Origin of the sequence: Microbispora sp. H11081, assembly GCF_012999535.1 — a bacterium.
Classification (GTDB): domain Bacteria; phylum Actinomycetota; class Actinomycetes; order Streptosporangiales; family Streptosporangiaceae; genus Microbispora.
The window spans coordinates 57,390-146,340 of sequence record NZ_JABBWV010000003.1 but is presented as its reverse complement, the minus strand read 5'-3'; the positions used below and the strand labels follow the sequence as shown (position 1 = coordinate 146,340).

Below are 88,951 nucleotides of genomic sequence, written 5' to 3'. Positions count from 1 at the left end.
AGTGCCGAGGGTCTCGATGATGTACCCCCCGACCGGATTCGCGCCCGCGCAGCGGGCCATGAACAGGGCGCGGCGTCCCGTAACGGCGAAACCCCCGGCACGGGGAGTGCCGAGGGTCTCGATGATGTACCCCCCGACCGGATTCGCGCCCGCGCAGCGGGCCATGAACAGGGCGCGGCGTCCCGTAACGGCGAAACCCCCGGCACGGGGAGTGCCGAGGGTCTCGATGATGTAGCCCCGACCGGATTCGAACCGGCGCTACCGCCTTGAGAGGGCGGCGTCCTAGGCCACTAGACGACGGAGCCGTGTGCAGTGAAGTAGTCCCGAGCGGATTCGAACCGCCGTTACCGCCTTGAGAGGGCGGCGTCCTAGGCCACTAGACGACGGGACCTTACACTGTGCACTGCGCTGTTTCCAGCAGAATCCCTTGGGGGGATCCAGCTGGGGTACCAGGACTCGAACCTAGACTAACGGAGCCAGAATCCGTCGGGCTGCCAATTACCCCATACCCCATCTGCTTGCGGGGGCCTCGCGGCTCCCGCTTGCGACTCCGAAAGGATAGCCCAGCTTGGGAGCTACTACCAAAACGATTGCGGCGCGCCCTCTGATCTCTTGAGCCGATCCTCCCGACCGAAGGCTTCGGGGCCTTCCTCCCAGGGGGTTTCCTGTGCGGGAGGCGTTCCCCACCTGTGCGAGGCTGGGACAAACGCCAGCACCACGTGAGGAGTCGCCAGAGATGACCTCGGCCGGGAACCCCTTCCTCAGCCCGAGCACCCTTCCCTACGGGCTGCCTCCCTTCCAGGAGATCAGGGAGGAGCACTACGCCCCGGCGTTCGAGCAGGGCATGGCCGAACATCTCGCGGAGGTCGAGGCGATCGCCGCGAACCCCGACGCTCCGACGTTCGAGAACACGATCGAGGCCCTGGAGACGTCCGGCGCCCTGCTAGACCGGGTCTCCACCGTGTTCTTCAACCAGGCGTCCTCCGACACGACGCCAGGCGTACAGGAGATCCAGAAGGACGTCACGCCGAGGCTCGCCAAGCACGCCGACGCGATCCACCTCAACGCGAAGCTGTTCGCCCGCATCCAGGCGGTCGAGGCGGCCGACGACGAGCAGCGGTGGCTGTTGAAGCGTTACCTCACCGACTTCACCCGCGCGGGCGCCACACTGGGCCCGCAGGACCAGGCCAGGCTCAGGGAGATCAACGAGCGGCTGTCGGCCCTGGGGACGGCGTTCCAGCAGAATCTGCTGGCCGACGCCAACGAGCGGGCCGTGGTGGTCGAGGACGTGGCCGAGCTCGACGGGCTGTCGCGGGACGCCGTCCGGGCTCTCGCCGACCAGGCCAAGGAACGCGGGCTGGACGGCAAGTATCTGATCTCGCTGGTCCTGCCCACCGGGCAGCCTGCCCTGGCCGAGCTGACCAACCGGGCCCTGCGCGAGCGGATCCACCGGGCCTCGGTCGGGCGGGGCGCGGCCAACGCGGAGCTGATCAAGGAGTTGGCGCAGCTGCGCCGGGAGCGCGCGCGGCTGCTCGGCTACGAGAACCACGCCGAATACGTCCTGGCCGACCAGACGGCGGGCACCACGCAGGCGGTCACCGAGATGCTCGACCGGCTCGTGCCGCCGGCCGTGGCCAACGCGCGCAAGGAGCAGGCGGACCTGGAGGAGATCGCCGGGCACCCGATCCAGCCGTGGGACTGGGCGTTCTACTCCGAGAAGGTGCGCAAGGCCCGTTACGACATCGACAGCCGGCGCATGCGTCCGTACTTCGAGCTGAACACCGTGCTGGAGAAGGGCGTCTTCAACGCGGCGACGCGACTGTACGGGGTCACCTTCCACGAGCGCCCCGACCTGTACGGCTACCACCCCGAGGCGCGGGTCTTCGAGGTGCGCGACGAGGACGGCTCCCCGCTGGGCCTGTTCCTCGGCGACTTCCACGCCAGGGCGTCCAAGCGGGGCGGGGCCTGGATGAACAGCCTGGTGAAGCAGTCGGGCCTGGAGGGCACCAGGCCGGTCGTGGTCAACAACCTCAACATCGTCAAGGGCGAGCCGACCCTGATGACGTTCGACGAGGTCAACACGATGTTCCACGAGTTCGGGCACGCGCTGCACGGGTTGTTCTCCGACGTACGCTATCCCCGGTTCTCCGGGACCGCCGTGCCGCGCGACTTCGTCGAGTACCCCTCCCAGGTGAACGAGATGTGGGCGGTCCACCCGGAGATCCTGGCCGAGTACGCCAGGCACCACGAGACGGGCGAGCCGATGCCGCAGGACCTCGTCGACCGGATGCTGGAGACGCAGAAGTTCAACCAGGGTTTCGCCACGGTGGAGTACCTCGCCGCCACCCTGCTCGACTGGGCCTGGCACACGGCGTACGACGGCGAGGAGGACGTGGAGGAGTTCGAGAGGCGGGCGCTGCGGGATGCGGGGGTCGACCTCCCCGCCGTCCCTCCGCGCTATCGCAGCACGTATTTCGCGCACATCTGGGCGGGTGGCTACAGCGCCGGCTACTACTCCTACATCTGGAGCGAGGTCCTCGACGCCGACACCGTCGACTGGTTCAACGAGAACGGCGGGCTGCGCCGGGTGAACGGCGACATCTTCCGCCGTGCGCTGCTGTCACGGGGCGGCAGCGTGGACTCGATGACGGCGTTCCGGGATTTCCGGGGCCGGGACCCGGAGATCACCCCCCTCCTCGACCGCCGCGGCCTCCTCTAACCCCCCCTCTCCCCTCCCGTGATCTTGCAGTTTGTCGCACGCAGGCCATCCGACCTGCGCGGCATCCGTTCGTGATCTAACACCTTCCGGCCCTTCCAGACCGCCCACCAGCGAAAACGCCGTTCGTGACCTTGCAATTGCAAGATCACGAACGGCGTTTCCGCAGGCAGGAGCCTTGGCGCACGCACAACTGCATGATCACCAAACAAGTACGCCCTGGTCAGCGGTCATCGTTGCGACAAACTACAAGATCACGACGTGGGAGGGGGGAGGCGGGTGAGGGCGGTGCGGAGACGGTCGAGTGAGCGTTCCCGGCCGAGCACCTCGATCGACTCGAACAGCGGCAGGCCCACGGTCCTGCCGGTGATCGCCACGCGGACGGGGGCCTGTGCCTTGCCGAGCTTGAGCCCGTGGGCGAGGCCGACCTCCTCCAGGGCCGTCTTGAGCGACTCGGGATCCCAGCCGACCGTCTCCAGCCGCTCGGCGTAGCCGGCGAGGATTTCGGATGCCCCCGGCTTCATCGCCTTGTCCCACGACGCCTGGTCGAAGACGGGCTCGTCGAGGAACAGGAAGTCGACGTTGGCGGTGACCTCCGACAGCACGGCGACCCGGGTCTGCACCAGGTCGGCCACCCGGTCGAACACCGAGCGGTCCCAGGACGGGTCGAGCCACGGCTCGCAGCGGACGGCGAACACCTCGCGGGGCAGCGCCCGGATGTACTCGCCGTTGAAGGCCCGCAGCTTCTTCTCGTCGAAGAACGCGGGCGACTGGTTCACGTCCTCCAGCCGGAACAGCGGCATCATCTCCGACCACGGCATGATCTCGCGGTCGTCGCCGGGACCCCAGCCGAGCAGCATGAGGTAGTTGACCATGGCCTCGGCGAGGTAGCCCTCGTCGCGGTAGGACTCCAGGGCCACCTTGTCGCGGCGCTTGGACAGCTTCTGCCGCTTCTCGTTCACGATCACGGGCACGTGCGCCCAGACCGGCGGCTCCGCCCCGAGCGCCCGCCACAGGAGTTGCTGCTTGGGCGTGTTGGACAGGTGCTCCTCGGCGCGGATCACGTAGTCGATCCGCATCTCCATGTCGTCGACGACGTTGGCGAGGATGAACAGCGGCGAGCCGTCCCCGCGGACGATGACGAAGTCCTCCATCGCCGAGTTGGGGAACTCCACCCGCCCGCGCACCTTGTCGTCCACGACCGTCACGCCCTCGTCCGGCGTACGGAACCGTACGGCGCCCTCGGTCAGGCCACGGTCGCGGCAGTGGCCGTCGTAGCCCTGGTGCTCGGAGCCGGTCCTGGCCTTCACGTCGTCGCGCGTGCAGGTGCAGTGGTAGGCCTTGCCGTCGGTGAGCAGCTTGGCGGCGGCCTCGCGGTGCTGCTGCTCGTAGGCCGACTGGAAGTACGGCCCCTCGAAGTGCGGCGAGTCGCCGTTGATGCCGATCCAGGCGAGGGCCGAGATGATGCCCTCGGTCCATTCCGGCCGGTTGCGTGCCGCGTCGGTGTCCTCGATGCGCAGCACGAACGTGCCGCCGGACCGCTCGGCGACCGCCCAGTTGAACAGTGCGGAGCGAGCGCCGCCGACGTGGAACATGCCGGTCGGCGATGGGGCGAAGCGCACCCTAGTCACGTGAGATCACCCGGTTAGTGAGAGTTCCGATTCCTTCGATGGAGACGCCGACCTCGTCGCCCACGGACATCGGGCCGACCCCGGCCGGCGTGCCGGTCAGGATGACGTCGCCGGGGAGCAGGGTCATGACCGCGCTCACGTACGCGACGAGCGCGGGGATGTCGTGCAGCAGGAGTGAGGTGCGGCTGTTCTGCCTGACCTCGCCGTTGAGCGTGGTGGTGATCGCCAGGTCGGCCGGGTCGAGATCGGTCTCGATCCACGGGCCGAGCGGGCAGAACGTGTCGAAGCCCTTGGCCCTGGCCCACTGGCCGTCCTTGGCCTGCAGGTCGCGCGCGGTGACGTCGTTGGCGCAGGTGTAGCCGAAGATGACGTCGCCCGCTCGTTCGGCGGGGACGTCACGGCACAGCCGGCCGATCACCACGGCCAGTTCGCCTTCGTAGTCGACCCGCTCAGACAGCTTGGCCGGGTAGGCGATCGCCTCCGAAGGGCCGATCACGGTCGTGTTGGGCTTGAGGAACACAACCGGTTCCGCCGGCGGCTCACCGCCCATCTCCCTGGCGTGGTCGGCGTAGTTCTTGCCGATAGCGACGATCTTGCTGGGCAGCATGGGGGCGACCAGGCGGACCTCGGCCACCGGGAACCGCTCACCGGTGAACTCCACCCCGTGGAACGGGTGCCCGCCGACCCGGGCGATGACCTGACCGCCCTCTTCCACCACGCCGAAGGCGACCTGGTCGCCCATCGAGAACCTCGCGATACGCACGTCACGAGCCTAGTGGGGTACGCACCCCGGGCGTACTTAAGGTGGTCTTGTATCAGGTGAAGTCGAGCGTACGGGAGTCGATGTGCCTTCGGTCGTGAAGATCAACGTGCTGACTGTGCCCGAGGAGATGCGGCGCGAACTGGAGAAGCGGTTCGCCGGCCGGGCCGGGATGGTCGAGTCGGCCGACGGGTTCGAGTGGTTCGAGCTGTTGCGGCCGGTGGAGGGCAGCGACCGCTACCTCGTCTACACGCGGTGGCGCAGCGAGGAGGACTTCCGGCGCTGGCAGGAGAGCCGGGCGTTCCAGGCGGGGCACGCGCAGGCCGCCGCCGAGGGCGGCGCGCAGGGTCACGGCCACGGCCAGGGTCACGGGCACGGCCAGGGTCACGGGCACGGCCAGGGTCACGGCCACGGGCAGGGCGGCCCGGCCGCGACCGACGCCGAGTTGTGGTCGTTCGAGGTCGTGGAGAGCGCCGGCCCCAAAAGCGCGGGTCCCGAGGAGGCCTGAGACCGGGCGGGGGCCGCGAGACAAGGCGAGCCGCGCCGGGGACGGCGCGGCTGCGCCGTTCAGGCGTCGAGCGGGTGGGCGGCGATCCGGCCGCCGAGACCGCCGGCGACGGAGTCCGCCGCGGCGCAGCCCGGCTTGCGCCGCGCCTGCTCCTCAAAGGCCGCCAGGAACTCCGCGCCGAAGCCGAGCCGGGGGAAGCGGGCGAGCACGGCGGCCCGGGCCTCCGCGGAGAACTCCTCGGGCCGCCGCCCCGAGACGTCCCACGACGTGGCCACCTGCAGCAGGTGCGACTCGGGGTCCTCGGTCGCGGTGACCGGGTCGCGCATGTGGACCACGATGATCTTCTCGGCGCGCGCGCACCTGTCCTGCGACCAGCCGGCCGCCGTGCAGAAGACCCAGGCGAGGTGTCCTCCCGCCTCCTCGAACGGCACCCCGTGGCTGTCGAAGGTCTCGGTCAGCCCGATGTCGTGGAGCAGGGAGGACACGTAGTACAGCTCGTCGTCGAAGCCGATCCCGTGCGCCCCGGCGTAGCCCGCGCCCCACAGGTACGACCTGATCGAGTGGTTGAGCAGCGCGGGCGAGCAGAACCGGGTGGCGACGGCCAGCGCGGCCGCGGCGACGGGGGTCTGAGGGAACGTCTCTGGGATCGGAGCAGGCATGGCCCCAGGCTGGCAGATCGGACCGCCCGGGCGCGAGCGGCCGTACGGCCACCGGGCGCGCGATTCCGGCCAGGGGCGGCTCGCCTGCCCCGCAATAGCATTCCGGCCATGACGTTCCACCGGGTGGCGGTCCTGCTGTTCGACCGGACCCCGATGTTCGAGTCCGCCGTGCCGATCTCGATCTTCGGGGAGGACCGGCCCGGCCTGCCGCCCTTCGACGTACGGGTGATCGGCGGGGACGGCGGCTCGCAGGTGCGGACGAACGCCGGGGTCCGCCTGTCCACGCCGCACGGCCTGGAGGCGGTGGCGGAGTCCGACGTGGTGATCGTGCCGACCTACCGCAGTCCGCCGGACGAGCCGCCGCCCGCTCCCGCCCTGGACGCGCTGCGGGATGCCTACGAGCGCGGCGCGATCGTCGCGGGGCTGTGCCTGGGCACGTTCGTGCTGGCCGCCGCGGGGCTGCTCGGTAACCGGGCCGCGAGCACCCACTGGGCCTACGCCGGGCTGCTCGCCCGCCTCCACCCGGACGTGTCCGTACGCGCGGACGACCTGTACGTGGACGAGGGCAGGATCCTCACCAGCGCGGGCAGCGCGGGCGGCATCGACCTGTGCCTGCATCTGGTGCGCAGGGAGTTCGGCGCGGACGCGGCGACCGCGATCGCCCGGCGGATGGTCGTCGCGCCTCATCGGGCGGGCGGCCAGGCCCAGTTCGTGGCGCATCCCGTGCCGGACCACGCGGCGGACGACCCGCTGAGCGTGGCGCTGGACTGGGCGGCGCGCCACCTCGACCAGCCGCTCGGCGCGGACGCGCTGGCGGCCCGCGCGCTCATGAGCCGCCGCACGTTCGACCGGCGGTTCCGGGAGGTCACCGGCACCTCTCCGGCCCGCTGGCTGCTGCACCAGCGGGTGCTGCACGCGCAGCGACTGCTGGAGACGAGTGACCTGCCGATCGAGCAGGTCGCCCGGCGCAGCGGCTTCGCCTCCGCGGTCGCGCTGCGCCCGCACTTCCGGCGACTGGTCGGCGTCTCCCCCGCCGCCTACCGCCAGTCGTTCGGCTGGAATCGCTCGATGGATGGCTGAGGCCGCGCTCACACCCGTACGGCCGGTCACGCCACCCTCGGGTCCATGAACCGAGCGCTGATCGTGGTCGACGTCCAGAACGAGTACTTCACCGGCAACCTGCCCATCGCCCACCCGCCCCGGGAGGAGAGCCTGGCGGCCGTCCTGCGGGCGATGGACGCGGCCGGACGGCACGGCATCCCGGTCATCGTGGTCCGGCACACCGCCCCCGCGACCTCGCCGCTGTTCGCCGAGGGCTCGCCCGGCTGGGAACTGCGCGAGGAGGTCGCGGCCCGGCCGTACGCGCACCTGGTGGACAAGACCAAGGCGTCGGCCTTCCACGGGACCGGCCTGGCCTCGAGGCTCGAAGGGATCGACACCGTCGCGATCGCGGGATACATGACCCAGAACTGCGACGAGTCGACCGCCAGAGACGCCTTCCACCTCGGCTTCGCGGTCGAGTTCCTGTCCGACGCCACCGGGACCGTGCCGCTGGCGAACGCCGCCGGAGCGCTGTCCGCCCGGCAGGTGCACGAGAACGTGCTGGTCGTCATGCAGTCGAACTTCGCCGCCGTGGCCACCGCCGACGAGTGGATCGACGCCGTGGCGGCCGGGGTCCCGCTCCCCCGGCCGAGCATCTGGGAGAGCACGGCGCCCGCCCGGGCCTGAGGAGAACTCACACGCCATTTGGGAGCAGTTGTGCAGTTGTGACCAGAGCGACTTGACCAGATCGTCAGGAATCGGACAGCATGAGCCGCCCCGATTGGATCTCGGAAGGAACCGGCGTGCTCCGCCGCCTCTCAGCCCTCTCCCTGTCAGTGCTTCTCCCGCTGACCGCGCTCGCCGTGGCCACGCCCGCCCAGGCGCGGGCCCCGCAGCGCACCCCGGAGTGCCAGGGGGACTGGCTGCCCGCCACCCCCAGCTCCGGCGACGTCATGGACGGCAAGCTGTCCTTCCTCGGCCTGCCCGCCGTCTCGGTGGGCAAGAACGTCAACTGGCGCATGGACCCGTACAAGAACCGGTCCTGGCAGATGGTGTTCCACTCGCTGCGGTGGATGGGCCGGCTCGTGGCCGACTACGAGTCGACCGGCGACAAGGGCTATCTCGGCCGGGCCGAGGAGATCGCGAAGGACTGGGTCGCGGACAACCCGTACGGCGGGCGCACCACCAGCCCGTACGCCTGGGCCGAGCACCCGATCGCGCTGCGCGCCCCCGCCCTGGTGTGCCTGAGCAGGTACGTGAAGGCCGGCTGGCTGAAGAACAGCCTGGCCCTGCACGCCAAGCTGCTGTCCGACCCCAAGCACTACGAACTCGGCCACAACCACGGGCTCGACCAGGACATCGGCCTGCTGCGCATCGGCTGCCGCTACGGGAACCCGACGTGGAAGAACCTCGCCGTGCGCCGCATGGTGAAGTCGATGAAGCTCGACATCGACACGCAGGGCGCGCTGCGCGAGCAGGCGCCGCGTTACGCCGTCTACGTGTACGACCGGCTCAAGGTGGCCATCGACACGATCAAGGACTGCGGGATGAAGGTCCCGGCGGACCTGGCCACGCGCTGGGAGCGCCTGCCGCGGCACATCAGCGCCGCCACCCAGCCCAACGGCTACATGGTGCCGATCGGCGACGGGCCCGCCGACGTCCAGCCGGCCGCCTTCGACCACGGCAAGGCGACCGTGCAGGTCTTCGACGCGGGGTACGTCTTCGGCCGCACCGCCTGGGACGACCCCAAGTCGGCCTACTACTCGATCCGCTTCGGGCCCGCGCTGAAGTTCCACGGCCACGAGGACCACATGGGCGTCACCTACTACGCCCAGGGCCGCTCGATCCTCACCGAGGCGGGCTTCCACTCCTACGAGAACACGCCGTACCGGCGGTGGACGATGAGCCCGGAGGCGCACAACGTGCCCGTGATCGTGGGCAGGAAGTTCCGCGGGCACACTCCCACCGCGCTGGTCGGCAGGTCCGTGCGCGCGGACCGGCAGGCGTTCACCTTCACCGACAAGGCGTACGGCGTGCAACGCAAGCGGTCGGTGCTGGTCAACCATCGCGAGGACGTGATGGCGGTGCTCGACAGCGGCGGCGGGAAGCTCCGCAACCTGTGGCACCTCGCCCCCGGGCTGAAGGTCGTGTCCAACTCGGGCGGCCGGATCGTCGTGGCCGACGGCGGGTGGAAGGCGTCGATCGTCCAGCTGGCGATGCCGTCCTGCAGGGCCGTGGGCGGCCAGCGGGTGGTCATCGGGCAGACCTCGCCCTACCAGGGCTGGGTCTCGCCCGGCTACATGCGCAAGGAGCCGGCCCCGGCGATCGTCTCGCCCGTGGCCGGGTCGTTGCTCACGGTGGTGGTGCCGGGAACCGACCGGCCTGAGGTCACCTGCTCAGGACGCACTCTGACCGTTCACACGCCGGCCGGTTCTGTCAGGCTGCGCGCGAGCTCCTCCGGCACGCTGTCCTAGGCGGGAGGGGCTAGCCGTACACGGAGGGTGACGAGGCGCCGTTGGCGAACTGCTTGGCCTGGTCGGGCACGTGGCCGAGCTTGTCCACCTCCTGGGCCAGGCCCTCCAGGACCGCACGCAACTGCACCTGGGTGACCTCGGCGAACGTACGCAGGTAGGCGATGCGGCGCTCCAGCTCCTCGGCCTCGGCGCCGGGCAGCCCGCTGCCCGAGGCGCGGTAGGCGCCGACCGCCCGGTTGGCCGCGTCCTCCGCCTGCCGCTGCGCCTCTATGAGGAGTTCCTCGTACTGCTGGCGGGCCTGGCTCACGATGCGCCGCGCGTAGTCCTCCGCCTCCGCGATCTGGGCGTCCGCCGTCTGCTGGGCCCTGGACAGGATGTTGATCGCGTCGACGCTGAGGGTCTGCGGAGCCATGGACTGCTCCGGGTTGAGGCCGTGCTCCTTGTACCACTGCTTCATGCGGTCGATGTACGCCCGCAGGTCCGCCTTCTCCTTGTCGCTGGCGGCCATGTCCTCCGCGACGCGGTAGAGGAACGCGCGGACCTCGTCCTCGCTGTAGCCGCGGCGCCCGAGCGAGGTGCGCGCGAACTCCTGCTTGCGGACCCGATCCGGCGTGAGGGGCTGCCGCTCGCCCGCCGGGCTTGCCCAGGGCGTCTCTGCCGTCATGACTCCCGACCTCTGTCGCTCGTGAACTCGTCGAAGTGGATCTGGTCGGTCGGCACGCCGGCGTCGATCAGCCGTCCTACGGTGGCCTGGACCATCTCCTCGGATCCGCAGACGAAGACGTGCTGGCCACGCCATCCCTGCAGCGCGACATCCACCGCGTAGCCGCGTGTCCCCCGGTAGAAGGGATCGTGGGAGACGACCGGCACGACGTTCAGCCAGGGATGCTCCGCGGCCATCTTGGCCATCGACTCGTAGTCGTACAGCTCCCTGGAGTTCCTGGCGCCGACGACGAGGTCCACCCTGCGAGTCGGGCCCTCGTACGCGATCTGCTCCACCAGCGCCTTCATCGGCGCGAGGCCGGTGCCACCCGCGATCATGAGCAGGTCGCCCTGGACGTCAGGGGAGAGCGTCAGCCGCTCGCCCACCGCCGCGCCCACGCGCAGCACCTCGCCCCGCCGCGCGCCCATGACCAGCGCGGAGCTGAGCACGCCGCCGTCGACCATGCGTACGTGCAGGTCGATGGTGTTGTCCTGACGCGGCGCGTTGGCGAACGAGTAGAACCGCCAGATGCGCGGGCGCATGGCATAGGAGATCGACGCCGACTGCCCAGGACGGAAGGGGTACTGGTAGTTCAGCCGGGCGCGGATGACGGCGATGCCGATGCTCCGCGTCTCGTGGGCGAGGATCTCCGCCTCCCACCAGGGCGGGGACACCTTGGCCGCGTCGTTGGCGGCCTCGACCATCACCTGGGCGACCAGGTTGTACGCCTGGGCCCAGTCGTGCGCGAGCGCGGGCGTCCACCGCTCGCCGAGGAAGTGCTCCAGCGTGGCGAGCAGCGCCTGGCCGACGGCGGGGTAGTGCGCGGCGGCCACCGCGAACTTGCGGTGGTCGCGGCCGAGTTGCTGGAGGACCGGAACGACGTCCTCGATCTGGTCGACGTTGCTGATCACCTGTCCCAGCGCGGTCACGAGCTTGTCGCGCTGACGCGCCATCGACACCGGAAACATGTCGCGCACGTCGGGGTTCATCAGGAAGAGAACCGAATAGAAGTACAGCGGCACCTGGTCGCCCGAGCGGGAGACGAGGTGCCAGCTGTCCTTGAGAGCCTGCGTATCCACTCAGCCGGCCGTTTCCGTTGGCTCGGCGACGATGGACGACTTCACCTTGGCGAGGACGAGGCCGACGTCGCGCAGGATGTCCTCGTCGACGCCACCGGCCTGCAGCACCGCGAACAGGTGCTCGCCCACCTTGTCGTAGTGCTGCGACGTGATGCCCAGGCCCGCGTGGGCCTCGCCCAGGTCACGGCCCTCGTACGGGTCGGGGCCGCCGAGGACCGAGCACAGCAGCACGACCATGTGCCGCTTCAGCCTGGGCATGTCGACGCCGTCGAAGTAGGGCTTGAGGTCGTCGTCGCCGAGGACGCGTACGTAGAAGCTGTCGACAACTTCGCGCACGACCGGTGCGCCGCCAATGCGGTCGTAATAGGACAAGCTGTTCACAGGCCCTCCCAAATCAGGTGCACCAGCGAGGGGAAATGACCGCCATTCGGAAAATTTCCCCACAATGGCAGTCACGCGGCTGGTCATGGTGACAGACGTGGCTCGGCTCCCACGGGCCCGGCCGTTCCCGATGAAGACCGGAGAACGGGCGCGGACGCCGTGGCCACGGGGTTGCGCGCAGATGCTTCTTGCCGTCACCCTCCGTCGAGCCAGAGCATGGCACTGAGACTGGAACCGCGGCGGCGTACGCCGATCGCGGCGGACTGCCTCAGGAGCTTCGCCTATCTAAGCACCAACTAGACTAAATGTCACTAAAACCGCAGCAACCACCTGCGCACCGTGAGCACCACGCGAGTGTGCGGCGGACCGCCTCCTCGCAGGTCAGGCGTGATGGCCCGCCCGCAGCAATCCGTACGTCACCGCCTGCTCCAGCGCCTGCCAGGATGCCTCGATGACGTTCTCGCCCACCCCGACGGTGGCCCACTCTCCGGTCGCGTCGCTCGACGTGATCAGAACCCGGGTCACCGCGTCCGTGCCGTGGCTGCCCTCCAGGATGCGGACCTTGAAGTCGATCAGCTCGACCCCGGCGAGCTCGGGATACAGCTTCTCCAGCGCCAGCCGCACCGCCCGGTCGAGCGCGTTGACCGGGCCGTTCCCCTCGCCGGTGGCGATCATCCGCTCGCCCTTCGCGTGGAGCTTGACGGTCGCCTCGCTGACCACGTCGCCGCCCGGACGGCGCTCGACGATCACCCGCCACGACTCGACCGTGAAGTGCCGCCGGAGCTCGCCGTCGACCGTGTCGCGCAGCAGCAGCTCGAACGACGCGTCGGCCGCCTCGAACGTGTGCCCCTTGGCCTCCAGGTCCTTGACCCGCTCGACCAGCCGCCTGGACTGCTCCCCGGTGAGCTCGTAGCCCAGCTCGCGGCCCTTCAGCTCGACCGACGCGCGTCCCGCCATGTCGGAGACCAGCATCCGCATGTCGTTGCCGACCTCGGCGGGGTCGATGTGCTGGTAGAGGTTCGGGTCCACCTTGATCGCCGACGCGTGCAGGCCCGCCTTGTGGGCGAAGGCCGACATGCCGACGTACGGCTGGTGCGAGTTCGGCGTGACGTTGGTGACCTCGGTGATCGCGTGGGCGATGCGGGTCATGTCGCGCAGCGACTGCGGCGGAACGAGGTCGAAGCCCCGCTTGAGCTGGAGGTTCGCCACAACCGTGAACAGGTTGGCGTTGCCGGAGCGCTCGCCGTACCCGTTGGCGCAGCCCTGCACGTGGGTGGCGCCGGCCTTCACCGCCGCCAGTGTGTTGGCGACCGCGCACCCGGTGTCGTCGTGGCAGTGGATGCCGATGCGTGCCCCGGTGCCGACCGCCTCGTGCACCACGTCGGCCAGCTCGTCGGGCAGCATGCCCCCGTTGGTGTCGCACAGGGCGACCACCGACGCCCCCGCCTCCGCCGCCGTGCGCAGCACCTCGAGCGCGTACGCGGGGTTGGAGCGGTAGCCGTCGAAGAAGTGCTCGGCGTCGAGGAAGACGCGCTGGCCCTCCGCGGTCAGGTGGGAGACCGTGTCGCGGATCATCGCGAGGTTCTCCTCCAGCGTCGTGCGGAGGGCCAGTTCCACGTGGCGGTCGTGGCTCTTGGCCACGAGCGTCACGATCGGCGCGCCGGATTCGCGCAGTGCGGCCACCAGTGGGTCGTCGGCGGCCTTCACGCCCGCCCGGCGGGTCGCGCCGAACGCTGCGAGTTGCGCGTGCTTCAGGTCGAGCTCGGTCTGAGCCCGCCGGAAGAACTCGGTGTCCTTGGGATTGGCGCCCGGCCAGCCACCCTCGATGAAGCCGACGCCGAGGCCGTCCAGGTGACGCGCGATGGCCAGCTTGTCGGCGACTGTGAGGTTCAGCCCCTCCTGCTGGGCGCCGTCGCGCAGCGTCGTGTCGTACACATGGAAGCGATCGTCGGCCATATCTGTGTCTCCTTCGCGGGTTGTCTTTCGCCGCGCGCTCATCGGCCTCGAGATTCGGCTTGGGGCCCAAACAAAAAGACCCCTCACGGACGTGAGAGGTCTGCGCGCCGGCGATGTCCTTCAGCCGGCGCGCCTGCCGATAATGAGCAGACCGTAGTACATGGTGCTGAGCAGTTTGCCACAGCCGGTCACCCTCTGGCACATCGATCTCATAGTACGAGATGTCCGGGAGTGTTCGCGCAGGTCAGGACGGCCGCCGTACGGGCGGCGCGAGCCTGGCAACGCCGCGGGACCGGCCACGATCACGCGCGGCCCCGCCGCCGACCCGCCCGCGAACGGCCGCCCGGCCGTTCGCGGGGAGATCACCGGATTTATTCGTCGCTCCCGGTAAGGGGGCCGTAATAACCTTCCATACGCATGCGAGACACACGATCAGCGCCCCTTCCGCGAGTACGCTCGCAAAGCGGTTCGTATTCATGAACCTCTTCGCCAAAACTCTTTTTCCATACAGCAGGGGGCGACGAATGACTTGTCGGCGCGGCGGCGGGCCGTTCAACGGCAGACTCGCCGGATTCCTTCTCGTCGGCACCTCGGCCGCGACCGCCTTCATGACCGGCGTCAGCCCGCTCGGCGCCGCCGCCGACAACGGGCACGGCCGCGGCGTCCGCGCGCAGCGCAACGTGGTGACCCCGGCGGGGAAGGATCCGCGCGACCGCCCCGACACCCGGCTGGCCGTGGAGGGGTCCACGCGCAACCGCGGCTACCAGCACACCAGCGCCAACACCGCGGGTGGTTCCTCGAACGTGCAGAACGCGCTGTGCCGGGGCGCCCGGGTCTGCAACATCACCCAGCACGTGACCGTCGCCGGCCCGCGCGAGACCGCGCAGCCGGCCCTCAAGCCGGTTCCGGTGCCCACGGTCACCGTGACCGTGACCGTGACGCCCACGCCCGTCGCGGCTCCCGCGCCGAGGCCCGCCGTGGCACCCACGCCGCCTGTGCCGACGCCCGCCGTGGCCCCGGCCCCGTGCCCCGCCACGTCTCTCGTGCGGGTCGGCGCCAGGGTCAACGCCATGGCCCACGCCAGGGTCTACGTCAGCTCCGGTCTGATCACGGGGCTGGTGTCGCTGTCCGTCCTCGGGAAGGGCACGGCCTGCCCGGTCGCGTACGGCTGAGCCGGGCCCGAGGCACGGCTCCGCACGACCGCACACCCGGTCCGCCGCTGGTGCGCCCGCGGCCTGACGGCGGCGCGCACCGGGCGGAGCGGCGGGACGGTGGGACGCCGTACGGCGCCCGACCGTCAGCAGATCTTGTGGATCCAGTGGTGGGCGTCGGGACGGCCGCCGTACTGGATGCCGACGAGCTCCTCGCGGATCCTCATGGTGACCGGCCCTGGGGTGCCCGCGCCCACGGTCCAGCTCCGGTCGACGCCCTTGACGGAGCCGACGGGGGTGACCACGGCGGCGGTGCCGCAGGCGAAGACCTCGGTGAGCTCGCCGGACTCGCAGCCCGCCTGCCACTCCTCGATGGAGATCTTGCCCTCCTCGACCGTGTATCCCAGCTCGCCGGCCAGGCTGAGGATCGAGTCGCGGGTGATGCCGGGCAGCAGCGTCCCGGTGAGCGCCGGGGTGACAAGACGGTCGCCGAAGACGAAGAACAGGTTCATCCCGCCCATCTCCTCGACCCACCGGTGCTCGAACGCGTCGAGCCAGACCACCTGGTCGCAGCCCTCCTCGACGGCCTGGCGCTGGGCCACGAACGCCGCCGCGTAGTTGCCGCCGCACTTGGCGAACCCGGTGCCGCCGGGCGCGGCGCGGGTGTACTCGGTGGACAGCCAGACCGAGACCGGCTTGAGGCCGCCGGTGAAGTACGACGCGGCGGGCGAGGCGATCACCATGTACTTGTAGCTGTGCGAGGGGTGGTTCACCCCCAGGGCGGGCTGCGTGGCGATCATGAAGGGCCGCAGGTAGAGGCTGTGGCCCTCGGTGGTCGGCACCCAGTCGCGGTCGGTCTGCACGAGGAGTTCGAGCGACTCGACGAACGTCTCCTCGGGGATCTCCGGCATCGCCATCCGCAGCGCCGACTGGTTGAACCGCGCCGCGTTCGCGTACGGCCGGAAGGTGACGATCGACCCGTTCGACTGCCGGTACGCCTTGAGGCCCTCGAACAACTCCTGGGCGTAGTGGAACACCGACGTCGCGGGGTCGAGGACGAGCGGGCCGTACGGCTGGAGCTTCGCGTCGTGCCAGCCCTCCCCCTCGGTCCAGTCGATCGAGATCATGTGGTCGGTGAAGACCTGGCCGAAGCCGGGGCTCGCCAGCACCTGCTCACGCTCGGCCGCGCTGCGGGCCTGCGGATTGAGCTGCACGTCGAACCTGAGGTGGGTGGTCATGGCGAGGTCCTTCTCTCTTCGTCGTCGTAGTAATTGTGCGACGAGACGGCTAAGGGAAAACTAGGGCATTCTGCGGGTATGAAAAAGCGCATGGCGGCCCATACCGGGCCGCCATGCGCGTGAGGTCGTGTGAGCGGCCGGGATCAGCCGGCTACTCGGGCGGCGATGTCGTCGCCGATCTCGCGGGTGGAGCGCGCCGTCCACGCGCTCTGACGCTCGATCAGATCGTCGGCCACGGCCTGCTCGACCCTGGCCGACGCCGCGGCGTGGCCGAGGTGGTCGAGGAGCATCGCGACCGAGAGGATCGTGGCGGTCGGGTCGGCCTTGCCCTGGCCCGCGATGTCCGGCGCGCTGCCGTGGACGGGCTCGAACATGGACGGCGCCGTGCGGGCCGGGTTGACGTTGCCGCTGGCCGCGAGGCCGATGCCGCCGGCGACCGCCGCGCCGATGTCGGTCAGGATGTCGCCGAACAGGTTGTCGGTGACGATCACGTCGAACCGCTGCGGCTGGGTGATGAAGAACATCGAGGCGGCGTCGACGTGACAGTAGTCGGTCTCGACCTCGGGGAACTCCAGGCTGAGCCGGTCGACGGTGCGCGCCCACAGGTCACCGGCGTACGTCAGCACGTTGGTCTTGTGGACCAGCGTCAGCTTGCGGCGCGGCCGGCTCAGGGCCTTCTCGAAGGCGTAGCGCGCGACGCGCTCGACGCCGTACGCCGTGTTGAAGGACTCCTGGGTGGCGATCTCGTGCGGCGTGCCGCGGCGCATCACGCCGCCCGCGCCGGTGTACGGACCCTCGGTGCCCTCACGGACGACGATCATGTCGATGTCCTCGGGCCTGGCCTCCCCGAGCGGCGTCGTCACGCCGGGGAACAGCTTGACCGGGCGGAGGTTCACGTAGTGGTCGAGCTCGAAGCGCAGGCGCAGCAGCAGCTCGCGCTCCAGGATGCCGGGCGGCACGCTCGGGTCGCCGACGGCGCCCAGCAGGATCGCGTCGTAGCCGCGCAGCTCGTCGAGGACCTCGTCGGGAAGCGTCTGCCCTGTCGCGTGGTAGCGCCTGGCGCCGAGATCGTACTCGGTGGTCTCTGACTTGACGCCCGCGGCGTTGAGGACCTTGAGGCCTTCTGCGACGACCTCGGTGCCGATACCGTCACCGGGGATCACTGCGAGGCGGATGTTGCTCGACTCCATGCGTGTACCTTACCGGTTGTCTCGGAGATCGAAACACGATCTCACCATTCGGTCATTTCCCCGGCAACCGCGCGTCAGGCGGGCCGCGCTCGGCCGCGCACTCGAACACGAAGTCGCGCGCCGTGGACGGCCCGGCCGGGATCAGCGCTGCGGAGCGCCCCCGTTGTCACGGCGGTCGAGCGCGATCTGCAGGGCCTCGGCCGCCTCGTTCTCGGCGTCTTCGGAACGGCCCCAGGGGTACATGTCGTACATGGCGATTCTCTCTCTGACGGAGGAATGCTGAACGCGGACCCGCTGGCGCGGATCCGGGAACGTCAGCCGCCGGTGGAACGCGGGTCACGCGTCACGGGCGAGCCGAAAGGCCGTCGGCGCGGCGCTCCGCGACGGGCCGGCCTGCCCTGATCAGGCCCCGTCGCGGCAGATGGAAGTGCGGGGCGCCTCGTCATCACGAGGGTACCCCACAATCTCGTAGGACGACCTAGTATCTCACTTCCTGAGACGCCGTCCACGTACCGGAAAAAACGGACGGCCCGGCGCGCGGGGCGCCGGGCCGTCCGATGAGCGGATGCGAGTGTCAGTCCTCCAGGTCGACCGTACGGCCGCTGTCGGCGCCGATCTCCCCCGCGATCTGCTCGACGACCTCGGACGGGATCGCCGTGTCGACGGTCAGCGCGATCAGCGCCTTGCCGCCCTTCACGTCCCGGGAGACCTGCATGGAGGCGATGTTCACGGCGTGCTCGCCCAGCAGGCGGCCCACGATGCCCACGATGCCGGGGCGGTCGGTGTAGGTGAAGAACGCCAGGTGCTCGGTCGGCTCGATCTCCATCGCGTAGCCGTTGACCTCGACGATCTTCGTGATCTGCCGGGGACCGGACAGGGTGCCGGAGACCGAGACCGTACGGCCGTCGGCGAGCACGCCGCGCACCGTGATGACGTTGCGCCAGTCGGGGCTCTCCGCGCTGGTGACCAGCTCCACCACCACGCCGCGGTCCTTGGCCAGCAGCGGCGCGTTGACGTAGGTCACCGCGTCCTCCACGACGCCGGTGAAGACGCCCTTGAGGGCGGCCAGCTCCAGGACCCGCACGTCCTGCGCCGAGATCTCGCCGCGGATCTCGACGACCAGCCGGGTGGCCACCTCGCCCGCGAGCGCGGTGAAGATGCGGCCCAGCTTCTCGGTGAGCGGCAGGCCGGGCTTCACGTCCTCGGCGACCGCGCCGCCCTGGACGTTCACCGCGTCCGGCACGAACTCGCCGGCGAGCGCCAGCTTGACGCTCCTGGCGACCTGGGTGCCCGCCTTCTCCTGGGCCTCGTGCGTGGAGGCGCCGAGGTGCGGCGTCGCCACGACCTGGTCGAACTCGAACAGCGGGCTGTCGGTGCAGGGCTCCTTGGCGAAGACGTCGATGCCGGCGCCCGCGACCCGGCCCTCCTTGAGCGCGGAGTAGAGCGCGTTCTCGTCGATGATCCCGCCGCGGGCGACGTTGATCAGCCGCACGGTCGGCTTGACCATGTGCAGCTCGCGGTCGCCGATGAGGCCGATGGTCTCCTTCGACTTCGGCAGGTGGACCGTGATGAAGTCGGCCTGCTGGAGCACCTCGTCCAGCGACGCCAGACGCACGCCCATGGCCGCCGCGCGGGCCGGCTGCAGGTAGGGGTCGTACGCGATGAGCTCGACCCCGAACGGCTGCAGGCGCTGCGCGACGAGCTGGCCGATCTTGCCGAGACCGAGGATGCCGACGACCTTCTCGTCGAGCTCGACGCCGGTGTACTTCGAGCGCTTCCACTCGCCGCCCTTGAGCGCGGAGTGCGCCTGGGCCACGTTGCGGGCGCTGGCGAGGATCAGCGCGACCGTGTGCTCGGCGGCGCTGGTGATGTTGGACGTCGGGGCGTTGACGACCATGACGCCGGCCTTGGTCGCGGCCTCGACGTCGACGTTGTCCAGGCCCACGCCCGCGCGGGCGACGACGCGAAGCTTTGAGGCGGCCGCGATGGCCTCGGCGTCGACCTGGGTGGCGCTGCGCACGATCAGGGCGTCCACGTCGGCGAGGGCGGGAAGCAGCTGCGACCGGTCGGCGCCGTCGGTGTGCCGGACCTCGAAATCCGCGCCGAGCACGGCGAGGCCCGCTTCTGAGAGCTCTTCTGCGACAAGTACGACGGGCTTGTTCACTGGGTTGAGTCCTTCGTGAAGTGCGACAGCGCGGACGACCTGAGTCTATCGGGGCCTTGTGAAAGCTCTCACGAGCGCCCGGCATACGAGACGCCCAAGGTCTCGGCGGTGTCGCGGGGACGCGACGACCCGGTCTCGGATCGGGCGCGCCGTTCCCCGCTCAAGCGCGCGGTTCGAGCCAGGCGGCGGGCACCCCGCCCGCTGAGCGGGTCCTGGGGACGAGACCGGGCGTGGAGGGTCGCAGGGGACCACCGAGATTCATGAGACTCGCTCATGTAAGGGCACAATGAGGGGATGTACCCCGTCTTCACATGATCCATACGGACTGTCACCCATCTCGGTATTGATCCCACCTAATCTTCGGGATTAGCCTGATTCGCCATGGTCCAGTCCCTATCGTTCAGGCTATGAGCAACGGGAACCCCTTCCTGGGCGACGTTCTCGCGCGGCATGGCAGCCCCCGGCAGCTCCTGGCGGCCCTCACGGAGTGGGGCATCCTCGTGGCGGTCCGTCCCGACCGCTCCGTGGTGCTCGGCACGACCCAGACCGGCGAGCGTGTTCTGCTCGGCTACACGGCACCGGCGACCTACGCCAGGCACCGTGGCAGCCACTCGCTGTCCGCGTGCGACGCCGACACCATCCTCGACATCCAGCGCGTCACCGGCGTGCGCGAGATCGTGATCGACGCGGCCGGTCCCGCGGCCGCCGCCGTGCCGATCGACGACCTGCGGCGCCATCTGGAGGAGACCCGCACGGGTCCCGCTCCCGCGCTGTCCGCCATGGGCACGGCCGGCCCCACGGCGTACGCCACGGGGGCGATGGCGACCGTGACCCGCGCGCAGGCAGGCAGGCAGGCTCCGCCCCCGCCGCCCGCCCGCGCCCCGGTCCCGGCTCCGGCCCCTGCGGCGCCCGCCGCCGCGTTGCCGTCGCAGTGGGTCCCCGCCCCCCGCCAGCACCTGTCGGGGGCCATGCAGGTGGTGGACCCCGGCTACCGGAGGACGCGCCATCCGATCCTGCCGGCCCTGCGGGTGGCGGTCGCCGAACTGCTGCCCGAGTATCCCTACGTCCACCACGTCTGGATCTCCGAGTCCAAGACGGCGGCGGGGCTGTGGGGGATCATGCTGCACGTCAAGGTGCACACGCTCGGGGCCGACGACATCGTCAAGGACCTGCACCGGCGGGTGCGCGCCCGGCTGCCGCAACTGGCGGCCAGCGAGGCGCCGGTGCTCATGGCCCGCGTCGCCGACGCCCACACGGAACGCCGGCTCATCGAGATCGGCGCCCACGTCGTCTGCCCCGACGTGCGCGACTGACACCGGGCTCCGCTCCGATCTCCGCCGGACCTGGCCGGCGGAGATCGGGGGGAGATCACGCAGCGGCCGAACCGTTGCGAGAGGGATCTTCCGAACGGGCGCTTGCTCGGCTTGAATTGGCGCCATGGTCTCCACGGCGGCGACGCCATCCCCGTCGAAGGTCCCCCACGGAGTTCGCCTCGGCTACGCGGTCGGCTCGTTCTGCACGGCCAACTTCTCCACGATCCCCGGGCTGCTGCTGCTCTTCTACATGACGAACGTGCTCGCGGTGCCGGCCGCGTTCGCGGGCGTCGTGCTCTTCCTGCCCAAGGCCTGGGACCTGGTCGCCAACACCCTGGTCGGCCGGTGGTCGGACCGCACCGTCTCCCGATGGGGGCCGCGCCGGCCCTGGCTGCTCGCGGGCGCCGCGGTGCTGCCGGTGTCGTTCGCCCTGATGTTCGCCGGGCCGCCGCTCACCGGCACGACCGCCGGACTGTACGTGGGGGTCACCTTCCTCGCCGCCGCGACCGGCTACGCCCTGTACGAGGTCCCGTACAAGGCGATGCCGGCGGAGATGACCACGGACTACCACGAGCGGACCTCGCTGCTGCAGTGGCGCATGGTGCTCATCGCGATCGGGATCGCGATGAGCGGGATCCTCGCGCCCACGATCGCCGGCGAGACGGCCGACGGGTATCGCACCATGGGCGTCGTCTTCGGCGCGATCCTGCTCCTCGCGATGCTGGGATCGTTCTTCGGCACCGCCCGCGCCCCCTTCACGGGCCAGCAGCGGTCCGAGGGCACGCTGCGGGAGCAACTCGCCGCGGCCCGCACGAGCAAGCCGTTCATGTGGCTGCTCGGGCTCAGCTCCGCACAGACGCTGGGGGCGGGCGTGATGCTCGCGGGGGCGCCCTACTTCGCGGCCTACGCCCTGGACGACACCTCCGCCACCACCACCCTCTTCGCGGCCCTCGTCGGGCCGATGCTGGTCACGATGCCGCTGTGGGTATGGCTGGCGCGCAGGCTCGACAAGCGCGGCGCGATGATCCTGTCCGGGTCGCTGTTCACCGGCGGCGCGCTGCTGATCCTCGCGACGCCCTCGCTCGGCTCGCTGTACGCGCACCTGTGCGTGATGATCGTGGGCATCGGCTACGCGGGCCTGCAACTGCTGCAGTTCTCCATGCTCGCCGACGTCATCGCGTACGACGGCGTGGTGAGCGGCGAGCGCAGGGGCGGGGTCTTCACCGGCCTGTGGACCGCGGTGGAGAACGCGGTGTCGGCGCTCGGGGCGACCACGTACGGCTGGGTGCTGACCGTGGGGGGCTTCATCTCCTCCGATCCCGAGAACCCGGTGATCCAGCCGGACACCGCCCTTGTCGCGGTGGTGATCGGCGTGACCGTGGTGCCGGGCCTGATCACGTTCGCGGGCGTGCTGATGACCCTCAAGTACAACCTGACCGCCGACCGGCTCGCCGCCGTCGTCGGCGCGCCCGGGACCACGGACGCCGCGGACTCCACGGACTCCACGGGCGGCGTGCGGCCCGACGGGCAGCCGGGAGGCGGCGAAGCGGTCAGGCCGGAGAGCTGAGCCGGGCCGGGGGGCGGCCTCCGGACGACCTTAAGGGGCCCTCAAGGCGGGCCTTCCGCCGATCATGCCGCTGACCTGCGGATTATCCATCAGTCGTGGGCATACCCAGCATAAGGAAAGTTCAAGACAAGGTAGATTCTTTAGGCTTAAGACCGATTTATCCCCATATGTCAGTGTGTGGCGCACCATAATGGCGACTTCCCCAGCGTCTAACCCCCACTGGAGATGATCGTGAACAGAGCGCTCGGTGCGGTCCTGTGCCTCGGAAGCCTCGCGGCCGTCGGCATGGCGGCCACCCCCGCCCAGGCCGAGGCTCAGCACAGGGGCTGCCGGGTCGCCGCCGCCAAGCCCTACGTGGCGTTGGACGGCAAGATCCGGGCGGCGGGCTCGCGGGCCGGATGCGTCGACAACGCCCGTTTCCGGGTCCGGATCGTGAACAGCAGGCCAGGCCCCGACCGTGTCGTCAAGAGCGGCTCTCAGGTGGTCAGGAACGCGCGCGTCGTCGTCGCCCTGACCTGCGTGGACGGCACCTACTACAGCGTCGTCACGGACTACCGCGGCCACCTGTCGCGGTCGCGGCCGGTGCGCCTCGACTGCGACCTCCCCGCTCCCGCCCCCTCCGTCACCTCGTCCCCCGCCCCCACCGCCGTCCCCGCGGCGAGCCCCTCCGCCTCTCCTGCCGCCTCTCCTGCCGCCTCCCCCGCTGTCTCTCCCACCGGCGGTCAGGCCGTGGGCACCGCCGTCGAGAACGAGGTGGTGCGCCTCACCAACATCGAGCGGGCCAGGGCGGGCTGCGGCCCGCTGAAGCACGACGCGCGCCTGCGCGCCGCCGCGTACGCCCACTCGGCCGACATGTCCGCGAAGAACTACTTCGAGCACACCTCGAAGGACGGCCGCTCCTTCGCCGACCGCATCACCGCAGCCGGGTACACCTGGCGGGCGGCGGCGGAGAACATCGCCAAGGGCTACGGCACGGCCCAGGCGGTGGTGCAGGGCTGGATGAACAGCCCCGGGCACCGGCAGAACATCCTCAACTGCGCCTACACCGACATCGGCGTCGGGTACGTCGCCTCCGGCGCGTACTGGACCCAGGACTTCGGCCGGCAGTAGACACACCGGTTCGACCGGGAGCGGAGACGCCACGCCCGGCGGCCCCGCTCCCGGGCCGGGATCGAAGGGGATTACGGCGGTCTTCTGGACACCTCGGACCAGTGCGGCGGATACTTCCAATCATGAGCTCTCCCCCGGTTCGCGCCTCGGACGGGGACCGCGAGCGCGCGCTGAGCGAGCTACGCGACCGGGCCGCCGAAGGACGCCTGTCCATGGAGACCTTCGTCGGCCGGGTGGACCTCGCGCTTCGCGCCCGCAACCGCAACGAGCTGGACGAGCTGGTCGCCGACCTGCCGCACCGGGGGCGCTGGCGTAGGAGGATCACCGACGCCGTGGCCTCCGTGTCGGAGTTGAGCAGCCGGATCGAGTCAGCCTGGCGGCGTCCCCGGCTGCCCCGCCTCGCCCTGCCCGCCGACGGCCGGATCCGCTACCTGGTGGGCCGCGGCTCCTCCTGCGACCTCGTACTCGCCGACCTGACCGTCTCGCGGGTCCACGCCGAGCTGCGGCGGGAGCAGGACTCCTGGCTGCTGGTCGACCTCGGCTCGATGAACGGCACCCGGCTCAACGGCTGGCGCCTGGTCGGCCCCGCACACGTACGGGCCGGCGACGAGATCGCCTTCGGCGACTGCGTGTACCTGGTCTCGCTCCAAGCCTGACCGCGAATGCCGGCGGCGGGGGCCGTGAGACGCGACGCGGCGCCGCTCCCCACCGGGTAGACGGGGCGCGGCGCCGCGGTCAGGCGCTCAGATCGTCGCGGGCGTCAGGCCTGCTCGCCCTTCAGCCAGCTCATCATCGGGCGGAGCTTGGCGCCGGTCTGCTCGATCGGGTGGACGGCCAGCTCCTCGCGGTAGCGCTTGAAGTTGGTCTGCCCCGAGTCGAACTCCTCGACCAGCTCACGGGCGAAGCGGCCGTCCTGGATCTCGTCCAGGATGCGGCGCATCTCCTTCTTGGTCTCCTCGTTGACCACGCGCGGGCCGCGGGTGTAGCCGCCGTACTCCGCGGTGTCGGACACCGACCAGTACATCTTGGAGACGCCGCCCTCGTACATCAGGTCCACGATCAGCTTCATCTCGTGGAGGCACTCGAAGTAGGCGACCTCCGGCTGGTAGCCGGCCTCGATCAGCGTCTCGAACCCGGCCTTGATCAGCTCGGAGACGCCGCCGCACAGCACGGCCTGCTCGCCGAACAGGTCGGTCTCGGTCTCCTCGGTGAAGGTCGTCTTCAGCGCGCCGGCGCGGGTGCCGCCGATGCCCTTGGCGTACGACAGCACGAGCGGCCAGGCGGAGCCCGTCGCGTCACGCTCGACGGCGACCAGGCAGGGCACGCCACGGCCGGCGGCGTACTGGCGGCGGACCAGGTGACCCGGGCCCTTCGGCGCCACCATCGCCACGTCGACGCCCGCCGGGGCCTCGATGAGGCCGTAGCGGATGTTGAGACCGTGACCGAAGAACAGCGCGTCGCCCTCGACGAGGTTCGGCGCGACGTGCTCGGCGTACAGGTGCCGCTGGACGTGGTCCGGCGCGAGGATCATCGTGAGGTCGGCCTCTTCGACGGCCTCGCCCGGCGACAGCACCCGCAGGCCGTCCGCCTCGGCCTTCTCCCGGCTCTTGGAGCCCTCGGGGAGGCCCACCCGGACGTCCACGCCCGAGTCGCGCAGGCTCAGGGCGTGCGCGTGGCCCTGGCTGCCGTACCCCAGCACCGCTACGTGGCGGCCCTGGATGACCGACAGGTCGGCGTCGTCGTCGTAGAAGATCTCAGTCACTTGCTTGCCTTTCACGGGTTGTCCGTCGCGACGTGCCTGCAATGGGAGCTATGCGCTGCGGTCGAGGGCGCGAAGCGAGCGGTCGGTGATGGAACGGGCACCGCGGCCGATGGCCACCATGCCCGACTGCACGAGCTCCTTGATGCCGTACGGCTCAAGGACCCGGACGAACGCCTCCAGCTTGTCGGTCGTCCCGGTGACCTCGATCGTGACCGCGTCCGTGGCCACGTCCACGCAACGCGCCCGGAAGAGGTTCACGAGTTCGAGGACGTGGGACCGGCTCTCCGAGTCGGTCCGCACCTTGATCAACATCAGCTCGCGCTGCACCGACTGGGTGTTGTCGAGCTCGACGATCTTGATGACGTTGACCAGCTTGTTGAGCTGCTTGGTGACCTGCTCCAGCGGGAGGTCCTCCACGTTCACGACGATGGTCATCCGCGAGATGTCGGCGTGCTCCGTGGGCCCGACGGCCAGCGAGTCGATGTTGAACCCGCGCCTGCTGAACAGGGCGGCCACCCTGGCCAGCACGCCCGGCTTGTTCTCCACCAGGACGGACAGCGTGTGCCGGCTCATGCCCTCTCCTCGCTCTGCTGGTCGTCGGCGCTACGGGCGGGGCTCATTCTCCGCCCTCCCAGTTCGGCGCCATGTCACGGGCGTACTTGATCTCGTCGTTGCTGGTGCCCGCGGCCACCATCGGCCAGACCATGGCGTCCTGGTGCACGACGAAGTCCACCACGACCGGCACGTCGTTGATCTCCATGGCCTTGCGGATGGTCTCGTCCACGTCCTCCGGCCGCTCACACCGCAGGCCGACACAACCGTACGCCTCCGCCAGCTTCACGAAGTCGGGGATCCGCTTCACGCGCTGCAGGTTGGTGTTGGAGTAACGCTCGTCGTAGAACAGCGTCTGCCACTGGCGGACCATGCCGAGGTTGCCGTTGTTGATGACGGCGACCTTGATCGGCACTCCCTCGATGGCGCAGGTGGCCAGCTCCTGGTTGGTCATCTGGAAGCAGCCGTCGCCGTCGATCGCCCACACGACCTTGTCCGGGCGGCCCATCTGGGCGCCCATGGCGGCCGGAACCGAGAAGCCCATCGTGCCCGCGCCACCGGAGTTGATGAACGTCCCCGGGTTCTCGTACTTGATGAACTGCGCGGCCCACATCTGGTGCTGGCCCACGCCCGCGGTGTAGATCGCGTCCGGGCCCACCAGCGCGCTGAGCCGCTCGATCACGTACTGCGGGGCGAGCGAGCCGTCGGCGAACTCCTCGTAGCCCAGCGGGTAGGTCTCCTTGTAACCGTTCAGGATCCGCCACCAGTCGGCGTAGTCGCCCTTGCGGCCGTCGGCCTGCTCGGTCCGCACCGCCGTGATGAGGTCGCCGATCACCTCACGGCAGTCACCCACGATCGGCACGTCCGCGTGCCGGTTCTTGGAGATCTCCGCCGGGTCGATGTCGGCGTGGATCACCTTGGCGTGGGGCGCGAAGCTGGACAGCTGCCCGGTGACCCGGTCGTCGAACCGGGTGCCGAGCGCGATCAGCAGGTCCGAGCGCTGCAGGGCGCCGACCGCCGACACGCTCCCGTGCATGCCGGGCATGCCCATGTGCTGCGGGTGGCTGTCGGGGAAGGTGCCCCGCGCCATGAGCGTGGTGACGACGGGGATGCCCGTCAGCTCCGCCAGCTCGATCAGCTCGGCCGACGCCCCCGCCTTGTGGACGCCGCCGCCGACGTAGAACACCGGCCGCTTCGCCTCGGTCATCAGCCGGGCGGCCTCGCGGATCTGCTTGGAATGCGGCCGGGTCACCGGGCGGTAGCCGGGCAGCTGCATGACCGGCGGCCAGGAGAAGGTGGTGGTGGCCTGCAGCGCGTCCTTGGAGATGTCCACGAGGACCGGTCCCGGCCTGCCCGTGGCGGCGATGTGGAACGCCTCGGCGATGATCCGCGGGATGTCCTCGGCCTTGGTGACCAGGAAGTTGTGCTTCGTGATCGGCATCGTGATGCCGGAGATGTCGGCTTCCTGGAAGGCGTCGGTCCCGATCAGCGGCGAGGCCACCTGACCGGTGATCGCGACGATCGGCACCGAGTCCATGTAGGCGTCGGCGATCGGGGTGACCAGGTTGGTCGCTCCCGGGCCGCTGGTGGCCATGCACACCCCGACCCTGCCGGTCGCCTGTGCGTAGCCCTCCGCCGCGTGGCCGGCGCCCTGCTCGTGCCGTACAAGCACGTGCCGGACCTTGGTCGAGTCGTAGAGGGGATCGTAGGCGGGGAGGATGGCGCCGCCCGGGATCCCGAACACCGTGTCGACCCCGACCTGCTCCAGCGCCCGCACGAGGGCCTGGGCACCTGTCATTTTCTCGGTCATCGGCTCGTTCCTTGTGGCTGAGCTTGCTGTTGCTGGGCTGCTTGGCGTGACTCCTGGCATAAAAAATGCCCCATCCGCTATGCGGAGCTGGGGCGCGCGCAGGACCGAGTGCTTCGTCAGGCTGCGCGCCTGCGAAGTACTACGAGGATCCCACCGCTATGCATGGCTACACGATGTCCGATGGACCGCCTCCGCGTCAAATCATCTGGGACGCCCGTCTCGCCATCCAAGACACCCCACCCGCCGTGATCTTGCAGTTTGTCGCACGAGGGTACGGCGAACTGGGCGGACCCCTTCGTGATCTTGCAGTTTGTCGCAGGCGACGGGGACGAGCTGCGGAATCCACCTTCATGATCATGAACGAACGCCCCAGAAGCAGCGACGACCAGCACGAACACCACATCTGATCTTGCAGCCTGCGAGTCGTTTGACCCGAGTTGCCCCACCTGCATGATCACGAACAGGAAACGCCCAGGTCAGAGTGAGTGTACGTCACACAACTGCAAGATCACCAAAGCTGAACGCCCTGGTAGGGGCCGCGCCTGCGACAAACTACAAGATCACGGCGGGGGTGGGGTGGGGGGGTGGGGGTTAGGCGGTGTTCTGGAGGGTGGTGGTGGGCATCAGGGAGTCGACGCCGCGGGCTGCCATGGGGCGGGCCACCAGGTAGCCCTGGCCACGGGTGCAGCCCATCTTGCGCAGCAGGTCGAGTTGCTCGGGACGCTCGATTCCCTCCGCGACGACGATCAGGCCGAGGTCGTTGCCGAGTTGCACGATCGTCTTCGTCAGCAGAGTCAGCGTGTCGTCGCGGCCGAGCCCGGAGACGAACGACGGGTCGATCTTGATCATGTCGACCGGCAACTGCCGCAGGAACGCCAGCGACGCGTACCCGGTGCCGAAGTCGTCGATGGCCAACCGTACGCCGAGGGCCCTCAGCTCCGACAGCCTGCTGATCATGTCGCCTGCGTCCTCGACCAGCATCTCCTCGATGACCTCGAGAGTCAGCTTGCTGGCGGGCAGCCCGCTCTCGCTCAGTGCCTCGGCCACGGTCTCCACGAAACGCGGCGCCATGATCTGCCGCGCGGACAGGTTCAGCGCCAGCCCGATGTCCCAGGACGACGCGCGCCAGGCGGCCACCTCGCGGCACGCCTCGCGCAGGATCCACTCGCTGAGCGGCACGATGATCCCGGTGTCCTCCGCGGCCCCGAGGAACTGCTCGGGCGGCACGAACGTGCCACCGCGCCACCAGCGCACCAGCGCCTCCACGGCGGTCACCTCCGAGGTCGCCAGGTCGACCACGGGCTGGTACTCGATCGCGAACTGGTGCTCCAGCAGCGCCCGCTGCAGGTCGGAGGCGATCTCCAGGCGGCGCAGGACGTCGGCGTGCATGTGGGTGGCGAACACCTCCACCCTGCGCCCGCCGAGTTCCTTGGCCCGCGACATCGCCACGTCGGCGTTGCGCAGCAGGTCTCCGGGGGGCAGATCCTCCTCGGCGAACGCCACGCCGACGCTCGCCGTCAGCGCGACGTCCCGGTCCGCCACCCGGAACGGCTCGTTGGAGACCGCGCGGACCAGCCGCTCGGCCAGGTCGATGGCGGTCTGCGCGTCGGTGCCGCCGGCCGCGCCGCCCTCCAGCAGCACCGCGAACTCGTCCCCGCCCCACCGGGCGAGGGTGTCGTCGGCCCGTACGGCGGAGCGCAGGCGGCGGGCCGCCTGACCGAGCAGGTAGTCGCCGCTGGCGTGGCCCACGGAGTCGTTGACGGAGGTGAAACCGTCGAGGTCCAGGAAGACGACCGCGGTCCCGCCCGCTCCCCGCCGGGTGAGCACTTCGCGGGCGCGTTCCTCGAAGTAGGCCCGGTTGGGCAGCCCGGTGACCCCGTCGTGGAAGGTCAGGTGGGTGACCTGGTTGCGCAGGGCCACCTGGTCGCTGAGGTCGCGGATGGTGACCAGGACGAGGTCGTCCTCGCGTACGTGCCGGGCCGCGACGGACTCGGTGGGCCGCCAGGTGCCGTCGGAGGCGCGGAACCGGCAGGAGATGCGGGTGCCGCCCTCCCGTTCCAGCCCGTCGTCCTCGGCCGTCATGCGGTCGAGCAGGGCCTGTACGGCCGGCACGTCCTCGGGGTGGATGTAGTCGGAGATCGGCCGGCTGACGAGGTCGTCGGGGCAGTAGCCGTACGTCGTCTCGAGGCCGGGGCCCACCTCCTGCACGACCCCGCCGGGGTCGCACACGAGCACGACGTCGCCGGTGTTCTCGGCGAGCCTGCGCAGTTGCTGCTCGCCCACGTCGACGAGGCGGCGCATGCCCGCGGTCTCGACCAGGAGCACGAACAGCCGGCCGAGCAGGACGAGGACGACCGAGGCGGCCACGACCGCCAGGGCGGCGTCGCGGCTGTTGCCGATCACGTACAGGGTGGCGGTCACCGTGGCCGCGGCGACGAGCAGCATCGGGGTCGCGGCCGTCAGCGCGGCGGGCAGCGGCCTGACCGGCCGCACCTCCTGCGCCCACGGGGTGACCGCGAGAACGAGCAGCGCGGCCGGGACGACGAGACCGGCGGCGAGCGGCGGGGTGTCCCCGTCGAGACGGGCGAGTGCCGTCGCCAGTTCCGCGACCGTTATCGCGGCGAGCACCCCGACGCCGGTGAGCCCGACCAGGCGGTTGCTCGACCGCGACGCCGCCACGGCCGGTGTGACCGCGCAGGTCGCGAGCAGGCATACGACGGGCAGCGCCAGCGCGACGAAGAACGCGCCGGTGTCCTCGGCCTTCCTGAACGCCGGGCCGAGCACGGCGACCCAGGCCACGGCGAAGACCGACGCCGCGGCGAGGTAGGCGTCGGCCGCCTGGCGTATGACCCCGCGCGTGAACGCGGGTGGTTTCACCGACAGACCGCAACCGATCGCGAGCAGCACGGATCCGGCGAGCATGAGCAGGTCGGCGAACGTCAGCACGAACGGCGTGCCGTCCGCCACGGGCCGCAGGCCGACGCCGAGCAGCCAGGTCAGGGACCCGGCGGCCATCCAGCGCCAGGCGCCGGGCTGGCGCCTGTGGGCGGGGACGACGCGGGAGGCGGCCGTGATCAGCGAGGTGGCCGCGAGCAGGCCGGCGACGACTCCCGCGATCGCGGTCATGACCGGCGCGGCGCCACCCGCGACCAGGGCCACGGCGACCGCCACCGCGCCGAGCCCGGCGGCGGTGGTGATGGGGACCCGGGGGTCACGCCGGACGTTCACGCGCGTCGCCTCCGCACCTGTCGCCGGTTCGCCACCGGCGGTCGTGTCGTCGGGGGTTTCGGCGGGGGCCGGGGTCGTCTCAGCGTCGCCGGACCCGGTGGGGTGTGCCGTCACTGCCCCTCCCGTTCTCGACTCGGCTTTACTCTCCCTGTCACATTGCCAGTGTGCGCACAGCCGCTGATCGAGAGGGGGACAACGAGCGAGTCGTCACCGATCTGATAACCAGCCGCGTACGCTGAGCTTCAGCGTACGCACCCCAGGTCACGAGGCAGCCACGTTCCGGAATCCTTAACGGAGCGGTCAGTAGTGCCCGGTGATCATGTTAGCGAGCGGGCGGCCCGTCAGATGCCGGATGACCTGTTCCCGCACCAGCTTCCTCGTACGCCGCAGGGACGCCGGCGTGCTGCCGGCGACGTGCGGTGTGATGAAGATCCCAGGGGCCGTCCAGAGCGGGTGGCCGGGCGGCAGCGGTTCCACGGGCGTCACGTCGAGCGCCGCCCGCAGCCTGCCCGACCGCAACTCGGTCAGCAGCGCGTCGGTGTCCACGACCGACCCGCGAGCGGCGTTCACCAGCAGCGCGCCGTCCTTCATCGCGGCGAGGAACCGGGCGTCCACCAGACCGGTGGTCCCGGCCGTGGCGGGCACCAGCAGCACGACCACGTCGGCGGCCGGCAGCAGCGCCGGCAGTTCGTCCTGTCCGTGGACGCCGTCCCGGGCCGTGCGCGCCACCCGCACGATGTCCACCTCGAATCCGGTGAGACGGCGTTCGAGCGCCTCGCCGATCGAGCCGTAGCCGACGATCAGCACGGTGGAGTCGGCGAGGACGCCGGTGTGGTGGTAGGTCCACTCGCCTCTGGCCTGCGCGGCCGCGAAGCCGGGGAACTCCCTCAGCACGGCGAGCATCGCGCCCACGACCCACTCGGCCGTTCCCGCGTCGTGGACGCCTCGGGCGTTGCACAGGACCGCCTTCGGCGGCACGTACGGCAGGTAGGGCTCGACCCCCGCCGTCACGGTCTGCAGCAGCCGGAGACCGGTCATGCGGGGCAGCACCACGGGGATGTCCGGCATCGGGAGCAGTGGGGGCACCCAGATCTCCACCTCCTCCGGCGGGCCCGGCGGCGGCGTCCTTCCGTCGTACACCGCGCAGTCGAGGGCAGGCAGTCCCGCGGGCAGGTCGGAGAGCGCGTCGGCGATGTCCTGTGAGGCGACCCAGATCTTCACGAGGAACAACCTAGGGAACCGGCGCCCCCGCCCGCGAGTATGGAGGCCATGAGGAGGTCATCACGGATGACGGACAGGCACAGCACGGGCGTCACGCTCCTGGCGGCGGCCCTTCTGACGGCGGCCACGGCGTGCGCGCCGGGCGACGCGGGGACTCCCCCGCAGGTTCCCGCCACGAGCCCCGCCACGGCCGGTGACGGCTCGGCCCGGCCGCGCACGCTGGTCACCGGCCTGGAGGTGCCCTGGGCGATCGCCTTCCTGCCCGGCGGCGACGCGCTGGTGACCGAGCGCTCGTCGGCGCGGCTGCTGCGGGTCACGCCGCACGGCGAGGTCGACAAGGTCGCGACCATCGAGGAGGTGTCGCCGAGCGGCGAGGGCGGCCTGCTGGGCGTGGCGGTCTCGCCCCACTACGCCACCGACCGCTTCGTCTTCGTCTACTACACGGCCGAGGACGACAACCGGATCGTCCGCTACCGCTACGACGACGGGCTCTCGGAGCCCACGGTGATCGTCAGCGGGATCCCGAAGGGCGTCATCCACAACGGGGGCCGCCTCGCCTTCGGCCCCGACGGCTACCTGTACGCCTCGACCGGGGAGATCGGCGAGCCGAGCAGGGCCAGGGACAAGGACTCGCTGAGCGGCAAGATCCTGCGGATGACGGCGGACGGCAGGCCGGCCCCCGGCAACCCCTTCGGCACCCTGGTGTGGTCCTACGGGCACCGCAACGTGCAGGGCCTGGCCTGGGACGACCGCGGGCACATGTACGCCACCGAGTTCGGCCAGAACACCTACGACGAGATCAACCTCATCGAGAAGGGCGGCGACTACGGCTGGCCGGAGGTCGAGGGGGTGGGCGGCCGGTCCGGCTTCACCGATCCGCTGCTCACCTGGTCGACCTCCGAGGCGTCGCCGTCCGGCCTCGCGTACGCCCGGGGGGCGCTGTGGGCGGCCGCGCTGCGCGGCAAGCGGCTGTGGCGGGTCCCGGTGGACGCCTCGGGCCGCGCAGGCCGCCCCACCGCGGTGTACGACGGCGAGTTCGGCAGGCTGCGCGCGGTGGCCGCCGCGCCCGACGGCACGCTGTGGGTGTCCACCAGCAACCGGGACGGGCGGAGCACCCCCGAGGACGACGACGACCGGATCCTGGTGGTGCCGCCCTCGTCCTGATCAGCTTGTGCAGACGACCCCGGCCCTGGCCCGGTAGGAGGCGCGGAAGGTCTGCCGGGAGACCACCTCGCCGTCCCGCCGCAGCACCCGCGTCACCGTGGCGGTGAAGCCGGGCCGCCCCCGCTCCGGCACGCAGCCGGGCCCCTGACGGATCACCGGGGGCAGCGACACCCGCTGGGTGACGACCGGCTTCTGCAGGTCCACGTCGTACCGCCGGGTGCTCCACAGCGTCACGGTCAGCGAGTCGCCGGCCGCGGACGCCTTCACGAGCACGCCGTACGGCGAGTCGTTCTTCCAGCGCAGGTCGGGGTGGGGGAAGGACAGCGCGGCCTCGGTGCCGACCGGCAGGTGGGAGGCGTGCGCCTCGGGCGGGGTGTGGTCGGTGACCCGCAGCCCGGCGCGGACCACCGCGTTCAGCATGGTGGTCGCGACCTGGTCCATGCCCGGCGCGTCCGTGCCGGTCTCGCCGGGGATCAGCGTGGGGCCGACGCCGCCGAACCCCGCGGCGGCGGTGCGCGGGCCGACGACCTGGTTGAACGAGAACGTCTCCCCCGGCTCCACCAGGCGGCCGTCCAGGAGCGCCGCGGCGGCGCGGATGTTGCCCGCGCTCCCGGCGCAGCAGGCGAAGGAGGTGGTGAAGCCGCCGACCTTCTCGCGGATCCCCATCCGCCGCGCGGCGTCGTCGGTGAACCTCGGCGGACCGTTCACGATCGGCACGGCCACCGTACGTGTGCCCCGGTCGAGGGCGGTCAGCACGTCGGCGGCGAGGCGGCCGGTGTCCACCCGGTCGCCGGGCTCGCCGGGCACCAGGACCGGCCGGCCGTCCTCGATCGCGAAGGCGGCGTCGCGGGCCACCCGGGCGGTGCCGAGCAGCGCGGGCTCGACACCGGCGATCGCCGCCTCGGCGTCGAACCGCGGCCGCAGGACCGCCCCTTCCGGCGCGAACGTCAGGTGCCGTGCCAGCGTCTGCGGCGGCAGGCTGACCGAGGTGGCGCCGTTGGTCAGGGTCAGCGGCGCGGCAACCGCCCGGTCCGCCCAGCGCAGGACGCGCCGCACCTCGGCACGGGTGATGTGCGGGAGATCCCGCGTCGTGGGCACCACCACCACGACCTCCGGGTCGAGGTAGCCCCTCACGATCTGGTCGGCCGTCGCCTTCCTGTCGACGATCCTGCCGGGTCGCGGATAGACGGGGACCGGGGTGACCCCGTCGAAAGAGACGTCACCCTCGCGCGTCGGTTCCTCCAGCGGCGCGGCGATGGTCCTGGCCACGATCTCGTCGAGTTTGCGCCGGTCCACCGACACGACGGGCCGCACCTCACGGCTGCCGGTCAGCGCGCTCCACACCTCCGGCGGGCTCGGGAAGCCCGACTGCGCGGCGCGTACGGTGGCCTCGGCGTCGAGCGTGAGACCGGCCTGCGCCGGGTCGACGGTCAGGCGCCGGGTGCCCTGCCGCACGATCAACGGCGTCCTGGTCTGGGCGTACAACCGCTCGCGCAGCGTGGCGACGGCCTCGGTCGTGCTCTGCCCGCCGATGTCGACGCCGAGCACCATGGTGCCGGGCAGGATCTTCCCCGCCATGGCGACGGCGGGCACGAGATAGAGCAGCAGGAGCAGCACGGCCAGGCCGATCAGCGCGGCGCGGAGCGTACGGCCCCGGTGATCTGGGTCCTGCAGGTCGTCGAGGTCCTGCGGCGGGAGGGCGGGTTCCTCCCGCACCGGGCGATCCGGCACCCGCCACGGCTCGACCGGCGGAGCCGGCGGAGCCGGCGGCGGGATCTTTTCGCCGCCGGACGGCCTGGCCCCGGCAGGCACGGCGGGTTCCGCGAAGATGTCGGCCGACACGCCCCGGGGAAGGGCGGAGACCCCTCGGGGCAGCGAGGCGACGCGGCGCACCGGATGTTTGCGCGGAGGAGCGGGCCCCGCCCCGGACGGATCGGTGGGCGGGTCGACGGGCGCTCCGGTGTTGCGCACGCCTCGGTCTCCTCCAGGTCAAGGTCAACTCCGATCAGTTAACCCTAGAACACCCTCTCCTCTACTGGATATGTCCCAAACAACACCTTCCGGCTCCCCTCGGACGGCACGCCGACGCGCAGCGGGCACCGGCCGGGCACCACGACGGCCGGCCACGGAAACCGTGGCCGGCCGTTCGCACACACCGCCTCGGGAGGCCCCGGCGGCGCTTGGCTGCTGCCCCTCGACAACTCCTGGACTACCCCTGGACGCCGAGCTTCTCCAGGATCAGCTCACGGGCCCGGCCCGCGTCCGCCTTGCCCCTGCTGGCCTTCATCACGCCACCGACCAGCGCGCCCACGGCCGCGATCTTCCCGCCGCGCACCTTCTCGGCGGCGTCGGCGTTGTCCGCCAGCACCTGATCGATGATCGCCGACAGCTCGCCCTCGTCGCTGACCACCTGGAGACCGCGCTTCTCCACGACCTCGTCCGGGCCGCCCTCGCCGGCGAGCACGCCCTCCAGCACCTGGCGGGCCAGCTTGTCGTTCAGCGCGCCGGAGGCGACCAGTTCGGCCACCCGGGCGACCTGCGCCGGGGTGATCGGCAGCTCGGCGAGCGCCGTGGCCGACTCGTTGGCCCGCCTGGCCAGCTCGCCCATCCACCACTTGCGGGCGTCGGCGGCGGGAGCGCCCGCGGCGACCGTCGCCTCGACCAGGTCGATCGCGTCGGCGTTGTGCATGGCGGCCATGTCGAGGTCGGACACGCCCCACTCCTGCTGGAGCCGCTTGCGCCGCGCCGACGGCAGCTCGGGCAGCGCGGCCTTCAGCGACTCGACCCAGGCCGGGTCGGGCGCGATCGGCAACAGGTCGGGCTCGGGGAAGTAGCGGTAGTCCTGCGCCTCCTCCTTCGACCGCCCCGAGGTCGTCTGCCCGGTGTCCTCGTGGAAGTGGCGGGTCTCCTGCACGATCCGGCCGCCCTCGGCGAGGATGGCCGCCTGGCGCTCGATCTCGCCCCGCACCGCCCGCTCGACGCTGCGCAGCGAGTTGACGTTCTTGGTCTCCGTTCGGGTGCCCCACTCGGCCGAGCCGCGCGGCATCAACGAGACGTTCACGTCGCAGCGCAGCGAGCCCTGCTCCATCCGCACATCCGACACGCCCAGCGAGCGCATCACCTCGCGCAGCTCGGTGACGTACGCGCGGGCGACCTCGGGGGCGAGCCTGTCGGTGCCCGCGATCGGCTTGGTCACGATCTCGACCAGCGGGATGCCGGCCCGGTTGTAGTCCACGATCGAGTAGTCGGCGCCGTGGATCCGCCCGGTCGCGCCGCCCACGTGGGTGGACTTGCCGGTGTCCTCCTCCAGGTGCACCCGCTCGATCTCGACGCGGACGATCTTCCCGTCCACCTCGACGTCCAGGTAGCCGTCCGTGCACAGCGGCTCGTCGTACTGGCTGATCTGGTAGTTCTTCGGCATGTCCGGATAGAAGTAGTTCTTCCGCGCCATCCTGCACCACGTCGCGATGGTGCAGTTCAGTGCGAGGCCGATCCGGATCGTCGACTCGATCGCCTTCTCGTTGGCCGTCGGCAGCGAGCCGGGCAGGGCCAGGCACACCGGGCAGACCTGCGTGTTCGGCGGCGCGCCGAACGTCGTCGGGCAGCCGCAGAACATCTTCGAGTCGGTGCCCAGCTCGACGTGCGTCTCCAGCCCCAGCACCGGCTCGAAGCGCTCCAGCGCCTCGTCGTACGGCATCAGCGTCTCAGTGCTGCTCACAGGTAACCAAGTCCCTTCAATGCGTTCCTCGCGTCGGAGACCCAGTCCGCGTACGCGGGCACCTGGGCGAGAACGTCGAGGTCGATGTTACGAGCGATGTATTCGAAGTAGTCACGAACGGGTTTGCCACGGCGCGGCGCCACCTCGGCGAGGACCCGCTTGGGATCCGCGATCCTCTCGACGTCCCGCGGCCGGGCGGGCAGCCGTCCCTGGTCGCTCCCGCTCAACCGGCGCCACACGCCGGCGTCCGCGAGGAGCCACGCCTCGGTCTCCTGAACCGGCACCAGCGCGATCACCGGTGTGGGCAGTCCCGAGTCGCGCACGGCACGGTCCGCCTTGTCCCGCTCCCTGTGGTCGTTGTGGACGAAGAGCAGGTGGCAGTCGCTCGCCAGTTCGCGCAGCGCGCCGGTCGTCCTGCCGTGGTCGTAGATCGACCGGCAGGCGCCGATCTCGGTGCTCTCCACGTCGACGGCACAGCGAGAGGACTGCGCGGTGAGCTCCCGAAGCTGCCGCGAGATCACCACGCCGAGGAAGACCTCGTCTGTCTCGCCCTCGGCGATCAGTCCGGGCACCAGCGGCCTGCTCATGGGACCTCGCCTACGGCGCTCAGATACTTGCGCACCTGGCGGGGAGAGACGAACGTGCCGGGCTCTCCCTCCGCCCGCACCGGCTTGGCGACCGTGACCCTGGAGATCCTGTCCCTTTCGGGATCGACGCGTACGGCGGTGTCCAGGAAGACCAGCGCGTCCGGCCTGAGGCGGTACAGCTCGGAGACGACCACCGGCGAGTGCGTGGTGAGGATCACCTGCCGCAGTGGCCGGTTGACGCACTCCGGGTCGCTGAGATCGGTGACCCTGCCCTGGATCCTGCGGAGCAGTTCCGCGAGGCGGCTGGGGTGCAACCCGTTCTCGATCTCCTCGATGAGCAGCACCCCGGCGTGGTCAGGATCGTGCAGCGCGGCCAGCAACGCGATGACCCTGAGCGTGCCATCGGACAGCAGAGTGCTGGGTACGGCCCCCTGGCCGTCCACGAGCACGTCGAACGTCCACTCCTGGCGCCGCTCGTCCAAGATGGGTTCGATCCCAGCGATGTCCGGTATCAGCGCCACCAGGTCCACGAGGAAATCCTCGATCACGCCCCGCGCCTCCAGACGACCGAGCACGGTCGCGAGATTGCTCCCGTCCGCCCGGAGCGGCCCGTTGTCCGCAGACGAGGACGAAGCCCGCAGGCGTTCCGGATTGGGCTGGTGCAGGCGCCAGGTGCTCGGTTCCAATTCCTTCAGCCGAAGGTAGCGGCTGGACTTGTCGCCCTCCGGGGCAGTGGCGGCCAACTCCCCCCACAGCTCTGTCAGCGCTTTTTCCCGCAGGTCCGCCATCCATGGCGGCCCTTGGCCCGCGAAGCTCATGTCCGGGTCGAAGCGCAGATCCATCGGAATGGGCACTGGGCCGACACCGGGTTCCGCTCCGCCGCTGTAGGTGACGGGAAGCAGGCCGGCGCCGATCGGAGCGAGAGTGTCGGCCCGGATGTCGAATCGGACGACCGGGCGGCCCTTGCTCACTCGGTGGAACAGCTCATGCCAGCGGCCCCTGCGGGCCGTCAAGAGTGGATCCTCTCCACCCCAGCGCGACCGGCTCAGGTAGTCCAGAGCGTCGAGGAGGTTGGACTTGCCGCTGGAGTTAGGGCCGACGAGGGCGAGGAACGGCGGGATGTCGAGCTGGAAGTCCAGGAAGGACTTGAAGCCGTCGATCTCGATGCGGGTGATCACGCCGCCGTTCCCCTCCTCTCGGCTACTAGAGCGCGGGCGCGCGGGACAGCAGCGGGCCGCCCCACCGGCTCTCGTACGCCTTCTCCACGGCCGCGCCGACCCGGTAGCAGCGGTCGTCGGCCAGGACCGGGGCCATGACCTGCAGCCCGACCGGCAGGCCGTCCTCGTCCGCCAGGCCGCACGGCACCGAGATCGCCGCGTTGCCCGCCAGGTTGGTGGGGATGGTGCACAGGTCGGCGAGGTACATCGCCATCGGGTCGTCGGCCCGCTCCCCGATCGGGAACGCCGTGGTGGGCGTGGTCGGCGAGACCAGCACGTCCACCTGGTGGAAGGCCGTCTCGAAGTCCCGCATGATCAGCGTGCGGACCTTCTGGGCCTGCCCGTAGTAGGCGTCGTAGTAGCCCGACGAGAGGGCGTACGTCCCGAGCATGATGCGCCGCTTGACCTCGGGCCCGAAGCCGGCCGCCCGGGTGAGCGCCATGACCTCCTCGGCGCTGCGGGTGCCGTCGTCGCCGACGCGCAGGCCGTACCGCATGGCGTCGAAGCGGGCCAGGTTGGACGAGCACTCCGACGGCGCGATCAGGTAGTACGCGGGCAGCGCGTAGGAGAAGGTCGGGCAGGAGACCTCGACGACCTTGGCGCCGAGCGACTCCAGCAGGTCGACCGCCTCGTGGAACCGGGCGAGGACGCCGGGCTGGTAGCCCTCCCCGCCGAACTCCTTGACCACGCCGACCCGCATGCCCGCGACGTCGGCCTGGCGGGCCGCCTCCACGACCGGCGGGACCGGCGCGTCGATCGAGGTCGAGTCGAGCGGGTCGTGGCCGGAGAACGCCTCGTGCAGCAGCGCCGCGTCGAGCACGTTGCGGGCGAACGGGCCCGGCGTGTCGAGCGAGGACGCGAACGCGATCAGCCCGTAGCGGGACGAGCCGCCGTACGTCGGCTTCATGCCGACGATGCCGGTCACCGCGGCGGGCTGGCGGATCGAGCCGCCGGTGTCGGTGCCCGTGGACAGCGGCGCCTCGTAGGCGGACACCGCGGCCGACGAGCCGCCCGACGAGCCGCCCGGGATCCTGTCCAGGTCCCAGGGGTTGCGGGTCGGGCCGTACGCCGAGTTCTCCGTGGACGACCCCATGGCGAACTCGTCCAGGTTGGTCTTGCCGAGGATCACCAGGCCGGCCTCGCGCAGGCGGCGGGTCACGGTCGCGTCGTACGGCGGACGCCAGCCTTCGAGGATCTTCGAGCCCGCGGTCGTCGGCATGCCGGTCGTGGTGAACACGTCCTTGTGCGCGACCGGAACCCCGGCGAGCGGGCCGAGCTTCTCGCCCGCGTCGAGGCGCTCGTCGATCGAACGGGCCTGCGTCAGCGCGGACTCTGCGTCCACGTGCAGGAATGCGTTGACCCGGCCGTCGACCTCGGCGATCCGGTCGAGGTGGGCCTGGGCGACCTCGACGGCGGTGACCTCACGGGAGGCGACCAGCGCGCCGAGTTCGGCGGCGGTCTTGCGAATCAAGGTCATTCTTCCTCCCCGAGGATCCGCGGCACGCGGAATCGGTCGTCCTCCACCGCGGGCGCGCCGGACAGCGCCGCCTCGGGTGTGAGGCCGGGCCGCACGTCGTCGGGCCGGAACACGTTGGTCAGCGGAAGCGCGTGCGAGGACGGCGGGATGTCGTCGGCCGCCACCTCCGCGACGCGGGCGACGGCGCCGACGATCTGGTCGAGCTGGGCGGCGAAGTGGTCGAGCTCGTCGTCGGCCAGTGCCAGCCGGGACAGCCGGGCGAGGTGAGCGACCTCATCGCGGGTTATGGCGGACATGAGTCGTCGAACCCGTTTCATGATGGAGATTGGACCTTCCCATCCTAGGGCTCGTCGCCGGGCGAGACCGACCCGACGACGCCGCGTCACATGCTCTTCACGCGACGGCCCGGCCCCAAGGGGGTGTCAGTGCGGCGCGAGCCGGGCGCCGCCGCTCTCGTGACCGCGGAACGCGGTGCTGAGCCGGCCGCGCAGCCACGTGGTCGCCTCACCGGCCGGCATGGGCTTGGCCAGCCACCAGCCCTGGCCGGCGTGGCAGCCCATCTCCCGCAGCAGCGCGGCGATCTCCGGAGACTCGACCCCCTCGGCGACCGACCTCAGCCCGAGGGACCGGACGAGGTCGATAATCGAGCGGACGATGCGCTCGTCGTCGGGGGACTCCCCCAGCCGCCGGACGAACGACGCGTCGATCTTCACTTCGGAGACCGGGAGCCGCTGGAGACGGACGAGGGAGGAGTAGCCGGTGCCGAAGTCGTCCAGAGCGAGCTGGATGCCGAGCCCGGCGAGGGTGCGGATCGTCTCGGCGCTGTAGGCCTGGTCGGTCATGAGGATGCGCTCGGTGACCTCCAGCCGGATCGCCTCGGGCGGCAGCTCCAGCTTCTCCAGCCCGGCCTCCAGCTGCTCGGGCAGGCTCGAGTCGAGCAGGTCGCGGGCCGACACGTTCACCGAGACCGGCACCTCGACGCCCGCGTGCCACCACCGGGCCGCCTGGCGCAGCGCGTGGCCGATGACGTGCTGGGTGAGATCGCGCATCAGGTACGACTGTTCGGCCAGCGGGATGAACTCGGCGGGTGAGATCGGCCCGCGCACCGGATGCCACCAGCGCAGCAGCGCCTCGACGCTCTCGACCCTGCCGTCTTCGAGGCTCACCTTGGGCTGATAGTGGAGCTCCAGCTCGTCCGCGTCGATGGCGCGCCGCAGGTCGCCCAGCAGGCTGAGCCGTTCCGGGGAGTTGCGGTCCTTGGCCGGCAGGTAGAACTCGACGCCGGTGCGGCCCTCCTTGGCGAGGTACATCGCCACGTCGGAGCGCTGCATCAGCAGCTCGAAGTCCGGCGCGTGGTCGGGGTAGAGCGCGATGCCGATCGACGCGTCGAGGTCGAAGGTCATGCCTTCGAGGCGCACCGGCTCGGTCAGCGCGACCCGCAGCCGCGAGGCGACCTCCTTGGCCGCGTGGGCGTCCCTGATCGACGGGAGCAGCACCGCGAACTCGTCCCCGCCGAGACGGGCCACCACATCGCCCGGCCGCACGCTGTGGGTGAGCCGGTGGGCCACGATCTGCAGCAGCCGGTCGCCGACCGGGTGGCCGAGCGTGTCGTTGACCTCCTTGAAGCGGTCGAGGTCGAGCAGTAACAGTCCCACCCGCTCGTGCCGGCGCGCCTCGGCCAGGGCCTCCTCCGTACGGAGGATCAGCATCTTGCGGTTGGGCAGGCCGGTGAGCCCGTCGTGGGTCGCCTGGTGGTCGCGGCGCAGCGAGAGCGTCGCGGTGAAGTAGACGGCGGCCAGCGGCGCGACGAACAGCGGGACCAGGGCCGTGGAGTGCGCCATCACGACGACCACCAGCGGCGCGAGGCCGAGCAGCGCGCCGTAGACGAGAGCCTGCGGGCCGACGGACGCCTTCATCACCCGGGACAGCGGCCGGCGCTCGTGCAGCGCCACGGCCTGGCAGACCAGGATCGCGCGGACCGCGAAGTACGCCGTCGCGGCCACGGCTATCGCGGGGATGTCGCTGCCGTCGGGCGTCCAGGGGGTGTCCGGGGAGGGATGCGCGCCGAACGCGGCGAAGGCCGCCGCCGCCGCCACGCAGGCCAGGGTCACCTGGGCGAGGTTGAACAGCACCCGGTGCCAGGCCCTGCGGTGCACAAGGCCGCTGACCACCACGGCGATCGCCTGGATCAGCGCCGCCGTGGGCAGGCCCTGGTGCATAAGCACGGCGAAGGTGAACATGGTGGAGGCCGGCGTGCCCCCGACGAGCGTCGAAGAGCTGAACGTGACCAGGCGCAGCTCGCCCAGCACCACCAGCACGGCCAGCATCCAGAACAGCGGCGTGCGGGCCGCCCCGCCCAGCTCACCGAAGCCGAGCCGCACCTGGGTGATCGCCAGCGCGGCGACGCCGACGGCGGTGACTGCCATGAGATAGGCCCACAGGGGCGAGCCTGGGCGCGGCCCGGTGTCCCGGGTGTCGACGGGCGTGAACAATTCGCCCAGGTCGACAGCGGGCAGGAGGAGGCGTGGCACCCCGGCGAACGGCATGAGGCCGCGTGAAAGCGTCATCGGTAAGAAACCCCCCAAGAGGTCACTATGGGAGGGTACGACCTCTGGGCCACTTCGCGAAACCGCTTGGGCACGGTGCGTCACCATGATTTCTGGAGATATCACGGCCCGGTCGGGCTTGTGGTGAAAGTTTCAAGTGCTCCACAGGTCCGATCCCCCGTTCGCCTGCGGCTATTAGGTTGATCGACCAAACTAATAGCGGGCGACCCTTCTTGGACAAGCCGTCCGCTCCCTACCATCCGAGAGAACTGTGGGAGCGCTCCCACATTACCGGACGGAGTATTCCATGTCTCGCAGATTGACGACGGCTGTGCTTACAGCGGTCGCGACGGCCGCGGTGGGAGCGTCCGTGCTCGCCTCCTCCGCCGCGCAGGCCGCCGACTCCGCCTTCTACGTGGACCCGACGACCAGCGCGGCCCAGTGGGTGGCGGCCAACCCTAACGACAGCAAGGCCGCCGTGATCAGGGACCGCATCGCCGCCGTCCCGCAGGGCCGGTGGTTCGCCAGCTACAACCCCTCGGCCGTGCGCAGCCAGGTCGACGCGTACGTCGGAGCCGCAGCGGCGGCAGGCAAGATCCCGATCATGGTCGTGTACGAGATGCCGAACCGCGACTGCGGCGGCGCCAGCGCGGGCGGCGCGCCCGACCACTCGGCGTACCGCGCCTGGATCGACCAGGTCGCCGCGGGTCTCGGCGGGCGCCCGGCCTACATCATCCTGGAGCCCGACGCCCTGTCGATCATGCCGAACTGCATGAACCAGCAGCAGCAGGCCGAGGTCCAGGCCTCGATGGCGTACGCCGGCAAGAAGTTCAAGGCCACCTCCTCGAACGTCAAGGTCTTCTTCGACGCGGGCAACGAGGCATGGGTGGGCGCCTCCGACATGGCCAACCGGCTGAGGGGCGCCGATATCGCCAACAGCGCCGACGGCATCGCCCTCAACGTCTCCAACTACCGGTACACCAGCGCCACGGTCTCCTACGCCAAGAACGTCATCGCGGCCACCGGCATGTCCTGGCTGAAGGCCGTGATCGACACCAGCCGGAACGGCAACGGCCCGGTCGGCAGCGAGTGGTGCGACCCGGCCGGCCGCGCCACCGGCACCTGGAGCACCACGAACACCGGTGACTCGGCGATCGCCGCCTACCTGTGGGTGAAGCCTCCGGGCGAGTCCGACGGCTGCATCGCCCCCGCGGGCCAGTTCGTGCCGCAGCGGGCCTACGATCTCGCGATCGCCGCCCCGTACACCCCGTCGCCTTCCCCGTCTCCGACTCGGTCCCCGTCGCCGTCGCCGTCGCCGTCCCCCTCGGCTTCGCCGTCGGCTTCCCCGTCTCCCTCGCCGTCCCCGTCGGCCTCGCCGACCTTCCCCGGCAACCGCGGCTGCACGGCGGCCTACAAGATCGTCAACTCGTGGGGCGGCGGCTTCCAGGGTGAGATCACCGTGACCAACGCCGGATCCTCGGCGATCAACAACTGGACCGTGCAGTGGACGATGCCGAACGGCCAGTCCATCACCCAGGTGTGGAACGCCAACCTGAGCGGCAGCACCAGCGTCACGGCCACGAACCTGAACTGGAACGGCAACCTCGCCCCCGGCTCGAGCACCTCGTTCGGCTTCCTCGGCAACTCCAGCGGATCGCCCTCCACCCCGTCCCCGCTGGTCTGCACCACCTCCTGATCCCCACCGCGTAGCTCGGGCGTGCCGTACGGCTTTCCAGCCGTACGGCACGCCCTTTTGGCGACAAGGCAGGTGTTCGGGCCGGCGAGGGCGGGATCAGCCGGCGGCCGGAACGGGCACCGCCGCGCCGGAGACCCGCACCCTGCCGTCCCCCTCCCGCAGCTCCACCCGCAGCAGACCGGGCCGTCCCATGTCGACGCCCTGGCGCAGGGTCAGCACAGTGGCGGGGCCGGCCTCGCCGAGGTCCCGCAGGTACGCCCCGAAAGCGGCCGCGGCGGCCCCGGTGGCCGGGTCCTCCACGATCCCGCCGACGGGGAACGGGTCGCGCACCTGGAAGGTGTCGGCCGACTCCCGCCACACCAGTTGCAGGGTGACGAGATCCCGCTCGGTCATGTACCGCGCCAGCCCCGAGAAGTCGTAGTCCAGGTCGGCGAGGCGCTTACGGGTGGCCGCGGCCAGCACCAGGTGACGCGCTCCCGCGTAGGCGATGCGCGGGGGCAGCGCGGGATCGAGCTCGTCGATCCGCCACCTCAGCGCGTCGAGCGCCTGCGCCACGTCGGCGTCGGCGACCGGCTCGACGTACGGCTCCACGCTGGTCAGGGTCGCCCACAGCACACCGCCGTCGTCCGCCGCCACCTCGACCGGCACGGTTCCGGCCTTCGTCTCGAAGACCAGGCGCCCGGGGCCGGACCGTTCGGCGAGCGCGACCGCCGATGCCACGGTGGCGTGCCCGCAGAACGGCACCTCCATCTTCGGACTGAAATACCGGACGGCGAAGGTCCGGGCGGGCTCGCCGGGTCGCGGCGGGGCCTCGCTCAGGAAGGCCGTCTCCGAATGACCTACCTCGGCGGCGATGGCGAGCATGGCCGCCTCGTCCAGGCCGCCGGCGTCGAGCACCACCCCGGCCAGGTTGCCTCCGGCGGGATCGGTGGTGAAGGCGGCGTACTCCAGAACTATCGGATCAGCAGATGTCGGCACGTTCAAGCAACGGCCCAGCAGATGTCGCCTGTTCCCGTGCGCGAGCATCGGGGGTCGGAGCGCCTGCGGTCCACGCCCTGCTGATGGCCGGCGTGTTGTCGTTGCTCGGCGAGTTCCCCGAGACCTCCCGCTCGCGTGCGGTCCTGTCGGCGGTGGGGAGCGGGGAGCGTACGTTCTCCGCCATCGCCACCGAGGCGGGTGGCGCCACCCCCCTGGCCTCCGGCACGCTTTCCCCGCTGCTGTCCACCCTGATCGACAAGCGGGTGCTGGCCGTCGACGCCCCGCTGTCGATCAAGCCGGACACGAAGAACAGGCGCTATCGCATCGCCGATCCCTATCTGCGGTTCTGGCTCGCCTTCCTCGACCGCGGCATCCCGCTGGTCGAGCGCGGCCGAGGCGAGCGTGTCCTGGCCTCCGTCGAACGTTCCTGGACCTCATGGCGTGGCCGTGCCGTCGAGCCCGTCGTCCGTGAGGCACTGACGCGACTGCTGCCCGACGACCGGTGGCCCGAGACCGAGGCCGTCGGCGGATGGTGGAACCGCCGGAACAACCCCGAGATCGACCTGGTCGGGGCGGGCCGCGAGCCGGTCGCGCGGCGCGTCCATTTCCTCGGCTCGATCAAGTGGCTGGAGAACGGGTCCTTCGGGCGGCATGAGTACGACAGCCTGGTGCGCGACATGCTCGCCGTCCCCGGCGCCGACCCCGCGACTCCGCTGGTGGCCGTCTCCCGCTCCGGTATCGACGACGGCCTGCCGCTGGCGGCACGGTGGGGCCCGGAAGACCTGCTGGCCGCCTGGCAGGCGTAGCAGGCCCAGGCGGCTACGGGCGCATGGTCACTCCCCCGGCGTGACGGCGACGGCGCGGGCGGCGTCGGGACCCTCACGCAGCAGGGTGTGGAAGCCCTCCTCGTTCAGAATCGCGACACCGGCCTTGACGGCCTTGTCGTACTTTGAGCCGGGGTTGTCCCCCACGACCAGGAAGCTCGTCTTCTTCGAGACCGAGCCGGTGACCTTGCCGCCCCTGGCGGTGATGGCCTCGCTCGCCTCGTCCCGGCTGAAGTCCGCCAGCGTCCCCGTGACGACGAACGTCAGCCCCTCCAGCGGGCGCGGACCCTCGTCGTCGGGTGATTCGTCGGCCATCCGCACGCCGGCGGCCCGCCACCTCTCGATGATCTCCTGGTGCCAGTCGACCGCGAACCACTCCTTGATCGTCGCGGCGACCCGCGGGCCGATGCCCTCCACCGCCGCGAGATCCTCCTCGGACGCCTTGGCGATGGCGTCGACCGAGCGGAACTCGGCGGCGAGCGCGCGGGCCGTGGGCGGCCCGATGTGCCGGATCGTCAGCGCCACGAGCACCCGCCACAGCGGCTGGTCCTTCTTCTTCGCCAGCTGGTCGAGGATCAGCTCGGCGTTCTTGCTCGGCTCTCCGGAGATGTTGGCGAAGAACGAGACCACCTTCGGCTCGCCGGTCTCCGGATCGGTCTTCGGCAGGCCCGTGTCGGGGTCGCGGACCACCGACCTGATCGGCAGCAGCTTGTCGATGGTCAGGTCGAACAGGTCGGCCTCCGTGCGGACCGGCGGCTCCTGCGGCGGCAGCGGCTGGGTCAGCGCGGTCGCCGCGACGTAGCCAAGGCCGTCGATGTCGAACGCGTTGCGCCCGGCCGCGAAGTAGATCCGCTCACGCAGCTGCGCCGGGCAGGACCGAGCGTTCGGGCAGCGCAGGTCGGCGTCGCCCTCGCGCTCGTAGGCCAGTTCCGTGCCGCACTCGGGACAGTGCGTGGGCATCACGAACTCCCGCTCGCCACCCTGCCGCAGGTCCACAACGGGCCCGACGATCTCGGGGATGACGTCGCCTGCCTTGCGCAGCACCACGGTGTCGCCGATCAGCACGCCCTTGCGCGCCACCTCGGAGGCGTTGTGCAGCGTCGCGCGCTCCACGGTCGACCCGGCCACCACCACCGGCTTCATCACGCCGAACGGCGTGACCCGGCCCGTCCTGCCCACTCCGACCTGGATGTCGAGCAGCTTGGTGGTGACCTCCTCCGGCGGGTACTTGAACGCGATGGCCCAGCGCGGAGCCCGGCTGGTCGAGCCGAGCTGCCGCTGCACCGGGATGCGGTCGATCTTCACCACCACACCGTCGATCTCGTACTCCGGGTCGTGGCGGTGGTCGTTGTAGTGGGCGATGAACTCGCGGATCTCGTCGAGGCCCCCGACCACCCGGTAGCGGTCGCTGACCGGCAGCCCGAATTCGCGCAGCCGCTCGTAGACGGCCGACTGGGTGGCGGGCGGCGAGCCGCCGCCCTCCCACTTGCCCACACCGTGCACGATCATCCGCAGCGGGCGCTGCGCGGTGATCCGCGGATCCTTCTGCCGCAGCGATCCCGCGGCCGAGTTGCGCGGGTTCGCGAACGGCGGCTTGCCCGCGTCCATGAGCTGCTCGTTGAGCTTCCTGAAGCCTTCGACCGGCAGGAAGACCTCGCCGCGCACCTCCAGCAGGTCGGGGACGCCGTCGCCGGTGAGCCGGTGCGGCACGTCGCCGAGCGTGCGGATGTTGGGCGTGATGTCGTCGCCGGTGCGCCCGTCGCCCCGGGTCGCGCCGCGCACCAGGCGGCCCTTCTCGTACACCAGCGCGACGGCCAGGCCGTCGATCTTGAGCTCGCACAGGTAGGGGCCGGGGTCGGCCTCGATCAGCCGCTCCGCCCTGGCCTGCCAGCCGGCGAGGTCGTCGTCGTCGAAGGCGTTGTCGAGGCTCTCCATACGCTGGAGATGGGTGACGGGCGCGAACTCGGTGGAGATGGGCGCCCCGACCTTCTGCGTGGGCGAGTCGGGGGTGCGCAGATCGGGATACGCCTCCTCCAGCGCCAGGATCTCCCGCATCCAGACGTCGTACTCGGCGTCGCTCACCGTGGGCGAGTCGAGCACGTAGTAGCGCCAGTTGGCGTCGTCGAGCGACTCCGCGAGCTCGGCGTGCCGCTCCCGCGCCTCGGGCGGCGCGCCCCGCGATCCCCCCGTGGCGCCGGCTTCCCCGGTGGCGCCCGTGACGGCTTCGACCTCGCTCAAAGCCTCCGCGTGCCCGTTCGCCGCGTCCCCGTTCGCCGCGTCCCCGTTCGCCGCGTCCCCGGGCGCGGCGCCGCCGGGCCCGCCGGCCTCGTCAGCCCTGTCGGTCACGTCGCCCGTCTCCCCTCGTCAGACACCCAGGGCAACCGTATCTCCGGCGACCGGCACTCGCGAAGGACGAGGGCGGGAGCCGCACCGAGGACGTGGGCGACTCCCGCCTGACCGTTCGCCGAGGGGTCGCGCCAGACCACGCCACCCCTCGTCTCATCGAGCGATCGAGAATTACGGTAGACCGCTTGCAGTCCACTTTCATTCCCTTTTGTCGGGGTGTACTCGGGCCGGCCCACGTGGATGGGAAGGGGACCGGCCCGAGCGTCATCCTCCCTGGGTCCAGACCCGTTCCCAGCGAGAGCACTTGCCGGTGATCCCGGTCGCGCCGCCCCGGCAGACCATGGCCTTGGCGAGCAGCATGTACCCGGCGTTCACCGTGAACCTCTTCGGGGCGGACCGAGAGCAGTTCCGATAGGTCGCGGTGCGGTACTTCCCGCGGTCGGTCAGCCACTTGATCTTCACCCACGAGCAGGTCCTCGCCCCGCCCGCGTCATAGAGATCGCCGACGATGCGCAGGCCCGAAGAGCCGGACCGGACGTGCCCGTTCGCCCAGCCCTTGGCGTCCGAGGACGCCGTCGGCCCCCACCTCCAGGTCTCCGCCGCGGACGCGCCCGAGGCCTGGGCGGGAGCCGCGACGAGACCGGCGGCCAGAGCCGCGGTGGCGAGAGGGAGCAGAAGGCGCACGGCGCTTCGCATGGGGTCTTCTCCTGAACGTGTGGTCTTCCGGCACGTCAAGAGATACGTGACAAGGCTTGTGAATCACTTGGGGATGAGCTGGGAGGCCGCAGGGACCGGCTCCGCGCGCGTGCGCCGCCGGTTCAGATCGTGAGGTGCGGTCTGATCCTGTCCAGGGCCTCGGCGGGGCCGGGCTCGGCCGCGAGTGCGGCGGCGAGCAGCAGCCGGGCCTTGGGGGCGGCGAGCGACCCCGCGAAGACGGCGCCCGCCTCCTCCAGGGTGGCGCCGCCTCCGGCGCCGTACACCGGTACGGCCGGACCGGTGTGGCAGCGCGAGGTCACGAGCACGGGCACACCCGCCGCGACGCAGACGCGGATCTCGCTGAGCAGCCCCGGGGTCGGGTTGCCCGCCCCCAGGCCCTGCAGGACGAGCCCGCGTGCACCCGCCGCCCGCGAGGCGGCCACGTGGACGCCGTCCGCGCCGAGATAGGCGGGCACGACGTCCACCCGCGCCTCAAGACGCCCGAGCTCCGCCGGAGCGAACCCGGGGAGACGTTCCGGCCGGGCGGCGACGTGAACCCGCTCGCCGTACACCTGGCCGATCGGGCCGTATCCGGGTGAGTCGAAGGCGTCGGGCGCCACGGTGTGCGCCTTGGTCGCGTGCCGGGCCGCGTGGACCCGCCCGGCCATGACGATGACCGCGCCGAGCCCCCGGGCCCTGGTGTCGGCGGCGACACGCAGGGCGTCCGCGAGGTTGCGCGGCCCGTCGCCGTCCGGCTCGCCCGCGTGCCGCTGCGCCCCGGTGAACACCACCGTCCGGCCGGAGCCGAGGAGCAGGTCCACGAAGAACGCGGTCTCCTCCATGGTGTCGGTGCCGTGGGTGACGACGATCCCGTCCACGTCCGGGTCGGCGGCCGCCGCGACGACCCGTTCCGCGATCCGCGTCAGGTCGTCCAGGTCGAGGTTGAAGCTGTGGGCGAGCATCGCCTCGTCCACCTCGACGGTCATGGCCGATCCGGCCGCGCCGAGCAGGTCGCGGCCGGGGACGGCCACGCTGACCGCGCCGCCGCGGGGCACGGAGGCGATCGTGCCTCCCGTGGTGATGACGCGGATCCGTGCGCTCATCGGGCCGGCGCCTCCTCCCGCTGTACGGACGTACGGCCGATCTTCGTCCGGGCGAGCAGGTAGTAGATCCCGCCCGCGACCAGCCCGCCGGCCAGCCACGAGAAGTCGGTGTCGTTCAGCGCCCGGGCGATGGGGCCCCGGGTCGCGGGCACCATGCCGAACTGCCAGCTCCACGCCGCGACCAGGCCCAGCCCGAGGCTTATCATCGCAGGCCCGCCGGTCCGGGCGCCGGACGTGGTGTCGTAGAGGGAGAGGACGTCGATCCGGCCGCGGCGCAGGACGAAGAAATCGACCATGACGATGCTCGCCCACGGGCTGATCCAGACCAGGATCGAGACCATCCAGTTGTCGAAGGCATGCGCGAAGCTGTCCGCCCTGACGAACACCGCGAGCACGGCGGACGCGACGAGACCGGCGATGAGGGTGAGCTTCCATCGGGCGATCCGGATGCCGACGGACAGGGCGGCCAGTGAGCAGGAGTAGAGATTGAGGATGTTGGTGGCGACCGGCCCATGCATGACCAGCAGCAGGACGGGGATCGCCATCACGCCGAAAGTGCTCGTCACCAGCCCGGCGGGGTCCGCACCGCCGCCCGAGGCGGCCAGGTACGCGCCGAGCGCGGCGAGCCACACCGTCGGCACGTACATGCCGAGGGCGGTGGACCAGAACACGGACCGGGCGGAGGCGCCGGCCCGGACGAAGCGGCTGTAGTCGGCGGAGTAGGGCAGCCAGCTGATCCCCCATCCGACGCCGATCGCGGTGAGAAGCTGCGTGACGGCGGTGATCTTCGATCCCGGCGCCGCCGCGGTGGCCGTCCACGCCGGGTCGGCCCGGCTCACCGCGAGAACGGTCATGAGGGCCATGAGCACCACGGTGGCCGGCACCGTGTACTTCTCGAAGGTGCGGATGGCGTAGAAGCCGTACAGCGCCAGGACCAGCTGGACGCCCATGATGACGGCGGCCACCAGGTACTTCAGGGCGGTGCCGCCCTGGAGGCCCAGCCGCGCGAGGATCGCCAGCACGAGGTCGAGCACGACCCAGGTGTTGACGCCGACCCAGCCCATGGTCAGCAGCCCCTGGACGAGGCCCGGCACGATCGCTCCCCTGCGCCCGAAGGCCGCGCGGCCGAGCACCATCTGGTTGACCCCGGTGCGGTGTCCCATCACGTTGAACAGGCCGAACACGGCGCAGCCCAGGAGGTTGCCCACGGCCACGACGACGACGGTCTCGACCAGGCTGAGGCCCAAGGTGATACCGAGGGCGCCGAGCACCCAGTTGATCGGGGCGATGTTGGCGCCCGCCCAGATCCAGAACTGTTGCCACGGTGTGGAGTCGCGGGCCTCAGGGGAGATGGGCTCGATGCCGTGGGAGTCGAAGCGGACCGCGTCCGCCGGGACGGCAGGAGAGGGGCCGGCGGGAGGGGGGTTGTGCATGGCTGCTCCTGATAGTGCTGGTGTCACACGCTGGTGTGGCAGCCCCCACACAAGCAGGTGGGACAGAGGCCGGAAAGTGGACGAAGCTCTAGCGATCAGCCCGGCCACTGTGTAGATTCACACGGTGTTCACGCTGCGGTCCCTGGTCGCGAACGCGTCGCTGAAGCTGAGAGTGCTGGTGCCCGGCCCGGACGGCGCGATGGACGAGCCCGTCGCCTGGATCCACAACACCGAGCTCCCGGACCCCTCGCCGTACCTCCGGGAGCGGGAGCTGGTGCTGACCAACGGCCTGTGGGCGGGGCAGGCGACCGCCGCCGGCTTCGTGGCGAGCGTACGGCTGGCGAAGGCCGCGGGGATCGTCTTCGGGCTGCGCGCGCAGACCCCGGCCACCCCGCCGGAGCTGGTCCGCGCCTGCCGGGACGCGGGCCTGCCGCTGCTGGAGATCGCCCAGACGGTGCCGTTCACCGAGGTCTCCCAGGCGGTCTCCGCCATGTACACGGACCAGCGCCAGCGGGCCCTGATCGGCATGATCCGCAGGGGTGACGCCCTGGCCACCGCGATCTCACGCGGGGCGGGTCCGTCCGGTGTGCTCGACGTGCTCCGGCGGGACCACGAACTGCCTCTCGCGGTGGTCGACCGAATGGGCCGGGTGCTGGCGGCGGCGGGGGCCGAGCTCGACGACGCCCAGATCGGCGTGGTGACCGCCGGGCTGGCGCGCAGGCCGCCGCCGCTGGAGCTGGACCTACGGCTGGACCGGGGCACGGCTCTCGCCGCGCTCTTCCCCGTGGGAGCGGTGGGTGACGTCGACGCGGCGCTCATCTGCCTGCGCCCGCTGTCCGGCCTCGACCCGGCCGAGCGGGCCGCGCTGGAGCAGGCGGCCAGGTTCCTCAGCCTGGAGGTGGCCAAGCAGCAGGCGGTGCAGGCCATCGAGATGCGCTTCGCCGGCGAACTGCTGGAGATGGTGCTGTCCGGCGGGCAGCGCACGGCCGAGGTGAGCGGCAGGTTGCAGGCGTTCGGCGTGGACGCGGCGGGGCCGCTCGCCGTGTGCGCGCTGGCCTTCGCGGAGCCGGAGCCCGCCACTCTGCCCGGCCTGGCCGAGGCGGCCGGCGAGTTCCTCTCCGCCGCGGGAATCCCCGCGCTGGTGGCCGGAGGGACGCAGGACGTCGTGTCCGTACTCTCCTGGCGGCGTCCCGAGCCCGAGCTCCCCCTGCTGGCCGAGCGCCTGCTGGCGGCCGTGGGCAGGCGCTTCACCGGCCGGCGGGTGATCGCCGGGCTCGGTGGCGTGGCCTCGCACGCGGCGGGGCTCCGGCAGCCGCTGTCGCACGCGAGGGAGGCGTGCCGGGTGCTCCGGCGCTCCCCCGGCGGGCCGGCGGTTCGCGCTTTCGCCGAGCTGGGCACACACCGGCTGCTGCTCGGTCTGGTGGACTCCGAGACGCTGCGCGGCTTCTCCCGCCACCTGCTCGCTCCCCTGCGCGAGCACGACGCCCGGCGCGGGAGCGATCTCGAGTCGACGCTGCGCGCCTTCCTCGATCACGACGGGCACTGGGCGGCCACGGCCGCGGCGCTGCACATCCACGTCAACACCCTGCGCAACCGCCTGGCGAAGATCACCGAGTTGACCGGCCGGGACGTGGGACGCACCGAGGACCGGGTCGACCTGTTCCTCGCCCTCGCCGCCGAGACGGGCTGAGCGCCGCCCGCGAACGGCGTCTACGAGGGATAGACCTCGGGGTCGACGGCCGGCGGGCGGGGCCGGCGCGTGGTCAGGTCCGGATCGGCCGCCGCCGTCTCGGCCACCTCGCGGCACCGGGCGAAGCGCACGTCCCCGCACTCCAGCGCGTACTCGACGAACCGGCGCAGCGCCATGGCACGGCCCGGACGGCCGGACAGGAACGGATGCACGCACAGGTTGAACAGGCATCCGTAATGGCGCATCCCGTCGAGCTCGGCGCGCCACATCTCCAGCACCTTCCGCGGAGACTCGATCACCGAGCCGACGTGCGGCGCCGGGAGGAAGGCGTACTGTTCCCAGTCGTCCAGCGACCAGTGCACCGGCAGCTCGACGATGTCACGTGTCCCGGTGGCCAGCCGGTAGGGCCGGTCGTCGCCCATCAGGGAGGAGTCGTAGAGCAGCCCGTGCTCGGCGACGAGCTCGGAGGTGTGCCACGACGCCTCCCACAGCGCGGCCCGGTGCCCGGCGATCTCGATGCCCTGGCCGGCGAACACCTCCAGGCCACGCTCGAAGTCCGCGCGCTCCTCCTCGGCGGTCATCGAGGTGGGCGGGCGGTGGCTGTAGGAGTGGTGCGCCACCTCGTGCCCGCGCTCCACGATCGACGCGGCCAGCCCCGGCCGCTGCTCGGCGACCCAGCCCGGGACGAAGAACGTCGCCGGGACGCCGAGTTCGCCGAGCAGGTCCAGGATGCGCGGCAGGCCCACCTCCGGGCCGTACGCCTGGTGCGACATGGTGCTCGCGTGCCGGGCGTACCCGCGCCCGTGCGCGAGGACGGGCGTCTCGGCGTCCACGTCGAAGGTCAGGGTCACCACGGCCGCGGCGCCGTCACGCCAGTTCGCGCTCATCCCGCGTCTTTCCTCTCCCGGCCGGTCCCACGGCCGTCATGCCACCGTCCTCGGCGTGCCGAGTCTCGCATCCCCCGGGACAAGCGCCGCGATCAGGACAGGGCCCGCGCCGCGCGCAGCCACCGCCGCGCGTTGCCGAGCGTCGCCATCGGCTCCAGCATCGCGCGGTCGAACCGGTCGAGCGCCAGGCCCTGGGCGAGGCGCCGCGGCAGGTCCGGGTTGGCCAGCGCGCCCCTGGCGACCGACAGCATGTCGGCGTGGCCGTCGGCGAGCACCCGGGCCGCCTGCGCGAGGTCGTGCATCCCGCCGTTCGCGATGACCGGAAGGCCGGTCACCTCGCGGGCGAGGGCCGTGATCGTGACGTCACCGTCGAGGCGGGCGGTCTCGATCCAGTCGCGCCCCTCGCTGGCGACGTGCAGGTACGTCGCTCCCGCGTCGGCGAGGGCGGCGAAGATGATTTTCGCGTCCCGGGAACCCCCCGCCCAGCGGTGTGTGAAGTCGTTGACCTTGCCCTGGGACAGCCGGACCCCCACGCAGAAGTCCGGGCCCACCTGGGCCCTGATGCCGGCGACCACCTCGGCGGCGAGGCGTACCCGGCCCGCGACGTCGCCTCCGTACGAGTCGGTGCGGCGGTTGGTGTAGTCGGTGAGGAACTGGTCCAGGAGGTAGCCGTTGGCCCCGTGCACCTCGACGCCGTCGAAACCCGCCTCCCGCGCCCGTACGGCCGAGTCCGCGAAACCGGCGACCGCCGTCTCGATGTCGGCCTTGCTCATCTCCCTGGGGATCGGCCACCTGCCCGACCCCCCGTACTCGGGCATCATCTCCCCGCGCGGCGGCACGGCCGACGGCCCGGCCGTGTCGTCGCGGTAGCGGTTGCCCTGCGACAGCGCGCCGGCGTGCATGAGCTGCAGCACGATCCGGCCGCCCGCCGCGTGCACGCGGCGGGTGATCTCCCGCCAGGCCGCCACGTGGGCGTCCGACACGATGCCAGGCTGGTTGCGATATCCCTGGCTGTGGACGGTGTCCGTGTAGGTGCCCTCGGTGATCACCAGGCCGAAGCCGCCCTCGGCGAACTCGGTGTAGTAGCCGGTCATCTCCGGGGTCGGCGTGCCGTCGGGGGCCGCGGAGACCCGGGTCATCGGCGCGACCGCGAGCCGGTTGGGCAGGTCGAGGCCGGCGAGGCGGAGGGGCAGCAGGGCCGGATGGTCCGGCGTGAACGCACTCATCGGAAAACGCACTCCTTCGGCGTCGGATCAGTCGGATTCGGGGAGGACGTCGATCGCCAGCGAGGTCGGCACGCCGCCGTTGATGTCCACCAGGTCCTGGGGGCAGGCGGAGACCACGAAGACGCAGTCCATGACGGCCTGGAAGGTGATCGCGTCTCCCGGCCCGCTGACCGCGGGGAGCCAGTCGAGCCGCCCCTCCTCGTCGACCGGAATCCGCATGAACACGTTGACCGGTTGCGGGGTGAAGGGAACGGCCAGTCCCATCGAGGCGAGCGCCTCGCGCAGGTTGCCCGCGCACGAGGCGTGGGACGGCCGCGCGCCCAGCGCGGCGTACCGCTCCGGATCGCACGCGGCGATCAGCATGTCGTGCGCGCCCGGGGACGTGTCGGAGACGAGCGTCAGGATGGGGCGGCGGCGATCGGTGACGAACGGGTCCCCCACCGTGGGGAACAACCGGTTCGTCGAGCTGCGGGTGTGCGATGCGCTGAGGTGCTCGGTGACGTCATCGGCGGCGAAGGCGAAGACATCGCCCACCTGGCCGCCTTCGAGATCGACGACGCTGACGCGACGGCCCTTGGGCACGCGCACCGCCCTGGCCTCCCGGGCGGGGACGACGGTTCGCTCTGCGACGGTGATCGAATCCATGCCCCAAGGCAACCACCGGCTCCGCACCGCACACCATGGAGCTATCTCCAGAGAATTCCGCTATCGCTGTGGAGACGTCCATCCATGTCTCTGGCAGCGCCCGTCACTCGCCGGGGTCCTCCCTCAGCACGCGGGCCGCCTCCCTGCACCGGGCCAGCGCCGCCTTGGCGTACGCCGGAGAGGCTCCGGCCAGGCCGCACGCGGGCGTCAGCACGACCTGCCCGGCGAGCCTCGCCGGCGCGAAGCCGAGCCGCCGCCACAGCTCCACCGCGGGCCTGGCCACCGCGCCGACGTCGGCGAGCCGGGAGTCGGTCCCCGGCACGACGCCGAGGAACAGCGCGAGCCCCTTCTCGATCGCCTCCCCGATGGCGTCCTCGTCTCGGCGGCGCAGCAGCGCGGCGTCCACCGACACGCCCCGCGCCCCCGCCGTACGGATCACCTCGTACGGCACGCGCGGCGCGCAGCAGTGGACGACGGGGAAGGCGGGCGCGAGCGCGGACAGCACGGTCTTCAGCCGTTCCGCCGCGATCGGGGGCTCGACGGCGGCCAGCCTGCCGAAACCGGACGCGGTCGGCACCGTGCCCGCCAGCACCCCGGGCAGCCCCGGCTCGTCGATCTGCACGACGAGCTCGGCTCCCGGGATCCTGCGCCTGACCTCCGCCACGTGCTGCGACAGCCCCTCGGCCAGCGACTCGGTCAGGTCGCGTACGGCGCCCGTGTCGGAGAGCACCTTGTCGCCGTGCCGGAGCTCGATCGCCCCCGCGAGGGTCCACGGTCCGCACGCCTGGATCTTGAAAGGCCCCACGTAGCCCTGAGAGACCTCCTCAAGCCCGTCGAGATCACGGGCGAGGTGGTCCCTGGCCCGCTTGAAATCCCGTCCCGGCCGGTCGCTGAGCCGCCAGCCGGACGGCTGCACCTCCACGGGCAGCTCGACAAGCAGCGACGCCGTACGCCCGATCATGTCGGCGCCCACGCCACGGGCGGGCAGCTCGGGCAGGTACGGCATGGAAAGCTCGCCGAAGGCCGTCCGCACCGCCTCCAGATGGTCCTCGCCCGGATAGGACCCCACCCCGGTTGCCGTGGCCTCGCTCCATGGGTACTCGCTCACGGTCACTAGCTTAGGGTTATGAAACTCACCAAACTCGGTCACGCGTGCTGGCGGCTGGAGAAGGACGGGCGGGTGCTCGTCATCGACCCCGGCGCGTTCAGCGGCGAAGGCCTCCTCGACGGCGCGGACGCCGTGCTGATCACCCATGAGCATTTCGACCACGTGGACGCGAACCTGCTCAAGAACGCGAGCCCGGGCCTGGAGATCTACACCTGCCAGGCCGTCGCGAACCAGCTCGGCGAGATCCCGGCGAGGGTGCAGGTCGTCAACCACGGGGACACCTTCGGCACCGCCGGTTTCGACGTGCGGGCGGTCGGCGAGTGGCACGCGCTCAACCTGCCCGACGTCCCGCCGGTGCAGAACGTCGGCTTCTTCGTGGACGACGAGGTGTTCTACCCCGGTGACGCCCTCACCGCGCCCGGGTGCGACGTGCCCACGCTGCTGGTGCCGACCAACGCGCCGTGGCTCAAGGGGGCGGAGATGATCATGTACCTGCGCTACGTCCGGCCCGCGCGGGCGTACTCGACCCACGACGGGCTGGTCAACGACATCGGCGCGACGCTGATCGACAACTGGCTCGGCATGGAGGCCGGGAAGCAGAAGGCCGACTTCCGCCGGATCCCCGTCGGCGAGTCGGTCGAGGTCTGACCTCAGACGGCCGAGGCGATCGTGGCGGAGCCGATGACGACGTCGCCGTCGTAGAGGACGGCGCCCTGGCCCGCCGCGACGCCGGCCGCCGGGCGGTCGAGATGGATGTGCAGCTCACCGCCGGACACCTGGGCGCGGCAGCCGTACACCTCGCCGTGCGCCCGCAACTGCACGGTGCAGGTGATCGGCTCGTGCGGCTCGGGCACCGGCCCGTTCCACACCGGCCGCTCGCCCACGACGGAAGTCACCTCCAGGGAGGAGCGCGGCCCGACCGTGACCGTGTTCGACACGGGCTCGATCGACAGCACGTAGCGCGGCCTGCCGTCGGCGGCGGGCCGGTCGACGCGCAGTCCCTTGCGCTGCCCGACCGTGAAGCCGTACGCCCCCTGGTGGCTGCCGACCACCTGGCCGGTGAGCGCGTCGACGATCGGCCCCTCGGCCTCGCCGAGCCGCTCGGCCAGGAACGCCCGGGTGTCGCCGTCGGCGATGAAGCAGATGTCGTGGCTGTCCGGCTTGTCGGCGACGGTCAGCCCGCGCCGGGCGGCCTCCGCGCGCACTTCGGCCTTGGTCGAGCCGCCCAGCGGGAAGATCGCGTGGGCGAGTTGCTCGCGGGTGAGCACCCCCAGCACGTACGACTGGTCCTTGGCCTCGTCGACGCTGCGCCGCAGCACGCCGTCCTCGAGCCGCGCGTGGTGGCCGGTGGCGACGGCGTCGAAGCCGAGCGCGAGCGCCCGGTCGAGCACCGCCTCGAACTTGATCTTCTCGTTGCACCGCAGGCAGGGGTTCGGCGTGCGGCCCGCGGCGTACTCGCTGACGAAGTCCTCGACCACGTCGCGGTGGAACCGCTCGGCCATGTCCCAGACGTAGAAGGGGATGCCGATGACATCGGCCGCCCGGCGCGCGTCGCGGGCGTCCTCCAGCGTGCAGCACCCGCGGGCGCCGGTGCGGTAGGACCGCGGGTTGGACGACAGCGCCAGATGTACGCCGGTAACGTCGTGCCCCGCCTCGGCGATCCGGGCGGCGGCCACCGCGGAGTCGACCCCGCCGGACATGGCGGCGAGGACGCGGAGCTTTCGTGTGGGACCCATAACACATCGAGGTTACCCCCCGCGGGAGCGCGCCCGCGTTGGCATCCGGGCGGGCCTGCTGGGAGGATGCGGGGTCATGCGACTGTTCGGGCGCGAGAGCGAGTCCACCGACCCCGCCGCGGCCATCGCGGCGTTCTGGACCCGGTGGGAACAGACCCGTCCCCAGATCGACGCGTGCGTCGAGGCAGAGGACCCGGAGGCCCTGGCCGAGCTGATCGGCCCCGCCGTCACCGACCTCCATCCGTCCCTCGTCTGGGAGGTAGCTCCCGGCCGCATGGCCGTGCACGCCCTGGTCGTCAGCGCGTCGAGCGATCCCGAACTGCGGCCGTTCGCCCACCGCTGGGCGCAGGCCGCGCCGCCGCCGGACGCCATGTGGGAGTTCCATCCGTCCCGGCAGGCGAACCCCCGGGCCGCGGAACTGACGGTCGACGTCGGCGGGCGGGAGTTCGGGCTCGACCGGCTGGTGGTGGCGCTGCGCGTGCCGCCCGGCGCGCCGCGCGTGGACGTCACCGCGTTCCACCCGATCTTCCCCGACGTCGACGACGACACCCGGACGGAGGCGACCTTCCTCGCGCTCGACTGGCTGCTGGGCGAGGACGAGGTGGCCCGGTGGCTGGGCGAGATCGTGGCCGCGGAGTTCGAGCCGATCGACGCGCTCCCCGCGATCCACCTGCCCGCCGTGGTCGCCGACGTGGCCGAGGGCTTCGAGGAGGAGCAGTGGGCTCTTCTCGAGGGCAACACCGCGACCGGCGGCCGGCTGACCGCCGCGGCCCGCTATCCCCTCAGGCCCGTGGACTTCCCGCTGTACGACCAGCACATCGCCGTCACGCTGCCGTACCGCGAGGCCGACGCCGAGGGTCAGCCGGCCGGGGCCTCCCTGGACGCGCTGCGCGACTTCGAGGGGCGGCTGACCGCCCGGCTGACCGAGGCCGGCTCCGCCGTGCTGACGGCCCACATGAGCGCCGACCGCACCCGGGTGCTGCACGTGTACGCCGATCCCGCGGCGGCCGTCCCGCCCCTGGTCGAGGAGATCGCCGCCGACTGGAAGGAGGGGCCCGCCCGCGTCGACGTGGCCGAGGACCCCTCCTGGAGCGCGGTGGCCCCCTTCCTGACCTGAATCGGATATTCGGCGCGTTTCACCACATCGGGCACGGGCACGTCGCGATAGACGCATCGCGCGGGCCGGCGCCCGCGCTCCACCCGTTCCCGCGTCCCGCGGGCCCGGATTGGAGTCGGACATGGCTCAGTGCGCACTGGACCGGCTGCCGAACGCGATCGAGGGCGAAGGGCGCCTCGACCGGCCGGGGCATCGGCTCGAACACGGCCTCGCGTTCACCGAGAACCTCCTCGGGATCACCGGGGGCCGCGCCCGCGCCGTCCTGCACGGCGTCTGGCTGGGGCATCCCCTTCACCCGGTCTTCACCGACCTGCCGATCGGCAGTTGGACGACGGCGCTGGTGCTGGACCTCACCGGGCATCGGCGCGCGGCGCGCGCGGCCGTGGGCGTCGGCATCGCAGGGGCGCTGGCCGCGGCGGTGACCGGGCTGCACGACTGGCAGCACACGCATGACGAAGCCCGGCGCGTCGGGCTGGTCCACGGCACGCTCAACACGCTCGCGCTCGGCCTGTACGGCTGGTCGTGGTGGCAGCGGGGCAGGGGACATCACCTGCGCGGGCTGCTGGCCGCCCTGCTCGGCTATCCCGTGATCATGGCGAGCGGCTTCCTGGGCGGCACGCTGGTCTACCGTCATCGGATCGGGGTCGACCGGACGGACGAGAGGTGCGAACCACGCCGCTTCACCCGGGCGATGGCCGAACGGGACCTGCCCGACAGGAGCCCGCGCCGGGCGCGGGCCGGTGACGTGGATGTCGTCCTGGTCCGCGTGGACGGCCGTGTCCACGCCCTGGAGGACGCCTGCCCGCACCTGGGCGGCCCGCTGTCGCAGGGCTGGCTCCGGGACGGCTCCCTCACCTGCCCCTGGCACGGCTCCCGCTTCGCGCTGTCCGGCGGGCGGAGCCTGAACGGCCCCGCCACCGCGCCCGCGCCGTGCTTCCAGACCCGCGTGCGCGACGGGTGGATCGAGGTGCGCAGGGCGCCTGCCCTGACCACCGCGCCTCCCGGGAGCGCACTGGCCCACCAGCAGGAGGTGCAGCCGTGAGGAGGCGGTCTCAGGTGCTCACGGAGGCGCCGCCGGCGCCCGCCGGGCCGGAGCGGAGGACGGCGACGCGCGTGCTCGTGGAGCACCACGAGGTGTTGCGAGGGCTCATACGGCACCTGCGGCGGACGCCGTGCTCCCGGCCCGGACGACGGCGCGCGCTCGCCGGCGAGCTGTACGACGAGCTGTGGATGCACGAACGGATCGAGGAGGAGATCTTCTACCCCGCGATGCGGGACGTCACCCCGGCCCTCGCCGCGGCCTGGTCCGAGCACCGCCAGCTCAGCGATCAGCTCGCGGCGCTGGTGCGGGCCGACCCGCGGACCGAGCGGTTCGACCGGGAGCTCGACATGCTGCACGACGCGCTGGAGTCGCACGCCCACCTGGACGAGGAGCGGCGGATGTTCCCGGAGGTAGAGCGCTTCGCGGACGAGGACCTGCTCGTCGGGCTGGGCGACCGGCTCAGCGCCCGCCTGGGCCGGCTGCGCTCCTCACGGCGCGTCCGTATGGTTCTTCGCCTGCAGCGGACGCTGCTGCGCCACACGGCCCGATAGGGCGTGCGGGGTGGACGGGCGGCCTCACGACAGGCCGGCGCGCCGGGCGCGCACGACGACGTGCCCGATGACGTCCGCGACCCGGTCGACGTCCTCCTCGACGGACGTGTGGCCGAGGGAGAAGCGCAGCGAGCCCCGGGCCCGCACGCCGTCCTGGCCCATGGCCAGCAGCACGTGGGACGGCTGGGCCACCCCGGCGGAGCAGGCCGAGCCGGTGGAGCACTCCACTCCCTTGGCGTCGAGGAGCATGAGCAGGGCGTCCCCCTCGCAGCCGGGGAACGAGAAGTGGGCGTTGCCTGGCAGCCGGTTGACCGGGTCGCCGTTGAGTACCACGTCGGGCACGGCCCGGCGTACGCGCTCGATCAGGTCGTCGCGGAGCGCCGACAGCCGCTCGGCCGTGGCGGGCTGGCGCGCGACGGCCGTCTCGATCGCCGCCGCGAACCCGGCGATGGCCGGAGCGTCGAGAGTGCCTGACCGGATGTCGCGCTCCTGCCCGCCTCCGTGCAGCACGGGAACCGGATCGACGCCGCGGGCCAGCAGCAGCGCTCCCACGCCCACAGGGCCGCCGACCTTGTGGCCGGAGACGGTCATGGCGTCGACGCCCGACTCGGCGAACGAGACGGGAAGCTGCCCGACCGCCTGCACCGCGTCGGTGTGGAAGGGGATGCCGTACTCGTGCGCGATGGCGGCCAGCACGCGCACCGGCTGCACGGTGCCGACCTCGTTGTTGGCCCACATGACGCTCACCAGCGCGACGTCGTCAGGGTCGCGGGCGATGGCCGCGCGCAGCGTCTCCGGATGCACCCTGCCCCGCTCGTCCACCTCCAGCCGCTCGACCCGGGCGCCGTGGTGATCGCCGAGCCAGTGGGCGGGGTCGAGGGCGGCGTGGTGCTCGACCGCGCTGATCAGGATCCTGGGCCGCTTCCTCGCCCAGTAGAGGCCCTTGATGGCGAGGTTGTCGGCCTCGGTGCCCCCGGCAGTGAAGACGACCTCGCTCGGGCGGGCGCCGAGCGCGCAGGCGATCGTCTCTCGCGACTCCTCGACGACCCGGCGGGCGCGGCGGCCCGCCGCGTGCAGGGACGAGGGGTTGCCGACCTCTCCGAGCTGGGCGGTCATCGCCTCGATAGCCTCGGGCAGCATCGGTGTGGTCGAGGCATGGTCCAAGTACGCAGCCCCCACGGCCCCTCCCTCACACGTATTCAGCCAACCAAGCGTATCCGGGTGGAAGGAGGACACCGGTAATATGTCGCAACTGTACCGTCTGGACGGTATAGTTGACTGCATGCGGAGGGACGAATTGCTGGACGCGGCCGAGGGCCTGCTCCAGGACCAGGGCGCCCAGGCCCTGACCCTGGCGGCGGTGGCCGAGCGCGCCGGTGTCAGCAAGGGCGGCCTTCTCTACCACTTCGCGAGCAAGGACGCGCTCGTCAAAGGCATGATCGAGCGCCTGATCGCCGATTTCGACGCTCTGATCGCGGCCCAGTCCGAGAGCACCTACACCCGGGCATACCTCGCGGCGACGTTCGAGGCCGTGCAGACCGGCCGGCTGCGACGATGGGCCGTGGTCACGGGCGCGGCCGGCGATCCCGAACTGCTCGCGCCGCTGCGCGGGGCCATGGTCCGCTGGATGCGCGACGGCCTGGCCGACGAGCCCGACCCCCTGGCCTCCCAGGTCGTACGGCTGGCCTGTGAGGGCGTCTGGGAGGTCGCCACGCACTGCGCGGAGATCGTCGACTACACCGCGATCCGCGCCAGGCTGCTCGCCCTGCTGTAGCCACCGCGAGTCATCCCCCTCGCGAACCGTCCCCTCGCGAGCCGTCCCCTCAAGAACCTCTGAACCCCACTTGGTGGTCGCCCTTCCTTCCGGCAGTGCCGTGAAAGGGCGACCTGCTGGTGTCTGCCCGCTAATCCGGGCCCGGAAACCCACCGCATTCACCTGGAAAGGAAGCTGTGATGACCCGCGCTTTGAGGAATGCCCGCATCGGGGCAGTCCTCACCTTCGTCCTGGCCGGCCTGATGTGTGGGACCTTCACCGTGCGCCTCCCGGCGCTGGCCGACCGGCTCCGCCTGCCGGAGTCGTCGGTCGGGCTCACCCTGCTCGGCTGGGGGGTGGGCGCGCTGCTCGCCATGCAGCTCATGCGCGTCGTCCTGACCAGGATCGGCAGCCGCGGCGTCCTGCGCGCCGCCGCTCCCCTGTGCGCGGCGTCACTGGTCCTCGTCGCGTTCGCGCCGTCCTTCCCCGTGCTGGTCCTGGCCACCGCGCTGTTCGGCATGGCGTTCGGCGCGGTCGACGTCGGCATGAACGCCCAGGGCTCGGCCGTCGAGCGGGCCTACGGCCGGCCGGTCATGAGCGGGATGCACGCGGGATGGTGCGTCGGCGCGATCTCCGCGGGCCTGCTGGGCACGGCGGCCATCGCCCTGGGGCTGTCCCTCACCGCCCACATCCTGGTCGTCGCCCTGGTCTCGGCGCCGGCCGCGCTGCTCCTCAGCCGTATGCTCCTGCCCGACGCCGCGCCGCGCACGGCCGGCGCCGCCTCGTCCGCGCGCTCCGGGAAGCGGCTGCCCGGCGTCGTCTACCTGCTCGGCGCGATCACCTTCGCCGCGTTCATGGTGGAGGGCGTCGTCGCCGACTGGAACGGCCTCTACCTGATCGGCACGCTGCACGCCTCCGAGGCGGTGGCCGCGGTCGGCTACCCGGTGTTCGAGGCGGGCATGCTGCTCGCCCGGCTGGCCGGCGACCGGCTGCGCGGCCGCTACGGCGCCCGCGGGCTGGTCGTGTTCTCCGGCGCCGCGACCGCGCTCGCGTTCCTCGCGGTCATCGCCGCGCCGGTGACCGTGGCGGCCGTGGTGGCGATCTTCTTCGTCGGGCTTTCTGTGGCGACGATCTCGCCGATGGCGCTGTCGCTGGCGGGGACCGCGACGCCCGAGCCCGGCCCGGCGATCGCGCAGGCGAGCGCCATGGGGTACGCGGGCCTGCTGCTCGGTCCCGTGGTCGTCGGCTTCCTGTCCGCCTCGGCGTCGCTGCGGGCCGCCATGGGCGTGGCGGTCGTCCTCGGCGTCGTCATCGCCGTGGCCGGACGGCTGCTGCCCGCCTCCCGTGGGGAGATCGTCCCGCTGCCCGTCCGGTCAGGGGACGAGGAGGCCCGCGTCCGCGCCGCCGCGTGACCGCGGCGGCCCCGTGAAAAGGACGCGGCGCCGCACGTGACGTGCGGCGCCGCGTCCTGTCCTGTCCTACTTGCGCTTCTCGATCTCCTCGGTGAGCTGCGGAACGACCTGGAACAGGTCGCCCACGACACCGAAGTCGGCGATCTCGAACAGGGGCGCCTCGGCGTCCTTGTTGATCACGACGATGGTCTTGGACGTCTGCATGCCGGCCCGGTGCTGGATGGCGCCGGAGATGCCCGCCGCGATGTAAAGCTGCGGCGACACGGTCTTGCCAGTCTGCCCCACCTGGAACTGGTGCGGGTACCAGCCGGCGTCGGTCGCGGCACGCGAGGCGCCCACGGCCGCGCCGAGCGCGTCGGCGAGCTTCTCGATGATCGCGAAGTTCTCGCCGGAACCCACGCCACGGCCGCCGGAGACCACGATCGCGGCCTCGGTGAGCTCGGGACGGGCGCCCTTCTCCTGGACGACCCGCTCGACGATCCTGGCCGCGCGGGCGGCGTCCGACAGCGCGACCTCCACCTTCTCCTCGGCGCCGGCCGCCGGGGCGGCGACGGGGGCGGTGCTGTTCGGGCGGACCGTGATGATCGGCGTGCCCTTGGTCACCCGGCTGCGCACGTTGACGCCGCCGCCGAAGATGGACTGCTCGGCGACGAAGCCCTCGCCGACGCCGACCGCGTCCGAGATCACACCGGAGTCCGTCTTGATCGCGAGGCGGCCGGCGATCTCCTTGCCCTCGCCGGTCGCGGCGAGGAAGACCGCGGCCGGGGAGCGCTCGGCCACCAGGTGCGCCAGCACCTCGGCCTTCGGCGCCGACACGTAGTCGCCGATCTCGTCGGCCGCGGCCACGTAGATCTTCTCGGCGCCGTACTCGGCGAGCTTGGCCTTCGCGGCGTCGGAGTAGCCGGAGCCGGCCCACACGGCGGCCGGCGTGCCCAGCGACCCGGCGAGGGTCAGCAGTTCGAGGGTGACCTTCTTGACGTCACCGTCGACGTGGTCGACGAGAACCAGAATCTCACTCATCACGGGGCCCCTCAGACGAACTTCTTCGACGCGAGGAACTCGGCGGCCTTGGCGCCGCCGTCACCCTCGTCCTTGACCACGGTGCCCGCCGCACGCGGCGGGGCGACGGCGAACTCGACGACCTCGCTCCAGGAGTTCGCCAGGCCGACCTGGTCGGCCGCGATCTCCGCGTCGGCGACGCCGAGCGTCTCGACCGGCTTCTTCTTGGCGGCCATGATGCCCTTGAAGGACGGGTAGCGCGGCTCGTTGATCTTCTCGACCACGGACACGACGGCGGGCAGCGACGCCTCGACCTTGTCGTAGCCGTAGTCGGTGATCCGCTCGACCTTGATCGAGGAGCCGTCGACCTCGACCTTGCTGGCGAGCGTGAGCTGCGGGGTGCCGAGCCGCTCGGCCAGCATCGCGGGGAGCATGCCGGTGCGAGCGTCGGTCGACTCGGAACCCAGGATGACCAGGTCGTAGCCGATCTTCTTCAGAGCCTGGGAGAGGGCGTAGGACGTGCCGAGGGCGTCCGAGCCGTACAGCGCGTCGTCGTGCAGGTGCACCGCCTTGTCGGCGCCCATGGCCAGTGCCTTGCGGATGGTCTCGGTCGTCTTGGCGGGGCCCATGCTGAGGACGGTGACCTCGCCCCCATGGGCTTCCTTGAGCCGCAGCGCCTCCTCGACCGCGTACTCGTCGAGCTCGTTCACGACGCCGTCAGCGGCGTCGCGGTCGAGCGTCTTGTCATCGGACCTCAGCTTGCGCTCGGTCGCCGTGTCGGGGACCTGCTTCACGCAGACGACGATGTTCATGGCCGGTGGCCGACCTCCCCTTTCCGTACGGCTGACGCCGCGGTTCTCCGGTACGTGGCGCGGGGTACGCGCACGTGTTGCAAGACTGCCAGGTGTTCGCGGGCGCACCCGTGCAGGTGGCCCTGGTGTCGAGACGACCCTGGTCTCGCTTGGCGATATGTTACCCGTCGGTAGCTTAGGTGCAAACCTCCAGGCCTTTACGGCCGCGACCTTCGGTTGGATAATCCCCAAGAGCCGGTCACGGCCACACCCCACCCTACCGAACTATGTTCCGGACGCTTCGGGGAGGTCCCTCTCACGGGCATCTCGGGTGATCCGAGAGTGAGATGACGGTGACAGACGGCCGTCGCGGCGGGGTGGTGCCCGGCGCGTGGCGGGCCCGGACCGTCAGCCGCCGGCGAGGACGTAGCCCCCCACCGAGGAGGGGATGACGAACGAGTCGATCCGGCGCAACTGGTGTGTGGCGCGGTTCACCCGATACCAGGTGTGCGTCCTGCGCAGATCACCGCGCACCTGCTTGTCCGACCGGGTCAGGACGTCGAGGTGGCCCGCCCTGTCCCAGCGCGCCTTCAGGGCGTTCTCGCCCGCGCGCAGCCGGATGGGGATGCTGCTCCTCTTCGCCGTGGCCAGGTTGCGGGTGCGGATCATGTTCTTGACGGAGCCGCCGGTCTTCGTCCACGTCGGCGAGGCCACCGTGACGCCGTCGGGGCCGAGGTCGCCCCGCATGTAGACGGATCGCCGCAACTTCACCGACCAGGTGCCGGTCGCGTAGAGCACCGCCGTCCGGTTGTCGCCCGCCATCATGCGCTTGCCGTCCGGGCTGAAGTCCCAGGACTGGTACCCCTTCGGCAGCGTGAAGACCTTGCCGCCGGAGGTGTCCACGACCCGCTCGATCTCCCGGTCGGCGGCGTCGGCGCCGCGCAGGCCGACGAACCGGGCGCCGGGAGAGAGGGTCAGCGCGTTCATCTGGAGGTCGTCAGGCCACGTCACCGCGGGGACCTCACGCGCCCTGCCGGTGGCGGCCGTCCAGATGTTGAGCACGCCGTCCTTCCCCGAGAAGTACGCGGCATGGGCGCCGTCCTGGGAGACCGCGACGACGGCGGCGACGGTGTACTCGCCGGGCGCGACGGTCCTGCGCGCCCCGGGGAGCGCCACGATGCGGCCGTTGCTCAGCCAGAGCTTCAACGGCCCGCACGCCTGCCGTCCGCCATCGGCCCGCGGGCAGGACCCGAGACCCGCGTAACGGATCACCGGGGCCGGCGCGGCCTCGGCCGCGGCCTGGGGGATGGTCACGAACGCCGCGGCGGTCGTGACGGCGGCCAGCGCGACTCGGGACAGCATGTCGACATCCTCACATAAAGCGGACGTCAAGGATCTCAGCCGCCTGCGTGGATGGGAAGGGCGGCAGCGGATTTCAGCTCGCGAACACGAGCATCACGAGCAGGAACAGGACGGTCCCGACGGCCATGAGGAGCGTCGTCGTGCTGAACAGCGCGGACAGCAGCGCCCACACCGCTACGGCCCCCGCGCCGCCCGCGAGGTCCACGAGGAGCCGCCGCCCCGACCTGGCCAGCAACCCGAACCCCGCGTCCACCAGCAGCCCGATGCCGTAGAGCACGAGCAGGAGGAGCGACACCTCGGGCAGGTTGGCACGGGCGGCGGCGGCGAAGAGGCCGACGACCACCGCGGAGCCGATCACCCAGCGGCGGTGCAGCTTCTCCCTCCGCGCCGCGCGCGCGTCGTCCACCTCGCCCCGCCGGGGGCTCCGCGACGGCCCGCGAGCGCTCCGCCGCCCCGCGGCGGGCCGCCGGTCACCGGGCCGCCACTCCTGGGTCTGCGCGTCGGACAGCGCGCGCCGCGCCGGCCCGGCTCCGTCCAGCGCCGGCGCCGCCTCCTTGAGCAGCCCGGTCAGCTCCTCCGCCGCGGGCCGGTCCGCCGGGTCCGCGCTCAGGCACCGCTCCACGAGCGGGGCGAGCCAGGACGGCACCCCCGACAGGTCGGGCTCTCGGTGGACGACCCGGTAGGCGATCGCCGCGGCCGGCCCCGTGCCGTACGGCTGCCGCCCCGACGCGGCGAAGGCCAGCGTCGCCCCCCAGGCGAACACGTCGGCCTCAGGCCCGGCGTCCCCGCCCTCCAGCATCTCGGGAGCCAGATAGCCGGGCGTGCCCGCCACCGCGCCCGACGCGGTGACCGAGGCCGACTCCAGCGCGCAGGCGATGCCGAAGTCGATCACGTACGGCTCGCCGTCGGAGACGATCACGTTGGCCGGTTTGAGGTCGCGGTGGACGACCCCTGCCGCGTGGATGGACTCGAGCGCCTCCGCCAGCCCCAGGGCCAGCCGCAGCAGGCCCGCCCCCTCGACGGGACCGTCGTTGGCCACGACCGTGCTGAGCGGCCTGCCCTGCACGTATCGGGTGACGATGTAGGGCCGCTCCCCCGACAGCGAGACGTCCAGCACCTCGGCTACGTGCCCGCCGCGCACCCGCCGCATCGTCTCCACCTCGCGGGCGAGCCGGGCGATCGCGAAGCCGTCGGAGGCGACGTGAGGATGCAGGACCTTGACGGCGACCGTGCGCCCGTCGGGATCGAGCGCGAGATGGACCTCGCCGAACCCCCCTGCGCCGAGCGCGGAGACGAGACGATAGGGACCCAGCTGTTCCGACGTGCCCACCACGTGCCTCCCGCTTCGCCGTACGGGGACCGCCGCGGGTCAGGTCCAGAAGGTCAGGAACCGAAGGCCGATCCTGTCCATCAGGTCCCCGACCACGCCGCCGATCAAGTTGACGACCGTGTTCTGGCCCTTCTCCTTCAGATCCGCGACGATGTGGTCCACCGCCACGGACGGCGGCCGCCAGGGGACCCAGGAGGCGTCCGCGGACAGTGCCGTCATGACCGCGAACAGCGCGACCGTGCCGACCGCGATCGTCACGATCATTCCCGCTCCGGGGCTCCGGATCACGGCGCTGAGCGTCCGGGAAACGGCCTTGCGCGGCGCCTTCCCCCCGGGCAGGAGGAACAGCCCGGCCACGAAGGCTCCCGCGGCGTACGCGGCGGCGGGGTCGGGCCTGACCCCGCCGAGGTAGTGGAAAGCGCCCCAGGCGCACATCGCGAACATCGCGGCCAGCGGCACCTGGACCACCGTCGCCAGCCCGGCCTTGATCAGCGCCCACGGCGTGCCGAGCACCGCGAGGAGCGGATCGGTCCCGCTCGCGCCCCGCGCGGCCCGGCGTTCCGCGAGGTCGCCGAGCAGGTACTGCCCCACCCGCAGGCACAGCGCCGCCACGACGGCGAACAGGGTCACCATGACCGGCAGCAGGCAGGCCAGCGCCACGAGCGTGGCGAGCAGCAGCGCCCCGAGCACCGGATGCGCCGCCCGGTAGGGTGCCCGCTTCCGCTCGGGTTCGTACGGCGCGGCAGGAGCCGGCGGCGGCGCGACCCGGGGCTCCGGCGCGCCGGCCACCCGCTGGTCCGGGTAGGGCGGCGGCGGGTACACCGCCGGCTGGTACGGCGCCGCCGGATAGGGCGCGGGCTGGTACGGCGGGGGCGGGCCCGCCTGCCCGTACGGCGGGGCCTGCGGATGCGCGGGCGGCGGCGCGGACACCGGGCGGCGCTGCCTGGGCCCCCGGGGCTCCCTGCGTTGCCGTTCCGGCTCCACGTAGTTCACCGGCGGCAACAGGTCGGAGTAGCTGTCGTCGTTCGCCGGCGGCGTGCCGGTCCGGCTCGCGCCGCCACCGGTCACCCGGGCGCCCGTGTCCATCCGCGTCACGTCGTCGAGCACGCGCGTGCCGTCCAGGAGACGGGTCCCGCCGTCACGCGGCGCCTCCACGGCGCTCTCCTGGAGAACGGTGACCGTGGGGTCGAGCGAACGGCTGTGCCGCAGCAGCGCCGCGGCGGTGGGGCGCGACGATGCGTCGGTCGCCAGGGCGAGGCGCAGCCAGCCCCGCAGCCAGGCAGGCGCGAGGTCCACCTGCGCCTTGCCTTCGAGGATGTTGTAGCAGACCGACTCGAACGTGCCGGAGCCGAACGGCGCCTTGCCGGTGGCCGCGAAGAAGACCGTGGCCGCGAGCGCGTGCACGTCGGCGGCCTGGGTGATCTCGGTGTCCCTGATGATCTCCGGGGCGAGGTAGCCGGGCGTGCCGACGAACATCCCCGTCTGGGTCAGCCGCGTCGCGTTGACCAGATGGGCGATGCCGAAGTCGATCACCAGCGGCTCGCCGTCCACCAGCATCACGTTGGCCGGCTTGAGGTCGCGGTGGATGACGTCGGCGGCGTGGATGGCGACGAGCGCCTCGCACAGGCCCACCGCGAGCCGGATCACGCCGTCGTCGCTGAGCGGCCCTTCCTCCTGCACCGTCTGCTCTAAGGTCCGCCCGGGGGCGTACCTCGTCACGATGTACGGCGCGGCGCCGGCCAGGTCGGCGTCGAACACCTCGGCGACGCGCTTGCTGCGCACCCGCCGCATGGTCTCGACCTCGCGGGTCAGCCGGTCACGGGCCTTGAGGTCGGTCGCGACATGCGGGTGCAGGACCTTGACCGCGACCTCGCGCCCCTCCGTGTCGAGGCCGAGATGGACCACCCCCATGCCGCCCTCGCCGAGCTGCCGCAGCAGCCGGTAGGGCCCGATCCGCTCGGGAGCCTCAGTAGCCGACATGCCGTCCCCCGTCACCCATTTCCCGCCTGGTTGCGCAGTTCTTCCAGCCGTTCCTGTACTGACAGAACGTCGACAGGGCCCCAGAAGTGCCCTGCTGTCTGTTTACCCAGGAGAGTGGAGAGCGCTATCGCCGCCGTCAGCACCGCGAGCGCGCCGATCCCCCAGGCGAGAGCCCTGGCCGCTCCCTCGCCCGGCACCAGCGAGGCGAGCGTCCGCCGGATCTGCCTGCTCGGGCCGACCACGCCTGGCCCCGCGCAGATCGTCCACAACGCCGTCGCGATCCCCCAGCTCAGCGCCGCGATCCGGAGCGCGGGCGTGCCGCCGACGAGGACGGTGAGCAGCAGCGTCACCGGCAGCCCGAGGACGAGCGCGTACGGCACGAGCGCGATCGTGACGCCGATCGACTTGAGCAGCTCGGCCGGACGGCCGAGCACGCGCAGCACGTCGGCCGCCGCGGCGCCAGCCGGACGACGGGTGTTGAGGTGCGGCTGGGCCATGTCCGCGGCCCGCAGCAGCACCACGAGCGGCAGCGCCACCAGGCACACCAGCAGCGGCGCCAGGACCGCGAGAGACGTCGTCACCACGAGCAGCAGCGCGCTCGCCACGCCGTACGCCCTCGAACGCCGCAGCAGCCCTCCGGAGGGGAACGGCATGGGCGGCACGGTAGGCGGCGGCACGTGCGCCGTCTGCATGTAGGGCACGGGGTTCTGCTGGTGGATGTGCGGGGTGCGCTCGTAGATCTCCGGCGAGCTGCCGAACAAGGCCCGCTCACGCGCCGCCGCGTCCGCCCGATCGCCGGCCGCCCGGTCACCTGCCGCACGGTCACCTGCTGCTCGATGCGGGGACGCCGCGCCGCCCGGTCCCGCGAGGTCGCCGGTGACAGCCTGGCGCATCTCCTCGGAGGTCACCCGGCGCGTCGGGACGTCGCCCTCCGGGCGCACCATCGGCGTCTGCCACTCGTCCGCGCGCGGCGGCACGGGCCGCCCACCGGCGACCGGGCCGGACACGGGAGCCTGCCCGGTGCCTGGGGCGTTGTGGAACGCGGCCTGGCCGGTGGCGCGAGGCGGGGCCGCCCGGGTCGGGATGTCGCCCTCCGCGGGGCCCCGTGCCGGGTTCCCTGGCGTGCTCGGGGGTGTGGCCGACGGTCCCAGGCCCGCCCTGCGCAGGTCCTCTCCTGTCACCCGTACGGTCGGGAAGGGGTCGCCGCTCTGGCCGGCCTGGGGCGTCTCGCGCAGCAGCGAGACGAACTCCTCGCGGCCGCCCGCGGCGGGCGGGCCCGTCGCCGGCGAACCGGTGGGCGGGCCGCCCGCGGGGCCGAAGGCGGGCACCTGCTGGCCGCTCGTGTCGTCGACGTTCGGCACCGTGGTGATCTCGTCGGGCACCCGGGGCCTGCCGCCGGGAGTCTGGGGCAGGAGCGGCGCGAGCCGCCGTACGAGCTCCGCGGCGGTCGGCCGCCTCGCCGGGTCGCGGTTGAACGCGGCGCGCAGCATCGGCTGGATCGGCGCGGGGGCCGCCTCGACGTTGGCCCGGCCGGAGGTGATGTTGAAGAAGATCATCTCCAGCGTGCCCTTGCCGAACGGCGGCAGGCCGGTGGCGGCGTACAGCACGGTGCCCGCCCAGGCGTGCACGTCCACCTGCGGCCCCGCCTCGTGGCCTTCGATGATCTCCGGGGCGAGGTAGCCGGGCGTGCCGATGAACATGCCGGTCTGGGTGAGCCGGGTGGCGTCGACCGCCTGGGCGATGCCGAAGTCGATCAGCACCGGCTGGCCATCCAGCATCAGCACGTTGCCCGGCTTCAGGTCGCGGTGGATGACCCCGGCGGCGTGCACGGCCGTGAGGGCCTGGGCCACCCCGACGGCCACCTTGAGCAGCGCGCCGAGCGCCAGCGGCCCGTCCTTCTTGACGACCTCGTCGAGCGGCCGTCCCGGCACGTAGCGGGTGACGATGTACGGCCTGCGCCCGGTGACGTCGGCGTCGACGACCTCGGCGATGTTCGGCCCGCGCACCCGCCGCATGGTCTCGACCTCGCGCGACAGGCGCCGGCGCGCGACGTCGTCGCCCGCGACCTCGGAGCGCAGGACCTTGACGGCCACCTGCCTGCCCTGGGGGTCGAGCGCGAGGTGAACCACGCCCATGCCGCCTTCACCGAGCCGCCTCAGCAGGCGGTACGGGCCCAGTCGGTCGTCGTGATTCATTGCCTAAGCACCATACCGACTAAAAGAACACCCATGAGTGAACCATCGCGCCACATCTCCGCTCCGCACAACGGAGCGGGGACGCGTACGGGTTCCCCCGGGATGGTCAGACGGTGAGCGCCAGGACCTCTCCCCGGGTCGCCGCGACCAGCGCCTCGCCGGAAAGCGCCAGCTTGGAGCGGCGGACGCCGCTGCCGATCACGACGAACGGCCGCCGGGTCACGTTCTCGTCGACGAGCACGGGCCAGCCCTCCGGCAGCCCGATCGGGGTGATGCCGCCGTATTCCATCCCGGTCAGCTCGACGGCCTCCGCCTGCGGGGCGAAGGACGCCTTCCGCGCGTCCAGGTGGCGGCGCACGATCCCGTTGATGTCGGCCCGCGCGGCGGCGAGCACCATGACGGCGGCGTACCGCGTCTCGCCGCCCCGCTTCGCGGCGACGACGACGCAGTTGGCCGAGTCCTCCATCGCCACGCCGTACCGCTCGCAGAAGGCCGCGGTGTCGGAGAGCGCGGGATCGATCTCGGCGACCTCCACCGTGAGGTCGAGAGATGCGACGGCCTTGGCGACCGGATCGGCGAGCAGATCCGGCCGGTCGGACGCGGGAACCCATGCGAGCGGCATTCAGCCCTCCTTGACGACGCGCTCGTGCGATCGGGTGACCACCTTACGCAAACGCCGGGGGAACGAGGGGCCCGGTGTCAGCCGTACCGGCCGCTGCCGCAGGCCACCTGACCGCCGATCATGGAGAAGATGCCGAACAACGCCATGATCTCGTGGTAGTCGTCCGTGGTGAACTCGGTGTGCCTGGGCCCGGCCAGCCGCACGCCAGGCACGATCGAGCAGGCCGCGGCGATGGCGGTGGAGTTCCACTCCACGCCCAGCGTGTACGGCGGCTCGACTACGTAGGGCCGGAAACGCGGCAGCCGGCCCAGTGCGCGGGCCGTGGCCTCGCGGATGCGCCGCCAGGCGACGGCAGGGGGCAGCAGTTCGGCGGAGAACTTGTCGATGCCCTTCTTCACGGCCACCGTCTCGACGTCGCCGAGCAGTTCCGCCGCCTCCTCGCACACCGCCTCGTCGCCGGTGACGAGCACGACCGGCACGCCGATCGAGCCCGCGAAGCCCGCGACGAGCCGGGTCTCGCCGCAGATCTCGCCGTTCAGGTAGACGTTGTGGATCTCCTTGCCCATCCACGTGTGGTTGAGCACCCCGTGCGGCACGCCCGCGCGGGCGTGGTAGCCGGCGAAGCAGGCCGCGTCCGTGTCCGGCGTCAGCCCCTGCCCCATGCGGTGGGGCTTGCCCGGCCCTCTGACCAGCGTCGCACGCTCGTCCAGCAGGTCGATCCTCAGGTTCTTGGTGGACCCGTGCGCGTCGTTCACCAGCACGGACGCGGCGCCCGCGTCGAAGGCGCCCTGGACGACCGCGTTGGCGTCCCCGGTCATCAGCTCGCAGCCCCGCTCGTACCCGCGGCCCCCGAGGTGCATCTCCTCGGGATCGGTCAGCCCGGTGACCCCCTCCATGTCCACCGACAGGTAGATCTTCATACCGCCGCCCATGTCTCCACCTGGCGCTGTTGCGCCGAGGTCATCAGCCCGACGTTCGCCCGCATGTACGCGCCGACCCGCTCGCGCCAGGGCTCGGGCGTCTCGTCGATCGCGGGTGGGTAGCAGCGGTCCATCCAGCGGGTCGACTCCACGGTCGCCCCCAGGTGGTCCGCCGCCTTCGCGAAGGGCGTGGCCTCGATGCCCGGGACCCGCGCACAGCCGTACTCGATCGTCTCCTGGCCAGCGTACGGCGGCGGCTGCTGCCAGGGCCGGGCGGGGACCGAGTCTGCGGTGAGCGTCGTCTTGAGCGGGCGTCCCTCGACGGCGGCCAGGATCAGCTCCTTGCGCAGGCATTTGCCGCACTTCTGGCAGGGTCCCGACATGTCGCCCCGCAGGCACCAGCGGACCAGGTGCGCGAGGTCGGAGCCGAGCGCCAGGCGCATGGTCACGGGCTCGCTCACGCCCCCGACCGGGAGCACCAGCGGGACGCCTGCGGCGGCGTACAGCCGCCCCCACCTGCCGTCCGCCGCCCACATGGGGTTGTCGGGCGTGTACCGGTTCACGTAGCGGTCGCTGCCGAGCCAGCGCGACCCGATCTCGTAGCCCAGGGCGACGCCCCCGAGACCCAGGTCGTCGGCGAGGAGCAGGGTCCCCACCGTGACGGCGTGATGCTCGGGGAACCCGGGCCGTGGCCGGCTCAGCACGAACTCGAGGTCCGACTGGACGAGGTGCGTCTCCCGCCCGGCCCTGTGCACGAGCTGGGCCAGCACCTCCGAGCGGTAGTGGGTCCACCGGTTGGGCACGCGGGGGTGACTCACCCGCTGGAAGTGCACGAACGGCGCCTCGGGGAACATCGCGGCGACCGCCATCGAGTCCGCGCCCCCGCTGTAGGAGATCGCCAGCCGGGCCCCAGTCCGCGGATCCGCCCCGACCGGTCCCGCGTCCACGCCCCATCCCGTACGCAGCGCCTCGGCGAGCCCCGGGGAGATCGGCCGGTCGAAGGTCACCCGTCGCCGGGTCCACGGCGCGACGACGGTCCACGCGGCGACGGCGAGCAGGTCGGGATGCGGTGACGCCCCACCGGCCCCGGTGCGGACGTGACAGGAGTTGGTCCGCAGCTCGATCGGCTGGCCGTCGGTGCAGGATCCCGTGGTCTCGTCCTCCGCGTCCAGCAGGAAGACCAGCCGCCATACTTCGTCGTCGCGTGTCCACCGCACCCGCACGACCGGCTACCTCACTCGTCCCGGAGCGTCCACCCGCGCCGACAGGTCGTCGATGGCCTGCCAGATGCGCATCTCACCCTGCAGCAGCGTGTCCACCGCCTCCGCGGTCTCGGTGGCCAGCCGGTGCGCCTCGGCCGCCTTGGGGTCGGGGGCCGGCTTGGGCGCCGCGGCCGGCTTCACGGGCGCCGTGGCGGCCCGCCGCAGCCGGTCGACCTCGTCGCGCAGCGCCACGACCTCCCTGCGGAGCATCTGGACCTCCCACAGGGCGTCCTTGAGGTCCTGTCTGTGGTCGGGCTTGGACACGTACCGTGAGTCGAGCCGGGACAGCAGCGCCCGGCGCAGCCGCGACAGGCCCAGCACTCGCAACCGCATCATGAGCCGCCACGATAGCGGCATTTCCGATCGTTCCTTGACGCAAAGTGCATAGTTGCTCAAAGGTCGCTGGGAATCCGGGGCTCGGTCGCGGAATACAGTCTGCGGTTGTGCTGTACGGCAGATCGGTGGAAACGGCGGCGATCGACGACCTGATCGACCGGGCGCGGCGGGGCTACGGGGGCGCGCTCGTGCTGCGCGGCGAGGCCGGCGCGGGCAAGACGGCGCTGCTCGACCTGGCGGCCTCCCGCGGCGGGCCCATGCGAGTGCTGCGGACCACCGGGGTCGAGGCGGAGGCCGACCTCGCGTTCGCCGGCCTGCACCAGTTGCTGCTGCCGGTCACCGGGCTGCTCGACGCGCTGCCGGAACCGCAGGCCGAGGCCGTACGCGGCGCGCTCGGGCTGGCCCCCGCCGGTTCCGGTGACCGGTTCCTGCTGGCGGCCGGGGTGCTGTCGCTGCTGGCCGAGGCCGCCGCGCCGGACGGGCTGATCTGCGTGGTCGACGACTTCCAATGGATGGACAGGCCGTCGGCCGACGCCCTGCTGTTCGCCGCCAGGCGTCTCGGCACCGAGCCGATCGCGATGCCGCTGGCCGTACGGGGCGGCGCGCCGGTGAGAGGACTGCCCGCGCTGGAGATCGCCGGGCTGGCGGAACCGGCCGCCGAGGAACTGCTCGACGCCGGCTTCGCGCTCGCCGCGCCGGTCAGGCGGGACCTCGTGACGCTGACCGGGGGCAACCCGCTGGCCCTGCGCGAGACCGCCCGGCTGCTCACCCCCGCGCAGCGGGCGGGCAGGGAGCCGCTGCCCGATCCCCTGCCCGGCGGGAGCCGGCTCTTCGGCGACCGGGTGGCCGGGCTGTCTGAGGGGGCGCGGCTGACCGCCCTGCTCGCGGCGGTCGAGAGCGATCTCGGCTTAGTGCTACGGGCCTCCGAGCGGCTGGGCGCGGGCGATGCGGCGCTGCCCGAGCTCGAGTCCGCCGGGCTCGTCACCGTGTCGGGGACGCACGTGCGGTTCCGGCATCCGCTGATCCGGTCGGCGGTGCACGAGACGGCCTCCCCCGCCGCACGACGCGAGGCGCACGCGACGCTCGCCGAGCTGTCCGGCGGCGAGCGGCGGGCATGGCACCTGGCCGGGGCCGCTCTCGGCCGGGACGAGTCCGTCGCCGCCGCGCTCGCGCTGGCCGCCGAACGGGCCCGCGACCGAGGCGGGTACGGCGCCGCCGCCACCGCCCTCACCAGGGCCGCCGAACTCACCCCAGAACCGCTCGTCCGCGCCGGGCGGCTCAAGGACGCCGCCGCGGCCGCGTGGCTCGGCGGCCGTCCCGGCCAGGCGGAGTCCCTGCTCGCCGAGGCGCGTGAGCTCGCCGGGGCGGACACCGCGCTGACCACGGAGATCGCCCGGCTGCGCGGACGGTTCGAACTGAACTCGGGCAACGCCGCCGAGGCCGTACGGATCCTCGCGGCGGGCGACACCCTGGACATGCTGGCCGACGCCTCGGAGGCGGCGTCGTACGTGGGCGACACGGCGGCCATGATCGAGATCGGGCGGCGGGCGGCGGCCTTCCCCGAAGGGTTCCTGCGCGACGTGGTCGCCGGCATCGGCGCGACGCTCGCGGGCGGCGGCGGGCACGACCTGCTCAGGCGGGCGCTCGGCCGTACGGGTGAGCTGCGCGAGGCGGCCGAGTTCCTGTGGGCGACGGCGGCGGCCAGCTACCTCGGCGAGGTGGACCTGTCCTCCGAGCTGGCCGAGCGGGCCGGCCGCGTGGCCAGGGTCTCCGGGATGACCGGGCAGCTCCCCGTGGTGCTGGAGTTCGTCGCCACCGCGGAACGGCTCGCCGGGCGCCTCGCCGAGAGCCGGGCCGTCTCGGAGGAGGGCCTGGAGCTGGCTCGCGAGGCCGGATACGCCAACACCGTGGCCGCGCACCTGGCCAACCTCGCGGCCGTGGCGGCCCTGCGCGGCGAGGAGGAGGCCTGCGCCCGGCATGCCGGGGAGGCGCTGGCCATCGCCGTCCCCCACCGGGTGGGTCTGCGCGCCGCCGTCGCCGCCTACGCCCTGGCCATGCTCGACCTCTGCCTCGGCCGCTTCCCGGCGGCGCACGACCGGTTCACCGCGATCGCCGCCGCCGGCCCCGGCGCCGGTCATCCGGCCGTCGTCTGGCGGAGCACGCCCGACCGGATCGAGGCCGCCGCCGGCGCGGGCGACGTGGACGCCGCCAGGGCGGCGCTGGTGGCGTACGAGCGCTGGTCGGCCCACGCGGGGACGGCCGAGTCGCGCGCGCTGCTCGCCCGCTGCCGCGGCCTGGTCCTGCCGGACGACCAGGCGATCGAGGCGCTCGGCGAGGCGTCACGACTGCACGCCAACCCGTTCGAGGCGGCCAGGACGGGGCTGCTGCTGGGCGAGCGGCTGCGCCGTACCCACCGGCCTGGAGAGGCCAGGGCGCACCTGCGCGCGGCGTTCGAGACGTTCCAGCGCGCGGGAGCCGCGCCCTGGGCGCGGCGCGCGTACGGCGAACTGCGTGCGGCCGGCGAAACCGCCGGAACGGGCGCGGTTCCCGAAGCGATCCCCGGCGTGGTCCCCGGCGTTCCGGGAACGGCGCTGGACACGCTCACCCCCCAGGAGTTGCGCATCGCCACCCTGGTGGCGGGCGGCGCGACCAGCAAGGAGATCGCCGCCCGGCTGTTCCTCAGCCCCCGCACGGTCGAATACCACCTGTACAAGATCTATCCGAAGCTCGGCATCACCTCACGTACGGAGCTGACGCGGCTAGTAGTTCTACGGAAGGCGCCGGCGGCCTCGGACGAGATGCTCTAGCCATGCCAAAAATCTGGAGCGAAGAGTTCGGTGCGGCGGCCGATGCGCCGATCGTGCTGGTGATGGGTTCGATGTCGCAGGGTGTCCTGTGGCCGGACGAGTTCGTGGGCCGGCTAGTGGCCGGCGGCCGGCGGGTGATCCGCTTCGACCACCGCGACACCGGGATGTCCGACGTCGTCGACTTCTCGGAGAATCCGTACACATGGGATGACATCACGGACGACGTGCTGCGGGTGATGGACGCGCACGGCCTGGACAGCGCGCATCTGGTCGGCCACTCCGCGGGCGGGCTGCTCGGGCAGCTGATCGCGGTGCGGCGACCGGAACGCGTACGGACGCTCACCGTCATCGCCTCGTCGCCGCTCGGCGGCGGTGAGGGCGCGGTGCTCATGCGGGCGCTGATGGGCGATCCGCAGCCCGAGGACGGCCTGCCCGCGCCCACGCCCGAGTTCGTCGCGTTCTACCGCGACCTGATCGCCGCGCCGCCGCCGCGCGACCGGCGGGAGCGGATCGAGCGCATGATCGCGGAGGACCGCGTGCTGCACGGCACCGGGCTGCCGTTCGACGAGGACGCCTCGCGCCGGCTGGCCGAACGCCTGTACGACCGGGCGCGGGACCTCGACGCGGCGGCCAACCACCGGCTGGCGGCAGCGGCGAAGCCGGACTTCGAGCCGGTGGGCGTCCTGCACCGGATCGCGGCGCCCACCCTGGTCGTCGAGGGCACCCACGAACCCGTCAAGCCGGGCCACGGCGCCGTCATCGCCGAGCGGATCCCCGGCGCCCGGCTGATGACGATCAAGGGCATGGGCCACACCCTGCCGCCGGAGACGCACGAGGAACTGGCCGAAGCCGTCCTCGCCCACACCGCCTGACCCTCTCATTGCGCGCCTACGGTACGGCCACCTCATGGCGCGCCTCCGGCACAGCGTCTCGTGGCACACCTCCGGCACGACCTCACGGCGCGACCTCACGGCGCGCCTCCGGCAGGACCTCACAGCGCGACCTCACGGCGCGCCTCCGGCACGACCTCATGGCGCGCCTCCGGCACGACCCGCTCAGGCGCGCCTCGCGACCTCGCACTCTGCATGATCACGGACATCGTCTGCCCAGGTCGGCGTGGATGCCCGCCATTTTGCTGCAAGATCACGGAGATGGTCGCCGCAGGTCAGCGGGGACGGCTGCGACAAACTGCAAGATCACGGTGTGGGTGTGTGGGTGTGGGGGGGTGGGGTGGGGTGGGGTTAGCGGCCGGTGAATTTGGGGCGGCGCTTCTCGGCGAAGGCGGTCATGCCCTCCCTGGCGTCCTCGGTGGCGAACAGGCCGGAGAACTGGAGCCGCTCGATCTCCAGGCCGGTGTCGAGGTCCGTTTCGAGGCCGTGGTCGATCGCGAGCTTGGCCGCCCTGACCGCCGTGGCCGGTCCCTCGGCGAAGGTCGCGGCGAGTTCGAGCGCCGCCGTGTAGACCTCGCCGTCGGGCACCACGCGGTCGACCAGGCCGATGGCGAGGGCCTCGGCCGCGTCCACGTGCCGCCCCGTGAAGATCAGGTCCTTGGCCCGGGCGGGCCCGACGAGCCGGGGCAGGCGCTGCGTCCCGCCCGCGCCGGGGATGATCCCGAGCGTGATCTCCGGCTGGCCGAGCTTGGCGCTCTCCCCCGCCACCCGGAAGTCGGCGCACAGCGCCAGTTCGCAGCCGCCGCCCAGGGCGTACCCGGTGATCGCCGCGATCACCGGCTTGCCGATCCGCGCGACGGCGGTGAAGCAGTCCTGCAGGGCGCGCGAGCCCACGGCCATGTCGGCGTAGGACATGACCGCCATCTCCTTGATGTCGGCTCCGGCGGCGAAGACGCGTTCCCCGCCGTAGACGATGACCGCGTACGTCTGCCTGTCGGCGTCCACGAGCCGCGCGGCCTCCGCGATCTCCTCCTGGACCTGCCGGTTCAGCGCGTTCATCTTCGGCCGGTCGAGCCTGATCGTGGCGATGTGCTCGGAGATCTCCACCCTGACGAATTCACCCATGGCCCCACCATAAACGGGTGATCAGCGCCCGAGCGGGAGCGGCCGCCGGGGGCCGGCCGGCGCGGCGGCCGTCACCTCGCGGTAGACCCGCTCGTAGCCCTCGGCCATCACGGGCACGTCGAAGTGCCGGACCACGCGGTCCCGCACGGCGTGCGGGTCCAGGGCCGAGACCGCCTCGATCGCGGCCGGGAGCTCGGCGGGCGTGTCGCGGACGTAGCCGCTCACCCCGTCCGCCACGACCTCGGGCACCGCGCCCCGCCGCAGCGCCACCACCGGCGTGCCGCAGGCCATCGCCTCGATCATGACCATGCCGAACGGCTCGTCCCACGACAGCGGGAGCACCAGGCACCGGGCCCGGGAGAACAGCTCGCTCTTGAGCGGGCCGTCCGCCTCCCCCAGGAACTCGACGTCGGGCCCGAGCAGCGGCTCGACCCGCTCGCGGAAGTACGCCTGCTCGGCCGGCTCCACCCGCCTGCCGACCAGCACGATGCGGCGCCCCGCCGCCCGCGCCGCCTCCACCGCGAGGTGCGCGCCCTTGTCGGGGCTGAGCCGCCCCAGCCACAGCACCCAGTCGTCCTTGCGCTCCCGGAACGGCCACGCCGCGACGTCCACCGCGTTGTGCACCCGCCCCACCCAGTTGAGGCCGGGCGCGAGCGCCCGCTGGGCCGAGGAGACGGCCACCAGCGCCACGTCGGCGCCGAGGCCCCTGTAGTAGTCGCCGAGCTCCCCGCCCACGTCGTTGTGGCAGGTGACGACGGTCGGCGCGAGCCGCCCCGCGGCGGTGAGCGGCCCCGCGAGCGAGTGGTCGTGCACGACGTCCACGACCAGGTCCCGCAGGAGGCGGGCCGCCCTGGCCGCGTGCACCACCTCCGGATACGCCTCGCCGATCCGCGCCGAGGGCGGCTCCTCGTAGGTCCGCAGATCGACGCCGCGGCCGGCCCCGATGACGGTGACCCGGTGCCCGCGCGCCCGCAGGCCGCCGACGAGGCCGGCGAGCACCGCCTCGATGCCGCCGTACGTGCGGGGCGGGACGTCGTACCACGGCGGCGCGACCATCCCGATGCGCAGGGCCTGTGCCATGGTGCTGGTCTACCCCTCTCACCTGCGGAGAAGCGGGCGAGAGGGGTGACCGGGTCAGGCAGTCCCTAGCGCAGGGTGCCGTTGGTCATGCCGACCGGCTCCTCGGGGACGGCGATGAGGCCGAGCTCGGCGACCGACGCCATGAGCGGGTGGGACGGCACCACGCGCACGCTGTAGCCGAAGGCCCCCGTGCGGTCCAGCGGCACGACGCCGATGTAGTGCGCCCTGCCGTCGTCGCCCATCGAGTCGGCCTTGAGCGTGACGTAGCCGGGCGACAGCAGCTCGTCGTGCGCGCCCACCCTGCCGTACGCGGCCTGGACCCGCACGTCGTCGGGCGACAGCTCGCCGAGGGCGATCGTGGCCCGCAGCTCCAGCCGGGCGCCCAGCTCGGGGGTGTCCCCCACGCCGGTCGCCTCGACGTGCTCGACCCGCACGCCCGGCCACGCCTTGGCCACCCGCACCTTCCAGGCCGCGAACAGCCTGGCGTCGCGGTAGGAGTCGGCCGCGAGCGTGCGGGCGGAGACCGCCGCCGGGGTGTACAGGTCGGTGACGTAGTCACGCAGCATGCGCCCGGCGAGCACCTTCGGCCCGAGCGAGCTCAGCGTGTGCTTGACCATCTCCAGCCAGCGCCGCGGCAGGCCGTCGGCGGCCCGGTCGTAGAAGCGGTCGGCGACCTCGCGCTCGATCAGGTCGTACAGCGCCGTGGCCTCCAGCTCGTCGCGGCGGTCGGGGTCGCCGACGCCGTCGGCGCTGGGGATCGCCCAGCCGTTGTTGCCGTCGTACCACTCGTCCCACCATCCGTCGCGGATGGACAGGTTGAGGCCGCCGTTGAGCGCCGCCTTCATGCCGGACGTGCCGCACGCCTCCAGCGGGCGCAGCGGGTTGTTCATCCACACGTCGGAACCCGTCACCATGAGCTGCCCGAGCGCCATGTCGTAGTCGGGCAGGAAGATGATGCGGTGCCGTACGTCCTCGGAGTCGGCGAAGCGGACGATCTGCTGGATGAGCTTCTTGCCGCCCTCGTCGGCGGGGTGCGCCTTGCCTGCGATGACGATCTGCACCGGCTTGTCCGGGTCCAGCAGCAGGCGGCGGAGCCGGTCGGGCTGGCTGAGCATGAGGGTCAGCCGCTTGTAGGAGGGCACCCGCCGTGCGAAGCCGATCGTCAGCACGTCCGGGTCGAGCGCCTCGTCCACCCAGCCCAGCTCGGCCTCGCTGGCCCCCCGCTGCCGCCACGACTTGCGCAGCCGCCGCCGCGCCTCCTCGACCAGGCGGGCGCGGAGCGTGCCCCTGATGCCCCAGATCTCGGCCTCGGTGAGCTTGTGCGCGCCCTCCCAGCCCTGCGCCTTGTCGATCAGCGAGGGCAGTTCCTTGCCGGCGAGCTCCATCATCTCCCGGCCGACCCACGTCGGGGCGTGGACGCCGTTGGTGATCGAGCCGATCGGCACCTCGTCCAGGTCGAAGCCCGGCCACAGCCCCTGGAACATCTCCCGGCTGACCTGGCCGTGCAGCTCGGACACGCCGTTGACCCGCTGGGCCAGCCGCATGCCCATGACCGCCATGTTGAACACCGACGGGTCGCCGTCGGGGCCCTCGGGTTCCGCGCCTAGCTGCAGGATGCGGTCGACCGACACCGTCGGCCAGGCGTTCGAGCCGCCGAACTGCCGGGCGATCATGTCGGCGGGGAACCTGTCGATGCCGGCGGGCACCGGCGTGTGCGTGGTGAACACCGTCCCGGCGCGTACGGCCTCCAGGGCCTCCTCGAACGACAGGCGGGCCTCGGTCAGCTCGCGGATGCGCTCCAGGCCGAGGAAGCCGGCGTGGCCCTCGTTCGTGTGGAACACCTCGGGCTCGGGGTGGCCGGTGATGCGGCAGTAGGCCCGGATGGCCCGCACCCCGCCGACGCCGAGCAGCAGTTCCTGCATCAGCCGGTGGTCGCCGCCACCGCCGTACAGACGGTCGGTCACGTCCCTGGCGACCGCGTCGTTCTCGGCGACGTCGGAGTCGAGCAGGAGCAGCGGCACCCGGCCGACCTGGGCCACCCAGATCTGGGCGTGCAGGACGCGCCCCTCCGGCAGGCCGATCTTGATGCGGGCCGGGGCGCCGTCCTCCTCCTTGAGGAGGGTGAGCGGCAGGCCGCCGGGGTCGAGGGACGGGTAGTGCTCAAGCTGCCAGCCCTCGGCGGACAGCGACTGGGTGAAGTAGCCGTGCCGGTAGAGCAGGCCGACGCCGAGGATGGGCACGCCGAGGTCGCTGGCGGCCTTCAGGTGGTCGCCGGCGAGGATGCCGAGGCCGCCGGAGTACTGCGGCAGGGCGGCGGAGATCCCGTATTCGGGCGAGAAGTAGCCGATCGCCTTCGGCGCGTCCTCCAGCGACTGGTACCACCGGGGGGCGGTCATGTACTCGCGCAGGTCGTCGGCGGCGTCGGCCAGGCGGCGCAGGAAGCGCCGGTCCTGGGCGAGCTCGCGCAGCCTGTCGGCCTCGACGGCGCCGAGCAGCGCGACGGGGTCGTGATCGACACGCGCCCAGACCTCAGGATCCACCTCGGCGAACAGGTCCATGGTCTCGGGGTGCCACGACCAGCGGAGATTTTGGACCAGTTCCCCCAGAGGTGCGAGCTGCGAGGGAAGAACGGTTCGGACAGTGAACCTGCGGATAGCTCTCACGGGGCCAGACCCTAGTTACTCAGCGCCACGACGCGCGACCGAATCAACCTTGTCATACTGCGATTCCAGCTCTCGAACGCTCTCACCCCCATCAAACCGCTTCAAACCTCACCAAACTACCTTTGAGCTGGTGATGTGCCCGCCGGACGATCTCCAGCGGCACGCAATGATCGATCTCCCGCGGACGCCGTCCCAAACACGGCCGGCGGTCTTTCGTTCGGCAGGGGTAAGAGTGGACTATTGGGGCAACCCCTGTATGTACGAGGAAGGGGTCGTGGCCGACGGCCCCGGCCCTTCGTGCTGCCCGCCTGACCCAGCTCGCCTGACCCAGCCCGCCTGACCAGCCCGCCTGACCCGGCTCGCCTGACCCAGCCGTTCCCGCCCCGTGCAAACCCCGGCGGCACCCGGTGTGCCGCCCCCGGATACGAAGTGACGATGATCGGACGCATTCCCATCCAGGACATCCAGCCCGTCGTCGACTGCGGCCAGTGGCCCGCCAGGGCCGCCGCGGGAGAGACCTTCGAGGTCAGCGCGACCGTGTTCCGGGAGGGACACGACGCCGTCGCCGCCGGACTGGTGCTGATCGACCCGAGCGGCACGCCGGGCCGGATGACGCCCATGCGCGAGGTCGCGCCGGGCACCGACCGGTGGAGCGTTGAGGTGACGCTGCCCACCGAGGGTCTGTGGCAGTTCAGGATCGAAGCCTGGAGTGATCCGATCGCCACCTGGATGCACGACGCGGGCATCAAGATCCCCCGCAACCTCGACGCCGACCTCATGTGCGAGGAGGGCGCCCGGCTGTTCGAGCGCGCGGCCAGGGGCGTGCGGGCGGCGGACTGCGCGGCGGCGGAGACGGGCGGCTCCTGCGGGCACCGGGCCGCGCTGCTGGCCCTCGCGGCCCGCCTGCGGGACGAGTCGGTGGACCCGAGGGCGCGCTTCGCGGTGACCCAGTTGCCCGAGACGGCCGCGCTGATCGCCGCGCATCCCCTGCGCGACCTGCTCACCCGCTCCGGCCGCAACCGCCTCAGGGTGGACAGGCGGCGGGCGCTGTTCGGCTCCTGGTACGAGTTCTTCCCCCGCTCCGAGGGGGCCGTGGTGGGGCACGAGGACGTCGCGCCCAAGTCGGGGACGTTCAGGACGGCGGCCAAGCGGCTCCCCGCGATCGCCCAGATGGGCTTCGACGTGGTCTACCTGCCGCCGATCCACCCGATCGGGACGCAGTTCCGCAAGGGCCGCAACAACACCCTGACCCCCGACCAGTACGACCCCGGGTCGCCCTGGGCCATCGGCGCGCAGGAGGGCGGCCACGACGCGATCCACCCCGATCTGGGCACGATCGAGGACTTCGACGAGTTCGTCGCGAAGACCCGCGAACTGGGTATGGAGGTCGCCCTCGACCTCGCGCTCCAGTGCTCTCCCGATCACCCCTGGGTCAAGGAGCACCCGGAGTGGTTCAACATCCGGGCCGACGGCACGATCGCGTACGCCGAGAACCCGCCGAAGAAATACCAGGACATCTACCCCCTGAACTTCGACAAGGACCCCGAGGGGATCTACACGGAGATCAGGCGGGTGGTCCGCCACTGGATGGACCACGGTGTGCGGATCTTCCGGGTGGACAACCCGCACACCAAGCCGGTGCGGTTCTGGGAGCGGCTGCTGTCCGACATCGGCTCGACCGACCCCGACGTGCTGTTCCTCGCCGAGGCGTTCACCAGGCCGCCGATGCTGCGCACCCTGGCCAAGATCGGTTTCCACCAGTCGTACACCTACTTCACCTGGCGCAACACCAAGCCGGAGGTCGAGGAGTACCTGCGGGAACTGTCCCACGAGACCTCGCACTACCTGCGGCCGAACCTGTTCGTCAACACGCCCGACATCCTGCACGAGTACCTCCAGCACGGAGGCGTCCCGGCGTTCAAAATCAGGGCCGTTCTGGCCGCGTTGGCGGCTCCCACGTGGGGTGTGTACTCCGGGTACGAGCTCGCCGAGAACGTCCCGGTGCGTCCCGGCAGCGAGGAGTACCTCGACAGCGAGAAGTACCAGTTCAGACCGCGTGACTGGGCGGAGGCGGAGCGTGAGGGCCGCTCCCTTGCCCCGTTTATTACCCAGCTCAATTTGTTGAGAAGAGCACACCCGGCGCTCCAGGAATTGCGTAACCTACGGTTTCACAACGTCGACCAGCCGGACGTGATCTGCTTCTCCAAGCGGCTGCCCGGCGCCTACGACACGGCCACACGACGGCACGGACTAGGCGATGTCGTGCTGGTCGTCGTCAATCTGGATCCACACAACACACACGAGGCGACGGTCCGGCTCGACATGCCGGCCCTCGGTCTCGACTGGCATGCCGAGTTCGTCGTGGACGACCAACTGTCGGGCGAGTCGTACCGCTGGGGGCAGGCGAACTACGTGCGCCTCGATCCGCACGTCCATCCCGCACACATCCTCACGCTCCGCCACGGGTCAGCGCACCGTCCGTGAGCGCAGCTCCGCACATCCGGGGAGTCAACAGGTGAGCTCGACGACACCTCAGCCCAGCCACACGCAGCCCATCCCGAACACCTTCAACGAGGAGGAGCCGCGGGATCGTCGCTGGTACAAACGGGCTGTCTTCTACGAGGTGCTGATCCGCGGCTTCGCCGACTCGAACGGCGACGGCACCGGCGACATCCGCGGCCTCATCGAGAAGCTGGACTACCTCCAGTGGCTCGGCATCGACTGCCTGTGGCTGCTCCCGCTGTACGAGTCCCCCCTCAAGGACGGCGGGTACGACATCTCGGACTACATGAAGATCCTCCCGGACTTCGGCGACCTGGGAGACTTCATCAAGCTGGTCGACGAGGCGCACAAGCGCGGCATCCGCGTCATCGCCGACCTGGTCATGAACCACACCAGCGACCAGCACCCCTGGTTCCAGGCGTCCCGCCACGACCCCGAGGGCCCGTACGGCGACTTCTACGTGTGGAGCGACACGGACGAGAGCTACAAGGACGCCCGGATCATCTTCATCGACACCGAGGCGTCCAACTGGACCTACGACCCCGTCCGGGGGCAGTACTACTGGCACCGGTTCTTCCACCACCAGCCGGACCTCAACTTCGAGAACCCGGCGGTGCAGGACGCGATGATGGAGGTCATCCGCTTCTGGCTCGACCTCGGCATCGACGGCTTCCGGCTCGACGCGATCCCCTACCTGTTCGAGCAGGAGGACACCAACTGCGAGAACCTGCCGGCGACCCACGCGTACCTGAAGCGGGTGCGGGCCGAGGTGGACCGCATCTACCCCGACCGGGTGCTGCTGGCCGAGGCGAACCAGTGGCCCGCCGACGTGGTGGAGTACTTCGGCGACCCGGTCACCGGCGGCGACGAGTGCCACATGGCCTTCCACTTCCCGCTGATGCCGCGCATCTTCATGGCGGT

General features: G+C 71.6%; 70 protein-coding genes and 3 tRNA genes (1 of these 73 running past the window's edge). 24 read left to right on the top strand and 49 right to left on the bottom strand.

Features of this window, described 5'->3' with window-relative positions; all coding sequences use genetic code 11:
* Window positions 1-232: 232 nt before the first annotated feature.
* The 3 genes from HHX31_RS10185 to HHX31_RS10175 all read right to left on the bottom strand — a co-directional run bounded on the left by HHX31_RS10185 (window position 233) and on the right by HHX31_RS10175 (window position 513).
* A tRNA-Glu gene (locus HHX31_RS10185) sits at window positions 233-305 on the bottom strand.
* Window positions 306-318: 13 nt separating this feature from the next.
* Window positions 319-391: transfer RNA gene (locus HHX31_RS10180), tRNA-Glu, on the bottom strand.
* A gap of 50 nt (window positions 392-441) precedes the next feature.
* Window positions 442-513 (bottom strand) — tRNA-Gln (locus tag HHX31_RS10175).
* Between the two features lie 223 nt (window positions 514-736).
* Here HHX31_RS10175 and HHX31_RS10170 point away from each other — a divergent pair.
* Window positions 737-2,719, top strand: coding sequence for a M3 family metallopeptidase (locus HHX31_RS10170; protein WP_169947543.1), 1,983 nt, complete (start codon window positions 737-739; stop codon window positions 2,717-2,719).
* Between the two features lie 251 nt (window positions 2,720-2,970).
* Here HHX31_RS10170 and gltX read toward each other — a convergent pair whose 3' ends face one another.
* Window positions 2,971-4,347, bottom strand: a complete 1,377-nt coding sequence (gltX, locus tag HHX31_RS10165) for a glutamate--tRNA ligase (RefSeq protein WP_169947541.1) — start codon at window positions 4,345-4,347, stop codon at window positions 2,971-2,973.
* Window positions 4,340-5,110: a fumarylacetoacetate hydrolase family protein gene (locus HHX31_RS10160; protein ID WP_169947539.1), complete on the bottom strand. Its 771-nt coding sequence runs from the start codon at window positions 5,108-5,110 to the stop codon at window positions 4,340-4,342. The genes gltX and HHX31_RS10160 overlap by 8 nt, the downstream gene beginning before the upstream one ends.
* 82 nt (window positions 5,111-5,192) lie before the next feature.
* Here HHX31_RS10160 and HHX31_RS10155 point away from each other — a divergent pair, with 82 nt between their 5' ends.
* The gene (locus HHX31_RS10155; RefSeq protein WP_311931719.1) at window positions 5,193-5,615 is read left to right on the top strand and encodes an antibiotic biosynthesis monooxygenase; all 423 of its coding nucleotides are present in this window, start codon (window positions 5,193-5,195) and stop codon (window positions 5,613-5,615) included.
* Window positions 5,616-5,674: 59 nt separating this feature from the next.
* Here HHX31_RS10155 and HHX31_RS10150 read toward each other — a convergent pair whose 3' ends face one another.
* On the bottom strand, window positions 5,675-6,274 hold the full coding sequence (locus HHX31_RS10150; protein ID WP_169947537.1) for an HD domain-containing protein: 600 nt from the start codon (window positions 6,272-6,274) through the stop codon (window positions 5,675-5,677).
* A 108-nt stretch (window positions 6,275-6,382) separates the two neighbouring features.
* On the opposite strand from HHX31_RS10150, the gene HHX31_RS10145 reads away from it, so the two are divergent.
* From HHX31_RS10145 to HHX31_RS10135, 3 genes are all read left to right on the top strand, one after another.
* Window positions 6,383-7,354: a GlxA family transcriptional regulator gene (locus HHX31_RS10145; protein WP_169947535.1), complete on the top strand. Its 972-nt coding sequence runs from the start codon at window positions 6,383-6,385 to the stop codon at window positions 7,352-7,354.
* A 45-nt stretch (window positions 7,355-7,399) separates the two neighbouring features.
* The gene (locus tag HHX31_RS10140; RefSeq protein WP_169947533.1) at window positions 7,400-8,002 is read left to right on the top strand and encodes a cysteine hydrolase family protein; all 603 of its coding nucleotides are present in this window, start codon (window positions 7,400-7,402) and stop codon (window positions 8,000-8,002) included.
* A 116-nt stretch (window positions 8,003-8,118) separates the two neighbouring features.
* Window positions 8,119-9,789, top strand: a complete 1,671-nt coding sequence (locus tag HHX31_RS10135; protein ID WP_169947532.1) for a heparinase II/III family protein — start codon at window positions 8,119-8,121, stop codon at window positions 9,787-9,789.
* Between the two features lie 10 nt (window positions 9,790-9,799).
* On the opposite strand, the gene HHX31_RS10130 is transcribed toward HHX31_RS10135, so the two are convergent.
* The 4 genes from HHX31_RS10130 to cimA form a co-directional block, all read right to left on the bottom strand.
* Window positions 9,800-10,453, bottom strand: coding sequence for a DivIVA domain-containing protein (locus HHX31_RS10130; protein WP_169947530.1), 654 nt, complete (start codon window positions 10,451-10,453; stop codon window positions 9,800-9,802).
* Complete coding sequence (locus tag HHX31_RS35590) at window positions 10,450-11,571, bottom strand: globin domain-containing protein (RefSeq protein WP_169947528.1); 1,122 nt, start codon at window positions 11,569-11,571, stop codon at window positions 10,450-10,452. Before HHX31_RS35590 ends, HHX31_RS10130 begins: the two co-directional genes overlap by 4 nt.
* Window positions 11,572-12,039, bottom strand: a complete 468-nt coding sequence (locus tag HHX31_RS10120) for a group 1 truncated hemoglobin (protein WP_169947526.1) — start codon at window positions 12,037-12,039, stop codon at window positions 11,572-11,574.
* Between the two features lie 294 nt (window positions 12,040-12,333).
* Window positions 12,334-13,908, bottom strand: coding sequence for a citramalate synthase (gene cimA / locus HHX31_RS10115; RefSeq protein ID WP_169947524.1), 1,575 nt, complete (start codon window positions 13,906-13,908; stop codon window positions 12,334-12,336).
* A gap of 524 nt (window positions 13,909-14,432) precedes the next feature.
* On the opposite strand from cimA, the gene HHX31_RS10110 reads away from it, so the two are divergent.
* On the top strand, window positions 14,433-15,080 hold the full coding sequence (locus tag HHX31_RS10110) for a hypothetical protein (RefSeq protein WP_169947333.1): 648 nt from the start codon (window positions 14,433-14,435) through the stop codon (window positions 15,078-15,080).
* A 125-nt stretch (window positions 15,081-15,205) separates the two neighbouring features.
* Here the strand turns inward: HHX31_RS10110 and HHX31_RS10105 are convergent, their stop codons facing one another.
* From HHX31_RS10105 to serA, 3 genes are all read right to left on the bottom strand, one after another.
* Window positions 15,206-16,297, bottom strand: coding sequence for a branched-chain amino acid aminotransferase (locus HHX31_RS10105; protein ID WP_169947522.1), 1,092 nt, complete (start codon window positions 16,295-16,297; stop codon window positions 15,206-15,208).
* A gap of 143 nt (window positions 16,298-16,440) precedes the next feature.
* Window positions 16,441-17,487: a 3-isopropylmalate dehydrogenase gene (locus HHX31_RS10100; protein ID WP_169947520.1), complete on the bottom strand. Its 1,047-nt coding sequence runs from the start codon at window positions 17,485-17,487 to the stop codon at window positions 16,441-16,443.
* A gap of 574 nt (window positions 17,488-18,061) precedes the next feature.
* A complete protein-coding gene (serA, locus tag HHX31_RS10095) occupies window positions 18,062-19,651 on the bottom strand; it encodes a phosphoglycerate dehydrogenase (protein ID WP_169947518.1) in 1,590 nt (529 codons plus the stop codon).
* Window positions 19,652-20,058: 407 nt separating this feature from the next.
* Between serA and HHX31_RS10090 the strand changes: the two genes are divergently transcribed.
* The 4 genes from HHX31_RS10090 to HHX31_RS10075 all read left to right on the top strand — a co-directional run bounded on the left by HHX31_RS10090 (window position 20,059) and on the right by HHX31_RS10075 (window position 24,297).
* Complete coding sequence (locus HHX31_RS10090) at window positions 20,059-20,964, top strand: hypothetical protein (RefSeq protein ID WP_169947516.1); 906 nt, start codon at window positions 20,059-20,061, stop codon at window positions 20,962-20,964.
* 124 nt (window positions 20,965-21,088) lie between these two features.
* Window positions 21,089-22,531 carry an MFS transporter gene (locus tag HHX31_RS10085; RefSeq protein WP_169947514.1) on the top strand — a complete coding sequence of 481 codons (1,443 nt, stop codon included), beginning with the start codon at window positions 21,089-21,091 and terminating at the stop codon, window positions 22,529-22,531.
* 231 nt (window positions 22,532-22,762) lie between these two features.
* Window positions 22,763-23,641, top strand: coding sequence for a CAP domain-containing protein (locus HHX31_RS10080; protein ID WP_169947512.1), 879 nt, complete (start codon window positions 22,763-22,765; stop codon window positions 23,639-23,641).
* 122 nt (window positions 23,642-23,763) lie between these two features.
* On the top strand, window positions 23,764-24,297 hold the full coding sequence (locus tag HHX31_RS10075; RefSeq protein WP_169947510.1) for a DUF1707 and FHA domain-containing protein: 534 nt from the start codon (window positions 23,764-23,766) through the stop codon (window positions 24,295-24,297).
* Between the two features lie 104 nt (window positions 24,298-24,401).
* On the opposite strand, the gene ilvC is transcribed toward HHX31_RS10075, so the two are convergent.
* The 5 genes from ilvC to HHX31_RS10050 form a co-directional block, all read right to left on the bottom strand.
* A complete protein-coding gene (gene ilvC / locus HHX31_RS10070; protein WP_169948292.1) occupies window positions 24,402-25,394 on the bottom strand; it encodes a ketol-acid reductoisomerase in 993 nt (330 codons plus the stop codon).
* Window positions 25,395-25,451: 57 nt separating this feature from the next.
* Window positions 25,452-25,976, bottom strand: coding sequence for an acetolactate synthase small subunit (gene ilvN / locus HHX31_RS10065; protein ID WP_169947508.1), 525 nt, complete (start codon window positions 25,974-25,976; stop codon window positions 25,452-25,454).
* A 43-nt stretch (window positions 25,977-26,019) separates the two neighbouring features.
* On the bottom strand, window positions 26,020-27,825 hold the full coding sequence (locus tag HHX31_RS10060) for an acetolactate synthase large subunit (RefSeq protein WP_169947506.1): 1,806 nt from the start codon (window positions 27,823-27,825) through the stop codon (window positions 26,020-26,022).
* A 531-nt stretch (window positions 27,826-28,356) separates the two neighbouring features.
* Window positions 28,357-30,993 (bottom strand): bifunctional diguanylate cyclase/phosphodiesterase, encoded by a 2,637-nt coding sequence (locus HHX31_RS10055; RefSeq protein ID WP_311931718.1) that lies wholly within the window; start codon window positions 30,991-30,993, stop codon window positions 28,357-28,359.
* 300 nt (window positions 30,994-31,293) lie between these two features.
* Entirely contained in the window at window positions 31,294-32,214 is a 921-nt protein-coding gene (locus HHX31_RS10050) for a 2-hydroxyacid dehydrogenase (RefSeq protein ID WP_169947504.1), read from the bottom strand.
* A 66-nt stretch (window positions 32,215-32,280) separates the two neighbouring features.
* Between HHX31_RS10050 and HHX31_RS10045 the strand changes: the two genes are divergently transcribed.
* Complete coding sequence (locus tag HHX31_RS10045) at window positions 32,281-33,378, top strand: sorbosone dehydrogenase family protein (protein ID WP_249345857.1); 1,098 nt, start codon at window positions 32,281-32,283, stop codon at window positions 33,376-33,378.
* Here HHX31_RS10045 and HHX31_RS10040 read toward each other — a convergent pair whose 3' ends face one another.
* The 7 genes from HHX31_RS10040 to HHX31_RS10010 form a co-directional block, all read right to left on the bottom strand.
* Entirely contained in the window at window positions 33,379-35,349 is a 1,971-nt protein-coding gene (locus HHX31_RS10040; protein WP_169947500.1) for a VanW family protein, read from the bottom strand.
* Window positions 35,350-35,587: 238 nt separating this feature from the next.
* Complete coding sequence (gene gatB / locus HHX31_RS10035; protein ID WP_311931717.1) at window positions 35,588-37,096, bottom strand: Asp-tRNA(Asn)/Glu-tRNA(Gln) amidotransferase subunit GatB; 1,509 nt, start codon at window positions 37,094-37,096, stop codon at window positions 35,588-35,590.
* Window positions 37,093-37,683: a DUF4276 family protein gene (locus HHX31_RS10030; protein ID WP_169947498.1), complete on the bottom strand. Its 591-nt coding sequence runs from the start codon at window positions 37,681-37,683 to the stop codon at window positions 37,093-37,095. Before HHX31_RS10030 ends, gatB begins: the two co-directional genes overlap by 4 nt.
* Window positions 37,680-38,861 carry an AAA family ATPase gene (locus HHX31_RS10025; RefSeq protein WP_169947496.1) on the bottom strand — a complete coding sequence of 394 codons (1,182 nt, stop codon included), beginning with the start codon at window positions 38,859-38,861 and terminating at the stop codon, window positions 37,680-37,682. Before HHX31_RS10025 ends, HHX31_RS10030 begins: the two co-directional genes overlap by 4 nt.
* A gap of 25 nt (window positions 38,862-38,886) precedes the next feature.
* Window positions 38,887-40,377 carry an Asp-tRNA(Asn)/Glu-tRNA(Gln) amidotransferase subunit GatA gene (gene gatA / locus HHX31_RS10020; RefSeq protein WP_169947494.1) on the bottom strand — a complete coding sequence of 497 codons (1,491 nt, stop codon included), beginning with the start codon at window positions 40,375-40,377 and terminating at the stop codon, window positions 38,887-38,889.
* Complete coding sequence (gene gatC / locus HHX31_RS10015) at window positions 40,374-40,673, bottom strand: Asp-tRNA(Asn)/Glu-tRNA(Gln) amidotransferase subunit GatC (protein ID WP_169947492.1); 300 nt, start codon at window positions 40,671-40,673, stop codon at window positions 40,374-40,376. Before gatC ends, gatA begins: the two co-directional genes overlap by 4 nt.
* Window positions 40,674-40,799: 126 nt before the next feature.
* Window positions 40,800-42,944: a bifunctional diguanylate cyclase/phosphodiesterase gene (locus tag HHX31_RS10010; protein ID WP_169947490.1), complete on the bottom strand. Its 2,145-nt coding sequence runs from the start codon at window positions 42,942-42,944 to the stop codon at window positions 40,800-40,802.
* 286 nt (window positions 42,945-43,230) lie between these two features.
* On the opposite strand from HHX31_RS10010, the gene HHX31_RS10005 reads away from it, so the two are divergent.
* Entirely contained in the window at window positions 43,231-44,619 is a 1,389-nt protein-coding gene (locus HHX31_RS10005; RefSeq protein ID WP_169947487.1) for a glycoside hydrolase family 6 protein, read from the top strand.
* A 96-nt stretch (window positions 44,620-44,715) separates the two neighbouring features.
* On the opposite strand, the gene HHX31_RS10000 is transcribed toward HHX31_RS10005, so the two are convergent.
* On the bottom strand, window positions 44,716-45,597 hold the full coding sequence (locus tag HHX31_RS10000; RefSeq protein ID WP_311931744.1) for a PhzF family phenazine biosynthesis isomerase: 882 nt from the start codon (window positions 45,595-45,597) through the stop codon (window positions 44,716-44,718).
* An 83-nt stretch (window positions 45,598-45,680) separates the two neighbouring features.
* On the opposite strand from HHX31_RS10000, the gene HHX31_RS09995 reads away from it, so the two are divergent.
* Window positions 45,681-46,403 carry a DUF234 domain-containing protein gene (locus HHX31_RS09995; protein WP_249345855.1) on the top strand — a complete coding sequence of 241 codons (723 nt, stop codon included), beginning with the start codon at window positions 45,681-45,683 and terminating at the stop codon, window positions 46,401-46,403.
* Between the two features lie 27 nt (window positions 46,404-46,430).
* Here HHX31_RS09995 and ligA read toward each other — a convergent pair whose 3' ends face one another.
* The 4 genes from ligA to HHX31_RS09975 all read right to left on the bottom strand — a co-directional run bounded on the left by ligA (window position 46,431) and on the right by HHX31_RS09975 (window position 51,999).
* Window positions 46,431-48,767 carry an NAD-dependent DNA ligase LigA gene (gene ligA / locus HHX31_RS09990; protein ID WP_311931716.1) on the bottom strand — a complete coding sequence of 779 codons (2,337 nt, stop codon included), beginning with the start codon at window positions 48,765-48,767 and terminating at the stop codon, window positions 46,431-46,433.
* Window positions 48,768-49,031: 264 nt separating this feature from the next.
* Window positions 49,032-49,463: a hypothetical protein gene (locus HHX31_RS09985; protein ID WP_169947481.1), complete on the bottom strand. Its 432-nt coding sequence runs from the start codon at window positions 49,461-49,463 to the stop codon at window positions 49,032-49,034.
* 122 nt (window positions 49,464-49,585) lie between these two features.
* A complete protein-coding gene (locus HHX31_RS09980) occupies window positions 49,586-50,566 on the bottom strand; it encodes an asparaginase (protein ID WP_169947479.1) in 981 nt (326 codons plus the stop codon).
* Window positions 50,563-51,999 carry a cytosine permease gene (locus tag HHX31_RS09975; protein ID WP_169947477.1) on the bottom strand — a complete coding sequence of 479 codons (1,437 nt, stop codon included), beginning with the start codon at window positions 51,997-51,999 and terminating at the stop codon, window positions 50,563-50,565. Before HHX31_RS09975 ends, HHX31_RS09980 begins: the two co-directional genes overlap by 4 nt.
* A gap of 124 nt (window positions 52,000-52,123) precedes the next feature.
* Between HHX31_RS09975 and HHX31_RS09970 the strand changes: the two genes are divergently transcribed.
* Complete coding sequence (locus tag HHX31_RS09970) at window positions 52,124-53,689, top strand: PucR family transcriptional regulator (RefSeq protein ID WP_169947475.1); 1,566 nt, start codon at window positions 52,124-52,126, stop codon at window positions 53,687-53,689.
* Window positions 53,690-53,709: 20 nt separating this feature from the next.
* Here the strand turns inward: HHX31_RS09970 and HHX31_RS09965 are convergent, their stop codons facing one another.
* The 4 genes from HHX31_RS09965 to HHX31_RS09950 all read right to left on the bottom strand — a co-directional run bounded on the left by HHX31_RS09965 (window position 53,710) and on the right by HHX31_RS09950 (window position 57,555).
* Window positions 53,710-54,576 carry a polysaccharide deacetylase gene (locus HHX31_RS09965; RefSeq protein WP_169947473.1) on the bottom strand — a complete coding sequence of 289 codons (867 nt, stop codon included), beginning with the start codon at window positions 54,574-54,576 and terminating at the stop codon, window positions 53,710-53,712.
* A 92-nt stretch (window positions 54,577-54,668) separates the two neighbouring features.
* Window positions 54,669-55,802 (bottom strand): tRNA-dihydrouridine synthase, encoded by a 1,134-nt coding sequence (locus HHX31_RS09960; RefSeq protein ID WP_169947471.1) that lies wholly within the window; start codon window positions 55,800-55,802, stop codon window positions 54,669-54,671.
* 27 nt (window positions 55,803-55,829) lie between these two features.
* Window positions 55,830-56,447, bottom strand: coding sequence for a DUF1989 domain-containing protein (locus HHX31_RS09955; protein WP_169947468.1), 618 nt, complete (start codon window positions 56,445-56,447; stop codon window positions 55,830-55,832).
* 103 nt (window positions 56,448-56,550) lie between these two features.
* Window positions 56,551-57,555, bottom strand: coding sequence for a methionine synthase (locus tag HHX31_RS09950; RefSeq protein WP_169947466.1), 1,005 nt, complete (start codon window positions 57,553-57,555; stop codon window positions 56,551-56,553).
* A gap of 18 nt (window positions 57,556-57,573) precedes the next feature.
* On the opposite strand from HHX31_RS09950, the gene HHX31_RS09945 reads away from it, so the two are divergent.
* Window positions 57,574-58,203, top strand: coding sequence for an MBL fold metallo-hydrolase (locus HHX31_RS09945; RefSeq protein ID WP_169947464.1), 630 nt, complete (start codon window positions 57,574-57,576; stop codon window positions 58,201-58,203).
* A 2-nt stretch (window positions 58,204-58,205) separates the two neighbouring features.
* Here the strand turns inward: HHX31_RS09945 and mnmA are convergent, their stop codons facing one another.
* On the bottom strand, window positions 58,206-59,291 hold the full coding sequence (gene mnmA / locus HHX31_RS09940; protein ID WP_283244447.1) for a tRNA 2-thiouridine(34) synthase MnmA: 1,086 nt from the start codon (window positions 59,289-59,291) through the stop codon (window positions 58,206-58,208).
* Between the two features lie 76 nt (window positions 59,292-59,367).
* Here mnmA and HHX31_RS09935 point away from each other — a divergent pair, with 76 nt between their 5' ends.
* The 3 genes from HHX31_RS09935 (at window position 59,368) to HHX31_RS09925 (ending at window position 62,001) form a co-directional block, all read left to right on the top strand.
* Complete coding sequence (locus HHX31_RS09935; RefSeq protein ID WP_169947462.1) at window positions 59,368-60,408, top strand: DUF695 domain-containing protein; 1,041 nt, start codon at window positions 59,368-59,370, stop codon at window positions 60,406-60,408.
* A gap of 121 nt (window positions 60,409-60,529) precedes the next feature.
* A complete protein-coding gene (locus tag HHX31_RS09930; protein ID WP_169947460.1) occupies window positions 60,530-61,450 on the top strand; it encodes a Rieske 2Fe-2S domain-containing protein in 921 nt (306 codons plus the stop codon).
* A complete protein-coding gene (locus tag HHX31_RS09925) occupies window positions 61,447-62,001 on the top strand; it encodes a hemerythrin domain-containing protein (RefSeq protein ID WP_169947458.1) in 555 nt (184 codons plus the stop codon). Before HHX31_RS09930 ends, HHX31_RS09925 begins: the two co-directional genes overlap by 4 nt.
* A 24-nt stretch (window positions 62,002-62,025) precedes the next feature.
* Here HHX31_RS09925 and HHX31_RS09920 read toward each other — a convergent pair whose 3' ends face one another.
* Window positions 62,026-63,180, bottom strand: a complete 1,155-nt coding sequence (locus HHX31_RS09920; RefSeq protein WP_311931715.1) for a cysteine desulfurase family protein — start codon at window positions 63,178-63,180, stop codon at window positions 62,026-62,028.
* Window positions 63,181-63,283: 103 nt separating this feature from the next.
* Here HHX31_RS09920 and HHX31_RS09915 point away from each other — a divergent pair, with 103 nt between their 5' ends.
* Both HHX31_RS09915 and HHX31_RS09910 read left to right on the top strand, forming a co-directional pair.
* The gene (locus HHX31_RS09915) at window positions 63,284-63,775 is read left to right on the top strand and encodes a TetR/AcrR family transcriptional regulator (RefSeq protein ID WP_169947454.1); all 492 of its coding nucleotides are present in this window, start codon (window positions 63,284-63,286) and stop codon (window positions 63,773-63,775) included.
* A 179-nt stretch (window positions 63,776-63,954) separates the two neighbouring features.
* On the top strand, window positions 63,955-65,166 hold the full coding sequence (locus HHX31_RS09910; RefSeq protein ID WP_169947452.1) for an MFS transporter: 1,212 nt from the start codon (window positions 63,955-63,957) through the stop codon (window positions 65,164-65,166).
* A gap of 66 nt (window positions 65,167-65,232) precedes the next feature.
* Here HHX31_RS09910 and HHX31_RS09905 read toward each other — a convergent pair whose 3' ends face one another.
* From HHX31_RS09905 to HHX31_RS09860, 10 genes are all read right to left on the bottom strand, one after another.
* Entirely contained in the window at window positions 65,233-66,186 is a 954-nt protein-coding gene (locus tag HHX31_RS09905) for an electron transfer flavoprotein subunit alpha/FixB family protein (RefSeq protein ID WP_169947450.1), read from the bottom strand.
* An 11-nt stretch (window positions 66,187-66,197) separates the two neighbouring features.
* Window positions 66,198-66,977, bottom strand: coding sequence for an electron transfer flavoprotein subunit beta/FixA family protein (locus HHX31_RS09900; RefSeq protein WP_169947448.1), 780 nt, complete (start codon window positions 66,975-66,977; stop codon window positions 66,198-66,200).
* 387 nt (window positions 66,978-67,364) lie between these two features.
* The gene (locus tag HHX31_RS09895) at window positions 67,365-68,318 is read right to left on the bottom strand and encodes a hypothetical protein (RefSeq protein ID WP_169947446.1); all 954 of its coding nucleotides are present in this window, start codon (window positions 68,316-68,318) and stop codon (window positions 67,365-67,367) included.
* 73 nt (window positions 68,319-68,391) lie between these two features.
* A complete protein-coding gene (locus tag HHX31_RS09890; RefSeq protein ID WP_169947444.1) occupies window positions 68,392-69,648 on the bottom strand; it encodes a serine/threonine-protein kinase in 1,257 nt (418 codons plus the stop codon).
* 39 nt (window positions 69,649-69,687) lie between these two features.
* Entirely contained in the window at window positions 69,688-71,628 is a 1,941-nt protein-coding gene (locus tag HHX31_RS09885) for a serine/threonine-protein kinase (RefSeq protein ID WP_169947442.1), read from the bottom strand.
* 11 nt (window positions 71,629-71,639) lie between these two features.
* Window positions 71,640-73,823 carry a serine/threonine-protein kinase gene (locus HHX31_RS33585; RefSeq protein ID WP_211589545.1) on the bottom strand — a complete coding sequence of 728 codons (2,184 nt, stop codon included), beginning with the start codon at window positions 73,821-73,823 and terminating at the stop codon, window positions 71,640-71,642.
* A gap of 106 nt (window positions 73,824-73,929) precedes the next feature.
* Window positions 73,930-74,445, bottom strand: a complete 516-nt coding sequence (locus HHX31_RS09875; protein WP_169947440.1) for a YbaK/EbsC family protein — start codon at window positions 74,443-74,445, stop codon at window positions 73,930-73,932.
* A 77-nt stretch (window positions 74,446-74,522) separates the two neighbouring features.
* Window positions 74,523-75,377 (bottom strand): M55 family metallopeptidase, encoded by an 855-nt coding sequence (locus HHX31_RS09870; RefSeq protein ID WP_249345854.1) that lies wholly within the window; start codon window positions 75,375-75,377, stop codon window positions 74,523-74,525.
* Window positions 75,362-76,588 (bottom strand): DUF6395 domain-containing protein, encoded by a 1,227-nt coding sequence (locus HHX31_RS09865; RefSeq protein WP_169947438.1) that lies wholly within the window; start codon window positions 76,586-76,588, stop codon window positions 75,362-75,364. Before HHX31_RS09865 ends, HHX31_RS09870 begins: the two co-directional genes overlap by 16 nt.
* A 6-nt stretch (window positions 76,589-76,594) precedes the next feature.
* Window positions 76,595-76,963, bottom strand: coding sequence for a hypothetical protein (locus HHX31_RS09860; RefSeq protein WP_249345853.1), 369 nt, complete (start codon window positions 76,961-76,963; stop codon window positions 76,595-76,597).
* A 107-nt stretch (window positions 76,964-77,070) separates the two neighbouring features.
* On the opposite strand from HHX31_RS09860, the gene HHX31_RS09855 reads away from it, so the two are divergent.
* Both HHX31_RS09855 and HHX31_RS09850 read left to right on the top strand, forming a co-directional pair.
* Window positions 77,071-79,770, top strand: a complete 2,700-nt coding sequence (locus HHX31_RS09855) for a helix-turn-helix transcriptional regulator (protein ID WP_169947436.1) — start codon at window positions 77,071-77,073, stop codon at window positions 79,768-79,770.
* Window positions 79,771-79,772: 2 nt separating this feature from the next.
* Window positions 79,773-80,642 carry an alpha/beta fold hydrolase gene (locus HHX31_RS09850; protein WP_169947434.1) on the top strand — a complete coding sequence of 290 codons (870 nt, stop codon included), beginning with the start codon at window positions 79,773-79,775 and terminating at the stop codon, window positions 80,640-80,642.
* Window positions 80,643-81,011: 369 nt separating this feature from the next.
* Here HHX31_RS09850 and HHX31_RS09845 read toward each other — a convergent pair whose 3' ends face one another.
* The 3 genes from HHX31_RS09845 to glgP form a co-directional block, all read right to left on the bottom strand.
* Window positions 81,012-81,785 (bottom strand): enoyl-CoA hydratase/isomerase family protein, encoded by a 774-nt coding sequence (locus HHX31_RS09845; protein WP_169947432.1) that lies wholly within the window; start codon window positions 81,783-81,785, stop codon window positions 81,012-81,014.
* Between the two features lie 21 nt (window positions 81,786-81,806).
* Window positions 81,807-82,865, bottom strand: coding sequence for a glycosyltransferase family 4 protein (locus HHX31_RS09840; protein WP_169947430.1), 1,059 nt, complete (start codon window positions 82,863-82,865; stop codon window positions 81,807-81,809).
* Window positions 82,866-82,930: 65 nt separating this feature from the next.
* Window positions 82,931-85,528: an alpha-glucan family phosphorylase gene (glgP, locus tag HHX31_RS09835; protein ID WP_169947428.1), complete on the bottom strand. Its 2,598-nt coding sequence runs from the start codon at window positions 85,526-85,528 to the stop codon at window positions 82,931-82,933.
* Window positions 85,529-85,963: 435 nt separating this feature from the next.
* Between glgP and HHX31_RS09830 the strand changes: the two genes are divergently transcribed.
* Window positions 85,964-88,012 carry an alpha-1,4-glucan--maltose-1-phosphate maltosyltransferase gene (locus tag HHX31_RS09830; RefSeq protein WP_169947426.1) on the top strand — a complete coding sequence of 683 codons (2,049 nt, stop codon included), beginning with the start codon at window positions 85,964-85,966 and terminating at the stop codon, window positions 88,010-88,012.
* Window positions 88,013-88,043: 31 nt separating this feature from the next.
* Window positions 88,044-88,951: the 5' portion of a maltose alpha-D-glucosyltransferase gene (treS, locus tag HHX31_RS09825; RefSeq protein ID WP_169947424.1), read on the top strand. Its footprint extends 829 nt past the window's final position; 908 of the gene's 1,737 nt are visible here — the first part of the coding sequence; its start codon is at window positions 88,044-88,046; its stop codon lies off the right edge, out of view.

What these genes read in the sequence shown, in the direction of transcription:
- HHX31_RS09930 (WP_169947460.1), top strand. Translation starts at nt 60,530, where the DNA reads ATGGCTCAGTGCGCACTGGACCGGCTGCCGAACGCGATCGAGGGCGAA.
- HHX31_RS09895 (WP_169947446.1), bottom strand. Translation starts at nt 68,318, where the DNA reads ATGCTGTCCCGAGTCGCGCTGGCCGCCGTCACGACCGCCGCGGCGTTC.
- HHX31_RS09905 (WP_169947450.1), bottom strand. Translation starts at nt 66,186, where the DNA reads ATGAGTGAGATTCTGGTTCTCGTCGACCACGTCGACGGTGACGTCAAG.
- HHX31_RS09885 (WP_169947442.1), bottom strand. Translation starts at nt 71,628, where the DNA reads ATGTCGGCTACTGAGGCTCCCGAGCGGATCGGGCCCTACCGGCTGCTG.
- HHX31_RS09995 (WP_249345855.1), top strand. Translation starts at nt 45,681, where the DNA reads ATGGCCGGCGTGTTGTCGTTGCTCGGCGAGTTCCCCGAGACCTCCCGC.
- HHX31_RS10100 (WP_169947520.1), bottom strand. Translation starts at nt 17,487, where the DNA reads ATGGAGTCGAGCAACATCCGCCTCGCAGTGATCCCCGGTGACGGTATC.
- HHX31_RS10030 (WP_169947498.1), bottom strand. Translation starts at nt 37,683, where the DNA reads ATGAGCAGGCCGCTGGTGCCCGGACTGATCGCCGAGGGCGAGACAGAC.
- HHX31_RS09870 (WP_249345854.1), bottom strand. Translation starts at nt 75,377, where the DNA reads ATGGGCGGCGGTATGAAGATCTACCTGTCGGTGGACATGGAGGGGGTC.
- HHX31_RS10075 (WP_169947510.1), top strand. Translation starts at nt 23,764, where the DNA reads ATGAGCTCTCCCCCGGTTCGCGCCTCGGACGGGGACCGCGAGCGCGCG.
- HHX31_RS10005 (WP_169947487.1), top strand. Translation starts at nt 43,231, where the DNA reads ATGTCTCGCAGATTGACGACGGCTGTGCTTACAGCGGTCGCGACGGCC.
- HHX31_RS09850 (WP_169947434.1), top strand. Translation starts at nt 79,773, where the DNA reads ATGCCAAAAATCTGGAGCGAAGAGTTCGGTGCGGCGGCCGATGCGCCG.
- HHX31_RS09830 (WP_169947426.1), top strand. Translation starts at nt 85,964, where the DNA reads ATGATCGGACGCATTCCCATCCAGGACATCCAGCCCGTCGTCGACTGC.
- HHX31_RS10110 (WP_169947333.1), top strand. Translation starts at nt 14,433, where the DNA reads ATGACTTGTCGGCGCGGCGGCGGGCCGTTCAACGGCAGACTCGCCGGA.
- HHX31_RS10105 (WP_169947522.1), bottom strand. Translation starts at nt 16,297, where the DNA reads ATGACCACCCACCTCAGGTTCGACGTGCAGCTCAATCCGCAGGCCCGC.
- gatC (WP_169947492.1), bottom strand. Translation starts at nt 40,673, where the DNA reads ATGTCCGCCATAACCCGCGATGAGGTCGCTCACCTCGCCCGGCTGTCC.
- HHX31_RS09965 (WP_169947473.1), bottom strand. Translation starts at nt 54,576, where the DNA reads ATGAGCGCGAACTGGCGTGACGGCGCCGCGGCCGTGGTGACCCTGACC.
- HHX31_RS10140 (WP_169947533.1), top strand. Translation starts at nt 7,400, where the DNA reads ATGAACCGAGCGCTGATCGTGGTCGACGTCCAGAACGAGTACTTCACC.
- HHX31_RS09945 (WP_169947464.1), top strand. Translation starts at nt 57,574, where the DNA reads ATGAAACTCACCAAACTCGGTCACGCGTGCTGGCGGCTGGAGAAGGAC.
- ilvN (WP_169947508.1), bottom strand. Translation starts at nt 25,976, where the DNA reads ATGAGCCGGCACACGCTGTCCGTCCTGGTGGAGAACAAGCCGGGCGTG.
- mnmA (WP_283244447.1), bottom strand. Translation starts at nt 59,291, where the DNA reads ATGGGTCCCACACGAAAGCTCCGCGTCCTCGCCGCCATGTCCGGCGGG.
- HHX31_RS10085 (WP_169947514.1), top strand. Translation starts at nt 21,089, where the DNA reads ATGGTCTCCACGGCGGCGACGCCATCCCCGTCGAAGGTCCCCCACGGA.
- gatA (WP_169947494.1), bottom strand. Translation starts at nt 40,377, where the DNA reads ATGACCTTGATTCGCAAGACCGCCGCCGAACTCGGCGCGCTGGTCGCC.
- HHX31_RS09985 (WP_169947481.1), bottom strand. Translation starts at nt 49,463, where the DNA reads ATGCGAAGCGCCGTGCGCCTTCTGCTCCCTCTCGCCACCGCGGCTCTG.
- HHX31_RS09900 (WP_169947448.1), bottom strand. Translation starts at nt 66,977, where the DNA reads ATGAACATCGTCGTCTGCGTGAAGCAGGTCCCCGACACGGCGACCGAG.
- HHX31_RS09840 (WP_169947430.1), bottom strand. Translation starts at nt 82,865, where the DNA reads ATGGCACAGGCCCTGCGCATCGGGATGGTCGCGCCGCCGTGGTACGAC.
- HHX31_RS09915 (WP_169947454.1), top strand. Translation starts at nt 63,284, where the DNA reads ATGCGGAGGGACGAATTGCTGGACGCGGCCGAGGGCCTGCTCCAGGAC.
- HHX31_RS10090 (WP_169947516.1), top strand. Translation starts at nt 20,059, where the DNA reads ATGAGCAACGGGAACCCCTTCCTGGGCGACGTTCTCGCGCGGCATGGC.
- HHX31_RS10130 (WP_169947530.1), bottom strand. Translation starts at nt 10,453, where the DNA reads ATGACGGCAGAGACGCCCTGGGCAAGCCCGGCGGGCGAGCGGCAGCCC.
- HHX31_RS09845 (WP_169947432.1), bottom strand. Translation starts at nt 81,785, where the DNA reads ATGGGTGAATTCGTCAGGGTGGAGATCTCCGAGCACATCGCCACGATC.
- HHX31_RS10060 (WP_169947506.1), bottom strand. Translation starts at nt 27,825, where the DNA reads ATGCCAGGAGTCACGCCAAGCAGCCCAGCAACAGCAAGCTCAGCCACA.
- HHX31_RS09875 (WP_169947440.1), bottom strand. Translation starts at nt 74,445, where the DNA reads ATGCCGCTCGCATGGGTTCCCGCGTCCGACCGGCCGGATCTGCTCGCC.
- HHX31_RS09860 (WP_249345853.1), bottom strand. Translation starts at nt 76,963, where the DNA reads ATGATGCGGTTGCGAGTGCTGGGCCTGTCGCGGCTGCGCCGGGCGCTG.
- HHX31_RS10150 (WP_169947537.1), bottom strand. Translation starts at nt 6,274, where the DNA reads ATGCCTGCTCCGATCCCAGAGACGTTCCCTCAGACCCCCGTCGCCGCG.
- HHX31_RS10145 (WP_169947535.1), top strand. Translation starts at nt 6,383, where the DNA reads ATGACGTTCCACCGGGTGGCGGTCCTGCTGTTCGACCGGACCCCGATG.
- cimA (WP_169947524.1), bottom strand. Translation starts at nt 13,908, where the DNA reads ATGGCCGACGATCGCTTCCATGTGTACGACACGACGCTGCGCGACGGC.
- HHX31_RS09975 (WP_169947477.1), bottom strand. Translation starts at nt 51,999, where the DNA reads ATGCACAACCCCCCTCCCGCCGGCCCCTCTCCTGCCGTCCCGGCGGAC.
- HHX31_RS10045 (WP_249345857.1), top strand. Translation starts at nt 32,281, where the DNA reads ATGACGGACAGGCACAGCACGGGCGTCACGCTCCTGGCGGCGGCCCTT.
- HHX31_RS09980 (WP_169947479.1), bottom strand. Translation starts at nt 50,566, where the DNA reads ATGAGCGCACGGATCCGCGTCATCACCACGGGAGGCACGATCGCCTCC.
- HHX31_RS09955 (WP_169947468.1), bottom strand. Translation starts at nt 56,447, where the DNA reads ATGGATTCGATCACCGTCGCAGAGCGAACCGTCGTCCCCGCCCGGGAG.
- HHX31_RS33585 (WP_211589545.1), bottom strand. Translation starts at nt 73,823, where the DNA reads ATGAATCACGACGACCGACTGGGCCCGTACCGCCTGCTGAGGCGGCTC.
- HHX31_RS09910 (WP_169947452.1), top strand. Translation starts at nt 63,955, where the DNA reads ATGACCCGCGCTTTGAGGAATGCCCGCATCGGGGCAGTCCTCACCTTC.
- HHX31_RS10010 (WP_169947490.1), bottom strand. Translation starts at nt 42,944, where the DNA reads ATGACGCTTTCACGCGGCCTCATGCCGTTCGCCGGGGTGCCACGCCTC.
- HHX31_RS10170 (WP_169947543.1), top strand. Translation starts at nt 737, where the DNA reads ATGACCTCGGCCGGGAACCCCTTCCTCAGCCCGAGCACCCTTCCCTAC.
- HHX31_RS09935 (WP_169947462.1), top strand. Translation starts at nt 59,368, where the DNA reads ATGCGACTGTTCGGGCGCGAGAGCGAGTCCACCGACCCCGCCGCGGCC.
- HHX31_RS09960 (WP_169947471.1), bottom strand. Translation starts at nt 55,802, where the DNA reads ATGAGTGCGTTCACGCCGGACCATCCGGCCCTGCTGCCCCTCCGCCTC.
- HHX31_RS10120 (WP_169947526.1), bottom strand. Translation starts at nt 12,039, where the DNA reads ATGACCAGCCGCGTGACTGCCATTGTGGGGAAATTTTCCGAATGGCGG.